Source organism: Actinomadura craniellae, from assembly GCF_003289645.1.
GTDB classification, from domain to species: domain Bacteria; phylum Actinomycetota; class Actinomycetes; order Streptosporangiales; family Streptosporangiaceae; genus Actinomadura_D; species Actinomadura_D craniellae.
Window position 1 is genome coordinate 1 of sequence record NZ_QLYX01000001.1, and the last position, 115,343, is coordinate 115,343.

Sequence of the window (115,343 nt, forward strand, 5' to 3'; positions counted from 1 at the left end):
TGGGGCACGAGGACCTCCTACGGGTGCGGAGTGGCTGTGTGGTAGCTCCACACCACACCTGGGAGGTCCTCCCTATTTCAACAACATCCGGCCCGTGTCGCCGTCACCAACGTCCATGAGCAGTACATCTAGCCCGGGCTAGCTCCGGCCGGTGGGCGGGTTCGACAGGTACATCCAGCCCTCGGCGGCCATCTCCTTGACCTGCACGGTGACGCGCTGGTACCGGTCGGGGTCGATGCGCCCGGGGGTCTGCCGGACCGTCGTCTCGTAGACGAAGGCCGAGGTGATGAAGCCCAGGTCGGCGGCGGTCTCGGCGAGCGCGCCCTTGAGGGCGGGAGCGTCCAGCAGCCGGGCGGCGTTGATGATCGCGTACCCGGTCACGCCGGCGTCGTCGGCGACGACCGGCCCGACGTCCAGCGCGGCCCGCAACTGGATGCGGGTGGCCGGGACCGCCCTGCGGTTGTGCTGCCGCAGGCGGGCGGCCAGGTCCGTCAGGAGCGGGTCGGTGAGCGCGCGGGTGGGCGTTTCGGGGCCGGCGATCACCAGGACTCCGTCGCCCCGGTCCTCGTGGTGGCAGGCGTCCCAGGACAGTCCGCAGTGTTCGAGGGCGTCCCGCAGCAGCGCGTACATGACGTTCCGGACGGTGCGCCGGTCCTCGTCGTCGCGGTGCCGGCCGCCGAATCCGGCGATGTCGGTGTAGAGGATCGAGCAGTTCTGGCCCGCCCAGTGCTCCCGGCCGCCGCCGCGGGCGGGGAGTTCCCCGGTGAGCCGCTGGTAGATCTCGTGTTCCAGCAGGCTGAGCACCCGGGGATGGGCGTTCAGGAACGCCCCGAAGGCCGCGGTGGACACCAGCATGGCGTGTACCGGGCCGAGCGCGCCGACCGTGGCGGAACGGCGCCGCACCAGCAGCGCGGCGCGTTCCCCGATGATGTCGCCGGGCCCGCGCCGGGCGATGAGCCGCTCGCCGCCGGCCCTGGTCAGGATGATTTTCACCTGGCCCGTCCGGATGATCAGTACGTGGTCGGCGGGCGCCCCCTCCTCCCACAGCACGGCTCCCGCCGGGAAGGTCGCGTCGTGGGCCATCGCGTCCAGCGCGTGCCGTTCAGCTTGGGTGAGCCGCAGCCAGAACGGAAGGGCGTCCCCGGGACCGGCGCCGCCCAGGGCGTCCTCGTGGGCGGGCGGCCCGGCGGGCCCGGGGACGGGCACGTCCGGCGGGCGGGTCGTACCGGCCGGGGGGAGGGCCGGACCGTGTCCGTCGCCGGTGCGGCGGAAGATCGCGGTGAAGGCCGCGGCGTCGCTCGCCTTGAGCGCCCGTACCTCCTCCACCGTCGTGGCGACCTCGCGCCCTCTGCTGGTCAGCTCCATCTGGTTGCGGGTGAAGCCCGCGACGGGGACGGCGGCCAGCATCAGCACGCCGGCGACGCAGGCGCCGAGGCCACCGGCGACCAGGCCGCCGGCGACGAGGGCCGACGGGATGCCGGCGAGCAGCACGAGCAGCCTCAGGTGGGCAGCCACGCGTGACCGACGGGACCCGCCGGGGGTGCGCGTCCGTGTCATGCCCGCCCCCTCATCCGGGCGGGCCGGGACGGCCGGGGGAGGGGACGGCGGCCGGACGTGGCGGGCCCGTTGGGACGTGCCGGTCGGGGTGTGGGCGCATCGGGGGTTCCCTGTGCGGAGCGGTGGGGAGGGGCGGGAATGGGAATGCACGGCCGGTTCTCCGGTTCCCTCCGCGGCGCGGATCCGAGGCGGCTCCCGTGCGCCCGGATTCGCGATCTTCGCGAAGATGGTGTTTCTTAACGTCTCATGGCAACTGATGTCTCTATGTCTTATACCGTGATGCTACCTTGCATACACTAACCCGACTGTATGAAATAGGACAGAACGCTCGGGGGAGCAATGCATGGAGGATCGGTGCATGGAAGCCATGTGTGCCGTGCCCTGGCGCCGGGTTGTAGTCTGAGATGGCCCCTGCTGTCGGCTGGCCTCCGGCTATCTGGCTGAACTTTGGCATCCTGTGACTACGGAGAGTGTGATCCATATATGGCGACCGGCTACGGACCTGTTGTCCAGAGCGCGCTGCTCAGGAATGAGCTTGTACGGCTGCGCAGGGAAAGGAAGCTGACGCAGGAGCAGGTGGCGCGGGATCTGGAGTGGTCGCCCAGCAAGTTGATCCGCATCGAGGGCGGCAAGACGAGCATCACCAAGTCCGACCTCCAGGTGCTGCTGCTCCAGTACGGGGTCACCGGCGGTGAGCAGGCCGACCGGCTCCAGGAGCTCGCCCGGGGGGCCCGGGAGCCCGCCTGGTGGAACATCTACCGGGGGCAGATCCCCGACATCTTCTACGCCTTCCTCGGTTACGAGGCCGGGATGTCCTATCTGCGCGACTACCAGGGGTCGGTGATCCCGGGCCTGCTGCAGACCCCCGAGTACGCCGAGATCATCACCTCCGGCGCGGTGGGGCCGGTGGAGGTCGGCACCGTGGTCCGGATCAGGCTGCAACGCCAGCAGGAGGTCGCGCAGCGCGAGAATCCGCCGGAGCGCACCTACATCCTGGACGAGGCCGTGATCAGGCGGCACGTCGGAGTGAAGCGCGACCCCGGCATCATGCCGGCCCAACTCGCCCATCTCGCTCGGATCGCCCGTGAGGACGACCACGTGACGGTCAGGGTGATCCCCTTCAGCGTCGGTGCCCATCCGGGCATGCGGGAGGGGTCCTTCGCGGTGCTGGAGTTCGAGGCCGGCCTCAGCGACGTGCTCTACCAGGAGGGCGGGCGAGGTCCGAGCGTCATGTTCACGGGCGACGACCCCCTCATCTCCGACTACCGCGATGCCTTCGAGATCCTCCGTGAGGAGTCGCTGTCCCCGGAGAAGTCGGTGGCTCTGATCGAAGAGGCCGCCGAGGCCATGATGTAGGGAGAGGGGAGATCGTCCGCTGAGTGAATAAACAGGCGGTTGTCGCCTCAAAGCGAAGAATCTGATCTTGTGCGGTGTATAGGCGGACAAGGTTCTTCGTTTTACACTCTGATCGGGAAATCTCTCCACAGGGTCGTGGGCCCCTTGTTTCGCCTGCTCAGTTCTCCGAGTGTGGCGCGCTCTTCGATCTCACGGCGAAGCAAGCCTGCTCGCTCGGGATGGAAGGTCGACATATGACGGTGGAGCCGAACCGGTCTACTGCGCCGGCCTGGCGCAAGAGCAGCCGCTCGCCGAACGTGGACTGCGTAGAGGTCGCCTCCCTCCGCGGAGCGGTCGCGGTTCGGGACTCCCGCGACCCGCAGGGGCCGGTGATCCTCCTTGCCGCGGCGGAGTGGCGGGCGCTCCTCACCGGAATCGGTGCCGGAGACTTCGACCCGGAGCGGGCCCGGTGAGCGCCCCCGGCCCCGCGGTCAGCTGCCCACGGGGCCGGCGAAGCTGCGGCGGCGGGCCGGGGAGCCGAAGGGCGGTTCGAAGGACCCCGCGCTAGCCCTCCGGGCTTTCGTTCAGCAGCACGATCACCTGGGCCGCCACCGTGGGGTCCATGCCGGCCAGGATCTCGGCGGCCAGCGCGGCGTCGGTGGCGGCCAGGACGGCGGCCGTCGCCCGGGGACGCACGTGGTTCAGCACCCGGCAGACCCGGGGGACGAACCGCGTAGGCCGACCGGAACCGGGCGGCGGTGCGGGCCGGGCCGACTGCGCGGACCGGGTGAACATGGCTTCGATCACCGGCACGGCGGTATCCGTGTCGGGTGCCAGCGCCTCCACCACCAGCGCGGCGGGACGCAGGCTCATCCGCGTGAGGATTTCGGCGGCCCGGGCGGGTCCCAGCAGCGGCAGCAGCGTCACCGCGGTCCGTGTCCGAGCGTGATCGAAGATGCCGCTCACGGCCCGTGCCGGCATGAGGCGCAGGAGGGCGGCGAAGCGTTCCAGGTCGCCCGCGGCACCGACGATGGCCGCCGCGGGCTTGTCCTCCATCCGGGCCAGGATCTTGGCGGCGTGATCGGGCGGAAGGGAAATCAGGACTCGCGCCGCCGTCTGCGGCAGCGCATGACCCAGGACGCCGCCCGCGTTCTCCACGGACATCACGCCGATCACCGCTGCCGCGGCGGGCCCGGCCGACAACCTGTCCAGCATGTCACCGGCCCTGCGGTGACCCGCCCGGTACAGGATCTCGGCGGCCTTGGCCGGCTCCTTCTCGGCGATGGCCGCGAACCGGGAACGCGGGCCCGTCGGAGTGGACGGGTCCGGGGTGGGCGTGGGCGGCGGTGTCGGCGACGTTCGGCTGTCCGGCGGTGGCGGCCCGGGCTTTCCGCCGTTCCCCGGTCGGCGCGTCGGGGGGCCCGCCGCGATCGGCCCGAGCCGTTCCAGGGCCTCCCGCGCGCCGATCCGGGTGCGCGGGTTCTTGTCGAGCAACCGGAGGATCACCTCGGCGAGCCGGTCCGGGCGCGGCAGCGGCGGGGGGGCCTCGTGCAGGATGGCGGCGATGGTGGCGGCCTCGTCCCCGCGGCGGAAGGGTGACCGGCCGGTCGCGGCATGGTAGAGGGTCACTCCCAGCGACCAGAGGTCGGAGGGCTCCTCCGCGGGCGAGCGGTGGGCGAACCGTTCGGGGGCGATGAACTCGAAGGTCCCCACCAGCCGGCCCGTCCGTGTGATCGTCTCCTGGCCCGCGATGGTCGCGATTCCGAAGTCGACGAGGACGGCCTCGTTCGACTCCTGCTCGACGAGGACGTTGGAGGGCTTGACGTCGCGATGCACCACGCCCACGGTGTGGGCGGCGCTCAGCGCTTCGAGCATGGCCCGGCCGATCCGGGCGATCCCGGATTCGTCGAGCGCCGGATGACGTCGGCTGATCAGGTCGTCGAGCGACCGGCCGTCGATGTACTCCATCACGATCCACGGGTCGTCGTCCTCGTCGAAGACGTCGTAGATCGTGATGATGTTGCGGTGCCGTCCGAGCCGGGCGACGGCCCGGGCCTCCCGCTTGGCCCGGGCCCGGAGGTCGTCGAGTTCCCGGCCGCGCCGGGCGCGCTGCGAGAGGAGGATCTCCTTGAGCGCCACCCGGCGGCCGAGGGTCTCGTCGTGGGCGAGCCAGACGCTGCCCATCCCGCCCTCGCCCAGCTTCCGCAGCAGCCGGTAACGACCCGCGACGTAGTCGGTCATGGGGACCTTTCGTGTTCGTGTCCCGTGGTGCGCGTCAGTTCCGCCACTCGTCCGAGGGCCGGTGCCAGGGGGAGCCGAGGTCGAGGTCGTCGTCGAGGGCCCCGGTGTCGGTTCCGCCGACCGGCGCCCCGTTGGGAGGCGGCACGTCCCTCGGATCGCGGGGCGCGGAGGAGCGCGGCTCGGACTCGAACTGGTCGGTCATCCGGCGCAGCCGGTCGTCCTCCCAGGGATCGTGCGGCCCCTGGGCGGAGAAGGGGGCGGACTGGCCGTCGCCCGCCCAGGGATCCTCGTGCAGCGGCGTGGTGGGACGCGGTGGCCGCGGCGGCGGGACGGGGTCGTCCCAGATCTTCTCGATGGATTCCTGGCCGCCCAGGATCTTGTCCATCTGATCCTGCTTGATGTGCTCCTCGGCCACCCGCATCTGCGCGTTTTCCTTAATCTTGCGGATCTTGTCGTAGTTGCTGGGCGGGCCGAACGTCTGCATCAGCTTCACAATGATCGGCAGACACTCGATGGCCATGATGAAGGCCAGCAGGATGAGGCGCGCGGAGTTCAGGGTGTCGTTGGTCTTGGCCACCTCATCGAGGGCCTTGAGCCGGATCAGCAGCCCGGTGGACGCCTTGTTCTTGGCCTCGAAGGCCGTTTGGGCGGCCTGCTGTTGGTCGCGTAGCGCGGTGAGGCGCTCCTGGGCTTTGGGCAGTTCCTTCCGCGCATAGTCGAGGCGGGTGGCCCGGCTGTTTCTGTCGCCGGCGGTGAGTTCCTTCTTGCGGTCCTCGATCTGCCTGTTCAGGCTGCTCAGCCGGGCTTGGGCCTGGTCGTGCTTCTTTTTGGTGGCGTTGGCCAACGGCCCCTGACCGGCGTTGCATGTCCGGCCGTTGTAGGACCCGTCGAGTTGGCATCGCCATTCCGCGTAGAGGGCATCCACCGTCTTCTGCTGGTCATCGCGCTGTACGGTCAGCCCGCGCACTTTCGGATCGGTGTTGGGGTCGATGCTGTCGGTGCCGCGGGATGTGATGACCTTCTGCAAGCCGTCGACTTCCCGCTGGCGCTGCGTGATCTCTTTACCGACGTTGCCGCGCTGCTGCTCCGCGAGGAACTTGTCGGATTCGGCTCGCTGGATCTGGGAGATCTGGGCTTCGATTTCCGGCCGGAATATCTGAAGTACCAGGGGGTGGGATATGACGATGCCGAAAAGCAGGGCGAGGAGGAGCCGGGGAACGGCCGTCATAATGTTCTTCCAGGCCTTTTCCTGGCCCTGGATCGACCCCACCAGCCAGCGGTCGAGGCTCATGATCGCAAGCCCCCAGAGCATCCCGGCGCCGAGGGCCAGGGGCAGGGGGACGTTCAGTGCCGTGTTCAGGGCGAAGACCATGGAGATGGCCGCCATGCAGGCGGTGATGAGGACGGCGCTGCCGATGCCTTCGTACTTGCCGCGGTCGGTCGGGCATTCGGCGAGGATTTCGGCCTGGGCTCCGGAGAGCCATATCAGAAAGCGTCTCACATGCTGCTCTTTCTTGCGTGTTTGGTTATAGACGAACCGCGGAATAAGGGTTGGCCGAAACCCACTTGCGAAGGTTCCCCGTGCAAGATCGACGCTCGTTGCCCCGTTACCCCGTTGCCCCTGCGTGCCGGTGAAGCTCTAGTTTGCCCCCACTTGCATACCTTACTTGTGTTACTTAAAGGTATTCCGGGACTGTGTAACATTACGCACTCGTGGCCCGGTTGTGGGTGTGTATGTTTTGATAGCTATCGGGCTCTACTGGTCATAGGGGTGCATGGCCAATATGTGGGGGCGAGTTCCGGCATGGCCGGAATGTACATGAGGAGTCAGGCGCGGGGATGAGATCGTCGATTCCGGCAGATTCGGAAGAACCCACCTCCATGGGATGTCCGGTCTGCAACCGGAAAATCGAGACGGGCCCGGCCTGCCGGCACTGCGGGTGGGCGCTGGAGACGCCCTGGTGGTTCGCCGACGAGCCCGAGGCCGAACAGCGCCGTTTCGACGAGCGGCTGGCCCGGGCCCGCCGTGCCTTCGACGCCGTCGCGATGGCGCGTGTCTCCCCGATCGAGGGCCGCTGGAGCCGCTGCATCCGAGGCGGAGCGCCGGACGAGCGGGAGTGGGCCCAGGCGGTGCGGGCCGCGCGCCCCGCCCAGCGGCCCGCCGATGTCGCACCGCAGGAGGCACTGTCGGACGCGCTCGCCGACCTGGGCGGTGAAGACGGCCTGACCGTAATCGAGGTCGGCGGGCAGGGGATCGCCGTGTTCGCCGTGTCCCCGGACCGGCAGGGCGCGCTGCGCGGCGGGCCCGCGGGTGCGCCGGCCCCGTGGACCGAACTGCTGCCGATGCTGGCGGCGGCCCCGGAGGAACGGTCCTTCCAACTCGCCGGCGGTCTCGCCGGGTTCGACCACGACCGCCTGTGGGCGGCGCTGGAGACCGCCGTCCTGGAGATCGCCGGAACCCTCCCGGAGGGCCCCACCGTCGTGCTGTGCGGGGTACCGGGCTGGCCGGTGCCGGAACGCGCCGTGGAACTGCTACGGCTGAACCGCACCGGTGCCCAGGTCGTCCGGGGCGCCCTGCCGGAGATCGGCGGCCTGCTCGACGAGCTGATCGCGGCGGGTCCGCTGCGCCAGGCGTACGAACTCGTGCTGGCCGTGGTGGACCCGGAGTCCCGGCGGATCGGGCTACGCTCCCGCCCGCTGTTCTCCGCCGGTGCCCGGACCGGCGACGAGGCGTCGCTGACGGTGTACTGCGCGCCGTCCGACGCCGACGGCACGGTGTTCGCCGTGGTCACCTGGAAGGGCAACCGCGAGCCGCGTCCCCTGTCGGTCTCCTCGGTGAAGCTGCCGCCCGGACCGCACCAGGTCCGGGCGGTGCTGGAGGCCGCCGGCCGGATCCGCTTCCTGGAGCCCGCGGGTCTGTCCCCCGACCCCCGGTCATGGGCCACGCTCGTCGGCCTGGTGCCCGAACGCTACGACCCCCCGGCCCCCGCGGTCGACCTGATCTGCGCGGTGGAACTGGCGGGTGACCGGGACGACGTGGAGGCCCGGCTGCGGCTGCTCCGCGGGCTGGTCAAACTGCTGGACGGGGAGGCGGCCGAGCCCGGGCGGCTCAGGATCGCGCTGCTGGGCTACGGCGCCCACGCCTTCGACTCCCGGCTGGGGGAGGGGAAGGTCGTCCGCGGCGCCTGGCTGGCGCCTCCCGCGGAGGTGCTGGGCTCGATCTCGCGGCTGCGGTACGCCGGGCCGGGATACCCGGCGGCCGCCCCGGTGGAGGACATGCTCGTCCAGGTGGCGGGGCGATGGCGGCCCGCTGACGGGCGCAAGGCCGTCCTGCTGACCGTCGGCGGCCGGTCGCCGCACCCGGCCGAGGCGGGCGAGCACGCCGTTCACCCCTGCCCGCACGGCCATGACTGGGACCGGCTGCTGGGCCGGCTCGAACGCGCCGGCCTCGCCCGGGTGGCCGTGGTCGACCGACCGCAGGGCGGCGCCCAGAACGTGTGGCCGCGGCTGGGGGACACCGCCCTGCACGGCCTCGCGGACGCGGACCCCCGACAGCTCGGCATCGACATCGGCGTCCTGGCGCCGCGCGACAGCAGACTCCCTTTTCCCCTGCCGACGAAAACGAGGTATGCCGATGAACCATGATGACCGGACGATGCGCCGCATCGGGTTGTGGGGTGCGCCGACCAGCGGCAAGACCTCTTTCCTGGCCGCTTTGAACATCGCCGTCACGCAGAGCAGCGAGGAGTGGACGATCTTCGGGGTGGACGACCCCTCCGTCGACTTCCTCGTCGACAGCACGACCACCCTCACCCACGAGCGCCGGTTCCCGCCGGCCACCGAGGCGCTGTCGGAACTGAGCTGGATCCTGATGAGCGAGACGGAGGTGGAGATCGGCACCCGCCGGCGCAAGGAGACCAAGAAGATCCCGCTGGAACTCCACCTGGACGTGCTCGACGCCCCCGGCAGGGTCTTCGGCCACAAACCCAAGACGGACGCCCACCAGTCCCAGCTCGAAGGGCTCGGCTTCGACGACGAGGACGAGGGGATGGACGGCGCGGGCGGCGGCTCCGAACTGGACGAGGAGAAGCTGATCGACAACCTGGCGGACTGCGACGGCATCGTCTACCTCTTCGACCCGATCCGGGAGCGCGAGAAGGGGGACGCCTTCCAGTACTTCCAGCGCACGCTCGCGCTGCTCGCCAAGCGGTCACTGGAGGGCCGGCGGCTCATCAACGGGAGGCTGCCGCACCACTTCGCCGTCTGCATCACCAAGTTCGACGAGCCGAGGGTCTACCAGACGGCGAAGGCCCGGGGGTACATCACCTTCGACCCCGACGACAAGCACATGTTCCCCAAGGTCCATCCCGACAACGCGGAGAACCTGTTCGAGGACCTGTGCCAGGTCGCCTCGGCGCGCGAGGCCGCACTGGTGCACGGCTCGATCAAGAGGTACTTCCGCCCGGAGCGGGTGCGTTACTTCGCGACCTCGGCGGTCGGCTTCTACCTCGCGCCCCGGACGGTGCGCTTCCGGGCCTCGGACTACCAGAACGTGGTGCCCGACGGGGGCGAGGGCTACCGCATCCGTGGCGACATCCATCCCATCAACGTGCTGGAACCCCTGTTGTGGCTGGGGCGCCAGCTCTCGAGCGAGACCGGGCGCTGAGGAGCGGGGGGATCCATGGTGCGCGTCGAGGTGGAATGGGCGCTGTACGGAAAGCGCGCGGGAGAGCGCGACGACTACTCCGTGCTGGCGGCCAGCCGGGGCCTCTTCCAGCCCGCGCAGTTCGAGGGGATCATCACCCGCTTCTCTCCCGGCAACCCGGACGTTCCGAGCGCGCTGCCGAGGGTGACGTTCAGCTGGGTCGCCCCCAACGACCAGCCGTATCTGGGCATGGCGATCCAGGAGACGTCCGGGAAGAAGGACGGGGTCGGCCGGGCGATCACGCGGACCCGGTACTTCTGCCTGCCCTACGAGCAGGTCGCCCGGCACCCGGTGACCCTGCTGGGCCTGTACGAGGCGTTGCAGGGCCTGGAGCCGGCCGAGCCGGGCGGGGCGGCGCTGCATGTGGATGTTCCCGAACTCGTACCGCAGGCCGTCGCCGACGACATCGCCAAATACGGGGACCACACCGTCCGTGAGACGGCGGCGTTGCTGCTCACCGGACGCTCGGTCTGTGTCCTTCAGGCCGAGGACGTCCCGCTGCTCGACCGGCTGCGTTTCCTCGACGCAGTGCTGGGCCTGCTGCCCTACGGATTCCGCACCCGGCTCGCCGCCTCCACCTGGACCAACAGCGCCTCACCGCACCGGATCCGGCTCTCGTTCGCCAAGCGGGCCAGGGATTCCGCGGCGGCGGTGCCCTGGCGGACGCAGAAGGCCCTGGTGTCCCCCGACGAGGCGGTCGCTTACACGTACCTGAAGCAGCTCACCGGCCTGCTGGAGGGGAGCCGGGGGCATTCCGGCCTCGGCCCGGTGCAGCTCGTCCGGGCGCTGGCCGCCGAACGCGAGCCGCGGAAGTTCGACGAGCCGCAGGAGGCCAAGCGCACGTTGCTGACCATCGGCGGGCCGTTCACGGAACTACTCAAGATCCGCGAGGACGCCGCGGATCCCGCCCGGGTGTGGGAACTGTTCGGCGAGGACGCGCCGCAGATCTGGGACCTGGGACCCGCCGAGCGGCGCGAGGTGCTGACCTACCTGATCAAAAAGCATCAGGACCGCCAGGAGTGGGGGCGCATCCGGCGGTGGTGGGAGAAGGTCGTCGGGGAGACGTCGTCCCCGCTGGAGGAGGCCCTGGTCGAGACGGCCGGCCACCGCCTGTGGGCCCGCCCCACCCGGGAGGTGGGGCACCTGCTGGAGCACGCTCGCGACCACGGTTCGGTCGATCGCTTCCTGGCCGGGCTGCTGGACTTCCCCCGGACGCAGGACGCGCTCGAGGCCGGTACCGCGGCGATGTCCCGGCTGCTGCGCCAGGAGATCATCGAGGGGGCGGGGCCGGACGCGTTCTGGGCGACGCGGGACGGGATCGCCCGGAACCCATCGGTGTTCCACCGGCTGATTGCGGACCTGGTGGCCGGGGGGACGACCGAGGAGTTCACCCGTCTCCTGGACTGGCTGGCTCCCGTGATGCCCCAGGAGACGGCGCCGTTCCGTTCGATCCTGGAACTGCGCCGGCCCACCCCGGCGCAGCTCGACACCCTGGAACAGGGCGGCTATGACCGCGTCCGCGCCGCGCTGCTGATGAACAGGGGTTTCGGCAGGGGGCAGAACCTGCTGACGCCGGCGTTCGAACGGTGGCTGGGCCCCCAGGGGCCACCGGCGCTGCGCGACCTGGTTCTGCGCGCCTTCCGGTGGTGGCTGGACGACACACCGTCCCTCGGCCAGGAGGAGCGCGGCCGCTGGATCGCGCTGCTCGGGGACGCCCGGCCGCACCGGCCGGACCAGCGGGCGTCCATCGACGTGCTGCTGATCGCGCTGGGCGGCCGGCCGGTCGCCCTGCCGCACGTGCCCACCAAGGACTGGCCCGCGTACGTGGAGGGGTTCGAGGCGGTCTGGACCGCCTCGTGGACGATGGAGAGCCGGGCGAGGCTGATGGAGGGGACGCTGCGTTACCTCTCCGGCCCGGACTGGCGGAACCACTCCCGCGACCTGCTCGACGTCCGGCGGCTGGTCCGGCAGCTGGCCGACCGCACCGCCGAGAAGATCCCGGGCGGCGACGCGCGCCTGCGGGATCTCCTCTACGACCTCGATCGCCCGCCCGTGCCGCGAGCGGCCCTGCCACAGCCCTCCGGCCCCGCGGAGCAGAAGGCGCTCACCGACTGGATGGCGCAGGGCCACGGCCACCCGCAGGCGGAGCGCCGGCCGTCCCCGGAGAACGCCGACGACGTCCTGGAGTACATCACCCAGGCCCATCTCAACGGCCACGACCGCGAGCAGGTCTACGCCCTCCTGGCCCGGGAGAAGCGGCTCCAGTCGTCCGCGGTCGCCCTCGAAGTGCTGTGGCGGCTGAGGGGACACCTGGTGGAGAAGACCGGGATCGAGGGGAAGGAGGCGGTGTCCTGGTGGGTCGACCTGGCCCTGGAGATCGAGGCCGAGCGCTTCGGCAGCCCCCTGGCCGGGCACTTCCGGACCCACGTCATGGTCGCCTTCCCCCGGCACATGCTGGACATGCTGTACCTGATGGAACTGGTGGCCCGGCGGGGCGACTTCGACCAGCCCCCGGACTTCGCCGCCAAGGACCGTAAGGAACTGGAGGAACTCCGGCGCGTCATCGACGGGCTGCTCTCGGAGGCCAGGCGCAGGGGCGGCCGGCGGCGCGGCAACCGCTCGGCCGGCCGGGAGGAGGACGCCAGGACCGAGCAGCGATCCGAGGAGCCGGCCGGATGACCGGCCCGCTGCACGCGGCGCTGGACGTGGGCGCCGCGACGACGAAGCTCGCACTGGTCGGCGCGGCGGCACCGGTGGCGCTCGAACGGCCGACGCCCGCTGGTGGCCTGGCCGGCTTCCTGCGGGACCTGCTGGTGGAAGGCCGCTCCCAGGTACCGGGAGAACCCGGCTCGATCACGGTCGTCACCCCCGAGGCGTGGTTCGACGGGGGCGAGCGCGGGGCACGCGCCCAGGAGGAGATGCGCGAGATCGTCGCCGGGCTCGGCTGGCCGGAGACGGCGTGGGTGGGCCAGGTGGCGGCCGCGGCGGCGCGGGCCGCCGCGCGGCACCGGTTCGAGGTCCCGGGCCCCTATCTGGTCTGCGACGCCGGGGCGAGCGGGGTGACCGTCGCCAGGTGCGAGGTGACGGGCCGTACCGTCCTGCCGTGCGAGGTGGCCGAAGGCGGCCCCGGCGCGAGCGTCGGGGGGCGGGCCTACGAGACGACGTTCGCCGGGCGCCGGCCGATGGGCACCGCGCTCGACCTGCCGAGCCTGGTGCGGGAGCACGGGGACCTGATCAGGAGGGTGCTCGACCGCACCGTGGACGACCGGAGGGGACGGACGGAGCCGTTGCTGGGCGAGGGGGTGGTGACCGTCGCGGAACTGGCGCGAGGCTTCGCCCCGACCGCCGAGTGGATCGGTACGGCCGTACCCGTGCTGCTGGCCGCCCGCCCGCCGGCCCAGGCGGTGGTGACCGGCGGGTTCGGTGAGTTCCCGCTGGTGGAGCGGGCGGTGCGGGCGGCGACGGGGGTGGAGCCGCAGGTGCTCGGCCGGTTCGGTGCGGTGGAGGGCGCGTTGCTCATGGCCCGGGGCCGGGCGCGCGCGGCGGTTTTCGACGTTCCCGACGTGTCCGTCGCGGTGAGCCGGGTCAAGGACGGGCTGCTGGAGAGCCACTGGGTGCGGGTGAACCCGCGCTCGGCGCCGTACGCGTACTTCCGCGGCGATCCGCTGGTGGTGGAGACCGGTGCGGAGAGCGCCCGGATCCGGCTGAAGGTGAGCGGGCGGATCACGGCCGTGGTGCCCCCGCCGCTGGCCGGCGGCCACCATCTCGCCTTGCATCCGGCCCGGTCCGGCCCCGGGACGCTCGTCTTCAGACCGGTGGGAGGCGGACCGAGCGTCCTGGTGCCCCTGGGCCCCGGCCGGCCCCGCGACGACCCGTGACCGCGGCCGGGGTCAGCCGGGATCAGCCGGGGTCAGATGCCCACAAGGTCGGCGAAGTTACGGCGGTGGTGGGCCGGGGAGCCGAAGAGCAGTTCGGCCGACTTGGCCCGCTTGAAGTGCAGGTGGGCGTCGTGCTCCCAGGTGAAGCCGATCCCGCCGTGGATCTGGATGTTCTCGGCCGCGGCGGTCAGGTAGGCCTCGGAGCAGTACGCCTGGGCCAGCGCCGCAGCGGCGGGCAGGGCGGCCGGGTCCGTGTCGGCGACGGTGGCGGCGTACAGCACCGCCGACCGGGCCGACTCCACCGCCAGCAGCATGTCGGCGCACTTGTGCTTGATCGCCTGGAAGGAGCCGATCGGCCGGCCGAACTGGTGCCGGACCTTGGCGTACTCCACGCTCATCTCCAGCACCCGCTGTGCTCCACCGACCTGCTCGGCGGCCAGCGCGACCGCGGCCAGGTCCAGCGCCCGGGCCACCGCGGCGGCGGAGTCCGCGACCGGGCGGGCGGGCACGGAGGCGAAGTCGAGCCGGGCCAGCCTGCGGGTCTGGTCCAGGGTGGTCAGCGCGGTCCGGTCCAGGCCGGGGGCCGTGCCGTCCACCACGAAGAGCGCCGGCCCGTCCGGGGTGCGGGCGACCACCAGGAGCAGGTCGGCGACGTGCCCGTCGAGGACGTGCGTGCGGGTGCCGTCGAGCGCCCAGCCGGCCTGGGCCGGTGCCGCGGTCACCCGGCCGTCCTCCTCGCCGGCCGCCAGCGTGGCCAGCGTGGTGCCCGCCGCGATGCCGGGCAGCAGTTCCCGGCGGGCCGGCTCGTCGCCGCACGCCGCGAGCGCCCCCGCGGCCAGCACCGCGCTCGACAGGTAGGGGGCGCAGACGAGCGCCCGGCCCATCTCCTCCAGCGCGACCGCCTGCTCGCGCATCCCGTACCCGGCGCCGCCGTACTCCTCGGGGACGGCCAGCCCGGGCAGCCCGAGCTCGCCCGACAGCCGGGCCCAGAACGCGGGGTCGTACCCCTCGGCCGTCGCCATGCGGCGGCGGACCTCGGCGCTGGGAGAGGTGTCGGTGAAGAAGCGGCGCAGCGCGGTGCGCAGTTCGGCCTGCTCCTCGGTGACGGCGAGTTCCATGCCCGGCCTCCTCGGCGATCGCGCCGGCAGCCTATCCGGGCAGCCGCACGGTGACGATCAGTCCTCCCCCTGGCCGGGACTCGGCGCGGACCTCCCCGCCGTGCGCGGTGGCGATCGCGCGGACGATCGAGAGCCCCAGCCCGGCCCCGCGGTCGGAACCGACCCGCTCGGTGCGCAGCCGGCGGAAGGGTTCGAACGCGGCCTCCACCTCGTAGGGGGGCACCACCGGCCCGGTGTTGCTCACCACCAGCTCGGCGCGGCCGTCGCGGTGGCCGGTGGACACCCGGAACTCGCCGCCGGGGACGTTGTGCCGCATCGCGTTCTCCACCAGGTTCTGCACCAGCCGCTCCAGCAGGACCGGATCGCCCGAGGTGGGCGCGGGCAGCAGCGACCGGCGCGCGACCACGTCGGGGCCGGCGCCGGCGTCCTTGGTCACGTCGATGACGTGGCCGGCGATGTCGGCCAGGTCCACCGGGGCGCGCTCGATGACCGTGTTCTCACCGCCGGCCAGCGTGAGCAGCCCGTCGATCAGCCGTTCGTGCCGCGTGTTGACGACGAGCAGCGCGTCGCCGAGCCGCCTGACGTCTTCGGTGGCATCGGGGCGGCGCAGTGCCACGTCCACCAGGGTCCGGTTGATGGCCAGCGGGGTGCGCAGCTCGTGCGAGGCGTTGGCGACGAACCGGCGCTGCCCGTCGAAGGAGCGGGCCAGCCGGGCCAGCATGACGTCGAAGGTGTCGGCCAGTTCCTTGACGTCGTCGCGCGGGCCGGTGTAGCCGATCCGCTCGGTGAGGTTGTGGCTGGCGGCGACCCGCCGCGCCGTCTCGGTGACCTGGTGCATGGGGCGCAGCGCCCGCCCGGCCATCAGCCAGCCCAGGCCGCACGCCGCGGCGCCGACCAGTCCCAGCGCCAGCCCGCCCTGGGTCAGCAGCGAGTTGAGCGTGTCGCGCTCGTACTCCTTGCGGGCCTGGACCAGGTCGCCGCGCAGCCGCTCGAAGAAGATCGCCTGTTCCGGGGTGAGCCGTAGCTGGCCCTTGTCCACCGCGAACGTCTTGTTCGCCGGGTCCTGCTGGAGCGCCACCAGGTCCGGCAGCCGGGAGGCCACCGGCCCGTTCCGGCGCTCCAGGCTGTGCGCCATGAGCACGTACGTGAGGCCGAGCAGCAGGGCCCCGGCCGCGAAGAACAGCCCCCCGTACAGCAGGGTGAGCCGGCCCCGGATCGTCAGGCCGGGCAGGCGGAACCGGCTCATCGGATCCGGTACCCCGCGCCCGGCACGGTCTCGATCACCGCGGGCTCGCCCAGCTTGCGGCGCAACTTCATCAAGGTCACCCGCACCGTGTTGGTGAACGGATCGATGTGCTCGTCCCACACCTTCTCCAGTAGTTCCTCGGCCGACACCACCGCGCCGTCCGCCCGCAGCAACTCGGCCAGCAGCCCGAACTCCTTGCGGGCCAGCGGGACGGGCCGCCCGTCCCGGCGCACCTCGCGGCGGGCGGGGTCCAGCCGGATGCCCGCCCGCTCCAGGGTCGGCGGGTCGGCCGGCCGGGCCCGGCGGGCCAGCGCGTGCACCCGGGCGACCAGTTCCTCGAACGCGAACGGCTTGGTCAGGTAGTCGTCGGCGCCCAGCCGCAACCCCGCCACCCGGGCCGGCACGTCGCAGGCCGCGGTCAGCATCAGCACCCGGACGTGGGCCCCGGACTCCACCACCGCCCGGCACACGTCGTCGCCGTGCACCACGGGCAGGTCGCGGTCCAGGACCAGCACGTCGTAGTCGTTGACGCCCAGCCGTTCCAGCGCGGTGTCGCCGTCGTAGACCACGTCGACGGCCAGCGCCTCGGCCCGTAGCCCCTCGGCGAGCGAGTCCGCGAGCATCCGCTCGTCCTCGGCGATCAGTATGCGCACCACGACCTCCCTGTCCGCGCCCATCCTGACGACCGGGAGGTAACACCGGCATAACCTCACGTGGTTACGCCCTGGTTACCGCCCACCCGCTGGAATCGCCGTCTGTCGGGAACCCGCCCGGCACGGTGAGGAGGAACCATGCGGAGAACCAGGGTCGCCGCGGCGGCCATGATCCCCCTGCTGGCGCTGGGCCTGACGGCCTGCGGCGGGGACGAGACCGCCACGGCCGCCGGTCGCAAGAGCCCGGCCGCCGGCGACACGGAGAAGATGCGCGCGTTCGCCAAGTGCATGCGCGAGAACGGCGTCGACATGCCCGACCCCGAGGTCGGCCCGGACGGCAACATCACCTTCGGCGGGAACGGGAACGCGCGCCGGCTGCTGTCGGCCGACCGGGAGAAGCTGCAGGCAGCGATGGACAAGTGCCGGCACCTGATGCCCAACGGCGGTGAGCTGCGCGCATTCTCACCCGAGGACACCGAGAAGATGCGCCAGTACGCCAAGTGCATGCGCGAGAACGGCGTCGACATGCCCGACCCCGACCCCGAGGGCCGCCTCCGGCTCGACCAGGACACCTGGCGGCGGCTCGACCCGCAGGACCCGGAGTTCCGCGCGGCCAACAGCAAGTGCGCGCAGTACCGGCCCAAGCGGCTCGGGAGGGGGCAGTGAGCCGGATGCGACGGATACGACCCCGGACGGTGGCCCTGGCCACCGGCGGCGCGGTGGTGCTGGGCGGTGCCGGGCTGGTCGCGGTGGGGGTCGGCGGCGGAGCGGACGCGGCCCCCGCCCGCGGCGCCCTGCCGCCCGCCACGGCCGACGTGGTCCGCACCACGCTGACCGACACCGAGCAGGTCGACGGCACCCTCGGTTACGGCGAGCCGCGCACCGCGACCGGCGCCGGCGGGGGCATGCTGACCTGGCTGCCCGCCGAGGGGGGCGCGGTCGGCCGCGGCGAGCCCGCCTACCGGGTGGACGGGGAGGCCGTGCCGCTGCTGTACGGGTCGCTGCCGGTCTACCGGGCGCTCCGGCCAGGGGTGTCCGGCTCGGACGTGAAGCAACTGGAGCGCAACCTGAGCGCGCTCGGCTACACCGGCTTCACCGTCGACGACGACTACACCTCCGGCACCGCGGACGCCGTCCGGAGCTGGCAGGACGACCTGGGCCTGCCGGAGACGGGCACGGTGACCCGGGCGCTGGTCGCCCCCGGCCGGATCCGGGTGGGCGAGCACAAGCGGGCGACCGGCGACCCGGCCGGCGGGGTGCTGTACACCTACACCGGCACCACCCGCGTCGTCGTCGTGGACCTCGACGTCAAGGACCAGCGGCTCGCCGAACGGGGCGCCACCGCCACCGTCGAGCTGCCCGACGGGAAGACCACCGAAGGGAAGATCACCCGGATCGGGACCGTGGCGACCAAGGCCGGCCAGGACTCCGACGTCTCGACCGTCGAGGTCACGATCACGGTCGCCGACCAGAAGGCGCTGGGCGGCCTCGACCAGGCCCCGGTGGACGTCCACCTGGCCGCCGAGCGCCGGCAGAACGTGCTGGCCGTGCCGGTTGCCGCGCTGCTGGCGTTGCCCGAGGGCGGGTACGGCGTCCAGGTCGTCGCGGGGGGCGGTACCCGGACGATCGAGGTCGAGGTCGGGATGTTCGCCGCGGGACGGGTCGAGGTGAGCGGTGCCGGGCTGGCCGCGGGCATGAAGGTCGGGGTCCCCCGGTGACGCCCGTGGCGGAACTGGTCGAGGTGACCCGCACCTACCCAGGCGGGGTCACCGCGGTGGACGGGGTCTCCCTTGCCGTGGGACGCGGTGAGCTGGTCGCGATCGTGGGCCCCTCCGGCTCCGGCAAGTCGACCCTGCTGCACCTGCTGGGCACGCTCGACCTGCCCGGCTCCGGCACGGTCCGGATCGAGGGCCGGGACGTGGCGGAACTGTCGGACCGGGGGCTGTCGGCGCTGCGGGCGCACCGGCTCGGGTTCGTCTTCCAGCAGTTCCACCTGGCCGCCGGGGTGCGCGCCCTGGACAACGTGGCCGACGGGCTGCTGTACGCGGGAGCGCCGCTGGCCGAGCGGCGCCGCCGGGCCGCGGCGGCGCTGCGGCGGGTCGGCCTGGGGCACCGGATGGACCACCGCCCGCACCAGCTCTCCGGCGGGGAGAAGCAGCGGGTGGCGATCGCCCGGGCCGTGGTGGGGGAGCCGTCGCTGCTGCTGGCGGACGAGCCCACCGGCGCGCTGGACACCGCCACCGGGGCCGGGGTGCTGGACCTGCTGCGCGAGCTGGCCGGCGGCGGGACCGCGGTGGTGGTGATCACCCATGATCGGGACATCGCCGCCTCGCTGCCCCGCCGGGTGGAGATGCGCGACGGCCGGGTGGTCCGCGACACCGCGGCGGTGATGGTCCCGTGACCGCGCGGGAGGAGCGGGCCGCCCGGCTGGGCTTCCGGGACGTGCTGCGGGTGGGCGCGGCCGGGCTGCGGGCCCGCCCGCTGCGGGTCTTCCTGTCCGCGCTGGGCATCGCCATCGGCATCGCCGCCATGGTCGGGGTGGTGGGCATCTCCACCTCCAGCCGCGCCGAGCTGCGGGCCGAGCTCGACCGGCTCGGCACGAACCTGCTGACCGCGGCGCCCGGCAACGACCTCTTCGGGGCGGAGGCGTCCCTGCCCGCCGAGTCGGTCGGGATGGTCGGCCGGCAGCCCGGCGTCATCTCGGCGTCGGCCACCGGCCGGGTCGCCGACGCCAAGGTCTACCGCAACGACCGCATCCCGGCGGCCGAGAGCGGCGGGATCAGCGTGCAGGCGGCCCGCACCGACCTGCCCGGCACCGTCGGCCTGACGGTCGCCAGCGGCGGCTGGCTGAACGCGGCCACGGCGCGGCACCCGGCGGTGGTGCTGGGCGCGGCGGCGGCCGAGCGGCTGGGCGTCGGTGCGGCGGGGCCCGGCGTGCAGGTCTGGCTGGGGGAGCGGTGGTTCACCGTGATCGGTGTCCTCGCCCCGGCCGAGCTGGCCCCCGAGCTCGACGGCGCGGCGCTGGTCGGCTGGGCTCAGGCCACGACGGCGCTGGGCTTCGACGGTCACCCCACCACCGTCTACACCCGGGCCGCCGAGGACCGGGTGGAGGCGGTGCGGGATCTGCTGGCCCCGGCCGTCAATCCCGAGTCGCCCAACGAGGTCAAGGTGAGCCGGCCGTCCGAGGCGCTGGAGGCCAAGGCCGCGACCGACCGGGCCTTCACCGGCCTGCTGCTGGGGCTGGGCGGGGTGGCGCTGCTGGTCGGCGGGGTCGGCGTGGCCAACACCATGGTGATCTCGGTGCTGGAGCGGCGGGCCGAGATCGGGTTGCGCCGCTCGCTGGGCGCCACCCGGGCGCAGATCCGGATCCAGTTCCTCACCGAGTCGCAGCTGCTGGCCGCGCTCGGCGGGGCCGGCGGGGTACTGCTCGGCATCGCGGTCACCGCGGTGTACGCCTTCGGCCAGGGCTGGCCGGCGGTGGTGCCGCCGTGGGCGATGGTCGGCGGTGTCGCCGCGACCCTGGTGATCGGCGCGGTCGCCGGTCTCTACCCGGCGATCCGGGCGGCCCGGCTGGCTCCCACCGAGGCCCTCGCCGCCCCCTGAGACGCGCCGCCCTCCGGTGGCGCGCCGGAGGGCGGCGTCCCGGCCGCCGGGCCGGGCGGATAGCCTGCCGACCGTGCATGGTCCGGCCGCCCGGCCCCGGGAACGGCCGTCCTCGGGAACGTGGGAGGACCCGTCCAGATGAGCTGGCTGCGCTGCCCGGAGCCGCGCCCGTGGGCGTCGCTGCGGCTGTTCTGCTTCCCGCACGCGGGCGGGTCGGCCGCGTTCTACCGGCCCTGGTCCCGGCGGCTGCCCGCGGCGGTCGAGATGCACATCGTGCAGTACCCCGGCCGCGCCGACCGGATGCGGGACCCCTTCGTGGACGACATGGGGCGGCTGGCCCGGCTGGTCGCCGGGGAGCTGGGCCCGCTGCTGGACCGGCCGGTGGCGCTGTTCGGCCACAGCATGGGGGCGGTCCTGGCCTACGAGGTGGCCCGGCTGCTGCAGGAGCGGGGGAACGCGCCCGGCCACCTGTTCGCCTCGGCCTCCCGCCCGCCGCACCGCCGCGGCGCGGGCAAGAACATCGCCGGGCTGGACGACGACGCCCTGGTGGCCGAACTGGCCGAGCTGGGCGGCACCGACGTCGAGCTGCTCCGGGACCCGGAGTTGCGCGAGCTGGTGCTGCCGTACGTGCGCAACGACTTCGCCCTCATCGAGGCTTACACCGAGCTCGCCGGGCCCCGGCTCGGCGTCCCGGTCACCGCGCTGGTCGGCGACGCCGACCCCCGCGTGGACGCCACGGGGGCGGGTGGCTGGGCCGAGGCCACCGACGGCGCCTTCGCCCTGCGGACGTTCGAGGGGGACCACTTCTACCTCGTCCCCCGCCGGGAGCAGGTGATCGCCGAGATCCTGCGTGCGCTGCACGTCCCCGCCGGCCCCTGAGGGCTCAGCCGTCCACCAGACCCTCGCGGTGGGCGATCGCGGCGGCCTGGGTGCGGCTGGCGGCGCCCAGCTTGCCCAGGATGTTGGACACGTGCACGCTTGCCGTCTTCGGCGAGATGACCAGGGCGGCGGCGATCTCGCGGTTGTTGCGCCCGGCCGCGACCAGCCGCAGCACCTCCCGCTCCCGGCCGGTCAACCCGGCCGGGCCCGCGCCTGGCCGGCCGCCGCCGCCCAGCCGGGCACGGCGGCCCAGCCGGTCCAGCGCCCGTGCCAGCGGGGCGGCGCCGAGCCGTTCGGCCGTCTCCAGCGCCCGGCGCCACTCGGCGGTCGCGGCGGCGCGGTCGCCGTGCGCGGCGAGCGACTCGGCCAGCCGCAGCCGCGACCGGGCCACCTCGTAGTCGAACCCGTAGTCGAAGGCGTCCACCACGGCCCGCCACAGGTCGGGCCCGTCGTCGCCGCGCGCCCGGTGCCACTCGGCCTCGGCCCGCGCCAGCCACGCGACCCCCTCGACGCCGAGCCAGCCCCGGGGGATCCCGGCGGCGGCGTCGGCGGCCGTTTCGCGGGCCCGCCGAACGAGGTCGTCGGCGGCCCGCACGGCCTCCAGGGCGGTGGCGTCGTCCCCGGCGGACCGCGCTCCGGCCGCCCGGTCGGCCTGCGCCCACAGCCCGGTGGCGGCGATCCGCAGGATGCCCGGGTCGTAGGGTTCGAGCGCGTCCAGCGCGGTCGTCACGTGCTCGATCGCCGCGTCCACCGCGCCCTCCCACAGGGCGTGCTCGGCGGCCAGGCCGTGCGCGATGTAGACGTTGAACGCGTCCGCGGGCCGGAACGCCGCCAGCCGGTGCAGCCGCTCGGTGACCGTGCCGGCGCCGCGAGCCACCTCCAGGAACAGCGCGTACGCCGATTCGGTGGCCTCGGCCCGGGTGCGCGGCCGGGTACCGAAGCCGGCGGCCAGCTCGGCGGTCCGGTCCCACTCTCCGGAGGTGTAGTGGATCAGGTAGCGCAGCAGGCGTAGGAACATGCCGTAGGTGCTCTGGCCGAGCCCGCCGTCGAGGACGAGCCGCACTCCTTCTTCGGCGGCTTTCGTCGCACCCGGCAGGTCACCGCGGTCGAACGCCGTCCGGGCGTGGTGGAAGGCGGCCCGGAGCGCGATCTGCGGGTCGCCCGCCTCCCGGGCGAGCGCGACGGCGGCGGCGAACGCCGTCGCCGGTTCCGCGCCGGTGTGCGACTCGCGGTGGATGGCCAGCGAGACCCGGGCGCCGGCCTCCGCGTCGCCGGCCCCGGTCGCCCGCGCGGCGGCGATCGCCTCCTCGGCCCACCGCGGAACCTCGTCGTGCTGGTCGCTCCACAGCAGGGTGCGGGCATAGGTGGACAGCGCCCGGGCCCGTTGCGGGGTGGGCGGGTCGGCCGGCAGCAGGTCGACGGCGGTGCGGGCGGTGGCCCGTGCCTCGGCCTCGGCGCTCAGGTCGGCGAGGTGGTAGGCGAGCCGCTCGCCGAGCTCCGCGCGCAGCGGCAGGTCGGCGGGATCGGCGTCGTTGAGCAGCCGGCGCAGCCGCCCGACGGCCCGGTGCGGGTCACCGCCGTGGGCCAGGGCCGCCACCGCCCGCAGCGCCAGCCGGCTCCGGTCGAGCCCGGCGGCGGCCTCGGGGTCGCCGACCGCGTCCCACAGCGACAGCGCCCGGTCGTAGTGCTCGCACGCCTCGGCCGGGGCGCCCAGCCGGTCGGCCTCCCGGCCCGCGGTCACCGAGGCGGCGAAGGCGGTGGCCAGGTCGTGCGCGGCCAGGCTGTGGTGGGCCAGTTCGGCCGCGGCCCGGGAGCGCCCGCCGGGTGGCGCGGCGGCCAGCAGCCGGGCGAAGGCGGCGTGCAGCCGGGTCCGTTCCCCGGGCAGCAGGTCGGTGTAGACGGCTTCGCGTAGCAGCGCGTGCCGGAACGTGTACCCGCCGGGCCCGTCGGGCACCAGCAGCCGGTGCGAGACGATCTCGCGCAGTGCCCGCTCGCATTCCGCCTCGTCCAGCCCTGACACCGTGCGGACCAGGGTGTCGTCCACCCGGCGGCCGGCCACCGCGGCCGCCCGCACCACCCGCTGGGCGGGTTCCGGCAGCTGCTCGATCCGGGACAGCAGCAGGTCGGTGAGGACCGCGGGCAGTTCGTCGCCGGCGTTCGCGGCGGCCAGCAGTTCCGCCGCGTAGAACGGGTTGCCCTCCGAGCGCTCGTGCACCCGGGCCACCACGTCCGCCGGGAGCGGGGCGCCCGCCAGCGCCGTGGTGTAGTCGGCGGTCTCGGCGGGACCGAACGGCCGCACCTCGACCGAGGTCACCTCGGGCAGCCGGGTCAGCTCGGCCACGACGAGCCGGAGCGGGTGCCGCCGGTGCAGGTCGTCGGAGCGGTAGGTGCCGACCAGGCACACCCGCTCGTGTTCCAGCACCCGGCTCAGGAAGACGAGCAGGTCACGGGTGGAGCGGTCGGCCCAGTGCAGATCCTCCAGCACCACCAGTACGGGCCGGTCGTCGGCGAGTTCGCCCAGCAGGCCGAGCACCGCGCCGAACAGCCGCTGCCGGGCCAGCTCGGCCGGCCCGTCGGCGCCGGCCTCGCCGTCGGGGAGCAGCCGCGCCAGGACCGGCCGGTCGTGCAGCGCGGTGTGCAGTACCGGGGCGGTGCGGGGGTCGCGGCTCGCGGTCCACAGGGCGTCGGTCAGCGGCAGGTAGGGGATGGTGTCGCCGAGTTCGGCGCACTGGCCCGTCAGGACGGTGCCGCCCCGGTCGCGCACGGTCGCGGTGAGTTCGTTGATCAGCCGGGTCTTGCCGATCCCCGCGTCGCCGCCGACCAGCACGGTCACGGCGTGACCCGTGGTGGCCCGGTCGAAGGCGCCGAGCAGTTCTGACAGCTCCGCTCTCCGCCCGATCAGTTCCACGCCGCCGAGTATCGCACTATGGGGCGGATGATCCGTTATGTCCGGCCAGGTGGGGAGTCCTACCACCGGCCGGGCCCCGGGGCGGGGGCGGGACACGCAGCATTCCGGTCAACGCCTGGTCATCATTTGGTTCCATAGCGTATTCGACCCAGGTTGGCGGGTATGACCGCTAGCGGTTGGTGAGCCCGCGGCGCTGCCGACCTCTGGCAGCCGTGCTGAGCGGGCCATGACCCGATGTCTCCGATCAGCATGAGGTGATCCGTTCATGTCCTCGATGATGGCGCTTCACCGGCGGCCCGAGATGGCCGACCGGCCGGCTCCGGAGCCGGCACCCGCCCGCAGGCCACCAGGTCGTATCGCCACCGGTGATCCGGAACACATCGCCGTGCGGCTCGCGGCGGAGTTTCCGTTCCTGGACCGGCACACCATCAGCACCTGCGTGCGCGACACGTGCAACTGCCTCGCGCATCTGGGCATCGCGGTGAGCCCGGACGTCATCGAGCGGCTGGCCCGTGAACATCTCACCACCCTGGCCTCCTCGCCGCTGCTGGAGGATCCGGTTCCGTTCCGGGACGTCCGAGAAGGCTGACCGCAGGTGGCCCATCCGAGGGGAAGCGGCTGGGCCGCCGCTCTTTCAGGCTTTTCGCATTCTGCCCGTCGGGCACGGGGGCCGGACAAGGGAAGACCCCCGGCCCTGCCCGTGGCCGGGGGTCCTGGTCCAGGAGGGGGCGGTCAGGCGGTCGCGCCGACCGGCTCCCGCGGCGCGTCCACATCGGTCTCGCCGTCGACCTCGACCTCCGGCTCGGGGTCGGGCAGCAGCCGGGCGTAGGCGCGGGCCGTCTCGGCGGCGATCCGCTCGACGGAGTAGCGCGAGTGGGCCCGGTCGGCGGCGGCGATCGCGAAGCCGGCCACCGTGGTCGGCTCGGCGAGCAACCGGCGGATCGCCCGGCCGATCTGGGCGGGCCGGCGGGCCGGCACGTGCAGGCCGGTCACCCCGTCGAGCACCGTGTCGGCGTTGCCGCCCACCGGGGTGGCGACCACCGGCACGCCGCAGGCCATGGCCTCCAGCGCCGCGAGCGCCGAGGGCCGGTGCGGGGCCAGGCTGAGCGCCAGCCGGGCCGACCGCAGCAGCTTCGGAACGTCCTTGCGGGGGAGCCGGCCGAGAAAGATCACCCGGTCGTCCACGTGGACCTCCTTGGCCAGCAGCCGGAGCCGGTGCACGACCGGGTCGTTCTCCAGGTCGTCCCGGGACGGGCCGCCCGCGATCACGAGTTCGGCGTCCGGAACGTGCACCAGGGCGCGGATCGCGGTGTCGAGCCCGCCGCAGGCCAGGTCGGAGCAGACCGCCACCAGCCGGGCCCGGTCGCCGCGGGGCATCGTCGGGCCGGTCTCGCGGAAGCGCTCGCCGTCCACCGCGTAGGGCACCGTGCGGATGGCGCGCCGCGGGACGCCCATCCGGACGAGGTCGTCCGCCTCGTCGGCGCTGCACGCGTGGATCGTGTCGGCGGTCCGGCCGAGCACCCGCTCCAGCCGCTCGCGGGCCGGGTGCGGGGCGAGGCCGTCGCGGCGTGCCGCGATGCCCAGCCCGTGGAAGCTCTGCACCAGCGGGAGGCCGGTTCCCTCGACGGCGGCGTGTGCGGCCAGGCCGCCGGTCCACCCGTGGGCGTGGACGAGGTCGGGACGGGTGCCGGCCAGCCGGCGGGCGAGCTCGGTGCCGAACTCGCGCAGGTACGGCAGCACCTCGTCGTCGCGCAGCGGGCGGGCGGGGCCGGCGGTGAGGTAGTGGATCGTGGCGCCCTGCCCCAGCCGGGTGCGGTCGCGGGCGGCGTCGTCGTGCCGCCGCGTGTAGAGGGACACCCGGTGGCCCTGGCGGCCCAGTTCGCGGGCGAGTTCGACGACGTGCAGGGACTGGGTGTCCTCGACGCGGCCGAGGGAGGTCGAGACCAGGGCGATGTGCAGGGGAGCAAGAGAAACGGGCATGGCGCAGCCTCCGGGATTCACTCAACGGGAAACCAGGAGGTGTCTGCGTCTTAGACACCCACTCGGCGATCATTCTTTCCGGGACGGGACGATATCAAACCTGGAACACCGAAGTGTTCCGCGTCACAGCGGTGCCGGCGGGCTTGCCGACTGGGACGTGGGCGCCCGGCGACCGGTTCCACGGCGCGGGGGTCCGTCCGTGCGCGGCCCCCGCGCCCGCGGCCCTCAGGGACGTGCCCGGCTCACGGTCCGGACCACCTTGGAGCCGTTCGGCCCGACGATACGGATCGTGTGGATGTAGTAGACCCGGCCGTTTTTGACCTGTGTCCGGACCAGGTGGTGGCGGGCCCCGTTGGGGCCGGCCACGGCCCATTTGCGTTCGAACTTGGTGTCGGCCGAGGCCGGGGCCGACGAGCCGGCCGCCATAACCGTCGCGGCGATGACGGCGATGACGGTGGTGACGGTGATGACATGGCAGATCGCGCTCTTCATCGGAGCCTCCCTCGCGTCGAGCGCTGTGGCCACGGGCCCGGCGGCATGCGGTGCGCCGGGCCCGCGGCCTGGGAACCGGTGGTCGGCGGCCTGTACCAGACCGGTCGGCACCGGTTCCCCACCTCAGCGGGGCGCCGCTCAGTCGGCCCCGCTGAAGATCCCGGTCGACCAGGCGCCCCACGGGCCGGCGAACTCCGCCTTCGTGCCGAAGAAGGTGCCCGGACCGTGGCCGTGGTGGTCGCGGTCGCGGTGGTCGCGGTCGCGGTGGTCACGGTCCGCCTCTTCGAAGCCCGTTCGCTCCTGGAGGAAGACCTGCTGCGGTCGGTGGTCGCGGCCGCGGCCGTGCCCGCGGGCCTCCTCGCGGCCGAACCTCTCCCGGACGAAGTGCTTCTTGTGGCCGAAGCCGCGGCCGCCGCCACGGCCGAAGCCGCGGTTGAAGTGGCGGCCGCGGTGGCAGCGCCGGTGCTTGTGGCACCGGCGGCAGCCGCAGCCGAGCTGTGCCTGTCGGAGACCCTGGCCGGTCTCTGTGGCGGTCTTGTGTGAGAAGGCGCCGGTCACACCAGCGCTCTGATTCTTCCCCTTGTGGACGGTGTCGGCCATCGCGAGTCCTGGTACACCGAGGGACAGGCCGGTGGCGACGATCCCAGTCACCGCGAGGCGGTGCAGCTTGTTCATGTGCTTCCCTCCCGTCGCGGTGATGATCGCTCCGCGACTCACAGCCACCTCTACCCCGGCGTTTACGCTAAAACACGCACCGTAGTGGATAAATAACTAAGGGTGAGTTAGAGGGGTTTTCTTGGTCGTTGAAGCCGTTTCACTAGCGGATTCGTGAGTAAGCGACCCGCCATGCGGTTTGGCCCGACCCGCCTGCCCGGTACGCCGGTAATCGCTACGATCGGCCGGGTTGTAGTGAAAGATCATTTTCGGGAGGGAGAGGTCGAGTGACAGAGGTGCGCGGTGCCTGATCCGCTGGATTGGGGGAGGGTCGCCATCGCCGCCGTCGTGGTGGTGGCCGCCCTGTTGATCGGTTTCGTACTGCGCGCGGTGCTGCGCCGGCTGACGCATCGGGCGGCGGGCACCCGCTGGGCCTGGGACGACCTCATCGTCCGGCTGGTCCTCGACCTGGTCCTGGTGCTGACCGTCGCCGGGAGCACCTGGGCCGCCGTGCGGATCATCGAGTTCCAGCACGGGGTCCAGGACGTCATCGCCCGGGTCCTGTGGTCCCTGGTCGTCCTGGCCGTTTCGCTGGCCGTCGCCCGGCTGGCCGCGGGCGTCGTCTCGTCGGTCACCCTGGCCCGGTCCGGGGTCGCCCAGTCGGTTTCCATCTTCGCCAACATCACCCGGACCGTGGTGATCGTCGTCGGTCTGCTGGTGTTGCTGCAGAGCCAGGGGGTGTCGGTCACCCCGCTGCTGACCGCGCTGGGCGTCGGTGGCCTGGCGGTCGCGCTGGCGCTCCAGGACACCCTGGCCAACCTCTTCGCCGGGGTGCACATCCTGGCCTCCAAGACGATCGAGCCCGGCGACTTCGTGCGGCTGAGCACCGGCCAGCAGGGCTACGTCGTCGACATCAACTGGCGCAAGACCACGATCCGCGAGTTGACGGACAACCTGGTGATCATCCCGAACGCCAAGTTCGCGGACGCCATCCTCACCAACTACAACGTGCCCGCCCCGGACATGGGGCTGCTACTCCAGGCCAAGGTCGGCTACGGCAGCGACCTCGAGCAGGTGGAGCGGGTGACCATCGAGGTGGCGGAAGAGGTGATGCGCGAGGTGGAGGGAGGTGTGCCCGACCACGAGCCGCTGGTGCGCTTCCACACCTTCGGCGACTCCAGCATCGACTTCACGGTGATCCTGCGCACCCGCGAGTTCGAGGACCAGTTCCGGGTGCGGCACGAGTTCGTCAAGCGCCTGCACCTGCGTTACCGCCGCGAGGGGATCGACATTCCGCTGCCGGTGCGCAAGCTGGTCTTCGACGGCGACCCCGGTGACGTCCCCGGGATGGAACGTCTCGGCACGGGCTGATCAGTCGGCGGGGGCGTCGAACCAGGCGAGGAACTCGGTCTGGCCGAACATCCGGGCGGCGTCCACCGCCGACGGGTGGCCCGCCTGGGGGTCGGCCCCCGCCGCCAGCAGGGCCTTGACCACCTCGGGCTCCTTTTTGAAGACGGCCCCGGCGAGCGGGCGCTGCCCCCGGTCGTTGGGCCGGTCGGGGTCGGCGCCCAGGTCGATCAGCGCCTGAACGGTTTCGGCGTGCCCGTGGTAGGCCGCGAGCATCAGCAGCGTGTCGCCCGCATCGTTGCTGAGGTTGACCGGGACCCCGGCCCGGACGTAGGCGGAGAGCCGTTCGGTCTCGCCCGCTCGTGCCAGTGCGAACATCCTGGTCGCGAAATCCACCAGCTCCGAGTCGATCTCCTCCATGGATTCCACGGTAGTTGCTCCCGCGGCGGGGTCAGCCCGCGAGCAGGTGCCCGGGGGTGTCCTCGGCGAACCGCAGGCATTTTTCCAGTCGCACGATCGCGCCGTGGTCCTGCTGGACGGTGAATCGGACGTCATCGGCGAGCGCCTTCATGATCAGCAGACCTCGGCCGTTCTCGGAAGTGGGGGCGGGGGGCGTCCCGTCGGTGCGGCCGGGGTCGAAGCCGCCGCCGGTGTCGAGGACCTTGATGACGCAGCGTTCGTCGACGATGTCGACCTGAACGGTGTATTCGTCGCTTTCCCGCGCGTGCTTGATCACATTGGTGCACGCCTCGGTGAGCATCAGCTGGATGTCGGTACGGGAGTGTGTGTCCGCGCCGAGCACCGCCAGTGCGGCGTCCATCAGTCGCCGGATGACGGGCACGCTCGCGGCGTCTCTCGGTAGGCGCAGCGCAAGCTGGATGTCCACGATTCCTCGTTTCCTCCTGTCCGGTTCACTCTCATGAGCTGCCCGATCAAGGAGGGTCAAACCAGCCGTACCGGACGGACTAGTTCAATCAAGGCGGTTATCGGCGGTGACCAGGGCGTACGCGCGGTGAAGATCACGGAGATGGTGCTCATCTTTCACCGCCGCCCCCGGAGCGAAGGCTCACGCCGGATCTCTGGAGGGCTCCCTCAGGTCGGCGGGGCGGATGGGCCACCGGCCGGGAAGCGGGGCGGCCATCCGGTACAGCCGGTCCCGTGGGTCGCTCGCGACCCCGCAGGACCACTGCCGGGCGGCGGCGGCGTTCTCGGTCTGGACCTTGATCGCGACACTGGCCAGCGTGAGCACCAGCGTCACGTCGGACTCGCTGTCCAGATGGACGGTCACCCAGGCCCCGCCGGGACTCACCACGGCCCGGCCGGAGTCCTCCAGCGCGTCTCGTAACCGCGTGACGATCTCCGGGACGAGGCGCAGCTCGGCCTCGTCCCCGGAGTGGAGGTGCACGATTTGTTGCGTTCCAAAGATGAGCCCGCGGCCGACCCCGCACTCGGCCCCGGTCACCCGTATGCCGGGCCAGGCGATCATCTTCGTGATCACCTGATTGGCCAGCGAGGTCCCGGTTCTGCCGTAACCGCTCACCCGCTCATGGTCGCGTTGGCAACGAGGTTACGGAACCACTCGAAGTGAAATCGTTATCTGAATGGACATAAGCCGGACACCTCCCATTCCGCGCCGGTGTCCGGCTGCGGCGTCAGCCGGAAGTCGCCGCCAGATGGTCGGTCTGGACCGCCTTGTGCACCGCCGGGACGGCTGGACCGCTCCGCGCGGTCAGCTCGGCGATGCGGCGGCGGTGCCGGCGCCGGTCGGCGCGCGGCAGCACGGTGCGCAGCCCGCCCGCGGCGGCCAGCGCCACCGTGGCGGCGTCGTAGCTGTGCACGCGCGCCACCGGCCGGCCGTGCAGCGCCGACGAGGCGCCGCCCCACAGGTTCTTCACCACCCGCGGGTCGCGCACGGTGACCCGGTGGCAGGGAAAGATCCCGAACCTGCGCCGGAACTCCACCCGGATCCAGCCACCGGCCGCCAGCTCGGCGCGGACGGTCGCGACCATCTTCCGGTTGTCCTTGCGGACCCAGTACTGCCAGGAACGGGCCCGCGACCCGGCGATCTGCCCGCGGATCCCGTAGGGGTCGTCGCCGTCGGTCGCCGCCTGGGGGCGCTTGTCGCCGGTCAGCCGACCGTCCAGGTACAGCTCGGTCAGCGCGGCTCCGCGCAGGATGTAGCCGAGCCGGTCGCGGGCTGTCATGCGCTGCTTGTTGAGGTCGTAGGCCAGCAGGAAGAGCCGGCCGGGCAGGGAGTCGGGCGGTTTCATGGCGAGGGGTGCTCCTTGTCGGGGTCTGCGTGGTCCGGAGAGGTCTGCTCGGCCCGGCGGGGCCGGCCGGGCCGGCGCATCCGCCCGACGTCGCCGGGCAGCCGTCCCGCGTCGGCCAGCGCCCGGCGGAGGACGAACTCGATCTGCGCGTTGGTGCTGCGCAGCTCGTCGCCCGCCCACCGGGCGAGCGCGTCATGCACCGCCGGGTCGAGCCGGAGCAGGATCTTCTTGCGTTCGGTGGCCACGGTTCACTGGTAGAGAGAGCCGGTGTTGACCACGGGCTGGGCGTCACGGTCACCGCACAGCACGACCAGCAGGTTGCTCACCATGGTGGCCTTGCGCTCCTCGTCGAGGTCGACGACCTCGTGCTCGGTGAGCCGGGCCAGGGCCGCCTCGACCATGCCGACGGCGCCCTCGACGATCCGGCTGCGCGCGGCCACCACGGCACCCGCCTGCTGGCGGCGCAGCATGGCCTGGGCGATCTCCGGCGCGTACGCCAGCCGGGTGAGCCGCGACTCGATGATCTGCACGCCCGCCGAGGCGACCCGGGCCATGATCTCTTCCGAGAGCTGGGCGGTGATCTCGTCGGCGTTCTCGCGCAGGGAGGTCCGGTCGTCGGCGTCGTAGGGGAAGCTGCCGGCGATGTGCCGGACGGCGGCCTCGGTCTGGAAGGCCACGAACTCCACGAAGTCGTCGACCCCGAACTTGGCCCGGGCGGTGTCCTTCACCTGCCACACCACCACCGCGGAGATCTCGATGGGGTTGCCGTCGAGGTCGTTGACCTTGGCGATGCCGGTCTCGTGGTTGCGGATCCGGGTGGAGACCCTGGCGCGGGTGGAGATCGGGTTCACCCAGCGCAGCCCGTCCGTGCGGAGCGTGCCGGAGTAGCGGCCGAGCACCTGGAGCACCCGGGCCTCGCCGGGCGCCACCGGGGTCAGCCCGCAGGCCACCACCAGGGCGGCCAGCAGCAGCAGGACGCCCAGCCCGGCGATGATCCAGCCCGCCGGGCTGAGCTGCGCGATGCCGAAGATGGTCATCGCTGTGGCGATCAGCGCCGCCAGTGCGGTCAGGGCGAGGACGGGCCAGCCGTTGCGGTCGCGGGCGGGGCGCTCGGAGATCGGGGGGGTCGGCATGTCGATGGTCATGGGGTCCTCCTCAGGTCTATCTCAAATCTAGCAAAGTGATATCACTTTTACTAGTCGCGAAAACACCGGAGCGGCCGGCACCGCATCGGTGCCGGCCGCTCCGGGGGCCTCGGGCGCACGGTCAGAGATACAGGCCCACCCGCTCCTCGCCCTTGGGCAGCGGGGGCAGGTCGGCGGCGCGCAGGGTCAGGATCTCGGCGTCCGCCGGCCGCGGCCCGGCGGTGATCCGCTGCGCCTGCCGGGCGATGGTCTCGTCGAGGACGTTGCGCATCAACCGGCCGTTGCCGAACGTGGGGCCGCGCTCGGCGCCCGCCAGCCGGAGCAGCAGCGCGTCCCGGAAACCGGGCTCCAGCGTGAACCCGTCCCGCTCGGCCAGGTGCTCCAGGATGGCCGCCAGTTCCTCGTCGGTGTAGTCGGCGAACCGGATCGTCCGGGGGAACCGGGAGGCCAGGCCGGTGTTGGCGGTCAGGAACCGCTTCATCTCGGCCTCGTAGCCCGCCACGATCACCATCAGGTCGCTCCGGTGGTCCTCCATCAGCTTGATCAGCGTGGCCAGCGCCTCCTGCCCGTAGTCCTCGCCGAGCGGGCTGTGCAGCGCGTACGCCTCGTCGATGAACAGCACCCCGCCCAGCGCCCGGTCGACGGCGGCCTCCACCTTCGGCGCGGTCTGGCCGATGTACTCGCCGATCAGGTCGGCCCGGCCCACCTCCACGAGATGGCCGGACGACAGCAGGCCCAACTCGGCGTACACCCCGGCGATCAACCGGGCCACCACCGTCTTGCCGGTGCCCGGGCTGCCGGTGAACACCATGTGCCGGGTCGGCATGGCGAGCGTCAGGCCGGCGTCGCGCCGCAGTTCCGCGCTGCGCGCCTCGGCCACCAGGCGGTGCACCTCGCTCTTGACCTCGGCCATGCCGACCATGGCGTCCAGCGTGCCCATCGGGTCGTCCTGCGGCCGGTTCCGGATCCGTCCGGTGATGGTGTCGGGGAAGTCCTCGGGCCGCACCTCGCCGACCGCGCCGGTCCCGCCCACCACCCGCGGGGCCTGCAGGGCGATCGCCCGGTCGAGCAGGTTGCGCATCAGCCGCGCGTTGCCGAACGCCCGGCCGCGCGGCGCCCGCCGCAGCAGTTCGCGGACCTTCTCCTCGACCCCGTCGGTCAGTACCACGTCGGCCTCGGCCGCCTGGGCGCGCAGGATCTGCACGAGCTGGTCGTCGGTGTAGTCGGCGAACCGCAGCGACACCGGGAACCGGGAGGCCAGCCCCGAGTCGGCCGACAGCAGCCGCTGCATCTCCCGCTCGTAGCCCGCCACGATCACCACGAGGTCGTCGCGGTGCCGCTCCATCTGGGTGAGCAGCTCGCTGATCACCTCGCGGCCGTAGTCCTCGTTGGCCCCCTGCATCAGGGTGTACGCCTCGTCGACGAACAGCACCCCGCCCAGCGCCTGGTCGACCACCCGCCGGGTCTTGTCGGCGCTCTCCCCGGTGTAGGAGCCGATCAGCTGCGACCGCGAGACCTCCACCAGGTGCCCGGACGACAGCACGCCCAGGGTCTGGTAGATCCGGGCCAGCAGCCGGGCCACCACGGTCTTCCCGGTGCCGGGGTTGCCGGTGAACACCATGTGCCGGACCGGGGCGGCGGTGCGCAGCCCGGCCTCCTGGCGCATCCGCGCGGCCCGGGCGCCGGCGACCAGCAGGTCGACCTCGTTCTTGACCTCGGCCAGGCCGACCAGGGTGGCGAGTTCGGCGCGGGGATCGGCCGCGCCGCCCTCCGGGTCGAACCGTTCGGGGAGGTCGGCGGCGGTGACCACCACCTCCGCCCCCTCCTTGGCACGTTCGCGGACCGCGGGGACGACCAGCTCGGCCAGCCGCTGGGCCAGCCGGGCGTTGCGCAGGTTGCGGATCGGGGCGGTGGACACCAGGATCCCGCCCGCCGCGGCGGCGGCGTCGTCCGTGGCCCGCGCGCCGCGCTCGGCGACCGCGCGGCGGAACAGCTCGGCGTGCCCGTCCGCGTCGAACGGCCGGGCCCGGGCGATCTGGAAGCGCTGCATCATGGCGGGGTTCACCCGGCGGATCAGGGTCTCCGCGCCCTCCTCGCCGAGCGCGACCACGTGCAGGTTGTCGAGGACGTCGAGCATCCGGTGCAGTTCCTCGATCACCGGCTCGCCGACCACCGGGTCCCGGGCCACGTTGTCGAGCCCGTCCAGGACGAGCAGCGCGGCGTCGTCGCACTCCATGGCCGAGGAGAAGACCTGGTTGATCGCGCCGGGGACGCCCTTGCCGATGAACATCTGTTCCGACAGCCAGGTGGGCCGGCCGGTGTAGCCCCGGCTCGCCAGCAGCTTGGCGACCTCCTGGGCGGCGTCGCGCTTGCCGGTGCCGTCCGGTCCGGTGATCAGCAGCCGGACCGGCCCGGTGCCGTACGCGATCCGGCGGACGGCCTCGACCACCTCGGGCTGCCCGATCAGCCGCTCGCCGGGGCCGCCGAGCAGGGACCCGTCCGCGCTGGGCCCGGCCAGCCGGCGGACCAGCGGGTTGACCACCCGGCGGTGTGGCTGGGCCAGCCGGCGCAGGTCGTCCTGGAAGGCCACGATCGGCAGCCAGAAGGAGTCGGGCGCGCGCAGCTCGCCGGGGAAGCTGCTCACCGCCGAGGTGAACCGCAGCGCCATGTCCATCCAGGCCCGGCAGGTGTCGGCCTCGCCGGCGAGCAGCCCGCGCGCCAGCCAGGCCCGGATCCCGTTGGACCAGGTGCCGCCCTGGAAGTCGGCGGCCTCGTCGTGGTAGATCCGGTGGATCTCGCGGTACCGGTTGGAGTCGAACACCAGGCCCAGCTCGCTGGGCAGCGAGCTCACCTCGGCCTGGAGCACCAGGCGGGCCAGCGAGGTCTCCAGCGAGTTGCCGGTCGGTACCGCCCGCTCCAGCCGCTCCTGGGACGCGATCAGGCCCGCGCAGATCCAGTCGAGCAGGCCGACCGGGCCGGCGAACTCGGGGATCGCCGCCAGCGTCTCGTCGTCGGCGTTCCGGGCCCAGTCGTCGGGGAGCGCCGTGGCGTCGGCGGTCAGGTCGAACTTGTGCTGCGCGGCGTCGGCGGCGCGCCGCTCGTGCAGCCGCAGCAGTGCCTGGCGGCGCGGCTCGAAGGGTTCCAGCCCCTCGAAGACCGCCAGGCAGTCGCGGGCCAGGAGCAGCGCGTCCTCCCGTTCGAGGCTTTCGAGACCGCCGAGCCGCTGGAACGGCGGGCGCCAGGGGGTGGTGTAGACGCCCCATCCCGTCGGGCTGCGGTTGGGCGATCGCTTCTTGGACATGAAGGTGCCGAACAGCTCGACGCTGAGGTGGCTGCGTGAGCCGGTGACCAGGGCGGCCGGGCCGAACAGGAACTCCATCACCGACAGCAGCTCGGACAGGACGGGGGAGTTGCCCATCTCCCACATGGAGTTCTCGTCGGGTTGCACGAGCTCCTGGGCGCGCGGCTCGTTCACCAGCGCCTCGATGCGCCCGGCGATCTCTTCCAGCCGGCCGTCGGGTACCCGCCACGGGGGCGCTTCGGTGTAGGCGTCGATCACCGGCTCGTCGCTGAGCAACGGCTTCAGGTGCTCCGGCAACCGCAGCTCGCCCACGGCAAACCCCCATCTCAGGTCGAATAGGGATAACAGCCTACGGATTGTGACGACGTGCCGGAGCCAGATGCGGCATCGGACCTTCCGGAAGCCCGCTTCCGGCCGGACCCGGCCGCGCATCCGGGACGGACGGGACCCGCGAGCGGTCTGGCGTTTCGTGATAAAGCAGATATTTCTGGAACGTTCTTTCGCTGGAAATGGCGGTGATGCCCCCGGTGGGAGGTTTCGGAAAATGGCGCGGTCCAAAGAATTTACCGGGCGGTAGTTGGGCTATCTTTAACTGCTCGGATATATGGATGACACACGGCGATGGCCCAATACGGGGAGAGCCGCGTCCGCTTTCCGGTGACCACCGGCCGGACGGGACGGCTGAACTCGAATGGAGGGCTCGCATGCGCAAGGAGACGTTCCGCTACACCTTCGACGTGCTGGCGGCGTTCCCCCGGGCTCGGGCGCATGCCCGCGGCTCGGGGTGGATCACCTATCTCGCCGAGCGCGACGGGATGCCGTACATGATCGTCGATTCGAGGATGCTCGCCGACCGCTACGAGGAGGGGGATCCGATCCTCGACAACATGGTCACGGTCATCTCGTTCGAGGACGAGATCGAGCGCGACGACTACCTCGCCGAGCACGAGCGCCGGGCCGAGCGGTACCGCGAGACCGTCAGCTTCTAGTCCTTGCGGGCCATCGCGGCGACCATCTGGGTGTGCAGTTCGTGCTCCAGCGGTCCCGCCGGCCCGTTGGGGCGCCACTCGGTCACATGGCGCACCCCGGGCTCCAGCAGCGTCAACCCGTCGAGGAACCCTGCGACCTCGGCCGCGGAACGGAAGTACGAGCCGCCCAGCCCGGTCTGCAGGATCTTCCGGGCCTCCGCGATCCGCGGGTCGTCGCCGGAATCGTGCAGGTGGGTGAGCACGAAGTGGCTGCCCGGCGCCACGAAGTCGTGCAGCCCGCGGACCACCGCGGCCGGGTCCCGCTCGTCGGGCACGTGATGGACGATCGCGGCGAGGATGATCCCCACCGGGCGATCGAGGTCGATCAACGCGGTCAGCGCCGGATCGTTGAAGATCTTCTCCGGCTCGTACAGATCGCCCTGGATGACCGTGGCCACCCCGACCTCGGTGAGCAGTGCCCTGCCGTGCGCGAGCACGATCGGATCGTTGTCGACATACACGGTGTGCGCCGCCGGGTTGGTCTGGTAAGCGGCCTCGTGCACGTTGCTCGCAGTGGGCAGCCCCGAGCCGATGTCGACGAACTGGTCGATCCCGCCCGCGCCGGCCAGATACCGGACCGCCCGGTCGATCGCGCTGCGGTTGCCGCGGGCCACCACCGGTGCCTCCGGGACGAGCTGCATGACCATGTCGGCGACCTGGCGGTCGGCCGCATAGTTGTCCTTGCCGCCCAGGAAGTAGTCGTAGACGCGGGCGAAGCTCGGCGTCGAGACGTCGATGCCGGCCGGGGCCTGCTCGGGGACCTCGGGGGACATGAGGCTCCTTCGTCGGGGGCTTCGAGATTACGCATTCACCCCTATTCCAGTCAGCACCAGGGTCAAGCATGGCCATATCCGGCTATCGGGGTGTGGAAAACCACACCCCCCGCGTTGCGGGAGACCACCGGAAAGGCGACGGCCCGCTTCATGGTGCGAGAGGAGCCGCCTTTCTAGCGTTTTCCGCATGATCGAGGGCACTGAGACGAGCGGTATCACCGGCTGGGCGATCCACCTGATGGAGCTGATGGGCGCCCCTGGGGCGGGGCTCGCCATCGCGCTGGAGAACCTGTTCCCACCGCTGCCCAGCGAGGTGATCCTGCCGCTGGCCGGCTTCACCGCCGCCCGGGGCGAACTGGACCTGCTCGCGGTGATCGTGTGGACCACGCTGGGCTCGGTGGCCGGCGCCCTGGCGCTGTACGCGGTCGGTGCGCTGGTCGGGCGCGACCGCACCCGGGCGCTGGTCGAACGGCTGCCGCTGGTCAAGGTCGCCGACTTCGACCGCACCGAGGCGTGGTTCGCCCGGCACGGCACCAAGGCGGTGTTCTTCGGCCGGATGATCCCGATCTTCCGCAGCCTGATCTCGATCCCGGCGGGCGTCCAGCGGATGTCGCCGCCGGTGTTCCTGGCCTACACCACCCTGGGCAGCCTGATCTGGAACACGGTGTTCGTGCTCGCGGGCTACCGGCTCGGCGAGCACTGGCACCGGGTGGAGGAGTACGTCGGCGTGTACTCCAAGGGCGTGCTCGCGGCCGTCGCGCTGCTCCTGGTGGTCTTCCTGGCGCAGCGGATCGCCTCCGCCCGCCGCACCCGTGATCGAATATGACCATGAGCCTCCGGGGGAGCGTGCCGCGGACGGCGACGGGCCTGGTGCTCGGCGCCGTGTCCGCGGCGGTGGAACTCGCCTTCCTGGTCCTCACGGCACTGGGGACGGCGTACGCCCTGGTCTTCTCCCGCGGCCGGCGGATGATGCCCCGGGTGACGGTCGCCGGCGCGCGCTGGCTGACCGGACTGGAGCGCCGCCGGCTGGCGGTGTTCCTGGGCGACCGGTCCGCCGAGGAGTACGGCCCACTCCAGGCGCTGGCCTACCTGGTGCTGCGGGTGCCGCTGGGCCTGCTGGGCGGCCTGCTGCTGGTACTGCTGGGATACGGCCTGGCGGTGGCGGTGGCGCTGCCCGTCCTCTGGCTCCGGGGCGAGGCCCCCGAAGGCATCCGGCCGACGCCGTTCATGCTGGCCTATCTGGTGGTCGCCGGGGCGGTGCTGCTCTTCCTCGACCTGGCGGGGCTGGTCGGCGTGGCCGAACTGGAGCGCCGGCTGATGCGGCGTTGCCTGGGACCCAGCCCGCTGGAGGCGTACGAGCGCCGGATCGCGCAGCTGGCGGTGACCCGGGCCGAGGTCATCGAGGCCGTGGACGACGAGCGCCGCCGGATCGAGCGGGACCTGCACGACGGCGTCCAGCAGCGGCTGGTGGCCCTGGCGATGCTGATCGGGCGCGCCCGCCGGGCGGGCGACGCCGACCGGGCTGCGGAACTGCTCCGCCAGGCGCACGAGGAATCCCAGCGGGCGATGGACGACCTGCGCGAGGTGGCCTGGCGGGTCTACCCCGCGACCCTGGACGAGGAGGGCCTGCGGGCGGCGCTGGAGACGGTGGCCGAGCGCTCCGCCGTCCCGGTGGAGATCGACTACTCCCTGGCGGGCCGGCCGCCGCGGGCGGTGGAGACGGCCGCCTACTTCGTCGTCTGCGAGGCGGTGACCAATGCGGCCAAGCACTCGGGCGCCGGGCGGGTGACCGTCCGGGTGGCCCGGCGCGACACAATGATCGTCGTGCGGATCGACGACGACGGCTCGGGCGGCGCGGACCCCTCCGGCGGCGGGCTGGCCGGTCTGGCGCGCCGGGTGGCGGCGCTGGACGGCCGGCTCCTGGTGGACAGCCCGCCGGGCGGCCCCACCGCGATCACCGCGGAGCTGCCGTGCGGGTGATCCTGGCCGAGGACTCGACCCTGCTGCGCGAGGGCCTGGCCCGCCTGCTCGCCGAGGAGGGCCACGAGGTCGTCGCCGCCGTCGGTGACGGCGCCGCCCTGGTCACCGCGGTGGCCCGGGACGTCCCGGACGCGGTCGTCGTGGACGTCCGCATGCCGCCCACCCACACCGACGAGGGGCTGCGCGCCGCGCTGGAGCTGCGCCGCCGCTGGCCCGAGGTGGGCGTGCTGGTGCTGTCGCAGTACGTCGAGCGGCGGTACGCCGCGGAGCTGATCGCCGACGCCACGGGCGGGGTGGGTTACCTGCTCAAGGACCGGGTCGGGCAGGTGGACGAGTTCCTGGACGCGCTGGAGCGGGTCGCCGCCGGCGGGGCGGCCTTCGACCCGGAGGTGGTGCGCCGGCTGGTGGCGCGCGGTACCCGGGCCGACCCGCTGAGCCGGCTCACCGCGCGCGAGCGGGACGTCCTCGACCACATGGCGCAGGGCCGTACCAACGCCTCGATCGCCGAACTGCTGCACGTGTCGCAGAGCGCGGTGGAGAAGCACGTGGCGGCCATCTTCGACAAGCTCGATCTGCCGGCTGCCGCCGGCTACAGCCGCCGTGTGCTGGCGGTTCTCCGCTATCTCGGGGCGTGACATAACCCATTCATGGGCTTCGGTGGCCAAAGTTCTAAATGCCCGTTTTTGGGCATGCTGATCGCTGAATCGGCGCTGGTAGAAGGGGTGGGACCTGCGTGTCGCACGCTAGTGAGTTCGTGGTCGTGGCCAATCGACTTCCGGTGGACCGGGTCACCGGGGAGGACGGGACCGCCTCATGGCGACGCAGCCCGGGTGGACTGGTCACCGCGATCGCCCCGGTGATGCAGCGCCGCAAGGGGGCGTGGATCGGCTGGTCGGGCGCGCCCGGCGAGGAGCTGGAGCCGTTCGAGGAGGACGGTATGTCGCTCGTCGCGGTGCCGCTGTCGGCGGAGGAGGTGGAGCTCTATTACGAGGGCTTCTCCAATGCCACGCTGTGGCCGCTGTACCACGATGTGATCGCGACCCCTATCTACAAGCGCCGGTACTGGGATGCGTATGTGGCGGTGAACCGGCGGTTCGCCGAGGCCGCGGCGGGGGTGGCGGCGCAGGGGGCGATGGTGTGGGTGCAGGATTACCAGTTGCAGTTGGTGCCGGCGATGCTGCGGCAGTTGCGGCCGGATCTGCGGATCGGGTTCTTCCTGCACATCCCGTTTCCCCCGGTGGAGCTGTTTCACCAGTTGCCGTGGCGGCGGCAGATCATCGAGGGGTTGCTGGGGGCGGATCTGGTGGGCTTCCAGCGGCCGGGCGCCGCGGCCAACTTCCTGCGGCTGGCCCGCCGGATCACCGAGAGCGGGCGGGCACAGGGCCCGGTCGTCCAGGTCGGCGACCGGCAGGTCCGGGCCCAGGCGTTCCCGATTTCGGTGGACGTCGGCGAACTGGCCGAGCTGATCGCCCGGCCCGAGGTGCGGGAGCGGTCCGAGGAGATCAGGGCCGACCTGGGCGGTGCGAAGATCCTGCTGGGGGTGGACCGGCTCGACTACACCAAGGGCATCGGCCAGCGCCTGGAGGCGTTCGGTGAGCTGCTGGAAGACGGCGAGCTCAAGCCCGGTGAGGCGGTGTTCGTGCAGATCGCCACGCCCAGTCGGGAGCGGGTCGAGCAGTACCAGCTGCTGCGCGACGAGATCGAGCAGCTGGTCGGGCGGATCAACGGTGAGCACGCCCAGATCGGCGTGCCGCCGGTGCACTACCTGCACAACTCCTACAACCGCGACGAGCTGGCCGCCCTCTACCTGGCCGCGGACGTCATGGTCGTCACCCCGCTGCGCGACGGCATGAACCTGGTGGCCAAGGAGTACGTCGCCTGCCGGGCGGACCTGCACGGGTCACTGGTGCTCAGCGAGTTCGCCGGCGCGGCCGACGAGTTGCGCCGGGCCTTCCAGGTGAACCCCTACGACATCGACGGGCTCAAGCAGACGCTGCTGACCGCGTTGCGCGCCGAGCCCGCCGAGCAGGCGCGGCGGATGCGCTCCATGCGCAGACGGGTGATCGAACACGACGTCGACCGGTGGGCCCGGGAGTTCCTGGAGGCCTTGGAAGGACACTGAAGGACCGCTGAGGGGTGACCAGGAGGTGACCGGCGGTCTGCGGGCAGACCATTACCCCGGTTTAGGTCCAGCTCTACGCTGAGGTGTGCGGCAGGTCGAACGTCGACCAGACGGCCTTCCCGCCGGACGGCAGGGGAGCCCAGCCCCAGGCGGTGCTGAGCGCTTCGACCACCCGCAGCCCCCGGCCGTTCTCGACGTACTGCTCCGGTGTCACGACCTCGGGGACGCGCTCTCCGGGGTCGGTGACGACCACGACCAGGCGGCGCCGGTAGCCCAGCAGCACCAGTTGCACGGGGTGCGACTGCGCGCTCTCGGGCAGACCCCCCAGGCCGTGCCGCAGCGCGTTGGTCACCAGTTCGGAGACCACCACCGAGAGGTCGTCGAACAGGTCGGTGAGGTCCCATTCCGCCAGCGTGTCCCGGGTGAACTCGCGGGCTGCGCGGGGGGAGCCGATCGCCGCCCGCAGCACCCGGCGGGCCGTGCGCGGGTTGCCCGAGGGCGGGGTGGGCCACCCGGCGGCGGGCCGGTCGGCGTGGGCGAGCGTGGTGAGCCACCAGTGACGACTTTCGTCGGTGGGCGAGGCCGCGAGATCGTCTGCCTGGTCAAGAATCATGACGAAAAACCCTGGGGTCAGCGGGTGGCCGTGCGGGGTCACAGGGCACCGAGGGGTGGGTGGGACGGAAGGTAAGGGGCGGTCGGGTGAGCCTTGTATCGGGTGTTCGCTATCTTGCTCCTCATGCCGTGCAGGTGCAAGAGCGTCTGCAAGAACCGATGCACGTGCATTCCGTACAGTGGGTACGGGGTGGGGCACTGGCACGAGGGGACACTGATGTACGACATCGGCCTGCCGGCCAGCCGGATGAGCGAGCTCACCTGGCAAAAGAGCCGACGCAGCAACCCGAGCGGCAACTGCGTGGAGATGGCGGAACTGCCCACCGGCGAGATCGCCGTCCGGAACTCGCGTTACCCGCACGGGCCCGTGATCATCTACACCCGGGCAGAGATCGAGGCCTTCGTGGGCGGGGCCAAGGACGGTGATTTCGACCATCTGATCGCTTGACCTGCCCGGATTACGGACCAAGCGACTATGCAGCGGCCCTGGGCGGGTGGGATACTGACCCGTCCAGCCGTTTCAGGAGTTCCGGTGACCGCTGCAGCGTCGCATGCCCATCACCAGCCCGACCCCCCACGGGGTGGACCGACCGTCCAACGCATCCTGCTCGGCGCCCAGCTGCGCCGGCTGCGCGAGGCGAGCGGCCACAGCCGGGAGGCCGCCGGGTACCGGATCCGCGGATCCGAGTCCAAAATCAGCCGGATGGAGCTGGGCCGGGTCGGCTTCAAAGGCCGCGACGTCGCCGACCTGCTCACCCTCTACGGGGTGCAGGACGAGAACCGGCGGGCGACGCTGCTCTCACTGGCTGAGGAGACCAACACACCCGGCTGGTGGCACCGGTACTCCGACGTGCTGCCGGGCTGGTTCGAGGTGTACGTGGGGCTGGAGGAGGCCGCCTCCCGCATCCGCTGCTACGAGGTGCAGTTCGTTCCCGGCCTGCTCCAGACCGAGGACTACGCGCGGGCCGTGGCGCGGCTGGACCCCGACGTGCGCCCCGACGACGTCGAACAGCGGGTCGGCCTGCGGATGGCTCGCCAGCGCCTCCTCGACCGACCCGACGCCCCGCACCTGTGGGCCGTGGTCGACGAGGCGGTGCTGAGCCGGCCGCTCGGCGGGCGCGAGGTGATGCGGGCCCAGTTGCGGCGGCTGGCCGAGTTCGCCGACCTGCCCGGGGTCACCCTGCAGGTGGTGCCCTTCGAGTGTGGCGGGCACGCGGCGGCCGGCGGCCCCTTCAGCATCCTGCGGTTCGCCGAGCCCGAACTGCCGGACGTCGTCTACCTGGAACAGCTCACCAGCGCCCTCTATCTGGACAAGCCCGACGACATCGAGCGCTACCTCGCGGTGATGGAGCGGCTCTGCCTGGACGCCGAGCCGGTCTCGGCCACCCAGGACGTCATCGCACGCATCCTCAACAGCCTCTGACCACCGGAAACGGACGGACCCCCGGGGTGTTTCCCCGGGGGTCCTCTTCAGGGCGTCACCGTGCGATCAGTGCATCACCATCGGCTGCTCGGCCGGCACCTCGGCCCGCTTGCGCGGCAGCAGCAGCGCGGGCAGGAAGGCGAGCATCAGCAGGGCCAGCGCCCACCAGTAGGTGCTGCCGAACGCCTCCGCGATCGGCGGGGCCACCTGGGCCTGGACCTCCGGGGGGATGTCCTGGGTGGCGGCGCCCAGCCCGCCGCCCTCGCCCGCGCCGCCGGGCAGCCGGTCGGTGAGCTCGTTGGTCAGGATCACGGCCACCGCGGCGGTGCCGATGGAACCGGCCACCTGCTGGATGATGTTCAGCGCGGTGCTGGCCCGGGGCACCTCGTCGTGGGACAGGCTCTGGAAGGCCGCCGACATGGTCGGCATCATGGTCATGCCCATGCCCATGCCCATGACCACCAGCGCGGTCCCCAGCATCCAGTAGGAGCTGTCGGCGGTGACCTGGGTGAAGCCGAACATGCCCACGATCACTAGGAGCAGCCCGCCGAGCACCACCCGGCCGGGGCCGACCCGGTCGGTGAGCTTGCCGCCGATCGGCATGGTGATCATCGCGCCGATGCCCTGGGGGGCGAGCAGCAGGCCCGAGGCGAACGCGGACTCCCCGCGCACGGTCTGGTAGTACAGCGGCATCAGCAGCATGGCGCCGAAGAACGCGCAGCCGAACAGGACCATCGTGCCGGAAGCGGCGGCCACCGAGCGCCGCTTGAACAGCCTGATGTCGATCAGCGGCGCCTTCGCCGTCAGTGCCCGGACCAGGAAGCCGATCACCAGTGCGGCACCGCCCAGGGTGAAGCCCAGCACCTCGGCGGAGTCGAAGGCACCGCGCTCGGCGCCGGTGGCCAGGCCGTAGATCAGGGCGGCCAGGCCGGGCGACAGCAGCAGCAGCCCGAGGAAGTCCAGCCGCTGGGTCGGCTGCGGAGTGTCGCGCTCCAGGATCTTCCAGGCCAGCAGCAGCGCGATCGCGCCGATCGGGACGTTGATGTAGAAGATCCAGCGCCACGAGATGTCGTCGACCAGCCAGCCGCCCAGGATCGGGCCGGTGATCGGGCCGAGCAGCATCGGGATGCCGACCACGCTCATCACCTGGCCGACCCGCTGCGGGCCCGCGGCCTGGGTGAGGATCGTCATGCCGGCCGGCATGATCATGCCGCCGCCGAGGCCCTGGAGCACCCGGAACACGATCAGTGACTCCGCCGACCAGGCGGCGCCCGCCAGCGCGGAGCCGATGACGAACAGCCCGATCGACAGCATGTACAGCCGCTTGGTGCCGAACCGGTCGCACGCCCATCCGGTGATGGGGATCACGGTGGCCAGCGCCAGCGTGTAGCCGGTGGCGACCCACTGGATCGTCGACAGCGGCGCGTTGAAGTCGGCGGACAGGTGCTTGAGGGCGACGTTGACGACGGTGACGTCGAGGATCGACATGACCGCGCCGAGGACGACGACCGCGGCGACGGCGAGCACACCGCGGTCGAGGCCGTCACCGCCTTCGGGTGGGCCGCCTGTGGGGACGGTCACATTGGGGGGAGAGGAGGATTTCAACAGGAGGGTCCGTTCGTCAGTGCCCGGATCTCCGGGCGGTTCAACACGGGAACGAGCGCGTCGGCGAGGGCGGCGCGTTCCGTTTCGGTCAGGGACTCGGCGAACCGCCGCAGGTCCTCGCGATGGGCGAGGGTGAGCCGCTCGACCAGGTCCCGGCCGGCCGGGGTGAGCGTGATTCTTTTCACCCGGCGGTCGGAAGGGTCCTCATGCCGCTCGGCGAGGCCGATGCGGACGAGGGCGTCCGCCGCTCGCCCGGCCGCGGCCACCGACAACCCGATGCCGCCCGCGACCTCGTGCAGCGCCGGGTCGTGCGGGACGGACTCGACGAAGAAGAGCGTGCGGACCTGCGACATGGACAGGTCGAGCTCCATCACCCGCTGGAAGGCGTCGTCGCGCGACGACGCCTTCAGGTAGGTGAACAGGGCGAACAGCCCCTCGGCGAGCCGGTCGGCGGATGAGGATGTTCCTTTCACATACGCAAATATATCTGAGACGCAAGGAACCTCCGCAACGGGTTTTCTGGCCAGGGGGAACCCGTCCGCTCCGAGCACGGAGCAGGACAAAGAGGGGATGCGGGGTCATTCCATGGTAGGTGGCGGGTGTCAGCGCCTGACGCCGACCCCTCCCACGAGCAACCCGGTCGGCGCGCGGTGCGGGCCGTCCGGGCGCCACTCGAGGACGTCGACCAGCCCGGGCTCCAGCACCTCGAAGCCGTCGAAGTACCGGACGAGTTGGTCACGGTTGCGCAGCGTCAGGGGTATACCGAGATACTTGTCGATCCACGCCTGCGGCGACATGCCCGGAGAGTCGAATTCATCGGTCAAGTCGGATAGCACCAGGTAACTACCCGGTGCCAGCGCGTCGCGGAAGGCGGCCACGACCGCCCAGGGATCGTCCTCGTCCCCGACGAGGTGGAGCACCCCGGTCAGCAGCAGGCCGACCGGCTCGCCGAAGTCGAGCAGATCGGCGATCTCGGGATGCTTGACGATCGTCTCGGGCGCGCGGACGTCGGCCTGGACGGCGATCGGCCGGTGCCCCGGCCCCGCCGACATCGCCTGGCGGTGGCTGACCACCATGGGGTCGAGATCGGCGTAGGCCACCGCGGCCTCGGGGGCCGCCTCGCGCACGATGTCGTGGACGTCGCGCCGGGTCGGCATCCCGCAGCCGACGTCCAGGAACTGGCGAACCCCCGCGGCGAGCGGGAGCCGCAGCGCGCGGGCGCGGAAGGCGTGCCCCTCGGGGATCAGGCGCCGGGTCTCCGGCGCCACGTTGACCAGCCGGTGGGCGGCGCGCCGGTCGGCCGCGAAGTTGTCCTTGCCGCCCACCACGTAGTCGCAGACCCGGGCGTTGTTGGGCAGGCGGGTGTCGATCTCCCGTGGCAGTTCATGCGGCTCGCGCACCACGACCTCCTGGGACGAAGCCCACCTTTGCCACCAAATCTAAACCAATGGCCGCCGGCCGGCACACGCCCCGGACGTCACCAGGTGATGACGGCGTGCGCCCTCACCCGCCCAGGCCCAACTCCCGGGCAATGATCATGCGCTGGACCTCGGAGGTGCCCTCACCGATCTCCAGGATCTTGGCGTCCCGGTAGAACCGGCCGACCGGGTACTCGTTCATGAACCCGTAGCCGCCGAAGATCTGGGTGGCGTCCCGCGCGTTGTCCATGGCCGCGTTGGAGGCCACCAGCTTGGCGATCGCGGCCTCCCGCTTGAACGGGCGGCCGGCCAGCATCTTGGCCGCCGCCGCGTAGTAGGCGACCCGGGCGGTGTGCGTGCGGGTCTCCATGTCGGCCACCTTGAACTGGATCGCCTGGTACTGGCCGATCGCCTGGCCGAACGCCTCCCGCTCCCGGACGTAGCGCAGGCACTCGTCGACGCAACCCTGTGCCAGCCCCACCGAGAGCGCGGCGATGGCGATCCGGCCCTCGTCCAGGATCCGCAGGAACTGGGCGTACCCCCGGCCGCGCTCACCGAGCAGGTTGCCGGCCGGCACCCGCACGTCGTCGAAGGACAGCTCGCGGGTGTCGGAGGCCGACCAGCCGACCTTGGAGTACTTGCGGCCGACGGTGAAGCCGGGCGTGCCGTTCGGCACGATGATCGTGGAGATCTCGCGCTCGCCGGTCAGCGCGGTCACGGTCACGAACTCGGTGATGTCGGTACCGGAGTTGGTGATGAACGACTTCGACCCGTTGATCACCCACTGGTCGCCGTCCAGCCGGGCGGTGGTCCGCATGCCGCCGGGGACGTCCGATCCGCCGCCCGGCTCGGTCAGCCCGAACCCGGCCAGCCGCTCGCCGGAGCACAACTCCGGCAACCACCGCCGGCGCTGCTCCTCGGTGCCGAACCGGAAGATCGGCATCGCGCCCAGCGAGACCCCGGCCTCCAGCGTGATCGCCACCGAGGAGTCCACCCGGGCCAACTCCTCCAGGGCGAGGCAGAGGGCGAAGTAGTCGCCGCCCATCCCGCCGTGCTCCTCGGGGAACGGCAGGCCGAACAGGCCCATCCGGCCCATCGCCGCGACGATCTCGTAGGGGAACTCGCCGCGCTCGTAGATGTCGCCGATCACCGGGGCGACCGTCTCGCGGGCGAACCGCTCCACCGTGCGCCGCAGCGTCTCGTGCTCTTCGGGCAGGGAAAAGTCGATCATGGGTTCACTCCTTGGGGGTGATCTCGGCCAGCACGGCGTCCAGGGCCACCCGGTCGCCCGCCCGGACGGGCAGGCGGGCCACCGTCCCGGCGACCGGCGCGGTGACGGTGTGCTCCATCTTCATCGCCTCGACGACGACCAGTGGGCGTCCCTGCGCGACCTCCTCGCCCACCTGCGCGGGGACGGCCAGCACGGTGCCCGGCATCGGGCTGCGCACCACCCCGTCTCCGGCGGCCGTCGCCGCGGCGGCCGCGCCCGGTACGTGCTCGGCCAGCGCCCAGGCGTGCCCGTCCCGGCCCAGCCACACCGTGTCGCCGTCGCGGGCCAGCCCGAACCGCCGGGTGCGCCCGGCGTACATCAGCTCATACGTCAGGTCGTAGGTCAGGTCCGGCTCGCCGGGGGAGCCGGCGGGGCGCAGCGCGGCGGGTACGGGATCGGCGCCGCCGACGGACACTTCGGCGGCGTGCGCCCGGCCGCGGACGTGCACCTCGACCGGGGACCCGCCCGCCGGGGTGATGACCCACGTGGTCCGGGCGGGGCCGCCCAGCCGCCAGCCGTCCGGGATCGCCCACGGGTCGGGGTCACCGGTCTCCAGGGCCAGCATCCGCTCCAGCGCCGCGGCGGCGAGCACCTCGTCCGGCACCTCGCGGGTCACCAGGTCGCCCTGCGCGCGTTCCACCAGCCCGGTGTCCAGCCGCCCGGCGGCCACGTCGGGATGGGCCAGCAGGGCGCGCAGGAACGCCACGTTGGTCGCCAGGCCCAGCAGCCGGTAGCCGGCCAGCGCGCGGTCCAGCCGGGCCAGCGCGGTCGCCCGGTCCGGGCCCCGGGCGATCACCTTGGCGAGCATCGGGTCGTAGGCCCCGCCGATCTCGTCGCCGGCGGCGATCCCGGAGTCGACCCGGATTCCGGGTCCCGCCGGTTCGGCCAGCGCCAGCACCCGCCCACCGGTGGGCAGGAAGCCCCGGGCGGGGTCCTCGGCGTAGATCCGCGCCTCCACCGCGTGGCCGTCCGGCGCGACGTCGTCCTGCGTCATCGGCAGCGGCTCGCCCGCCGCCACCCGCAACTGCAACTCGACCAGATCCCAGGGCAGCAGTTCCTCGGTGACCGGGTGCTCGACCTGGAGCCGGGTGTTCATCTCCATGAAGTAGTAGTCGTCGGGGCGGTCGGCGGAGACGATGTACTCCACCGTGCCCGCGCCCACGTAGCCGACCGCCTTGGCGGCGGCGACCGCGGCCGCGCCCATCCGGGCCCGCCGCGCGGGGTCGAGCAGCGGCGAGGGGGACTCCTCGACGATCTTCTGGTGCCGGCGTTGCAGGCTGCACTCGCGCTCGCCCAGGTGCACCACGGCGCCGTGCGCGTCGGCCATGACCTGGATCTCGATGTGCCGGGGCCGGGGGACGAACCGCTCGACGAGCAGGGTGTCGTCGCCGAAGGCCGCCGCGGCCTCCCGCCGGGCGGAGACGATCGACGCGGCGAGGTCCGCCGCGTCCTCGACCAGCCGCATGCCCTTGCCGCCGCCGCCCGCCGACGGCTTGATCAGGATCGGCAGGCCGACGGCGAGGGCGGCTTCGGTGAGCTCGGCGTCCGACAGGCCCGGCTCGTCGCGGCCGGGCACCACCGGCACCCCGGCCGCCGCCACCGTGTTCTTGGCCCGGATCTTGTCGCCCATCGCCTCGATCACGTCGGCGGGCGGGCCGACGAAGACCAGCCCGGCGTCCGCGCAGGCCCGGGCGAACGCGGCGTTCTCGGCCAGGAACCCGTACCCCGGGTGGATCGCCACGGCCCCGGTCGCCCGGGCGGCCGCGACGATCGCCGCGCCGTCGAGGTAGGACGGGACGCGCACCGCCTCGTCGGCCTCGCGCACGTGCCGGGCCGCCGCGTCGGCGTCCTCATGCACCGCGATCGCACGGACGCCCAGCCGGCGCAACGTGCGGAAGATCCGCACCGCGATCTCGCCGCGGTTGGCCACCAGGACGCTCTCCAGCATCGTCACCCTCACATCCTGAAGACGCCGTAGCCGACCGGCTCCAGCGGCGCGTTCGCGGCGGCCGACAGCGCCAGCCCCAGCATCCGGCGAGTGTCGAGCGGGTCGATCACCCCGTCGTCCCACAGCCGCGCGGTCGCGTAGTAGGGGTTGCCCTGCCGCTCGTACTGCTCGCGGATCGGCGCCTTGAACGCCTCCTCCTCCGCGGCGGGCCAGCCGTCGCCGAGCCGGTCGCGCCGGACCGTGGCCAGCACGGACGCGGCCTGCTCGCCGCCCATCACCGAGATGCGGGCGTTCGGCCACAGCCACAGGAACCGGGGGGAGTACGCCCGGCCGCACATCGCGTAGTTGCCCGCGCCGAACGAGCCGCCGATCACCACGGTGAGCTTCGGCACCCGGGCGCAGGAGACGGCGGTGACCATCTTGGCGCCGTGCTTGGCGATGCCGCCGGCCTCGTACTCGCGGCCGACCATGAACCCGCTGATGTTCTGCAGGAACAGCAGCGGGACCGAGCGGCGGTCGCACAGCTCGATGAAGTGCGCCCCCTTGAGGGCGGACTCGGCGAACAGGATGCCGTTGTTGGCCACGATGCCCACCGGGTGGCCGTGGATCCGGGCGAACCCGGTCACCAGCGTCGGCCCGTACAGCGGCTTGAACTCCTGGAACCGGCTGCCGTCGACCAGCCGGGCGATCACCTCGCGGACGTCGTAGGGCGTGCGCGGGTCGGGCGGGACCACCCCGTACAGCCCGGCCGGGGCCACCACCGGTTCCTCGGGCGGGGCGGTCTCCCACGGCCGGGGCGAGCGCGGGCCCAGCGTGTCCACGATCGACCGGACGATGCGCAGCGCGTGGGCGTCGTCGTCGGCCAGGTGGTCGGTGACCCCGGAGACGCGCGAGTGCAGCTCGCCGCCGCCCAGTTCCTCGGCGGTGACGATCTCGCCGGTGGCGGCTTTCACCAGCGGCGGGCCGCCCAGGAAGATGGTGCCCTGGCCGCGCACGATGACGGCCTCGTCGCTCATCGCCGGGACGTAGGCGCCGCCGGCCGTGCACGAGCCGAGCACCGCGGCGAGCTGCGGGATGCCGCGCGCCGACATGGTCGCCTGGTTGTAGAAGATCCGGCCGAAGTGCTCGCGGTCGGGGAAGACTTCGTCCTGGAGGGGCAGGTAGGCGCCGCCGGAGTCGACGAGGTAGATGCAGGGCAGCCGGTTGTGCAGGGCCACCTCCTGCGCCCGCAGGTGCTTCTTGACCGTCATCGGGTAGTAGGTGCCGCCCTTGACCGTGGCGTCGTTGGCCACGATCACGCATTCGCGGCCGGCCACCCGGCCGACGCCGGTGATGATGCCGGCCCCCGGGGCCTCGTCGCCGTACATGCCGTGCGCGGCCAGCGACGACAGCTCCAGGAACGGCGACCCGGGGTCGAGCAGCCCGGCCACCCGGTCGCGGGGGAGCAGCTTGCCCCGCTCCGCGTGCCGGCGCCGGGCGGCCTCCGGGCCGCCGAGGGCCGCCGCGGCGACCCGGTCGCGCAACTCGGCGGCGAGGGCGCGGTTGTGTTCGGCGTTGCGGTCGAACTCCGCTCCGCCCGGATCGGCCCCGGTGCCCAGGACGACGGTGTCTCCTGACGCAAGGGTCATGACGCTCCTCGCGTTAATGATCATTAACAACGACAGATGTTAATAGACATTAACAGAGGTCGTCTAGACTGCCGTCCATGCCCGGGCCCGTACCCTCCACCAAGCGCCGCATCCTCGACGCGGCGGCGGAACTATTCGCCCGCCACGGATACCACGGAGTGTCCATCGGCGAACTGGGCCGGGCCGTGGGACTCACCGGGCCCGCCCTCTACCGGCACTTCCGCGGCAAAGAGTCGGTACTCGCGGAAATGCTGCTGGACATCAGCGAACGGCTGGCCGCCGAAGGCGCCCGGCGGGCCGCCGGCGAACCCGCCGCCGCGCTCGACGCGCTCCTGCACTGGCACATCGCCTTCGCCCTCGACCACCCGGCGCTGATCACCGTGCACGAACGCGAACTCGACAACGTGCCCGAACCCCAGCGGCACGCCGTACGCCGGGCCCAGCGGGCCTACGTGGAGCAATGGGTCGAGGTACTGATCGCGCTACGCCCCGAACTCGACAAGCCCACAGCCCGCGCCGCCGTGCACGCCGCCTTCGGCCTGCTCAACTCCACCCCGCACAGCGCGGGATCCCTCGACCGCGAGACCATGGCCCGCCTGCTGCACGGCATGGCCCGCACAGCCCTCGTGTTTCCCGCTCCGCCGCAGGGGGCTGTGTTTCCCGCTCCGCCGTATCGTCTCTAGTTCAGGGCAGGAGGGACTTCAGGAGGGTGCGGGTGCGTTTGGCCTCGTCGCCGCGGCCGTACTCGCTGGCCACGAAGTCGGTGACGCCTGCCTCGGCGAGGTCCCTGATCTGGGCTGTGACGGTGTCTTCGTCGCCGACGATCGCGACGGCTCCGGGGCCTTCGGCGCCCTCGCGGTCGAGCATGGCGCGGTAGGACGGGAGGGTGTTGTAGATGGCGAAGGCCTGGTCCGCGGTGGCCCGGGCGGCCTCCGGGTCGTCGGTCACGCAGATCGGGAGGGAGCACACCACCCGGGGGGCGGGACGCCCGGCCTCGCGGGCCGCCGCGTTGATCGACGGGGCGATGTGGTCGCGGACGGTGGCGGGGCCGGTCATCCAGAGCACCGTGCCGTCGGCGCGCTCGCCGGCCAGCCGCAGCATCCGGGGCGCCATCGCGGCCAGCAGTACCGGCACCCGGCCCTCGCGCGGCACCGTCAGCCCGAGGTGGGCGCTCAGGGTCTCGCCGGTGAAGTCGGCGGGACGGCCCTCCAGCAGCGGCAGCAGCACCGACAGGTACTCGTCCATGTGCCGGGCCGGCCGGTCGAAGTCGTAGCCGTACATGCCCTCGATCACGACCTTGTGGGACAGGCCGATGCCGAGCGTGAGCCGCCCGTTCAGGGCGAGCGCGACGGTCAGGGCCTGCTGGGCGAGCGCGGCGGGGTGCCGGGGGTAGGTCGGCACCACCGCGGTGCCCAACTCGATGCCGGGCACGGTGCTCCCCGCCACGGCCAGCGCGGTGAGCGCGTCCAGCGAGAAGATGTTGGACGTCCAGGCGGAGGGGAAGCCTTCGTCGGCGGCCCGCTGGATCTGGTCGCGGAACCGGCCCAGGGCGTCGGGACGGTCCGGCGGGTTGAGGGATACTCCGATGCGCATGCCCCGAGATTAGCCTGCGCGCCGAACGGCGTTCAGTGCAGCGTGGCCCGGTAGGACTCCTGGTAGCAGGAGGTCAGCCGGTCCACCGTGCTCGGCGGGCCGAGATGTTCCTTCATGATCCGGGCCGGCGAGGGCGGCGCCTCCACCGGGCTCAGGACAGGGGTTCGCGCTCGGGCAGCGGGTCGGCCGGGGTGAGGCGGGCGTGCAGCCGGTCGACCTCCTCGGCGAGGCCGGCCAGCGTGGCCTGGAGGTCGCGCCACAGGCTCGCCCGCTGCTCGGTGCGGCCGACCCGCTCGCGCAGGTCGGTCAGGCGCTGCTCGGCGGCGCACAGCCGGGTCTCGCGCCGGTCCGCGTCCCGGTCGCCCCGCATCAGGCCGGTGGCCAGGCGGGCGAGGTCGCGCTCGGTCTCGTCCATCCGCTCGTCGATGCCGGGCAGCAACTGCTCGTTGAGCTGATCGACGAGCGCGTCGAGCCGGTGCCGGACGTCGGTCAGACCCGCCGCCTGCCCGGCGAGGACGTCCTCCAGCCGCTGGAGGCGTTCCATCAGCTCCGCCGTCCGATCGGGACCCCGGGTGAGCGTCACGAGGGCGTCCAGCCCGGTGTTCGCGCAGCGCTCCAACTCGGTGACGGCCCGACGGGCGAGGCCCAGGAACACGACCATGGCACTCCTCGGAGATGATCGGATCGGGTGGCGCACAACGGTCAGGTGAATTAAAGGTTAATGACAGTTGAACGCCGGAAGTATCCAGATCATTCCCGCTGCGGCGCCCCCTGCCACTGTTGTGACGGTATCGGGTTGGACAACCTTGGTGGGGTGAATAGTTCCCGAAAGATGCAGATGCACAACCCGTGACGGGTGATGAGCCGTGCGCGAGCCGGTGTGTAGTCGTGCGGATCCCGGGCCGGCCGGACGCGCCGGCAGGTCAGGCACAACATGATCGGTTTCTCCTCCCGTGGAGGCGCGGCCGATCGCGTCCCGGGCACCCCCCTCCCGGTGCCCGGAACGCGGCCGGATCCCTGGAGATCCCCCTCCCGCGCCTTTCCCGCGGCACCTTAGGAGGCCGCACGTTGCATGCACGTTGCACCGGACAGGACACCGGTCTCCAACCGCTTCTCCGGAATCGCTTGCACGGCGCTCCGCGTGCGTTGATGCTCGGATCGGATGAGTCATCGGACGGCGACCCTGAGTAGCGACGAAGTGGAGGCGGAATGGAGCAGAAGGCGCCGGTGATGCACGTGTGCCGGCGACCGGCGGACCTGGTCAGGCAGCTGAGCGACGCGAACGCGGCGGTCCTGGCGGGGCAGCCGGTCGACGCCCGGATACGTCCGCCGATCTCCCGGTCGTGGCGGCGCTCGCTGGACGCCGGGATCGACCCCAGGATCACCTCGGCGCCGCTGGTCCACGACCCCGGCACGCTGCGGCAGTTACGCGCCGAGCATCCGCTCGGCCGGCACCTGCTCGTGCTGCGCGGGATGCTGCGCTCGGCGACCGACCAGACCGCGCACCAGATGGTCATCGCCGACGGCGAGGGGCACCTGCTGTGGAGCGAGGGCCCGCCCGGCCTGCGCCGCGCGGTCGACTCCATCGGCCTCACCGCGGGCGCCTGCTGGTCGGAGCGGTCGGTCGGCACCAACGGCATCGGTACCGCGCTGGCCGAGGGAAGCCCCCAGTACGTCTACTCCGCCGAGCACCTCGTCCCCATGCTGCACCGGGTGGCCTGCGCCGGAGCCCCGATCGCCGACCCCGACACCGGCCGGGTGATCGGCTGCATCGATGTCAGCGCCCGCGCGAAGGCCCTGCATCCGGCGATGGTCTCGCTGGTCACCGCGGTGGCCCGGCTGGCGGAGTCCCGGCTCGCGCTGGAGATGTACGCCGCCGACGAGCGGCTCCGCGTCCAGTACCTGAGCCGGTTGGGCGGGCCGGGCGCGCTGGTCACCGTGACCGGCCGGGTGCTGGCGGCCGAACCGGCCGGATGGTGCACCGGCCGGATCCCGCTGCTGGTCGATGAGGGCCCGGCGACGCTGCCGGACGGGCGCCTGGTCATGGTGGAGACGGTGGGCGAGGCCCGCCTGCTGCGCGCGCTCACCCCCGGCGAGTCCCGCCCGGCGCTGTGGCTGTCGCTGCTGGGGGGCGAGCAACCCCAGGTCCGGGTGGGCGAGCGCACGGTACCGCTGTCGCTGCGGCACGCCGAGATCCTGGCGTTGCTGATCTTGCATCCCCGGGGGCTGACCGCGGAGCGGCTCTCGGCGTACGTGTACGGCGACGAGGGCAACCCGGGGACGATCCGGGCTGAGATCCACCGGTTGCGGGCCCAACTCGGCGGCATCATCTCCGCCAAGCCGTACCGGCTCGACGTCGAGGCCGACGCCGACTTCCAGGCCGTGCGCCGGAGGCTGGCGGCCGGCGACGTGACCGGTGCGGTCCGCCTGTACGGGGGCGAGTTGCTGCCGCGCTCGGAGTCCCCGGAACTGTGCGCCGAACGGGCCGAACTCGCCGTCCGGCTTCGCCGCCAAGTGCTCGACGGGGGAGGCGTCGAGTCGCTGTGGGACTACGCCCAGGACGGCGCCTGCCAGGACGACCTGGAGGTGTTCCAGCGGCTGGCGGCCGTGCTGCCGCCCGGCGATCCGCGCCAGATCTCCGTGCAACTACGGGTGCGCCGGCTGACCCGCGACGGATGAGCGCGGACCGTCAGTCCTCCTCCGCCATGATCAGCGGATCGGGCAGGTGGCTCGGGTCGTTGTACTCCACCGGTGCCAGCCGGCCGCCGCGGCGCCGCCAGCGGCTGATCGAGCAGTTCACGATGGGCGTCTTCTCGATCTCCATGATCTCCTGCTCGGTGCGGTTCTCGACGATGTAGCGGGTCAGCACCACCACCGCGTCGTGCGCCACCACCAGCACCCGGCCGCCGGGGTGGTCGAGATCGAGGTCGCGGTAGGCGCTGCGCAACCGCAGTGCCATGTCCGCCCAGGACTCGCCGCCGGGCGGCCGGTGGTAGAACTTGCCGAGCCGGGCCAGCCGGGCGGCCTCCGCGGGGAAGCGGGCCCGCACGCCCGCCGGGGTCAGCCGGTCGAGCACCCCCAGTTCCCGGTCCCGCAGCCGCTCGTCGATCTGGAGGACGGGGGTGTCCGGCAGTTCGGCCAGCGCGATGCGGGCCGTTTCCAGCGCCCGGGTGTAGGGGGAGGCCAGCACCGCGGTCGGCCGCTCGTCCGGAGGCAGCCCGGCCAGCCGGCGGCCCAGCGCCGCGGCCTGCTTCTGACCCGCCGGTGAGAGCGGCACGTCCGCGTCGCGTTCGGGGACGTCGATCTCCTCCAGCCCGTCGTGGGCGGCCGCGTACGCGACGTTGGCCGTGCTCTCGCCGTGCCGGGTCAGGATCAGCCACTCCAGACTTCTCACGCCCGTCATGCTGCCATGGCGCCCACCGGACATGGGCCGGAAGTTCGTATAGGTGCTGACATAGGCGGAAACGGTCTAGCGGAACCGGACAACCTCTGTACTACGGCCCGTAGTAGTCTCGGGGCCCTATGACCGACGTCCTGACAATCGCGATCATCGTGGTCTCGCTCGGCGCGGCGCTGTACAGCCTGGTGACGACGTTCCGCGACCGGCCCATGGGCTGGCCGGACATCGCCGCGATCGCCGTGGTCGAGGTACTGCTGATCGTGCAGGCCGTGATCGCCGGTATCAAGATCGCCGGTGGGGAGGGGCCGCAGGACTCCGTCACCTTCGTCGGCTACCTGGTCGGCATCCTGCTGATCCCGACGGTCGGGGTGGGCTGGGGGCTGCTGGAGCGCTCCCGCTGGGGCCCGGCCGTGCTGGTGGTGGCGGCGCTGTCGGTGGCCGTGATGACGGAGCGGATGCGCCAGATCTGGACCGGCACCGGTGGCTGAGGCGACCGGCCGGGGCCCCGGCCGGCTGCTGGTGGCGGTATACGCGATCTTCGCGGTGGCCGCGGGTGCCCGGGCCGGAGTGCAGATCGCGACCCGGTTCGACGACGCCCCGGTCGCCTACACGCTGTCGGCCTTCGCCGCGGTGGTGTACGTGCTGGCCACGGTCGCGCTGGCGCTGGGCGGCCGGACCTCCCGGCGGGTGGCGCTGACCGCGTGCTCCGTCGAACTCGCCGGGGTGCTCGGGATCGGCGCCTACAGCCTGGCCGACCCCGCCTCCTTCCCCGACGCCACCGTCTGGTCGGAGTTCGGGCGCGGTTACGGGTTCGTCCCGCTGGTGCTGCCCGTCCTCGGCCTGCTCTGGCTGCGCCGGACCCGGTGACCCTCAGTCCTCGTCGACCATCATCCGGCCGCCGATCGGCAGTACCTGGATGGCGGCGCGCATGATGTATTCGACCTGCTTGGGGGTGTGCTCGGTGAAGGGGTGGCGGTCGGGCCAGCGCACCAGTTGCAGGGGACGCAGGATGGCGATGCCGTCGGCGTTCAGCGGCCCTCTGCGGATCCTGCCGCCGTGCACCGCGAGCAGCGGCCGGACCAGGACGTCGGTGCCGATCCGCTCCGACAGCAGGTAGCCGATCGCGTCCGCCGAGGCGTTGAGCCCCTTGACCATCTTCGACGGGGTCTTCCCGTCGATGAAGAGGTGGCCGCCGTGCTCGGCGAGTTCGGCGTCGGGGTGCCAGGCCTGGTTGTCGATGAGCCAGACGCCGGTCGGACCGATCAGCAGCTGGTCCACCTGCCCGTGCCCGGGGACCATCCGGGAGTGCAGCACCCGGTAACCGCGCCGTTCCAGGGTGAGCCGGAGCAGCCGCGCTATCCGCTCCTCGCCGCGCAGACCCCGCCGCCAGACGCTCGCCCGGGAGTACCCCCACCAGTCCCGGCCGGTGTCGACGGCCGCCACCACGACGGCCAGGATCACTCCGAACAGCGGGGAGACCCCCACGGCCCCGATGACCAGCGCGAGCCCGCTCATGATGCCGCGGTTGCGCAGCCGGTTCCTGCGGTCGCGTGACCGCAGTTCCTCGTAGATGGCCTGGGGGGAGCCGCCGGTGAAGGCGGCCCTGTCGCGCAGGTAGATCGAACGGCCGATCATTCCCCGAACCTCCTTGGCCCTCTGGTCGTCGCCGCCATTATCTGGATACCTCGGAGACGTCCCGACGACCATGGCCGGTAACTGAACTAAGTCAGCTTGGGTAGGCGGGAGAAAGAGATTGCGCACAGCGTGCCTGGGGAAGGATTATCTTTCGCTGAATTCCCGGTATTGAGGTAATAGTTTCTCGTGTTTCGCGGATCGCAAAAAATGCAAGAGGTGCGACCGCATCCGGCCGGGTGGGGTGTCTCACACCCCACCCGGCCGGATCACCGTCCGTCGTGGTAGAGGTACCCGCTGTACCGGATCCCCTTGACGCTGAGCTCGACGGGTTTGAAGCCGGACGGGTCCAGCGCGCAGAAGCCCGACTGGACGACCTCCTCGTACAGGGCCGCGGAGATGGCGAAGACGAGCGGGTCGGCCGTCCGCTCGCCGAGCAGCGCGCGCAACTGGTCGGCGTCGAGCAGCCGGGTGATCTCGACCGGCGCCTCTCCGGCGGGCCCGAACGGGCCCTCGATGAGGGTGCCGTGATGCATGGCGAGCCGAACGCGCAGGGGCCGCCCCTCCGTGCGCAGCCGGTTGTATTCGTTCAGCTCCTCGGTCAGCCGGCGGGGGAACTCGCCGACGATCTTCGGGATGTCCGCCCCGGGCGGGAGGATCGCGAGCTCGCCGTCGCCACCGACCTGCTTGTCCCACAGGTCGCGGTCGAGCCCGAGGTCGTTGGCGGCACGGGACAGGGCGGCGGAGAGCTCGCGCTGCGCGACGAGCTGCTCCTTGGCGTTCCGGGCGCTGTAACCCTGGATGTCCACGGCCAGCAGCAGTCGGTAGACGAGTTGTGCGTCGGTCACGACGGTGCCTCCGGCTTCGAGCGAACGCCGGGGGGTGTATCGGACCGCGTAGGGGGTTTGGCGGGTCATGGACTGGCCTCCTCGGCGACGCGGGCAGGGCGCCCGCCTTCGCTCACCACCGGGTCGAAGTTGCCGGGAAGGTTCGTCTGGTTCGTCCACGCGGGGGGTGATCTCCTTTCGTAGGATGCGGATTGGACGGCCTGACCAGCCGGTACCGTTCCGTAGGGGGTGTAGGTAAGGAACTGCTAGCGAACAAGTCAGGTGCGCACTGGATCGCGGACCCGTTGAACCTGCCCGGCCGCCCCCGCGTACTCCCTGGCAGCGTGGCCCCTGACCCCCCGACCCCGCCGGAGAAGCCCGCATGGCACTTCCCGCATCCCGCGACCGGACGGCCGGCGCACCGTGGAGCTGGTTCCGCGGCGTCCGGCCAGGTGCCGTCGTGGACGACCAGGTCATCGTGACCGAGCTCTACCGCGTCTACGGAAGGCCGTTGCTGTCGATCGTGCTGCGACTCACCGGCGGCGACCGGCACTGGGCCGAGGACGTGGTCCAGGAGACGATGATCCGGGCCTGGCGCAGCGCGGACCGGCTCGATGCCGACGCCGCCTCGCTGCTTCCCTGGCTGGCGACCGTGGCCCGCCGTGTCGTGATCGACGACCAGCGGCGCAAGAACGCCCGGCCGCGGGAGACGGGCGAGGCCCCGCTGGAGAACCTGAGCGCCCCCGACGGGCTGGAAGACCTGCTGCGGTCGGTGGTCATGTCCGAGGCGCTGGGCTCCCTGTCACCCGCGCATCGCGAGATCCTCGCCGAGACCTACTTCCGGGACCGCTCGGTCAACGAGGCGGCCCAGACGCTCGGCATTCCCGTCGGCACCGTGAAGTCGCGGGTCTACTACGCGCTCCGGGCGCTGCGCGTCGCGCTGGAGGAACGGGGGATGACGCTGTGAGCCCGCAGATCGAGCACACCGACGTCGGCGCGTACGCGCTCGGCCTGCTGGAGGAGCCCGACCGGCGTGCCTTCGAGGTGCATCTGGCTGGGTGCCGCTCCTGCGCCGCCGAGCTCGCCGCGCTGTCCGGGGTGGCCACCGGCCTCGCCGGCCTGACGCCTCCCGCCACCGAGCCGGCCGCCCCGGCGAGCCCGGCGCCCGCTCCCGCCGCCGACCCGATCGGGCTCGACGGTGCGCAGGTGGCCGACCTGGTCCGCCGCCGGGCGGCCGTGGAACGCCGTCGCCGGCGGGCCCGGGTCCTGCTGGGCGCGGCCGCCGGAATCGCGCTGCTGGCCGGTGGAGCCGCCACCGGCGCCGCGGTCGCCGGGCGGGACGACCCCGCCCCGACCCCGGCGGTGACGGTGGCGGCGCCCGACGGCGCCCAGGCGCTGCTGGCGGGCGGCCGGCGGCTGACCGCCACCGACTCCGGGACGGGCACCGCGGGAGTGGTGGCGGTGGAGCCCAAGCTCTGGGGCACCCGGGTGGCGCTGCGGCTCGGCGGCGTCCGGGGGCCGCTGCGATGTGAGCTCGTCGCGGTGGCCCGGACGGGCGAGCGGCACGTCGTCACCGGCTGGTCGGTACCGCCCCGCGGGTACGGGGTGCCCGGCGCGCCCGATCCGCTGGTGGTCCAGGGCGGCACCGCCCTCCAGCCCGGCGGCATCGACCGCTTCGAGGTGCGCACCCTCGACGGCCGCACCCTCCTGTCCGTCCCCAACACCGCCTGAGCCGAGGGAGTGAGCGGAGTGGGCCGTGAGGGACGAGCGGTCCGCGGAGCGAGCGAGTGAGGTGAGGGCGGCAACTGGCACCGCCTGAGCCGAGGGACCGCCTGAGCCGAGGGAATGAGCTGGCGGCGGGCTGTGGGAGCCTGAAGAGGTGAGTCCCAAGAGCCGCGGCCGGACCCGGCCGCATCCTGCACGCCGTCTTCCCGCCGGTGTTCCCAGCCAGGGCGGCGGGCTCGCCCTGCCGGCGCTGGCCGAGGTGTATGCGGCATATGTGCGGGCGGCCGACGAACTACCGGGGCTGCCCGGTGCGCTCCAGGCCGAGCTGTGGGTCTCCGCCCAGCTCGGCGCGCTGGAGTCCGCCGCCCCGCATGCCGAGGGTTTCCGGGTGGCGCTGGCCGACCTGGCGGGCCGGCTCGACGCGGCCGGCTCGCCCGGCGCCCGGCTCTTCCTGCGGGTGCTGGCCGCGATCGGCCCGCGCCCGCTGCGCCCGCTGGCGGGCCGGCTCGCCGGGGAGGGGACGGAACCGGGCTGGGCCGGGGAGCTCGGGCAGGTCACTGCGGGGCCGGCCTGGCTCATCCAGGAGGGCCCGCTCGACGGCGACCGGCTGATCTGCGAGTACCGGTATCCGGGCGGGACCGGCCAGCACGCCCTGGCGGTCCGGCTCTCCGCTGAACTCCCCACGGAGATCGTCGTGGTCGGTGACGTTCCCGGCATGTTCGCCGACGTCCGCCGGGCGGTCCAGGCGGAGCTGTGCGTGATCATGCCATGGGATCCCACCGCGGCCGCCGCCCGCCTGCGCGCGTCCCTCGACGCCCCCGGCGGTCTGCCCGCCGACTGTTACCCGGCCCTGACCCTGGCCCGGCACCGCGTCGAACCCCGTTGAGGCTCGCGCGGCCCGTCCGGACGTGGGTGCAGGGCGAGGGCACCCCGCAGTTCCCTCGCCCTGCACGTTCCGGTTCCCCCGGTCGGATCAGTCGTCGGGCCCGTAGATCTCCCACAGCTCACCGAGGAAGAAGCGGCCGAACCGGGCCAGCGCACGGGCACCGCCGGGGCCGCTGGTACGGAAGGTGGTGAGCTGCCGGGCGAAGTCGCCGAGCTCGATCCGCAGCATCCCGGCGCCGACGACGGCGCCTTCGTCACCCTCGGTGAGGTGACCCTCCAGCAGCCGGAAGTACAGCGTGGAGGTGTCGGGCCAGATCCGGGTCGGCGGGCCGTGCAGCACGTTCTTTTCCCCGCACAGGGTGAGCCGCCGCCCCGAGCCGTCGGTGAAGTGCAGCCGGTACTTCATCAGCCGCCGGTCCGGCGCACCGGCCGGTGCGAAGAGGTTGAACACGCCGTGCTCGACGCCCCGCCGCCCACCGCAGCCCGGGGACTCGACCCAGCCCTCGGCCCGGGCGGTGTGCCCGGGCTCCGCCAGGAACAGGTCGATGTCGTCGGCGGTGATGGTCAGCCGGAACTCCAGCGGCAGCCGGCGCTCGGCGACGGCCCCGGCCCGGGGGTCGCCCAGCCCTTCGGTGTAGTGCCCGGTCATCTCCTCGGTGAACGACAACGACGTGCGGCCCGCGGGCTCCGGCGGGCCCCCAGGCCCTTCCGCCGGCCGCACGCCGTTGCCGTCCACCACCCCGCTGGTCGAGCCGTTTCCCGGGTCGCGGGAGGTCGGCCCGGCCCCCGTTACGGAGTTCTTCCGAGAGTCGAGCAGGTGCGTGCACATCCGGTCGGCCAGCGCCGCGATGGTGAGCGACGGGTTGGCGCCCACCGGCCCCGGCATGGCGGCGCCGTCGGCGATGTAGAGCCCGGGGAACCCGAAGACCTCGCCGTGGGAGTCGCACACGCCCTCGCCCGGATGCCGTCCCATCGGAACCCCGCCCAGCGGGTGCACGGTGACGATCCGCTTGCGGAACCAGATGGGGTTGTCGGCGTAACCGGCGCCGAGCACGTCCGCCATGCGCTGCATGGTCTTGCGCAGCCGCTCGAAGTGCTCCTCGCTGGTCTCGGTGCTCCAGATCGTGTCCAGCCGGCCGTCCTTCAGCCGAAGCAGGCCGTCCGGGGTGTCCCGGCCCATGCCGAGCAGGGGCAGGGAGCTGACCGACAGCGCACCGGAGCCGACCAGCTCCGACAGTTCGTGCGACAGGTTGGTGTCGGGCGCGTCCTGGAAGAAGTCGACGAAGCGCTCCCAGAGGAACCGCACCGCCCGGGAGACCTGGCCGGGAACGTCGGCACCCTCGACCATCCAGGCCACCAGGTCGGGGTAGCCGCCGTCCTGGATGTAGGCGCCCCGGCCGCCTGGCCCGCCGTCCAACTCGTCCGGCAGCCGGATCGCGCTGGTGATGACCGGCCCGTGCCCGGCGTCCAGCGGCCGAACCCGGTTGCGGTCCTTGGCGTTGGTCAGGAAGGTCAGCAGGTCGCCGTTGCCGCAGAACCGGGTGCCCAGCGCGGCGCTCAGGCCAGGGAAGGCGGCCCGCGAGCGCAGCAGCAGGTACGCCGTGCCGTAGGTGCCCGCGGCCAGGACCAGCCGGTCGCAGCCGATGGTGTGCACCGGCAGGTCGCGCCGGCGGCGCGGCTCGTGCGGGCGGCCGATGTCGTGGACGACGTAGTCCACCAGGTAACCGCCGCCCGGGCGGGGCCGGACGGCCCGCACCTCGTGCCCGGTGCGCAGGTCGGCGCCGTGGTGCCGGGCGGCCGACAGGTAGGTGTGGTCGAGGCTGTTCTTGGCGCCGTCGTTGCAGCCGATGTCGCACTCGCCGCACAGCCGGCAGGTCCGGCGCGGGGCGTCATGCAGGTTGCCGTAGGACGGCTCGACGATCGGCAGGCCCAGCCCCGGCTCCGCACCGGGGGAGGGGGCGAAGCTCACCGCCAGCGGCGGCAACGACCAGTCCAAGCCCAGTTCCGCCGCGGCGTCCTGCATTGCGTGGGTCTTGGGGGTGTCGGCGTAGGCGGGCCGGCCGAGCGGGTACGGCGTGGGGGCCAGCATCCGCTCCACCGCGTCGTAGTGCGGGTCGAGGTCGGCGCGCGTCACCGGCCAGGGCTGATAACCGGTCTTGCCGTCGGTGCCGGGCCGCTCGTCGACGAACCACCGCTCGTCCTTGCGCAGTAGCACGTTGGCGTAGATCAGGGATCCGCCGCCCAGGCCGCTGGACACCACCGAGTCGCAGCCCTTGAAACGCCAGACGTCGAACATGCCGTACAGGCCCTCGTGCGGGTCCCAGAACGCCCGGCTCATCTCCGCCGGGGACCGGGGGAAGTCGCCCGGTGCGTACGCCTGGCCGCGCTCCAGCACGGCGACCGACAGGCCCGCCTCGGCCAGCCGGTACGCCGCTACGGAGCCGCCGAAGCCCGAGCCGACGACGACGGCGTCGACCTGCTCGCCGCCCATCTCAGGCCGCCTTTCGCTTGAGGAAGTCGATGATCGTGGGGAAGACATCGGCGTGGGCGTTCTTTCCCAGGAAGGGGTCCATGTGCCCGTAGCCGGGCAGGATCTGCAGTTCGTGCAGACCGGGCATCCGCTCCGAAAGCCACCGGTGGCAGATGACGTTGGAGTCGGCGAAGGCCTTGTTGCGGTCGCCGGTCAGCAGCAGCAACGGTGTCTGAACCTCGGTGGCGCCGGCCAGGTAGTCGTCCGGCAGGTCCGCGTGCCGCGGCTCCTTCCGGTTGTACTTCACCGCCCGGCCGGCCTCCACCATCTTGTGGACGTGCCGGTAGTAGTGCACGCCGACGCCCCCGCAGATGTCGGCGATGCGCTGGTGAGTGGCGTCGTCCAGGTTCCCGTGCTCGTACAGGGCCGGCCGGCCCGCCCCCCACATGAAGCTGAGCATGTGGCAGGCCCGTACGTCGCACTCGCGATGGAACAGCGACATGAAGCGCGAAAGCGCCCAGCCACGGGTCAGCACCGGGGCGTCGCCGAACCTCGGGTCGAGGAAGGAGAAGCCCAGCACGTACTCGGCCATCGCCGGCCCGTACGCGAGCTTGTACTTGGCCCACAGCGGCACCCGGGGGGTGAGCGCCACGCTGTTGCACACCATGCTGGCGACGTCGTCGACGAGCCCGGCGCACAGGCTCATCATGTACGTCACCGATCCCAGGCAGTGCGCGACGACGTGCACCCGGCGGTCACCCACGTGCTTGCGCAGTTCGGCCATCGCGGCCGGATGGTCGAAGAGCGCGCAGTCGTCGAGGGTGAACCGGTGGGTCTCCAGGTCGTAGGGGAACCGGTTGCTCATCCGGAAGTCCAGCGCCCACACGTCGGTGAAGCCCTCGTCCAGCAGGCAGGTCACCAGGTTGCGGTGCTCCGGCATGATGAACATGTCGCTGGCCATGGTCAGACCGTGCAGGAGCAGGACGATGTCGTCGCAGTCGGCACGGCGGAACCGGGTCAGGCTCAGGCCGAGCCCGTCCTCCGTCGAAAAGGGGTGCGTGGAGACTTCTGCGTCGTCCGGTACGCCCGCCCAGGTGAACCGCGGGATGCGGTGTTCCATCTGATCTGTCCTTCCGGGGTTCGCCCGGCGTGCGTGCCGGACGTGCCGAGGTCAACGATGTCGCGCGGCCACTGAACCGCGCATCGTGGTAAACCCGTACATCCGCGAGCGGGTACGCGTTACGGGGTGTCGGGGCGGCCCAGCGCGGTGACGACACCGACCCGCGAGCCGACGCCGAGCTTGGCGAAGATGTGGGAGAGGTGGGTCTCGACGGTGCGGATGCTGAGGAACAGCTTCTCGGCGACCTGCTGGTTGGTGTAGCCCTCGGCGACGAGCTGGGCGACCTGGAACTCGCGCTTGGACAGGCCGTGCGGCCCGGTGCCGCGGCCGGCGGCCCCGCCGACGCGGACGCCGAGGCGCCGGCGTTCGCGCTGGGCCTGGGCGTGCAGGGCGTCGGCGCCGCAGGCGGCGAAGGTTTCGGCGGCGGCGCCCAGCTCGGCGCGGGCGCGGGCGCGGTCGCCGGCGGCGGCCAGCGCGGTGCCGGCGCGCAGGCGGGCACGGCCGGCGTCGACGCGCTGCCCGGCGCGGGTGAACGCGGCGGCGGCGGCCAGGGCGTGCTCGGCCGCGGCGGCCGGGTCCTTGCTCTGGACGGCGTGCGCGCGGGCCAGCCGGGCCGACCCGGTGTCGGTGTCCAGCATCGCGTGGGCGAGTTCCGCGGCCCGGTCGGCGTGCGCCAGGGCCTGCTTCGGCTCGGCCGTGGCCAGCAGCTCGCAGGCCGACAGCACCGAGCCCGGGTCCAGCAGGGGGGAGTCGAAGTCGTTGCAGGCGGTGTAGAGCGCCCGCGTGCCCTCGTCGGCGCGGCCCGCGTTGACCAGCGCGACCCCGTGCGCGTACCGGGCCTGGTTGCCCCACCACTCGGTGCTGTGGCCGCCGAGACGGACGGCCTCCTCGGCGTAGGCCAGCGCGTCGGCGTCCTCACCGGACCAGCTCGCCACCAGGGCCCGCTGCGCCAGCGCGATCACCAGGGCCTGCCCGGAGTTGAGCATCCGGGCGACCTCCATGGCCTCCTCGGCGGCGATCGCGGCCTCGGCCAGTCGGCCCTGCAGGCCGTAGCCGCGGGCCTGGCCGGAGAGCATGGTGGTGACGATGTAGCTCTGCCCGGTGGTGCGGGCCACGCTCAGGGCCCGGTCCAGCCGGCGCAGCGCGGCGGGGTAGCGGCCCATGAACAGCTCGGCCCAGCACAGCCAGGTCACCGCGTCCATCCACTCGGCCAGGTGCGCGTCGGGGGCGGCGGCCAGCAGCGCGTCGGCCGCCTCCACGTGGGCGAGCGCGGCGGCGACGGCGCCCGCGGCGTAGGCGGGCATCGGCCGCAGCGCGGCGATGGCCAGCGGGAGGCTGGAGGGGTCCCAGCCGTCGCCTTCGCGGTCCCACTCGGGCACGGCGCCGGGGACCAGGTCCAGCACCGCCTGGGCGGCGCGGTAGTCGACCCGCATCAGGCTGTCGGCCACCAGCCGCAGCCGCAGCATCACCGCCGGGGCGGACCGGGGGTCGGGCATCTGCCGCAGCTCGGCCAGCAGCAGCGCGCGGCCCTTCTGCGGGCGGTCGAGCAGCCGTTCCATCATCGCGGAGAGCCGGGCGGCGCGGGCCCGGCGGTCGAGGTCGGCGAGGGGCAGCCGCGACAGCACGTCGCGGGCCGTCTGCACCCCTTCTTCGAGCTGGCCGCCGAGCGCCTGGGCCTGGGCCAGCTTCAGCAGCAGCTCCACCCGCTCGGGGACGTCGTCGGGCATCAGCTTCAGCGCGGCCTTCAGCCACCGGGCGGCGGTGGTGGGGGCGCGGGGGGCCAGGGCGCCGGCGGCCTCGACCAGGGTGAGGATCGCGCCGGCGTCGCCGAAGCGGGCCGAACCCTCCACGTGCCGGGCCCGCACGGTGGCGGGCACCCCCAGCTCCGCCAGGTGCGCGGCGACCCGGGCGTGCACGCCCACCCGCCAGCCGGCGGCGGCCGACTCGTAGGCGGCGTGCCGCACCAGCGGGTGCCGGAACCGGAACCGCCCGCCGGCCGGGCGCACCACGTCGCGGGCCACCAGCTCGTCGAGGGCGGCCAGCGCCGCGTCCTCGGTCACCTCGGCGGCCACCGCGGCCAGCGCGGGCTCGAACTCGTCGGCGGTCACGGCCGCGGCCTGCGCGACCTTCAGCGCGGCCGGCGGCAGCCCGCTCAGCTCCACCTGCAGCGCCGCGCGCACCGGGCCGGGCAGCTCGCCCTCGCCGGTCATCCCGTCGGGGCTGCCGGGGCCGTCCATCCGGGCCAGCGCCTCCAGGTAGAAGGGGTTCCCGCCGCTGGCCTCGAACAGCGCCCGCACCCGTGCCCGGGACACCTTCGGGCCCAGCAGCTCGGCCGCCTCGGCCTCGGTCAGCGGCCGGACCGGGACCTGCACGCCCACCGGGCCGGCCGCCTCCACCAGCGTGGCCAGCCGGGGCGAGGCCTGCGCCGGGCGGTAGGACACCGCCAGCAGCACCCCGGCCCGCGGCGGGTGCCGCACCAGATGGTCGATCAGCTCCACCGAGGTGTCGTCGGCCCAGTGCAGGTCGTCCAGGATCACCACCAGCCCGGACGGCCCCGCCAGCTCCTCCAGCAGCTGCCGTACGGTACGGAACAGCCGGTACCGGGCCAGGCTGGTGGAGTCGGCCACCGAGTCGGGTGCGGGATCGGCCGGTGCCGACAGCGCCGGGAACACCGAGCCCAGCAACCGCGTCGCCCCCGGCCCCAGATCCGGTGCGGACTCCTCCAGGTGGTCGTCGATCGCGTCGATCACCACGCCGAACGGCATGTCCTGCTCGAACTCGGCCGCCCGCCCGGCCAGCGCCGGCAGCTTGCGCCCGCTCGCCGCCGCCGACAGCTCGATCAGCAGCCGGGTCTTGCCCGCGCCGGGCTCACCGACCAGCGCCAGGAACCGGAACCCGCCGTCGCCGACGGTGTCCAGGGCCTGCTCGAAGGTGTCCAGGGCGTCCCGCCGCCCGACCAGCGGAGCAGGGCCGGGCGGAAGGTCCTCGGTTCGCCGGTCAGTACGACTCACCACCACACCCCACAGCGACTCGCGGCCGGGATTGCCGCAGAACCGATCCGTCATGACCGCTCGATGGGAGCCCCATGAGAATCGCGCGCCTGCCACTTTACAGATGCGGCAGGTGACGCGAAGCAGGCCCGGAAGGTTCGGTGCCGTTCAGTCGAGCCCGACCCGGGCCGCGGCCTCGGCCCACCGCGCCTCGTTGCTGGTGGGGTCACCGGACGGTTCGTACCGGCGCAGCGGCTGGGTGCGCGCCACCAGCGCCCGCATCTCGGCGCGGTCCTTGACCACGCCGAACGCCCGCGCCTGCACGAGCACGTTGCCCAGGGCGGTCGCCTCCACCGGCCCCGCGACCACCGGCAGCCCGCAGGCGTCGGCCGTCAGCCGGCACAGCAGCGCGTTGCGGGAGCCGCCGCCGACGAGGTGGACGACGTCGATCTGGCGGCCCGACAGCCGCGCGGCGGTGCGCAGCGCGGCGCGGTGCCCCAGCGCGAGGCTGTCGAGGATGCACCGCACGGTCGCGGCCCGGTCCGCGGGCTCGGGCTGGCCGGTGCGCCGGCAGTACGCGGCGATCCGGGCCGGCATGTCGCCCGGCGGCAGGAACTCCGGCGCGTCCGGGTCGACCACCGACCGGAACGCGGGCGCGGCCTCGGCCGCCGCCAGCAGTTCGGGCAGGTCGGGGGAGCCCCAGGCGCGCATCGACTCCTGGAGCAGCCACAGGCCCATGACGTTGCGCAGGTAGCGGATGGTGCCGTCGATCCCGGCCTCGTTGGTGAAGTTCGCGGCCCGGCCCTCCTCGTCCAGGACGGGCGCCGGCAGTTCCACCCCGACCAGTGACCAGGTGCCGCTGGAGATGTAGCCGAACCGCTCGCCCTCGGCGGGGACGGCGGCCACCGCGGAGGCAGTGTCGTGCGAGGCCACCGCGGTGACGGGCAGTCCCGCGGGCAGCCCGGTCTCGGCGGCGACCTCGGGCAGCAGCCCGCCGATCGGGTCGCCCGGGGAGCGCAGCGGGGCGAACAGCCGCTCCGGCAGGCCCAGCCGGTCCAGCAGCGGGCGGGACCAGTCGCGGGTCCGCACGTCGAGCAGCCCGGTGGTGGAGGCGTTGGTCAGCTCGGCGCCGGCCTCGCCGGTCAGCCAGTACGCCAGCAGGTCGGGGATCAGCAGCAGGGTCTGCGCCCGGTGCAGGTCGTTCTCGGCGGCGACGAGCTGGTAGATCGTGTTGAAGGGCAGGAACTGCAGGCCCGACACCTGGTAGAGCCGGGCGTGGTCCACCTGGGCGTGGACCCGTTCGGGCACCCCCGCGGTCCGGGTGTCGCGGTAGTGCACCGGGTTGCCCAGCAGCGCCCCGGCGTGGTCGAGCAGCCCGTAGTCGACCGCCCAGGAGTCGATGCCGATCGAGTCGAGGTCACCGGCGGCCCGCAGCCCGTCCAGCACGCCGCCGTACAGCCCCAGGACGTCCCAGTGCAGCGTTCCGGTCACCCGCACCGGCCGGTTGGGGAACCGGCGCACCTCGGTCAGCTCCAGGGTCTCGGCGGTCACCCGGCCGGTCATCACCCGGCCGCTGGACGCACCGAGGTCCACCGCGGCGAACGTGTTCATGAGTAGATCAGTACCTCCAGGGTGCGGGGGCCGTGGACGCCCTCGACCCGGGACAGCTCGATGTCGCTGGTGGCCGAGGGGCCGGAGATGAACGTCAGCGGGCGCCGCGGGTCGAGGCGGTCGAGGGCGTCGGGGACGTCGGCGGCGATCTGGTCGGCGCCGACGACGATCAGGTGGTGGTCGGGCACCAGGCTGAGCGCGCGGGCGCCCTGGCCGGGCCCGTGGTCGAGGACGATCGTGCCGGTCTCGGCGACGGCGACCGCGCAACCGGTGACCGCGCCGGCCAGCGCGTCCAGCCGGGCGGCCGGGGGGTCGGTGACCAGCGTCGCGGAGTCGGTCGCGGTGAGCCATTCGCCGGGCAGCCCGGCCGGCACCCCGTGCACGCCCGGCCGGCCGGCCAGCACCTCGGCCACCGCGGCGGGCAGTTCGGCCCGGGAGACCCGCCGGACGTTCGCCCGGTAGTCGGCGGCGCGCTCGGCGAACAAGTCGACCAGGTCGCCGCCCTCGTGGTGCCGGCGCAGGTAGGGGCGCTCGATCGCGGCGTACGCGGCGGCCACCTCGCCGGCCGGGCGGCGCGGCACGATCGCGTCCACCCGCGCCAGGATCTCGTCCCGGGCCCCGGGAACATGACGGCTCATTGGTCGCGGCCTCCGTTCGTCCGGGACCACCAGGAGCGGAAGGACTCCGGGGGCGGGGCCGGGGCGTCGCGGGTGTCGGTCCAGGCGTGCAGCGGGCCGGGCAGCCGGCGGATCCGGCCGCGCCGGGCCACGATCCGGCGGCTCAGCGACGCCGCCCGCTGGGCGAGGGCCAGCCGGCGCGGCGAGCGCAGCGTCCAGCCCGCCGCCGCCATGGCGGAGTTCACCAGCGGGTGCCGGGGGCCGTCCTCCACCGCCTTGGCCCGCAGGTGCACCAGCACCTCGGGGATGTCGATCGCGACCGGGCAGACCTCGTAGCAGGCCCCGCAGAGGGTGGAGGCGTACGGCAGCGAGGCGTCGACCTCGGAGCCGACCCCGCGGATCTGCGGCGACAGGATCGCGCCGATCGGCCCCGGGTAGGGCGAGCCGTAGGCGTGGCCGCCGGCCCGCGTGTACACCGGGCACACGTTCAGGCAGGCCGAGCAGCGGATGCAGCGCAGCGCCTGGCGGCCGACCTCGTCGGCGAGCGTCGCCGTCCGGCCGTTGTCCAGCAGCACCAGGTGGAAGTCGCGGGGGCCGTCGCCGGGCGTGATCCCGGTCCATGCGGAGGTGTAGGGGTTCATCCGCTCGGCGGTGGAGGAGCGGGGCAGCAGCTGGAGGAAGACCTCCAGGTCGCGCCAGGTCGGGACCAGCTTCTCGACCCCCATCACCGAGATCAGCGTCTCGGGCAGGGTCAGGCACATCCGGCCGTTGCCCTCGGATTCCAGCACCACCAGGGTGCCGGTCTCGGCGACGGCGAAGTTGACCCCGGAGACCGCGACCTTCGCGGTCAGGAACTTCTCCCGCAGGTGGACGCGGGCGGCCTCGGCCAGCTCGGCGGGGGAGTCGGTCAGGTCGGCCGGGGCGTCGGGCATCTCCCGGCGGAAGAGGTCGCGGATCTCGGTGCGGTTGCGGTGGATCGCCGGGACGAGGATGTGCGAGGGACGGTCGTCCCCGAGCTGCACGATCAGCTCGGCCAGGTCGGTCTCGTGCGCGGTGATCCCGACCTCGGCCAGGGCCTCGTTCAGCCCGATCTCCTGGGTGGCCATCGACTTGACCTTGACGACCTCGGTCTCGCCGGTGGCCCGGACCAGGTCGGCGACGATCTGGTTGGCCTCGGCGGCGTCGCGCGCCCAGTGCACGGTGCCGCCGGCCGCGGTGACCCGCTCCTCCAGCTCGCGCAGGTAGTGGCCGAGGTGTTCGAGCGTGTGGTCCTTGATCTGGCGGCCGGCCTCGCGCAGCTGCGCCCAGTCGTCCAGTTCCGCCACCGCGGCGGCCCGCCGGTCGCGGATCGTCGAGGTGGCGTGCGCCAGGTTCCCGCGCAGCCGGGCGTCGGCCACCGCGGTGCGCGCGGCGGACGGGAAGGCGGGCATGCCGAGGTAGGTGGGCATGTTCGCCGCGGCGGGTTCATGCATCGGTGTCCTCCTCGGTGGCGGCGAGGATCTCGGCCAGGTGGAGGGTGCGGGGCCCGGCGCCGGTGCGGGTGAGCGTCCCGCCGATGTGCATCAGGCAGGAGTTGTCGGCCGCGCAGAGCACCTCGGCGCCGGTGGCCCGCGCGGCCGTCACCTTGTCGGCGGCCATGGCGGCGGAGACCGCGGAGTTCTTCAGTGCGAACGTGCCGCCGAAGCCGCAGCATTCGGCGGCGTCGGGCAGCTCGACCAGGTCCAGGCCGCGCACGGCGCGCAGCAGCCGCAGCGGCCGGTCGCCCACGCCCAGCAGCCGCAGCGAGTGGCAGGTGGGGTGGTAGGTGACCCGGTGCGGGAAGTACGCCCCGACGTCGGTGACGCCCAGCACGTCCACCAGGAACTCCGACAGCTCGTACACCCGGGGCGCGACCCGGGTGGCGGCCGCGGTGAGCGCGGGGTCGCCGGTGCCCGCGGCGATCCCGGGGTGCTGGTCGCGGACCATGGCCGCGCACGACGCGGACGGGGTGACCACCGCGTCGTAGCCGTCGAAGGCGGCGGTGAAACCGCGGACCAGGGGGACGCACTGCTTGCGGTAGCCGGTGTTGAAGTGCATCTGGCCGCAGCACGTCTGCCCGGCGGGGAAGTCGACTTCGCAGCCCAGCCGGGTCAGCAGCCGGACCATCGCCCGCCCGGTCTCGGGGTAGAGGGTGTCGTTCACGCAGGTGATGAACAGCGCGACCTTCATCGGGTGGACTCCCGGACGACCAGTTCCGGCTGGAACATGACTTGCTGGTGGGCGTGGCCGGCGGGGTCGTCGCACTCGTCGAGCAGCAGTTCGGTGGCGATCCGGCCGAGCTGGTAGGTCGGCTGGCGCACCGAGCTGAGCGGCACGGCCGCGGCGGCGGAGAACTCGATGTCGTCGTACCCGATCAGGACGACGTCGGACGGTACCTTGACGCCCGCCTGCAACAGGACCCGCAGCACGCCCAGGGCCAGCAGGTCGTTGGCGCAGAAGATCGCGTCCGGCAGCGGGCCGTCCAGCAGCCGCGCGGCGGCCTCCTGCCCGGCCCGGGCGTTCATGGCGGAGACGGGGACGTCGCGCAGCGCCGCGGGGTCGATCCCGGCCGCGCGCAGCGCCCGCAGCGCCCCGCGCCGCCGGTCGGTGCACTGCCGCAGCGATGGGGGGCCGGTGACGTAGGCGATGCTCCGGGCCCCCTGGCCCAGCAGGTGGCCGACCGCGAGCTCGCCGCCCGCCACGTCGTCGACCGCGACCGAGCACTGGTTGGCCTGCGGTGTGGGGTGGTCGAGCAGCACCACCGCGACGCCGCGCTCGCGCAGCCGGCCGATGTGCTCGCCGTCGTCGGCGGCCGGGGTGATCAGCACCCCGCGGACGCGCTGCTCGGCCAGCACGAGCAGGTTGCGCTGCTCGCGCTCGCCCGAGCCGCCCGAGCTGGACAGCAGCACCGCGTAGCCGCGCTCGCTGACGACGTCCTCGACCCCGCGCGCCACGTCGGTGAAGAACGGGTTGGCCAGGTCGAGCACCATCAGCCCGACGGTGCGCCCCTGGCCGGCCCGCAGGGTGGAGGCCGAGCCGTTGCGGACGAAGCCCAGCTCGCGGATGGCCTCCTCGACCCGGGCCCGGGTGGCGGCGGCCACCCGCTCGGGCCGGTTGAGCACGTTCGACACGGTGCCGGGGGAGACCCCGGCGTACCGGGCGACCTCCTTGATGCCCACCGAGCCGGGGCGCGGACGAGGCACGCCGGTGCGCGTCTCGTCGCTCGATGTGGTCATCCCTGCTCCTGGACTGTGGTCGGCGGTGCCGAGGCTCCTCATGTGTGAAGGTCACTCTGACCAAGTCATTAAAACGTGTCAACCCCGGCACGCTGCGCGGCGGGTCCCCGAACGCTCAGGTCGGAGCGGGTGCGGCGTCGAAACCTGGTCGTGACCAAAGTTTCTGCAGGTCACCACTTGACGGGTGCGCGGAGTCACATCTAGCGTCCTTCGCAACATCCTGTTAAAACGTTTTTTATGTATCGGACACACACGAGTCCAGACGAGGAGGGTGGCGCGTGGATGCAGAGACCCCGCCGACCCCGCCGACACTGGCGCTGGTCAACGTAGGTAAAGCGTTCGGCGCCGTGCAGGCCCTGCAGGGCGTCACCCTCGAACTCCACGCGGGCGAAGTGCACGCGCTGGCGGGGGAGAACGGCGCCGGGAAGTCCACCATCGTAAAAACGTTCGCAGGCGTGCACCGCCCCGATTCGGGCGAAGTGCGGCTGGACGGCGAACCGGTGGTCTTCGGCGGCCCGGCCGACGCGCAGCAGGCGGGCGTCGCGGTGATCTACCAGGAGCCGACCCTGTTCCCCGACCTGTCGGTCGGCGAGAACATCTTCATGGGGCGCCAGCCCCGCACCGGCCTGGGCCGGATCGACCGCCGCGCCATGCACGCCGCCGCGGCCGAACTGTTCACCCGGCTGGGCGTCCCGCTGGACCCGCAGCAGCCCGCCCGCGGCCTGTCCATCGCCGACCAGCAGGTGGTCGAGATCGCCAAGGCCATCTCCCGGGACGCCCGGGTGCTGATCATGGACGAGCCCACCGCCGCGCTCACCGGCCAGGAGGTGGCCCGGCTCTTCACGGTCACCCGCACGCTGCAGAGCCAGGGCTGCGCGATCCTGTTCATCTCGCACCGGCTGGAGGAGATCTTCGAGCTGTGCCAGCGGGTGACGATCCTGCGCGACGGCCGGTGGATCACCAGCGAGCCGCTGGCCGGGCTGACCGCCGACGACCTGGTGCGGCGGATGGTCGGCCGCGAGCTGTCCGCGCTCTACCCCAAGCAGGACGTCGTCCCCGGCGAGGTCGCGCTGGAGGTCTCCCGGCTCACCCGCGAGGGCGTCTTCACCGACGTCTCCTTCCAGGTGCGCCGCGGTGAGATCGTCGCGCTGGCCGGGCTGGTCGGGGCCGGCCGCAGCGAGGTGGCCCGCGCGATCTTCGGCGTCGACCGGCGGGACGCCGGTGAGGTCAAGGTGAACGGCCGCGGGATCACCGGCGCCGGCCCCACCGCGGCCATGGACGCCGGGCTGGCCCTGGTCCCCGAGGACCGGCGGCAGCAGGGCCTGGTGATGGACATGTCCATCGAGCGCAACATGGGCCTGACCCAGCTGCCCGCGCTGCGCCGCGCCGGCAGGCTCGGGCCGCTGCTCTCCCGCAAGGTGGAGCGCGACCGCGCCCGCGGCTGGGCGGAGCGGCTGCAACTGAAGTTCTCCCAGCTGAGCGACGCGGTCGGCGTCCTGTCGGGCGGCAACCAGCAGAAGGTGGTGCTGGCCAAGTGGCTGGCCACCGACCCGGCGGTGCTCATCGTGGACGAGCCGACCCGCGGCATCGACGTGGGCACCAAGTCCGAGGTGCACCGGCTGCTGTCCGAACTCGCCGGCCGGAACCTGGCGGTGCTGATGATCTCCTCCGACCTGCCCGAGGTGCTCGGCATGGCCGACCGGGTGCTGGTCATGCACGAGGGCCGCCTGGTCGCCGAGATCCCCCGGGCGGAGGCCACCGAGGAGTCGGTCATGGCCGCCGCCACCGGACAGAACGGGAAGGCAGCGGCATGACGGCGCACCACGCCAAACCCTCCAACCGCGGCAGCCTGGTCGATCTGGTGCTGCGCGCCCGCGAGCTGAGCATCTTCGTCGCGCTCGTGCTCCTGGTGGTCATCACCACCCTGGTCAACCCCCGGTTCCTGTCGGCCCAGGGCGTGGAGGACATCTTCCTCAACGCCTCGATCCTGGCGCTGCTGGCGGTCGGGCAGACCCTGGTGGTCATCACCCGCAACATCGACCTGTCGGTCGGCTCGGTGATCGGCCTGGTCGCCTTCGTGGTGGGCGACTTCGTCTCCGGCACCGACCACGGCGTGCTCGTGGCGGTGCTGCTGGGCGTGGCGATCGGCGCCGGCTGCGGCCTGGTGAACGGGCTGCTGGTCAGCTTCCTGCAGGTCCCGGCGCTGGTGGTCACCCTCGGCACGCTGTACGTGGTGCAGGGCGTCAACCACTACATCGCGCACGGCCGGCAGATCAACGCGGCCGAGGTGCCGTCGGCGATCCTCGGCCTGGGCAACGGCGACATCCTCGGCATCCCCTACCTGCCGCTCATCACCGTGGCCGTGATGCTCCTGGTCGGCTACTACCTGCGGGCCTACCCGTCGGGCCGGGAGTTCTACGCGATCGGCTCCAGCCCGGAGGCGGCCCGCCTGGCGGGCGTGCCGATCCGGCGCCGGGTGCTCGCCGCCTACGTGGCCGGCGGTGTGCTGGCCGGCCTGGCCGGGGTGCTCTGGCTGGCCCGCTTCGGCACCGTCATCGCGGACCCGGCCAAGGGCTGGGAACTGCGGGTGGTCGCCGCGGTCGTGGTCGGCGGCGTGGCCATCGTCGGCGGGGTCGGCTCGGTGTACGGGGCGGCCCTGGGCGCCCTGCTGATCACCACCATCGGCAGCGTGCTGGTGGTGCTGAAGATCAACTCGTTCTGGCAGGAGGCCATCATCGGCCTGCTGCTGCTCCTGGCGATCAGCGCGGACCGGGTGGTGGCGCTGCGGGTCGCCCAGGTGCTGCGGAAACGTAACGCGGCCGCCCGAACATCGCCCGCGCCCGCCGCGGGCGAGCGGGAGCCGGTGAACGGAGTGAGCCGATGAAGACGTCCGCACTCGGACAGATCGTCCGCTGGGACGTGGTCGTCACGATCCTGCTGATCGCGGTGTTCTTCGGCGGGGCCGGGCTGTCCCCGGACTTCGCCAACACCGACAACCTGTCCTTCGCGCTCAGCGACCTCGGCGAGATCGCGCTGATCGCGCTGCCCATGACGCTGCTGGTGGTCTGTGGCGAGGTGGACCTGTCGGTGGCGTCGGTGCTCGGCCTGTGCAGCGCGCTGACCGGCTCGCTGTGGGACGCGGGCTGGACCTTCGAGACGATCGTCCCGGCGGTCGTGCTCGTCGGCGTGCTCTGCGGCCTGCTCAACGGGCTGCTGGTCACCCGGCTCGGCCTGCCGTCGCTGGCGGTCACCATCGGCACGCTCAGCCTGTACCGGGGCCTGGCCTACGTGGTGCTGGGCACCGAGGCGATCTCGGAGTTCCCGCAGCAGTACGCCGACCTGGCGGTGCAGACCGTGCCGGGGACACCGATCCCGTACCCGGTGGCGCTGTTCGTCCTGCTCGCGGTGATCACCGCCCTGGTGCTGCACTCCACCGGCCTCGGCCGGTCGCTGTTCGCCATCGGGTCCCAGGAGGAGGCGGCCTTCTTCGCCGGCGTCCGGGTCAAGCGGATCAAGCTCGTGCTGTTCGTGGTGTCCGGGGTGGTGGCCGCGTTCGCCGGCGTGATCTACACGCTGCGGTACGGCAGCGCCCGGGCCGACAACGGCGCGGGCCTGGAACTCGCGGTGATCGCCGCGGTGCTGCTCGGCGGGGTGGACTTCGACGGCGGCAAGGGCACCCTCGGCGGCGTGATCGCCGGGGTGCTGCTCATCGGCCTGCTGCGCAACCTGCTCATGCTCAACGACGTCGCCACCGAGATTCAGTCCATCGTCACCGGGCTGCTGCTGATCGTCTCGGTGGTCACCCCACGGCTGATCGTCTCGATCCGGGCGGCCCGGTCCAGACGCCGGAGCGCCGCGGTCGCGGCCTCCTAGCGGTTCTTCATCTCCCACCCCTCACGGAAGTCTCGAAAGGCAGAGATCATGTCCCAGCGTTCCTTCGCCCCGCGCCGGGCGGCGAGGTCCTTCGCGGCCATCGCCACCGCGGGCGTGCTGGCCCTCGGGCTGGCCGCCTGTGGCGGTACCACCAAGGACTCCGGCTCCAGCTCCGGCGGGTCCGCCGGCACCGGGTCCGCCGCCTCGGCGAACCCCAACGCGCCGATCAAGGAGGGCCTGAAGCTCGCCTTCCTGCCCAAGCAGATCAACAACCCGTACTCCACGATCGTCAACAACTCCGGCATCGCGGCGGCCAAGGAGTACAAGGGCGAGGCCAAGGAGGTCGGCCCGTCCGACGCGTCCGCGTCCTCCCAGGTCTCCTACATCAACACGCTGATCCAGCAGCGCCAGGACGCCATCCTGATCGCGGCCAACGACGCCAACGCCGTCTGCGGGCCGCTCAAGCAGGCCATGTCCCGCAACATCAAGATCGTCGCCTATGACTCCGACACCAACCCGGACTGCCGCGACATCTTCATCAACCAGGCCAGCTCCGAAGAGGTCGGCCGCAGCCAGGTGAAGCTGCTGGCCGAGCAGATCGGCCACAAGGGTGAGATCGCCGTCCTGTCGGCCACGGCCAACGCGACGAACCAGAACACCTGGATCAAGTACATGCAGGAGGAGCTGAAGAAGCCCGAGTACAAGGACATGAAGCTGGTCAAGATCGCCTACGGCGACGACGACGACCAGAAGTCCTTCCAGCAGACCCAGGGCCTGCTCCAGGCGTACCCGAACCTCAAGGGCATCATCTCGCCGACCACCGTGGGCGTCGCCGCCGCGGCCCGGTACATCTCCGGCACCAAGTACAAGGGCAAGGTCGTGCTGACCGGCCTGGGCACGCCGAACCAGATGCGCAAGTTCATCAAGGACGGCACCGTCGCCAAGTTCGCCCTGTGGAACCCCAAGGACCTGGGCTACCTGGCCTCCTACGCCGCCGCCGCGCTGGCGTCCGGCCAGATCACCGGCGCCCAGGGCGAGAAGCTCAAGGCCGGCCGGCTCGGCGAGCGCACCATCGGCGCGAACGGCGAGATCGTCCTCGGCCCGCCCTTCACCTTCGACAAGAGCAACATCGACGAGTTCGACTTCTGACCGTCCGTCCCGTCCCCGGCGCGCGCCGCCGGGGACGGGGCCCGGGGGGATCCCATGCGCCGTGTCTGTTTCCTGCTGAAAGTCCGCCAGGACCGGCTGGCCGAGTACCGCCGCCGGCACGCCGAGGTCTGGCCCGACATGCTCGCCGCGCTGCGCGACACCGGCTGGCACAACTACTCGCTCTTCCTCCGCGAGGACGGGCTGCTGGTCGGCTACCTGGAGACCAACGACTTCCAGGCCGCGCTCGACGGCATGGCCCGCACCGAGGTGAACGCCCGGTGGCAGGCGGAGATGGCGCCGTTCTTCGAGGACCTCGACGGCCGCCACCCCGACGAGGGGATGGCGCCGCTCACCGAGGTCTTCCACCTTGACTGAACACTCGGGGAAGAGGAATCCATGACTGACATCGGGGCGGTGAAGGAGACCCTGCGCGCCCAGCGCATCGAGACGCCCTCCTGGGCGTACGGGAACTCCGGCACCCGTTTCAAGGTCTTCGCCCAGCAGGGCGTGCCGCGCACCCCGCAGGAGAAGATCGACGACGCCGCGACGGTGCACCGCTACACCGGTGTCGCGCCCACCGTGGCGCTGCACATCCCCTGGGACCGGGTCGACGACTACGCCGCCCTGGCCGACCACGCCCGGAACGCCGGCATCACCCTGGGGGCGATCAACTCCAACGTCTTCCAGGACGACGACTACATGCTGGGCAGCGTCACCAACCCCGACCCGGCGGTGCGCAAGAAGGCGCTGAACCACCTGCTGGAGTGCGTCGACATCATGGACGCCACCGGCTCGCGCGACCTGAAGCTGTGGTTCTCCGACGGCACCAACTACCCGGGCCAGGACGACGTCCGGGAACGCCAGGACCGGCTGGCCGAGGCCCTGTCGGCGGTGTACGACCGGCTCGGCGACGACCAGCGCCTGCTGCTGGAGTACAAGCTCTTCGAGCCCGCCTTCTACACCACCGACGTGCCGGACTGGGGCACCGCCTACGCGCACTGCCTGCGACTCGGCCCCAAGGCCGTGGTGTGCGTGGACACCGGCCACCACGCCCCCGGCACCAACATCGAGTTCATCGTGGCGGTCCTGCTGCGCGAGGGGAAGCTCGGCGCGTTCGACTTCAACTCCCGCTTCTACGCCGACGACGACCTGATGGTCGGCGCCGCCGACCCGTTCCAGCTGTTCCGGATCATGCACGAGGTCGTCCGGGGCGGCGGGCTGGGCCCGCAGGTGGCCTTCATGCTCGACCAGTGCCACAACATCGAGCCCAAGATCCCCGGCCAGATCCGCTCGGTGATGAACGTCCAGGAGGCCACCGCCAAGGCGCTGCTGGTGGACGCGGACGCGCTGCGCGCCGCCCAGCGCTCCGGTGACGTGCTCGGCGCCAACGCGGTGCTGATGGACGCCTACAACACCGACGTGCGCCCGCTGCTCGCCGAACTGCGCGAGGAGATGGGCCTGGACCCCGACCCGATGGCCGCCTACCGCCGCTCCGGATACGCCGAGCGGATCGTCGCCGAGCGCGTCGGTGGCACCGCCGCCGGCTGGGGCGCCTGAACCACCCGCTACCCGAAGGAGCGTTTCCATGACCGGCACCCCGCCCGAGGTGGAGCAGCTGCTCGACCGGGCGCACGCCCTCGGCGCCGACCCGCGCAACACCAACTACGCGGGCGGCAACGCCTCGGCCAAGGGCACCGTCACCGACCCGGTGACCGGTACCGCCGCCGAGCTGATGTGGGTGAAGGGATCGGGCGGTGACCTCGGCACGCTGAAGGCGGCCGGGCTGGCCGTGCTGCGGCTGGACCGGCTGCGCGCCCTCGTCGACGTCTACCCCGGCGTCGAGCGCGAGGACGAGATGGTCGCCGCGTTCGACTACTGCCTGCACGGCCGGGGCGGCGCCGCCCCGTCGATCGACACCGCCATGCACGGCCTGGTGGACGCCGTCCACGTGGACCACCTGCACCCCGACTCCGGCATCGCGATCGCCACCGCCGCCGACGGCGAGGAGCTCACCCACCGGATCTTCGGCGACCGGGTGGCGTGGGTGCCCTGGCGGCGCCCCGGCTTCCAGCTCGGCCTGGACATCTCCGCCATCAAGGCCGCCAACCCGCAGGCCATCGGGGTCATCCTCGGCGGGCACGGCGTCACCGCCTGGGGCGACACCAGCGCCGAGTGCCAGGCCAACTCCCTGGAGATCATCCGCACCGCCGAGGCGTACATCGCCGAGCACGGCCGGCCGGACCCGTTCGGGTCGGTGGTGTACGCCACCCTGCCGGAGGCCGAGCGGCGCGCCCGCGCCGCAGCGCTGCTCCCGCTGGTCCGCGGGCTGGCCTCCACCGACCGGCCGCAGGTCGGCCACTACACCGACACCCCCGAGGTGCTCGACTTCGTCTCCCGCTCCGAGCACCCCCGGCTGGCCGCGCTCGGCACGTCCTGCCCGGACCACTTCCTGCGCACCAAGGTCGCCCCGCTGGTGCTCGACCTGCCGCCGGACGCCCCGCTGGAGCAGGTGGCCGAGCGGCTGCGCGAGCTGCACGCCGAGTACCGGGACGACTACCGGGCCTACTACGAGCGGCACGCCACCCCGGACTCCCCGCCGCTGCGCGGGGCCGACCCGGCGATCGTGCTGGTGCCCGGCGTCGGCATGTTCAGCTTCGGCGCCAACAAGCAGACCGCCCGGGTCGCCGGCGAGTTCTACGTCAACGCCATCAACGTGATGCGCGGCGCCGAGGCCCTGTCGTCGTACGCGCCGATCGACGAGGCCGAGAAGTTCCGCATCGAGTACTGGGAGCTGGAGGAGGCCAAGCTCCGCCGGATGCCCAAGCCGAGGCCGCTGGCCACCCGGGTGGCGCTGGTCACCGGCGGCGGCTCCGGGATCGGCCGGGCCACCGCGCTGCGGCTGGCCGCCGAGGGCGCCTGCGTCGTGGTCGCCGACCGGGACGCCGCCGCGGCCGAGAAGGTCGCCACGGAACTCGGCGGTCCCGACGTCGCCGTCGCGGTCACCGTGGACGTGACCTCCGAGGAGCAGATCGCCGCCGCGTTCCAGGCCGGGGTGCTGGCCTTCGGCGGGGTGGACCTGGTGGTCAACAATGCCGGGCTGTCGATCTCCAAGCCGCTGCTGGAGACCACCGCCGCCGACTGGGACCTCCAGCACGACGTGATGGCCAAGGGCTCCTTCTTGGTCTCCCGCGCCGCCGCCCAGATCATGACCGAGCAGGGGATGGGCGGCGACATCGTCTACATCTCCAGCAAGAACGCGGTCTTCGCCGGCCCCAACAACGTCGCCTACGGCGCCGCCAAGGCCGACCAGGCGCACCAGGTCCGGCTGCTGGCCGCCGAGCTCGGCGAGCACGGCGTCCGGGTGAACGGGATCAACCCCGACGGCGTCGTCCGCGGCTCCGGCATCTTCGCCGGCGGCTGGGGCGCCAAGCGGGCCGCCGTATACGGCGTCGAGGAGGAGAAGCTCGGCGAGTTCTACGCCCAGCGCACCCTGCTCAAGCGCGAGGTGCTGCCCGAGCACGTCGCCGCCGCCGTCTTCGCCCTCACCGGCGGGGACCTGACCCACACCACCGGGCTGCACATCCCGGTGGACGCCGGCGTGGCCGCCGCCTTCCTGCGGTAGCCGCGCCCCTGATCGGACGGGGCCGTCGCCTGGCCGCGCAGGAGCCGCGGCGGCCCCGTTCCCACCACCCCTGGAGGAGCAGACGATGACCGAAACCACCATCCCCTCCCGCGTCAAGGTGGGTCTGGTCGCCGGCGGGCTGGGCGCCTACTGGCCCCAGTTCCCCGACCTGCTCCCGCAACTGCGCCGCTCGGCCGAGCGCGTCTCGGAGCGGATGCGCGAGCTGGGCGCCGACGTCGTGGACGTCGGGTTCATCTCCGACGCGCAGGAGGGTGCCGCCGCCGCCGAGAAGCTCCGCGCCGCCGGCTGCGACATCATCGTCGGCTTCCTGACCACCTACATGACCGCCACCATGCTGGTGCCGGTCGCGCAGCGCGCCGACGCCCCCGTGCTGCTGATCAACCTCCAGCCGACCGAGTCGATGGACCACGCGACCTTCGACACCGGCCAGTGGCTGGCCTACTGCGGCGCCTGCCCGCTGCCGGAGATGGCCAACGCCTTCATGCGGTGCGGTGTCCCGTTCCGCTCCGTCTCGGGGTACCTGGAGGACGAGCGCGCCTGGGCGCGGATCGGCCGCTGGGTGCGCGCCGCCGGGGTCCGCGCCGCGCTGCGCCGCGGCCGGCACGGGCTGATGGGCCACCTCTACCCGGGAATGCTGGACGTCTCCACCGACCTCACCCTGGTCAGCGCCAACTTCGGCGGGCACGTCGAGGTGCTGGAGTTCGACGACCTGCGGGTGCGGGTGGAAAAGGTCACCGACGCCGAGGCCGCCGCGAAGAAGGCCCAGGCCGCGGAGATCTTCGAGCTGGCCGACTCGGTGGACGACGAGGACTTCACCTGGGCCGCCCGGGTGTCGGTCGGCCTCGACCGCCTGGTCGAGGACTTCGAGCTCGACAGCCTGGCCTACTACCACCGCGGGCTGGACGGCGAGATCCACGAGCGGCTCGGCGCCGGCATGATCCTGGGTGCCTCGCTGCTCACCGCCCGGGGCGTCCCCGCGGCGGGCGAGTACGAGCTGCGCACCTCCCTGGCCATGCTGATCATGGACCGGCTGGGCGGCGGCGGCTCGTTCACCGAGCTGCAGGCCCTGGACTTCCACCGGGGCCACGTCGAGATGGGCCACGACGGGCCCGCCCACCTGGCCATCAGCGACGCCAAGCCGCTGCTGCGCGGCTTGGGCGTCTACCACGGCAAGCGCGGCTACGGCGTGTCGGTCGAGTTCGACGTCAAGCACGGCCCCGTCACCGCGTTCGGCGTCATCCAGCGCCGCGACGGGTCCTTCGCGTTCGTCGCCTCCGAGGGCGAAGTCGTGGACGGCCCGCTGCTGGAGATCGGCAACACCACCTCGCGGGTCGACTTCGGCTGCGACCCGGGGGAGTGGACCGACGCCTGGAGCGCCACCGGGATCTCCCACCACTGGGCGCTGGGCACCGGGCACCGGACCGCCGACCTGCGCGCCCTGGCCGACCTCATGCGGGTCGAGCTCGTCGAGGTCAACCCCTAGAACGGCGCATGCCTGGGGAGTCCTCCCCGGGCGGGCGGCCCGTCCCGTACCCGCCACGAGTCTCGCCGGTCGTGCCCGCACCCGCGGAAACGGCCTCCCGCGGGGAGTGCACCGCACCTCCCGCGGCCGGTCGTGCCCGCACCAGCGGAGGCGGCGCGGGACCCCGATCGCCCCAACCCTCGATCCGCCACGGCCCCGCGGCGAAAGGAACGGTCGTCCTCCCGCCGCGTTTTGCTGGAACACCCCTGAGGAGAACATCCTTGAACACCGAAGAGCGCGGCTTCACCCGCCGCCGCGTCCTCCAGGCCGGCACCGCCGCCGGCGCCGGCCTGGCCCTCACCTGGGGCACCCCCCTGAACCCCGCCACCGCCGACGCGTCCGTGCCCGCCGACCGGTTCGTCCGGCCCGGCGCGGCCGTCCGGCCCAAGTTCCGCTGGTGGTGGCCGGACGGCCACATCGACCCCGCCGAGATCCGCCGGGAGATCGACCAGATCGCCGACGCCGGGTTCGGCGGCGCCGAGATCGTCGCGGTGCACCACAGCATCCGCGACAAGTCGGTCCTCGACCCGATCAAGCACGGCTGGGGCACCCCGGCGTGGAACGCGGGGGTCGAAGCCGCCCTGGAGCAGGCCAAGCGGCGCGGGATCACCGTCGACCTCACCATCGGCCCCGCCTGGCCCGCCGCCGTGCCGACCCTCACCCCCGACAGCCCCGCCGCCGTCAAGGAACTGGCCTACGGCAGCGCCGAAGTGGCCGGCGGCACCACCTACGGCGGCCCGGTGCCGGCCGCCGTGGTCGCCCCCGAGCACGGTGTGACGCAGCAGAAACTGCTGCTCGTCCAGGCCGTCCGGCTCGACCCGGCCCTGTCCACCAAGGACGAGACCGGGCTGGCGGCGGACTCCGTCCAGGACGTGACCGGCCGGGTGACCGGCGACCGGATCGAGTGGACCGCTCCCGCCGACGGGACCTGGCTGCTGCTGGCCTACTGGGAGCGCGGCTCCGGCCAGACCCCCGAGTCCGGCCCGCACACCAGCCCCGAGTCCTCCGTGGTCGACCACTTCAGCCGGGCCGGCACCCAGGCGGTCATCGACTTCTGGGAGTCCCGGCTGCTGACCAAGAACATCCGCCGGCTGCTGAAGGACGCGGGCGGGGCGCTGTTCGAGGACTCCATCGAGCTGGAGACCCAGTCGCTCAACTGGACCCCGAACCTGCTCGCCGAGTTCGCGCAGCGGCGCGGCTACCGGCTGGAGCCCTACCTGCCGGTCGTCCTGCGCAACGACGAGGACCCCGTCCACACCTACGAGTCCCAGCTCACCCGGCATGTCCGGCACGACTACTGGCAGACCGTCTCCGACCTGTTCAACGAGTACCACTTCGAGCCGCTGACGAAGTGGGCGCACTCGCTGGGCCTGGAGTTCCGCGCCCAGCCGTACGGGCTGGAGACCGACTCGATCCAGAGCGCGGCGATCATCGACATCCCCGAGGGCGAGTCGCTGGGCTTCAAGAACCTCGACGACTACCGGGCGCTGGCCGGCGGCCGGGACATGGCCGGCCGGAAGATCCTGTCGTCGGAGGCCGGCGCCTACCAGGGCGGTGCCTACAACACCACCTGGGAGAAGCTGCTGCTCACCATGAACGGCGCGTACGCGGCCGGGCTCAACCAGACCGTGCTGCACGGCTTCTCCTACGCCACCGCCCCGGGCGTGAAGTGGCCGGGCTTCGCCGGGTTCACCCCCTACAACGGCGGCATCGGCTTCTCGGAGTCCTGGGGGCCGCGGCACCCGACCTGGCGGCACGTCCGGGACGTGGCCGACTACTTCGCCCGGGTGCACCAGACCACCCAGGCCGGCACCAACAAGATCGACGTGGCGGTCTTCCGGCAGAAGGGCCGCAGCAAGACCGGGCTGGGCGCCGGCTGGTTCACCGCCACCGGCATCCCGCTGGGCTGGACGCACCAGCTGGTCAGCGCACCGCTGCTCGACCTGCCCGCGGCGAAGGTGTCCGGCGGGCGGCTCGCCCCGCACGGCCCGGCCTACAAGCTGCTGGTCGTCGAGGGCGACGTGCTCGGCGGCAACGAGTGCACCCTGCCGGTCGAGGTGGCCGAGCGGCTGCTGAAGCTCACCAGGGCGGGCCTGCCGCTGCTGTTCATCGGCGACTGGTCGGCCGCGTCGGTGCCCGGCGTCGCCCGGCCCGGCGAGAACGAGAAGCTGCGCGCCCTGCTCGCCGGACTGCTCCGCCAGCCGCGGGTGCGCAACGTCCCCGACCGGGCGTCCACCCCCACCGCCCTGGCCGACCTGGGCCTGCGGCCCGACGTGGAGCACGCGCAGAGCTCCACCCTGCTGCACGCCCGCCGCACCGACGGCGACACCGACTACTACTACTTCTCCAACGGCAAGCACGCCGAGACGGTGAAGCCCCCGGTGGCCGCCATCGACCACCAGGTCACGCTGACCCGCGCCGACCGGGACGCGGTGCCGTACCGGCTGGACCCGTGGACCGGCGAGATCGAGCGCATCGCCCTCTACACCGAGGACCGCGACCGCGTCACGCTGCGGGTCGCGCTGCGCCCCGGCGAGTCGACCGTCGTCGTCCTGGCGAGCTCGCGCTGGCTCAAGGGCCGCCCGTCCCGCGACCCGCACGCCACCGCCACCGAGGCCGAGGAGATCCGCTTCGGCGTCCGCGGCCTGGTGATCCGCGGCAGCAGCGCCGGAACGTACGCGACCACGCTGTCGGACGGCCGCACCGCCCGCACCACCCTCGGCGCGGTGCCCGCCCCGATCGAACCGGCCGGCTGGACCCTGGAGGTGGACGACTTCCGCCCCGGCGCCACCCCGACCCAGACGGAGATCGCCAGGGTCTCGGTGACGCTGGACGCGCTGAAGGCGTGGCCCGACATCCCTGAGCTGGCGGACGCCTCGGGCGTCGGCCGGTACCGCACCACCGTGCACCTGCCCGAGTGGGCCGCCGACCACGGCGCCCGCCTGGAGCTGGGCGAGGTGTTCGACACCTGCCGGGTCACGGTCAACGGCCACCGGCTGCCCCCCGTCGACCCGCTCAACCCGGTGGTGGACGCCGGCCGGTACCTGCGGCGCGGCACCAACACCATCGAGGTCGAGGTCGCCACCACCCTCAACAACCGGCTCCGCGTCGCCGACCCGGCCGTCTACGGCGGGGCGTCCCGCCAGAAGTACGGCCTGCTCGGCCCGGTCCGCCTCGTCCCCTACCGGGAGGCCGGCGTCCAGCGCTGAGTGCCCGCCCCGGACACCACAGCGAAGAAGTAGCGGCGGGAGGGCGTTGCCCCGCCCTCCCGCCCACCGAACCCCTCAGCGATCCCCGTCACAGCTGGAAAGTGAGGAATTCATGCAGGCCAGAGTACTGAAAGGCCGCCGTAACCGGGCCGTGGTCGCGCTCGGAGCGGCCGCGGTCGCCGCACCGCTGCTGCTCGCCGGGGCCCCGGCCGGTATCGCGGCCGGCCCGCCCGCCAAGCCGGGCGGCCACTCCCGCCCCTGGGAGGCCTACAACCTGTCGCCGACCAGCCGCACCCTGGCCCCGGCCACGGTCTACGGCACCGCCGGCGAGGTGACCGACCCCGGCGCGGTGCTCCGCGGCCGGCCCACCCGGCTGTCGGGCGCCGGCGCGCGCCTCACCCTCGACTTCGGCAAGGACGTCACCGGCCTGGTGACCCTCCGGTTCGCCGGCTCCGACGGCCCGCAGCGGGTCGGGCTGGCGTTCAGCGAGTCGTCGGAGTACATCGCCACCACCACCGACGCCTCCACGGGCGGCCCCCGCAGCCGGGACGGGGCGCTGTACGCCGACGTCGACGGCAGGACCACCTACACCACCCCCGCCAAGCACCTGCGCGGCGGCTTCCGCTACCTGACGATCTTCATGGAGTCGGCCGGCCGGGTCGACCTCACCGGGGTCTCGGTGCACTTCACCGCGGCGCCGGCGATGAAGAACCCCGCCGCGTACGCCAACTACTTCTACTCCAGCGACACGCTGCTCAACCGCATCTGGTACGCGGGCGCGTACACCGTCCAGCTCAACACCATCGACCCCCGCACCGGCCGGATCTGGGAGGCGCCCGCCGAGGCGTGGGACAACAGCGGCCTGGTCGGAGTCGGCGACACCATCCTCGTCGACGGCGCCAAGCGCGACCGCACGGTCTGGCCGGGCGACCTGGGCATCGAGGTCCCCGCCGCGTACGCCGCGTTCAACGACACCGTGTCGGCCCGCAACGCGCTCACCACCATCTACCAGCACCAGCGCGACACCGGCGAGCTCCCCTACGCCGGGCCGATGCTGAACAAGTACGGGTCCGACACCTACCACCTGTGGACCCTGGCCGCCACCTGGGACTACTACCTCTACACCGGCGACCGGCGCTGGCTGGACGGGGTGTGGGAGGACTACCGGCAGGCCGTCGACTTCAGCACCGCCAAGCTGAGCGAGCGCGGGCTGCTGTCGATCACCGGCACCTCCGACTCCGTGCGAATCCTGGCCAAGGGCGAGAACCTCATCGCCAACGTGCTGCTGTGGCGGGTGCTCGACACCGGGTCGCGGCTGGCCCAGACGATGGGTGACACCACCCTCGCCCGCTCCTACGCCGACCGGGCCGCCGCGCTGCGCACCGCCGTCAACACCCACATGTGGGACGAGACCGCCGGTGCGTACCGCTTCTACCCCGACTCGGCCATCCACCCGCAGGACGGCAACTCGCTCGCCGTCTGGTACGGCCTCGCCGACCAGAACAGGGCCCGGCGGATCAGCAAGGACCTCACCGGCAACTGGAACGAGGTCGCCGCCACCGCCCCCGAGAACAAGGGCAACCCCGGCGTCTTCTCCGGCTCCATGGAGGTCAACGCCCACTTCGCCGCGGGCGGCACGGCCGGCGACCAGGCCGGGGTGGACATCATCCGCCGCCAGTGGGGCTACATGCTCGACCACCCGAACGGCACCCGGAGCACCTTCTGGGAGTCGTTCCGCAACCCCGGCGACGGCTGCGTGTTCTGCAGCTCGTACGTCAGCCTGGCGCACGCCTGGGCGACCGGGCCGACCCCCGCGCTCACCTTCTACGTGCTCGGGCTGCGCCCCACCGGCACCGGCGGGCGGACCTACGACTTCGTGCCGCACACCGCCGACCTGACCTTCGCCGAGGGCCGCATCACCACCACCCGCGGCCCCGTCGAGGCGTCGTGGCGGATCGACCGGGCCCGCGGCACCTACACCGCCCGGCTCACCGCCCCGCGCGGCACCGGCGGCCGGGTCGGCGTGCCCGTCCTCGGCGCCCGGACCAAGGTCTTCGTCGACGGCCGCCTCGTCTGGGACGGCACCCGCGGCAAGGCGTACCACGCGCACACCGACGGCGAGTACGTCTACCTGGAGGGGGTCCCCTCCGGCCGGCACACGATCACCGCTCGCCGCTAGGCCGCGGCCGGGCCCGCCGGGCGGGCCCGGCCGCCTTCCCGTCACGGTTCCCACCCCTTCGACCCCCCTTTCCGGACGGCCAAGGAGCCATCTTGCGAAACCCCCTCCCCCCGCGGCGCGGCGGCCGGATCGCTGCCGTCGCCGTGGCGTTCGGCCTCGTGGTGCCGGGCACCATCCCGGCGGCGCTGGCCGACACCCCGGCCGGAGCCACCGGGCTGCGCGCCGCCGACCTCACCGAGGCCCTCGGCATCGACGACACCACCCCGCCGCTCACCTGGCGGCTGGACTCCGCCGGGCGCGGCATCCGCCAGGTCGCCTACCAGGTGCAGGCCGCCACCGGCCGGGACCGCCTGGAGCGCGGCCACCCCGACCTGTGGGACACCGGCCAGGTGAGCGGCGACCGGCAGCGGATCGACTACGCCGGCAAGAAGGTCGGCAGCCGCACCCGGGTGTACTGGCGGGTCCGGGTCTGGACCGGCGGGAAACCGTCCCGCTGGTCCTCGCCCGCCTGGTTCGAGACCGGCCTGACCGGCTCCACCGACTGGACCGGCCAGTGGATCACCCACCCCGACTGGCGGTTCAAGGACAAGCAGCCCTCACCGGTCGAGGTGAAGGTCCCGGCCACCACCGCCCGGTACGTCCGGATCGACGTGACCAGGCTCGGCCTGCCCACGGTGGAGCAGCTGCCCGACCGCACCTGGCGGCTGCAGCTCGCCGAGATCGAGGTCCGCGGCCCCGACGGCACCAACCACGCCGCCGGGACGACCATGACGCCCTCCGACACCGGCGGCAACGTCAACCGCGTCTGGGCACCCCGCTACGTGACCGACGGCACCCAGACCACCAACCAGGGCTTCGCCGGCTGGTCCAGCTCGGCCTACCCCGGCCCGGACGTGTCCGGCACGCCCATCGTCCTCACCCTCGACCTGAAGTCCGCCCAGACCTTCGACCGGGTGCTGCTCTACCCGCGCACCGACGCCCCCGCCGAGGGCGGCCGGGTGCCCTACGCCCCGGTGGACTTCTCGGTCTCCGCGGCCGACGACACGGCCGGGCCGTTCACCCGGCTGGCCGCGGTCGAGGACCAGGAGCCGCCCGCCTCCCCGGTGCCGCCCGCCATGCCGATCTTCGCCCGGGACTTCGCCCTCCCGGCCGGGGTCCGCTCCGCCCGGCTGTACGTGACCGGGCTGGGCGTCTACGAGGCCAGCCTCAACGGCCGCCGGATCGGGGACGCGGTGCTGGAACCGGCCAACACCGGCTTCCAGGACCGGGTCTCCTACGCCACCTACGACGTGACGAAGCTGCTGCGCCGCGGCGCCAACACCCTCGGCGTCGAGCTGGGCAACGGGGCCGCCAACGTCATCTCCACCCCCGACCGGTACCGCAAGTTCGCCGCCACCCTGAGCGACCCCAAGCTGATGGCCCAGCTGGAGGTCACCCTCGCCGACGGCCGGGTGCAGCGGATCACCAGCGGTGACGGCTGGCGGACCACCCTCGGCCCCACCACCTTCTCCAACTGGTACGGCGGCGAGGACTACGACGCCCGGCTGGAGCGTCCCGGCTGGGACCGCCCCGGCGCGAGCCGGAGCGGCTGGGCCCCGGCGGTCACCGTCGGCGCGCCCGGCGCGGCCACCGTGCTCAGCGGGCGCGCCGCCGAACCCGTCCGGGTGATCGAGACCCTGCGTGGGAAGAAGGTCGGGTCCGGCGACGGCTACCAGGTCTTCGACCTCGGCCGGAACATCGCCGGCTGGCCCGAGCTGACCATCGACGCCCCCGCCGGCACCGCGGTCCGGATCTACCCGGCGGAAAGCCTCAAGGACGGCCGGCCCTACCAGTCGGCGAGCAACGTCGGCGCGCCGCTCTGGGACCAGTACACCGCCCGGGGCGGCCGGGGCGCCGAGACCTGGCACCCGCGGTTCTCCTACCACGGCTTCCGCTACCTGGAGGTGCGCGGCCCGCTGCCCGCGGGCGCCACGGTGTCGGTGCGCGGCCACGTGCTGCACGCCGACAACGTCTCGGCCGGGAGCTTCTCCTCCTCCAACGAGCTGATCGACGGCATCCACGGCCTCGTCCGCCGGGCCATCGAGGGCAACATGATGAGCATCTTCACCGACTGCCCCAGCCGGGAGAAGCTCGGCTGGCTGGAGCAGAACCACCTGGTCCACGGCGCCCTGGCGGGCAACTACGACGTGCACGCCCAACTGCGCAAGGTCGTCCAGGACATGGCGGACGCGCAGACCGAGACCGGGCTCATCCCCTCGACGGTGCCCGACTACACGGTGCTGTCCGGTTCCTACCGGGACGACTCCAACTGGGGCGGCGCGTTCGTGGTGGTGCCCTGGCAGCTCTACCGGGCCTACGGCGACACCGAGACCATGCGCGTCCACTACGCGGCGATGAAGAAGTACGTCCAGCACCTGGAGGGCCGGGTGACCGGCGGCCTCACCGACTACACGCTCGGCGACTGGATCACCCCCGACCGGACCTTCCCCAAGCTGGCCTCCGGCACCTACGGGTACTGGCGGGTCGTCGACACGATGTCCCGGATCGCCGGCACCATCGGCGAGCAGGACGACGCCCAGGCGTACCGGGCCAAGGCCGACACCAGCGCCAAGGCGCTGTCGGACAAGCTGTACGACCCGGCCACCGGCACCTTCGGCGGCGGCGGCATGGGCGCCGAGGCACTGGCCCTGGACATGGGCGCCGTCCCCGCCGACCAGCGGCAGCGGCTCCTGGACCACCTGGTGGGCAGCATCGAGCAGGCGGGCTGGCACCTGCTGCTCGGCGAGATCTCGCTGCCCTCCGCGTTCCGGGTGCTCTCCCAGGCCGGCCGCGACGACGTCATCTACAAGATCGCCACGCGGACCGACAGCCCCAGCTACGGCTACCAGGTCGTGAACGGCAACACCGCGCTCGGCGAGATGTGGGACGGCGGCAGCGGGCAGTCGCAGAACCACTTCATGCTCGGGTCGATCGACTCGTGGTTCACCGAGCGGCTGGCCGGCATCGAGCAGGCCCCCACCTCGATCGGCTACCGCGAACTGCGGATCGCCCCGTCCGTGGTGGGCGACCTCACCCGCGCCGCCGGCACCCGGCGCACCCCGTACGGCGAGGTGCGCACCGCCTGGACCAGGAAGGGCGACGAGTTCCGGCTCACCGTGACCGTGCCCCCCGGCAGCACCGCCACCGTGCACGTGCCGCTGCTGGCCGCGGGAGCGAAGGCCACCGCCCACCCGGCGGCGACCCGCGGCCCGGTGTCCGGTTCCGAGGCCGTCTACACGGTCGGGTCGGGCAGCTGGACCTTCACCTCCGGCTGACCGTTTTCCCCGGGCGCGCCACGGCGCGCCCGGGGCCCTCACCGGGAGGCCGAGGCCGGTTCACGGCCGGGGGCCTCCCCGCAAAGCCGACGTGCGGCTCGGGGGAGCGCGCGTCGATCCGGGCGCCGGGCCATCAGGCCCGGCGCCCGGCCCTTTCCGGCGGGAAGCCGCCGCACGCCGGGCCCGGTGCGGCGACCTTCCGGAAGGCACGTGGATCGGCTGGTGCTCGCCCGGCCGCGCGGGATCGGCGCGGCCGGGCGAGCGGGGTGCGCGGTCCGGGTCAGGCGTCGGCGGGTTTCGGGGTGGGGCCCGCCTCGGATCCGGTGTCCGTGACCCCGGCCACGTAGTGGACGCCGCGCAGCGACAGCGCCGCGAACGCGATGAGGCACACGGCGACGATCCAGATCCCGGGGCTGAGCGTGGAACCCGTTGCCGCCACCAGGAGCGCGGCGACGAAGGGCGCGATGCCGCTGCCGAACACCGTCCCGATGTTCTGGCCGAAGTTCGCCCCGGTGTAGCGGACCCGGGCCGGGAAGTGCTCGGCGATGTAGGTGAAGGCGGGCGCCTGCACCAGCGCGCCCAGCGAGCCGAACACGCCCATGACGAGCGCCAACTGGAGGACGCCGCTCGCCGTCGAGATCAGGTGCAGTACGGGGAAGGAGACGACGAGGTACCCGCACAGCACGCCGACGAGGACCCGGCGCTGGCCGAACCGGTCGGTCAGCCGCCCCGACAGCGGGGAGAGCAGGGCCATCGGGATGCCGGTCAGCGCCGTGGCCAGGAAGACCTGCTCGCCGGGGATGTCACGCTCGCCCACCAGGTAGGACGTGAACCAGATCGCGACGTTGGGCGCCCCGTTCGCGGCCATCGCGATACCGCCGGCGATGAGCAGGTTGCGCCGGTGCCTGACGAGCACCTCGCGCAGCGGGGTGCGGACGACCTCCCGGTGCGCGACCACCTCGGCGAACTCGGGGGAGTCCTCCAGCCGCGACCGGATCACCAGGGCGAGGAGGGTGAGCGGCCCGGCGATGAGGAAGGCGATCCGCCACCCGTACGACTCCATGGCCTCCGAGCCGAGGGTGCCCGCGAGGATCGCGGCGACGATGGAGCTCAGGGACCCTCCCATCATCGCGCCCATCGGCGTCAGCGAGGCCATGAGGACCCGCCGCGACCGGGGGACGGACTCCAGCACGTAGGTGATCGAGCCGAGCATCTCGCTGCCCGCGGAAACCCCCTGCCCGAGCCGCAGGACCACCAGGAGGATCGGGGCCAGGACGCCGATGGTCTCGTAGGTCGGGAGCACCGCGACCAGGGTGCTGCACGCCCCCATCAGGAGCACGCTGAGGACGAGCGCGTTCCGCCGCCCGTACCGGTCCCCGAACCGCCCGAAGAGGATGCCGCCGACGGGCCGGGCGACGAAGCCCGCCCCGAAGACGGCGAGCCCGGTGAGCAGCGAGGTCGAGGGGTTGTCGGAGGGGAAGAAGAGCGGCGCGAAGTAGACCGTCAGCACGCCGTAGAGGGCGAAGTCGTAGTACTCGATGAACGTGCCGACGAACCCGGCGAACGCGGCTCGCCGGGCCATGGGGGGCAGGGGTTCGCGGGCGGGGGAGGGGTCTCGTCGCATGGAGTCTCCGAGCAGAGGGGGTGGGGGACTCGTCGGAAGGCGCGAAGGCCCTGGTCAGGATCGAGACGGCGATACAACCATTGATAGATATTTATAAATCTATAGAACTCAAGTGCTCGCCTGTCAAGGATCACAACCGGCGGCTGCTCGCCGGCCCCGGCGGCGCGCCGGCCGGTGATCATTGAGGATCCAGGGGGCCATGACACCTCGAAAACTCAAGGATCATGTGGTCGCCCGGGCCCCGTGCGGTGCGGCCGCGCAGGCCCGGCGCGAACCCGGCCGGGAGCCGGAGCCGATCCGGTAATTCGGCATAGAGCCCGGCGGGCCACCTGGCTACCCTGACACCGAAGTGGAGCCAAAGGGAGTCAGAGGGAGTCGTGGCGTGGGCAAGCACGGAAAGAAGGTCCAGTGCGGCATGTGCAGCGGCACCGGGAAGATCAAGACCGGCGGCAACGGCAGCGGCCAGAAACAAGAGGTCCAGTGCACCGGATGCGCCGGCAGCGGGAAGCAGGGATGAAGCCCGCCGACATCCGCCGGGCCGTACCGCGCGAGGCGTTCGTCCCCGACACGATCTGGGTCCGCCGCGCTGACGGCTGGGCGGTCCCCCTCAGCCGCCGGGACGCCCCCCGGGAGTGGGAACGCATCGTGGCCGCCGACGACGAGCCGGTGATCACGCAGGTGGACGACGGCGCCACCGGCAAGGGAACCTGGCCCACCTCCTCCGGCAGCTCCCCCGAGGTCATGGCCATCATGCTCGACGCGCTCCAGGTGCGCCCCGGCCTGCGCGTCCTGGAGATCGGCACCGGCACCGGCTACAACGCGGCCGTGCTGGCCACCATCGCCGGCCCCCGGAACGTCACCACGCTGGAGATCGACGCGACGATCGCCGAGCAGGCACGCACGGCACTCGACCGGGCCGGCCATCCGGTGCACCTCGTGGTGGCGGACGCCACGCACGGCTACCCGCCCCACGCGCCCTACGACCGGATCATCGTCACCGCCGCCGCCCACCACATCCCCTACGCCTGGATCCGCCAGACCGAACCCGGCGGCCTGATCGTGGTCCCCTGGGCACCGACCTTCCACCCCGACTGGCCCCTGTGCCGGCTGACCGTCCACCCCGACGGCACCGCAACCGGACGATTCATCGGCCCCTCGTCCTTCATGCCGCTCCGCGGCCAGCGCCTACCACAATCGGTGATCCACGACACCGAACAACGCTGGGCGGACGCAGGTGAGCCCGACTGCACCCGCTACGGCATCACCGTCACCGCCCAGGAACAACAGATCTGGCTGGACACCCCCGACACCGTCATCGCCTGACAGTCGGTCGTGCGGCTTCCCCATCGACCCTCGTGAACGCTGGGGAGACTGGCTCGACCTCGCGGGGGCCACGGTTGCGCGAGGCGTCGAGATCCGGCGTCTTCGGATCGTGTCCGAGCCGGCCACCCCATTCATCCGGTATGAGTGGGACCTCACCCAAGGCTTGAACCTTGCCGCGGGTGAGAACGTCCGATAGCTGCCTTGTAGCAAGGCGTCGGACCTCATGCTCCCGGGTAACGACCTGTGGGTTTTCGATGACCACCTCGTCGAGTTCAACCTCTTCGCCGGTGACGGTGAGTAGACCGGCCAGGAACTGTCGAAGGACCCCTGGTTAGCCGGCCTTCAGCGATGGCTTGGTGGATCCGGTCGGTGACCTCCTGGGGCTTGAGGTCGATTCCGTTGAGGCCTTCTGGTGTGAGGGGGATTTCCTCTAGGAGGTATTCGCCGCGATCGCTCTGGCTGAATTCTGGTCCGCTGCGTTCGTTGAAGTTCCAGGTTGCGATGTGGGCCAGGTAGAAGAACTGTTGCTCGCTGTTGGATTCCATGGTGTGGAGGAGGCCGGTGATTTCGGCATGGCCGACGATCTCCTCCCACACCTCGCGGTGCAGCGCGGCTTCGAGGCTCTCGTCGCTGTCTTGGACTCCGCCGCCGGGCAGGACCCAGTACGCGGGGGTGCCGTGGCGGATCCGTTTGATGGTCAGCATGGTGTGCTGTGGCGTGATCAGTACGGCGCGGACGCGTTGCTTCATGGATGCCTCATGTTGGGGTGGGACTGGGGTTAGTTGAGGAGCCAGCCGCCGTCGACGTGCAGGGACTGGCCGGTGATGAAGGACGAGGAGGGGGCGGCCAGGAAGGCGACGGCGGCTGCGACGTCTTCGGGGCGCCCGCGCCGGGGGACGCACTGGCGGCGGATCTGTTCTGCGGGAGCAGTGCGGTGCTGGAGCGGTATGTCGTGCTCGGCGTCGACCTGGATGGCTCCCGGCAGGACGGTGTTCACGCATACCCCGTGCGGACCGAGTTCGCGGGCCAGAGAACGGGTGAGGCCGTGGAGTCCGGCTTTGGCAGCACTGTAGGCGACGAGACCAGCGCGGCCGGCGCGGGCGTTGACGCTGCCGATGTTGATGATCCGGCCCCAACGGCGTTCGGTCATGGCCGGGGTGAGGGCCTGGCATACGCGGTAGTGGGCGGTCAGGTTCACCTCCAGAGAGTAGGCCCATGCGGCCTCGTCGGTGTCGGGCCAGGGGACGCGAGGGTAGGAGCCGGCGTTGTTGACCAGGACGTCGACGGGCCCGAGTCGGGCGCGGACCTGATCGTGTATCGCGGTGACCTGCGCGGGGTCGGTGAGGTCACCGTGGACCGCGACGCCCTCGTACGGCAGCGACTGGACGATGACGTCGGCCTCCTCGTGCTGAGCGAGGTGGTTGACGGCCACTGCTGCTCCGGCCGCGGCAAGGGCGCGGGCGATCTCGGCGCCGATGCCGGTGGCTGCGCCGGTGACCAGCGCGATCCGGCCGTGCAGAGGCCGGGAGCGAAGAGGGGCTTCACGAACGCTGAGAGGCACGGTGATCGCTCCGTTCGGCTCGATTGGTAAGCGGGACGGGTGTGGGGTTGAACAGGTCACCGAGCGTTGTGGTGGGGTTGTTGCATTCGGCGGCTTTGATCAGGACCAGGAGGAGGTCTTCGCTGCTGAGGAGAGCAGGAGGGAGAACCCCGAGGATGCGCAGCGTCAGGAAGGCCCGGGCCTGCTGAAGAAACGCATCAGACGGCGTGGCGAGATGGTCGAGGGCGCGGGTGAGGGCGGCGTGACGGCCAATGCCGGTGTTCCAGGTGTAATGGACGCTGATGTGCCGGTCGGTTTTCGCCAGAGTGCAGTGCTCGATCCAGGGAGCGGTGTGCGGGGAAAGGGCTAGGCGGAGTGTGCGCTGATAGGTGCCGGGCTGGTAGCGGGGGACAAGCCAGCCGCCCAGGGCCATGAGGTACCACAGGAGGTTGGCGCTCTCGCCGGTGAGGGTGTTACGGCCGGCATGCTCGAAGTCGAGCCAGCACAAGGGGTCGGCGATGTTCGGTTCGGTGGGGTCACCCTGGGTGATGGCGGTCAGCCACCGGCTGGCCGGATTCAGGGCGTGCCGGGTACGGCCGATGATGGCGGGCAAGTCCACGACAAGATCACGGCCGTTGGCAGTGAGGGTGTAGCGGCGCAGTTGGCCGGTCGTGATCGTAGTGCCGGTACCGGGCAGAGTAAGGGGTAGGTCCTGGTGGAGGTACCAGGCGTCGAGTCTTCCGCCGTTCTTGATCCGGTTGGCGTACAGGCCAGGCATGCATTGCGAGAGCGGGGCCAGTTCGCCGGTGGTCTCGGCAGCCGCTCGCAGGTCCCGGCAGACACCCTCAAGGAGGGCATGTAGCCGGGGCAGAACGCTCTGGTCGCGGTCGGCCAGCGCGATTAGGTCGCCGAGCAGGAACCGGCAGCGACCGCTGGCAAAGACATCCTCGTAGATCACCACATGCGACTGCGCCAGAGCCCGGCGGCCCAGGAGCGCCGGAGCAGAGAAACGGGAGGCGATCTGGTGCCAGCCGCGAACCTCGACGTCGGCCTGCTGCGCGGTGGTGCGCTTGCCGAACACCGGCCGGCGGGCCGCCGGTCGCCTGCCGCTGCTCACGGTGTGCCCTCCCGCACTGTCGACAGCCACAGCTCCAAGACGAGACGGGCGAGGGCCTCGGCCTGGTCGTGATCGGTGCGGGCCGCGCTTAGCAGGCCGTTGATCTCGGGATGGATGCCGGTGAGGAGCGTGGTGAGGGCGTCGTCGTCGGCGGGGCATTCGGTGCCCGCGAACCGGAGCTGGATCTTCGCCAAGAGCGCGGTGACCTTGTACAGGGTGCGTAGGTCGAAGGTGGGGCGCAGAAGCTGGCGGCGGATCTCGATGGCGGCTTGGATACCGTCGCGGACACTGGCTTCGACATCGTCGGCGGCCGCGGGGGTTGGGAGCGTCAGGCCGGGAGCGCACCACAGGGCGGTCAGCGCTCCAGTGCCCAGGAGGGCCAGGACGTGCAGCAGGCGGGAGGAGACCACACCGGTGGCGCACTCCTCACGGGTGAGGACCGTCAGGCCCAACTTGACGCCGCCGAGCTCGCCTTCCAGGCCGGCCAGGATCTCCCGCATGCCAGGAAGCGCGTCTGAGGCGGCAACGACGAAGACGTCAAGGTCGCTCCAGCAGTGCTGGTACTTGCCCTGGGCGCCGCTGCCGGTGACGGCCAGCAGGTCGATCAAGGGCTGTGCCCCGGTCATCTGCTCTAGGACGGCCGACAGGTACGCCTCCAGATGAACCGGCAGACCAAGGGTGTTCACCGGAACCGTGGACGGTCGATGGGAGGGCCAGCGGATGCCCAGCGCGAGGCGGTCCAGACGTCGCTCCAGCTGAAGGCGGCTTCCGCTGTTGTCGATGACCTCATGAGCGATGCCGGCGATTTTCTCGGCACCACGGCTGATCTTGGTTCTGTCGCGTTCGGTGACGTCGCGCGCACCGAGTGGGCTGCGGGCAGCACGCACCGCGAAGGGCGTTTGGAGGTAGGTGATGGTCAGTTGCGGGCCGAGCATCCGTGTGAGTTCGGCGGTGGAGCCGAGGCTGTGCAGAGACTCGATGCTCACCTGGTCCAGGAAGTGGTGGGCCGCGCAGTACCGGTCCAGAGCGTCCACGATCAGCTCGGCCTGCGTGGCATCGCCGAGTGCGTACGGGTCGGTGATCTGGCACCGGTCGGCGGTGTCCGCGAGGAGATGGCCGATCTTGAGGCGGGCGTGCCCGTGGCGGGTACGCAGGTACTCGCCGGCTGTGCTCTTACCGCTCTCGGAGAGCCCACCGAGTGCCACAACACGCACGCCTGCGAGCGCCCGTGTGGGGATGGCCAGGTGGAGCGCGTGCACCCGCTGGCGGAGTTCGTCCTGGACGGCGATGGTGGGCCGGTCCCCGACGGTGATGACGTAGGCGAACCGGCCGCTTGCTACAAGGCGGTTGACCTGGTCGTGGAGGTGCCGCTGGTAGGCGGCGTAGGCGTTGGTGACGCGCGCCTCGTGGGACAAACTGCGCCTCGTCCCCTCTGCCGGGTCGGTGCAGTGCACAAGGACGACTGCATGCTCGGCCGCCTCCGCCGCCTGGAGGTCCCGAACATAGGGGGCCAGCAAAGCACGGGCCCGGTCGGCGGCTGCCTGCGGCGCCAACTGCTCCCGGAAGGCCACGGTTGCGGCCACGGACGCTTCCAGCATCGGGACGCCCCGATCAAGGAACCGGACCGGTGCTGAGGGGCGGCGATGCGCGCGTTCGAGGTAGGAGCAGGCCAGCACGTCGACGACCTCCTCCACGAGGCCGGTCTCGAACCACCAGCGACCCATCCCGTTGGCCTTGATCGGTTCCCAGCGGGCGTCGTAACCGTCGAGCGGGCCGCCGGTGCAGGCGGCCGCACCCATTCGCCGGGCCAAGAGCCTGATTTGTGTGGTTTTGCCGGTGTTATCTGGGCCGCTGAGCGCGATCGACACGAATTGCGCCGGTGGGGCGGGAACGGTCATCCTGCGGCTCCTTTCGCAAGGCGTGCGTGAGGGCGTGGTGCACCGTCTGGTCGACCAGTTGAAAAGGGCTTCACGGTCACCCGGTGCTGTCTCCCACCACAGCGGGCCTCATCGCGTGCATGAAGCCGCTGCCCGCCGCACGCACGCCGTTTGCGCGTTGCGCACACGGCCTCGATGAACGGCTACCGCCCGGCTACCGTTGTCAGGCTGATGTCTGTCGGCTCTCCAGGGGCGGCCATGCGCTCACAGGTACCGAACTGGGACTCCTCCCGGGCACGAATCCTCATCGCCCAGGGCGACGTGGGCGGGCTCATCCGCTGGGCCCGTAGCGAACGCGGATGGCGCCAGATCGACCTCGGTAAGGTCACTGGCTACTCCGCATCCGCCGTCAGCCGGCTCGAGACAGCGAAACGTTCGGCCACCGACCTCGACATGCTCAAGGCCTTCGCTGATGCACTGGTCATCCCCTCAGGTGTTCTGACTGCGGTTTTGGGCGTGGCACCTGCCCAGAGCACTACAGTTGCCAGCGCTGGGTGGCATGCCGAGTGCAAGGAGGATCCGATGAAGCGCCGGTCCCTGCTCCAGGCCGCCGGCCTCGCCGTGCCCCTCAACGTCATCAACGGCTTCAACGAAGCCCTTGCGCTGCTACCGAGCCCCACCTCGGCGCCCACCCCGGCTGCCCTGTCCGCCGAGTACCGTACGGCGCGTTCCCTGTTCAATCAGGGAGCTCACACCGAACTCATCAAGATGCTGCCCAACCTCCTGGCCACCGCCCAGGCCCGTGCCGACGACGGGGGCGAGGCCGACTACGCCAGGCTCGCGGGCTGCTACGACCTGGCGACCGAAGCCTTAGCGAAGATCGGCCGGTACTCCGCGAGCCGTATCACCGCCGACCGGTCCAACACCTACTCCCGCCTGTCCGGCTCGCCGCTGGTCGCAGCCGCCTCGGCCCGCGCTTTCAGCATCGTGCTGCGCCACGAGGGCCGCGCCGACACCGCTCAGCGAGTCACTCTCAGCGCCGCCGCCCAGGTCGAAGCGACCGGACTGACGACGCCCGCCCAAGCTGTGACCTTCGCGCAGATGCTCTGCACCGCGGCCTACACCGCCGCCCAAGCCGGCGACCGCGACCGCGCCCTGGAAATGATCGGCGACGCCGAACGCGCCACCGCCCTCCTGCTCGACCAGCCCACCGGCCCTGGCCATGGCTTCAATGTCACACCGGCCTCCGTCACCCTCTACAAGGTCGGAGTGCTGTGGTCCCTGGGCGACGCCGGCGCGGCCGTTCATGCGGGCCGGGACCTCCGCGCGGCGCAGTTCCCCACCGCCGAACGCCGCGGACGGCTCCACACCGACATGGCCCGAGCCTGGTGGCAGTGGAAGAAGCCAGAACAAACCGCACACGCCCTCCTGGCCGCCTACCACGCGGCGCCCTCCGAAGTCCGCGACCGCCCTAGCATCCGTTCCATCGTCACGGACCTTTCCAAGCGATACCCCCGTACCAGCGGTGTACGGGAACTGATCACCGCCACACGCATCCGCCCCGTATAACCTTGGCGACGCACCCCCAGCCCAGGGGAGGCACGGCGATCCGATAGCCACCTCGTCGAGTTCAACCTCTTTGTCGGCGACGGTGGGTACACCGGCCAGGGGTTGTCGAAGGACCCTGCGGTCATCCAGTCACGCGTGGCGGCATCGGTAAAGTCGTAGCTCCAACGACATCCATCCAGTGTCCTATGGGGAAGCGTAAATAGTGTGCCCTCTGCGAACTGAGCCAATGGCGAGGCGGGTAAAGTTACCCTCTCTATTACCAATTCTGTTCCGCAGCCTTGCGCTGATCACATTGCTGAGTCTTGCTCTAGGCTGCACAGGTGAAGATGAAGTCCGAGGTAGTGGCCATGTAGCCAGCAAATCTCTGCGGGCATATGTATCACCCGATGGCAGATGTATCGTCTTCACCTTCAACCGGGGAGTAAACGAAATCGTCGACGTGAAGCTCGACGAGCGACCGAAGGAAGTGGTCGTTCGGCTACAGATAACCGGATCGAACGACCCTGCGGTCGCCATGGCGGTGGAAGGGTCTGCAACTGTCGATCTGGAAGCTCCGCTGGGAACCCGGGTGGTCCGGACCGAGGAGGGAACGCCCGTCGAGGTACACCGCCGTTCGCAGTGACCGCCACCATTTTTCGGGACGGTGACGCTGGTGCGGTTGCCCGACGGGTCGTAGCCGAAGCCGACGGTCCGCGGCACGGTGCCGTTCTCGTCCAGGTCCCTGGCGGTGATCCGCCGTCCGGCCCGGTCGAAGCCAGCGATGGCGCTGGTACCGAGGGGGCCGGTGGCTTTGACCAGCCGCCCGGCAGAGTCGTATTCCGGGTCCTGGGCGTCAGGTAAGGGTCTGGGCGGCCCTGGCATGCGCCTGTGTTGCGATCTGGTGCAGGATGCTCACCATGTCGCCGCGCGGCCCGGGCTCCTGGTTGGGAATGCGGATCTCGATGAGGTGGTCCCGGAAGCGGACGACCTGCACCCAGTGCCAGACGTAGCCGGTGGCGTCGACGATCCGGTACGCCCACGAGCGGTCGCCGACCGGTGCCGCAGGAAGCGGCTCGACGCGTCCGGCCGCTCCATTGCCGCCGGTCATCCGGGAGCAGTCGCCGGGCGCGCGCTCATCGTCCAGCAGGCCCAGGACCTGCGGCGGCCCGGTGATGATCGCCTCGCTGAACGTCAGGCTCTCCTGCGGGGTACGGGCATCGGGGCCGAGCGAAGGCCGGGGCGAGCTCAGCTTGCTGATGGCCAGTTGCACCCCGGGCGTGGTGGTGAAGTCACCGGCGAGCACCACCCACATCCCCGCGGCCCGCTTCCGGCAGGATGCAGCTCCGGCGAAGGGGCTGCTGATCTGACGGAACCCGAAGAACAGCGACCCGCGGTCCCGGACGGGAAACCGCACGGCCGCGCCGGGAACATCCGGGACCGCGGCCGGCGCCGCGGACCCGTCCGCCTGGAACCGGGTGAGCAGCGCGGCGACCAGGCGAGGGTCGGCGTCGCCGCTGCCGGGATTGGGGACCCCGGCGTCGTCGCCGGGCCGTGAGAGCCGCACCCTCAAGCTCGGCGTGGACACCACGGTGTCCGCCGAACGGGACGACGCGGGCACCGGATCCGTGGCGGCCCGCTCGGCTCCGCAGCCCGCCGACAGCACGACCAGCGCCACGACCGGGACCGCGCGTGCGGCCATGCCCACCGGTGCGTTCCTCAGGACCGAGCGCATGCTCGCCACCTCCCCATCCGTCGACCCGACCATGATCCATCACAGCGGTGAGAGGCGGTCATGGCCTGGCCACCTCCGGCCTGCCCGTACCGGGACATCCACGCGGCCCCACTCGGATAATCTTTAAAGATCGCGCTGGATGAGCCTGATTCCATATACCCTCCGGGTTCGCTTCAGGAGTCGGGTGGGTGTCCTTATGGGAAGGCAGAAGTCCATGTCTGCGTTCGAAGAACTCAAGGCGCTGGTCGGGCCGCCCGACTGGGAAGTCCCGGTGCTGGACTGGGTGGGGATACGGGACGAGATCGGATTCGAGCCCCCTGCGGACTACCGGCTTCTCGTCGAGTCATATCCTCCGTTCGCCTTCGATAATTTCCTCGATACCCATCATCCGGGCACTCCTGGCTGTAAGCACTTGCAGACCTGCGCAGACAACATCCTCGAAGGCGCCCGCATGCTACAAGAAGAATTCGAGGACATGGTTCCGTACCCGCTGTATCCCAAGGAAGGCGGGCTCTACCCGTGGGCTAGAACGGCGAATTCCGATAACATTTTCTGGCGAACCGCCGGCCATCCGGATTTGTGGACGATCGTGGTCGCCGGTCGCAGCTACGGTGAAGGCGACTGGTGGGAGTTCGCTGGATCCACCACCGAGTTCCTGGTCGGTGTGATCACCCGGAGAGTGCGGTGTCCGGCTCTGACAGAGGATTTCCCCGGCCCTGATCCAGTCATCAGTCAGTACCTTCGGGATGAGCTGGGCTGGGATTGATATTGCTGTCGATATTAGATTGCCTGACATGCTTTTAGTGAGGCGGAGACTTCATTAGACCGGTTGGTGGGCCTGTCCATCGGCTTACTTTGCGTCCATCGTGGCTCAGGTCGTTTTCCCGAAACTAGCCGTGCTCTCGTTGGTGCGCTCGGGTTCGGCCGGACACCACTCCGCACTTTGTCGCAGTGGCGGTCGGGCCAGTACCAGCCCCAGTCTTTGATGATGGTCTGGAAGCCAGGTCTTCATTGCCTCGACATCCGATTCCCAACTTGCGATCCCCAGTAGATGCCCATGCTCTGGATGCTTGCCCCGTTCATGGCAGCAGGAGGGTCTTCCCGACGACGGCGCGGGACTCGATCGCGGCGTGCGCGTCGGCCGCCCGTTCCAGCGGGAACGTCCGGCCGATGACCGGGGTGAGGCGGCCCGCCGCGGCCTCGGCCAGCGCCCGCCCGATCAGCCGGTCGCGCTCCGCGGGGACGAGCTGGACGTGCTGGATGCCGCGGACGGTGATGCCCCGCCGCCCGGCCTCGGCCGGGTCGATCTCGGTGAACCCGCCACCGGGGGCGCCGTGCGCGGAGAACCGCCCGCCGGGCGCGGTGATCTCGAACGCCTCCCGGCCGATCCGCCCTCCGGCGCCGTCCAGGACCAGGTCCGGCCCGGCCCCGCCGGTCGCCTCGACCACCCGGCCGGCCCAGCCCGGCCCGGTGTAGTCGACGGCGACGTCCGCGCCCAGCTTGCGGGCCAGCTCCAGCTTCGCCCCGCCCCGGGCGGCGGCGACGACCCGGGCCCCGGCCGCCCGGGCCAACTGGACGAGCAGCACGCCCATCCCGCCGCCCGCCGCCAGGATCAGCACGCGCTCGCCCGGCCGGATCCCGTTCTGCTCGAGGAGGGCCAGCGCGGTGGGCCCGTCGTGCAGCAGCGCGGCGGCCTCGGCGAGCCCCAGCCCCTCGGGCACCTCCGCCAACCGCCCGGCCGGCACCGCCACCCGCTCGGCGTACCCGCCTCCGGCCCCGTCCTTGACGCCGACGCGGGCGGCCACCCGCCGGCCGACCCATCCCGCCTCCACGCCCGCCCCGGCCGAGACGACCGTGCCGGCCACCGCGCCGCCCGGCACGTAGGGCGGACGCACGTCGAAGAACTCCTCCCCCCACCCGCCGCGGATCGACGTCTCAACGAAGATCACGTCCACGGCGGCCACCTCGATCATCACCTGCCCGTCCTCGGCCACCGGCTCGGGCGCGTCCACCGCCACCAGCACTTCGGGCCCACCGAACCGCTCCACCCGAATCACCCGCATGTCTGCTCCTCACTCGGCGAACGTCCCGGCCAGTCTCAAACCTCAACCCCGATCGAGGTCAACCTCCGGTTACGGAACGGATTGTTCGAGGGCAGCAAGGCCGCGCCGGCGGCCGGTGACGTCACGCTCAGGTGATGTGCATTAGGGGCAGGGTGGTCATTTCCTGATAAGCAGTCCGATTTGGTTATGTGATGCAGATCACATCACGCACAGTGGTGGTGATCATCGCTGGACTCTCGGTCAACTTCCCAGCTCGGATTCGATCTTCCAGGGCCGCCGGGAGGGGATGCGAGTGATCTTGCAGGGAGTGAGAGGCGGCCGGCCGGAATCGTTCACCTCGCGGCCCTGTACGTCCGCTCGGAAGTTGATCTAGCCTGCGGGCGTCCGACGGGTTGTTCGCGGCTTTCACTGAGAATCCCCCGCACAGGGGTCTCTTTGGCATGCCCGCGTTCTCCCCGGCGGACCTGCGCGTTGGAAACGGAGCGGAGGCCCGGGTGGGACGTTCGCGGTTCGTCGTCTGGCTGGCGGAGTCACAGTGGGTTCGCCCAGTGGCCCTGCTCCTGGCACTGTCACTGACCGTCGGGCTACTGGGCGGAGGCGGCACCCCGTCGATGCCCTCCCTGATGAACAGGGCCGACGTCGTCACCCCTGATCAGCAGGCCGGCACCGCCAAGGGCCGCTCCCACCGCGCCACTGCCCGGCAGACCACCGCCGGAAGCGACGGCCGCCGCGTCATGCCCAAGCCGCCGAAGGACGTCCTCCCCCTCGACGGCAAGCACACCCCCAAGGTGGTGACCGACACCGCCGCGCAGCGCCCCGCACCCCCGGCCCTCAAGCGGATGCCGGAGCCGGAACCACCCAAGATCACCGGCTTCGACGAGCAGAAGAGCCAGGAGGACCCCGCCCAGCGCACCCGGTACGCTACCGCTACAAGAACCCCGACGGCACCTGGACGGGCCGCTTCCACACCCGCCCGGTGAACTACCAGGCCCCGAACGGAGCCTGGCAGCCCATCGACCCGAGACTGGTCACCACCGGCCAGGGCAACTGGCGCAACACCGCCGACAGCGTGCGGCTGGAGTTCGGCGGCACCGCCACCGGCCGGGACCTGGCCCTCATCGACTTCGGGAACGGCCGCCGCTTCGGCTTCGGCATCGAGGGCGCGGGCACCACCCCCGGCACGGTCGAGGGCGACGTCATCACCTACGCGAACGTGCGCCCCGGCGCCGACCTGGTGCTGCAGTCCCTCAACGGCGGCAGCGTCAAGGAGAAGATCGTCCTGCGCTCGCCGGACGCCCCGGCCGAGTGGGAGTTCTCGCTGCGCACCGAGGGCGTCACCCCGCGGCTCGCCGCCGACGGCAGCGTCGAACTGGTCGACGCCACGGGCAAGGTCATCGCCCACATCCCACACGGCTTCATGATCGACTCCAAGGTCGACCCCCGCTCCGGCGACCCCGCCCGCTCCGAGCAGGTGACCTACGCCCTGGAGCAGCGCGCCGGGATCTGGATCCTCAAGGTCTCCGCCGACCGGCAGTGGCTGGCCGACCCCGCCCGGGTCTACCCCGTGACGATCGACCCGACGGCGGTGTGGAACTACAACGACACCTCCGACACCTACGTCCAGACCGGGTACGGCTCCAGCCCCTACACCGAGCACGAGCTGAAGGCCGGCACCTACAACGGCGGCGGCTCCAGGGCCGCCACCTACCTGGGCTTCTCCCAGGTCGACAACGAGCTCAGCCACGCCAAGATCTACGACGTCGACCTGCAGCTGTTCAACTTCTGGTCCTACTCCTGCACCGCCCGCGCGGTCTCCGTCCACCCGGTCACCCAGAGCTGGTCGCAGAGCGGCATCGCCAACTACCCCGGCCCCTCCTACGGCGCGGCGCTCAGCTCGCGCAGCTTCGCCAGCGGCTGGATCCCCGAGGGGTCCGGCAGCAGCCCCTGCCCGGCCAGGTGGCAGGGCATTGACCTCGGCGACAACGGCAACGCGCTGGTCCAGGGCTGGGTGAACGGCACCAAACCCAACTACGGCCTCACCGTGCGGGCGTCGGGTTCGGACAGCTACGGCTGGAAGAAGTTCGGTTCCCGGGAGACGCCCAACGGCCCGTACCTGACGATCACCTACAGCCCCTACAACGCGACGTACGCCTTCGCCGACAACCCGCCCCAGGTGAACCCGCCGATCCTGAACAACCAGGCCGGCAACATCAAGGTGAAGGTCACCAACAAGGGCCACGACACCTGGACACCGTCCAACGGCTACAAGCTGACCTACGGCGTGTTCGACAAGTCGGGCAACCAGGTCTGGCACACCGCGGCGGCGACGGCCATGCCGAGCAACGTCGCCTACAACCAGACGGCCACGGTGAACGCCCAGGTCAACCCGCTGCCGCCGGGCACCTGGACGATCAAGTTCGACATGGTCTACGACCCGCCCGGCAGCGGGCTGTGGGCGACCTTCTCCGAGTGGGGCGTGCCGCGCACCGCCCAGGTGCAGGTGACGGTCCCGGACATCCCGAGCCAGCTCAACGAGATGTCCCCGCGCAACAACTTCCAGGTGAGCACGCTGCGCCCACAGCTGTTCGCCGAGGCGCAGAGCGGGGACACCTGGCCCTCGGCCAACGTCTCCTACCAGTTCACGGTGTGCGCCCCGCCGTGGGTCTCCTGGGAGTGGTGCGAGAACTCGCCCTGGCAGCAGAACCCCAAGTGGACGCCCCCCGACCGGCTCGCCTGGGGCAAGGAGTACTACTGGACGGTCTCCGTCAACGACGGCGGCGGCACCACCACCAACGGGCCCTGGTACAAGTTCGTCACCAACCCGCAGCAGCCCACGATCACCTCGCACCTGGCCGGCCCGGCGTCCGCGGGCCAGGAGTTCGACCACCAGACCGGCAACTACACCACCACGGTCACCGACGCCCACGTCGCCACGGCCGGCCCGCCGCTGTCGGTGGTGCGCAGCTACAACAGCCTTGACCCGCGCACCGGCGGGGCGTTCGGCGCCGGCTGGAGCACCCGCTTCGACATGCGCGCCGTGCCCGACGACGACGGCACCGGCAACGTCGTGGTCACCTACCCCGACGGCCAGGAGGTCCGGTTCGGCCGCAACAACGACGGCACCTTCTCGCCCCCGCTGGGCCGGACGGCGACGTTCGCGGCCGTGTCCGGCGGCGGCTGGCGGCTGATGGACAAGGCGTCCGTCTCCTACGTCTTCGACGCCTCGGGCCGGCTGGAGAAGGTCACCGACCACAGGGGCCGCGAGCAGGTCCTGACCTACGGGACCGGCGGGAAGCTGCAGACCGTCACCGCCACCGGCGGCCGCTCGCTGACCTTCACCTGGACCGGCGACCACGTGACGTCGGTGAGCACCGACCCGGTGAACGGCAGCCCGCTCACCTGGACCTACACCTACACCGGCGACCGGCTCACCAAGGTCTGCCCGCCGGGTTCCACCACGGAGTGCACCCTCTACGAGTACGAGGGCGGCTCCCACTACCGCACCGCGGTGCTGGACGACAACCCGACCGGCTACTGGCGGCTGAACGAGCCCAGCGGAGCGACGATCAACAACGTCGTCCCCACGGTCCTGGGCGGCGGCAACGCCACCGCGACCAGCACCACCTACGGCCACACCGGGGCGCTGACCGGCACCGGCGACACCGCGCTCGGCTTCAACGGCACCACGTCCCGGGTCAGGCTGCCCGACCGCCTGATCAGCCGGGAGGACGGCCACCTCTCGGTGGAGCTGTGGTTCAAGACCACCGGCAAGGGCACCCTCTTCTCCCACCAGAACGCGACCATGGGGACGGCGTCCAGCAGGTACACCCCCGCCGTCTACATCGGGAACGACGGCAAGCTCCGCGCCCAGTTCTGGAACGGCTCGGCCAACCCGATCACCTCGGCGGCCGCGGTCAACAACGGCCAGTGGCACCACGTCGTCCTGTCCGGCCAGGGCGGCAGCCAGACCCTCTACCTCGACGGCGACGTGGTGGGCACCCGCACCGGCGCCATCGACCACCTCAACACCCCCTACGCCTACCTCGGCTACGGCTGGGCCTCACCGAGCTGGCCGCAGACGGTCGCCGCGCACGGCGCCTTCATGTACACCGGCCAGATCGATGACGTGGCCGTCTACGACCGGACCCTGGACCTGGGCGCGGTCCGCGCCCACTACGCCACCCGGCTGGAGGCCCAGCAGCTCGACAAGGTGACGCTGCCCAGCGGCCGGATCCAGGCGATCAACACCTACGACGTCGCCAACGACCGGCTGGCCACGCACGTGGACCGCAACGGCGGCACCTGGACGCTGGGCACCCCCACCTACACCGGCACCGCCGACGAGCCGGTCCGCAACATCACGCTGACCGACCCGCGCAGCGGCACGCTCGACTACACCTACGACCCGCTGCGCGGTAACCGGCTGGTCACCGAGAAGGACCAGCTCGACCACACCACGACCTACGCCTACGACACCGGCGGCAACATCTCCAAGATCACAGACCGGAACGGCAACGTCACCGACCTGTGGTACGACGAGCGCGGCAACAAGCGCTACCAGCAGCGCTGCCGCGACGCCGACACCTGCCACCGGGAGTACTGGGAGTACTACGTCAACGCGGCCGACCCGTTCGACCCGCGCAACGACCAGCTCACCCAGTACACCGACGGCCGGACCCTCAACCCGTACTCCACCCCGTACGCGTTCTGGTGGCAGTACGACACCCACGGCCAGCAGATCTCGGCGTTCATGCCGCCGACCGATGACCACCCCTACCGCGGCCTGAACTACACCTACACCGACGGCACCGAGCCCGCGGTCGGCGGCGGCACCACCCCGGCCGGGCTGCTCAAGACCCGCACCAACAACAGCGGGACCACCGTCCTCACCAACGCCTACAACTCGGCCGGCGACCTGGCCCGCACCACCGACGCCGCCGGCAAGGTCGTCGAGTTCGGCTACGACGCGCTCGGCCGGGTGACCGGCCGGACCGAGATCACCACCGCCCACCCCGCCGGCGTCACCACCACCTTCGGCTACGACGGCCAGGGACGGCTGATCCGGCAGACCGGCCCGCCGGTGCTCAACGAGATCACCAACGCCACCCACACGGCAGAGCTGCGCCGCACCTACGACGCCGACGGCAACCCGCTCACCCAGACCCTCGCCGACACCACCGGCGGCAACCCCGACCGCGTCACCACCCACACCTACGACGCGCACGGCCGGATCCACACCACCACCGACCCCGAGGGCGGGACGGAGACCTACGGCCACGACACGACCGGCGCCCGGACCAGCCTGACCGACGCGGCCGGCGCCCAGTACACGTTCGCCTACTCGGTGCGCGGCGAGCTGCAGACCCGCACCCTGGAGGACTGGACCGGCAACCCGAACAACCCCAGCCCCGCCGCCGACGTCGTCCTGGACTCCTACGCCTACGACCCCGGCGGCCGGCTCGCCTCGCACACCGACGCCATGGGCCGGACCAGGGCGTACGCGTACTACGGTGACGACCTCCTCGCCACCGTCACCGCCCAGAACGCCCGGGTGAACGGCTCGACCACCCCGCAGAACGTGCCGCTGGAATCCCGCACCTACGACGGCGGCGGGCGGCTGACCTCCCTGGTCGCCGGCGGGCAGCAGCGCACCGACTACGTGTACGACGAGACCGGCACGCTGATCGCGGAGATCATCGACCCCGAGGGCGTCGCCCGCCGCACCGACTACCGGCTGAACCCCGACAACCAGATCATCAAGATCACCCGGACGGGCGCCGACACCGAGGACGACGACGTCACCGACTTCACCTACGACGACCTGGGCCGGATGACGGGCCAGACCGTCGACAACGGTGACGAGAACCTCACCACCACGCTCACCCTGGACCAGCGGGGCCTGGTCACCCAGGTGGTCGAACCCCGGGGGAACGCCCCCGGCGCCACCCCCGCGAACTACGCGACCACCATGCGGTACGACGCCGCGGGACAGCTCGTCCAGGTGACCGCGCCCCCGGTGCAGGTGGTCCGCGGCGAGGGGACCCCCGCCACCGCCCAGCCCGTCACCCGGATGGGCTACAACGCCGGCGGCGAGCAGACCCACGTCACCGACCCCGAGGGACGCACGGTCACCACCGGCTACGACAAGGCCGGCCGGCCGATCTCAACGACCTCTCCCGCGTACACCCCGCCGAACGGGACCGCCCTCACCCCGCAGGTCACCACGGAGTACGACGCCGCCGGACGGATCATCGAGGCGACCAACGCCCGCGGCCACACCACCAAGCACTTCTACGACGTGCTCGGCAACCTCGTCCGCACCGAGGACCCCAAGCTCGCCGACGAGAGCCAGCCCGGCAAGTGGCGGTTCGAGTACGACCTGCTCGGCGAGCAACTGGCCGCCACCGACCCGACCGGCGCCCGGGTCGAGGCCACCTACGACGACCTGGGCCGCCAGATCACCCAGACCGTCCTGGAGCGGTACCCGACGCCCGCCGCGTACACCACGCACACGGCCTACGACCCGGCCGGGAACCCGACCTCCACCACCCGGCCCGCCGGGGACTCGATCACGAACGTCTACAACGGCGCAGGCGACCTCACCGAGGTCACCAACGCACTCGGCAAGACGTCCACCTTCGGCTACGACTTCGCCGGCCGGATGGTCAAGGCCACCGACCCGCTCGGCCACAGCACCGTCGCGGGCTTCGACCGGGCCGGCCGGCAGACCACCGCTCGGGACCTGGACGAGAACGGCGCTGTGCTGCGGACCGTCGGCTTCGGCTACGACCCGGCGGGCAACCGCACCAGCGTCACCTCCGCCGAGGGCCACACCAAGCAGTACGCCTACGACGCGGGCAACCGGCTCACCCAGCTCGTCGAACCGGTGTCGGCCGGCACGTCCATCACCACCGCCTTCGGCTATGACGCCGGCGGCCAGCGCACCCGGCTGACCGACGGCCGCGGCAACACCACGGTCACCACCTATAACACCCTCGGCCTGGTCGAGGCGGTCATCGAACCCGTCACCAGCGCCTACCCCACCCTGGAGGCGCGTTCCTGGACGACCTCCTACGACGGCGCGGGCAACCCCGTCTTCGAGGACAAGCCCGGCGAGGTGACCGTCACCCGGACCTTCGACGAGCTCGGCCGGCTGACCAGGGAGGCCGGGGTCGGTGGCACGGGGACCACCCCTGATCGGCGGTTCGGGTACGACCTGGCGGGCCGCAGGCTCCGCGTCTCGGCCCCCGACGCCGACATCCTCACCACCTACAACGACCGCAGCCTGCCGCTGTCCACGATCAGCCCCGGCGGCCAGACCGCCCAGTTCGCCTACGACGCCAACGGCCGCCCCACCAGCCGCACGGACGCGGCCGGGACCACCGGGTTCTCCTGGAACGGCGCCGACCTGCTGGACGCGGTCACCGACCCCGCCACCGGCTACGCGACCACCCGGGCCTATGACGACGCGGGACGGCTGACCGACCTCATCTACGGAGCCGGCGGAGCACAACGCCACTACGACTACGACCCGCTCGACCGGCCGACGACCGACGAGCTCACCACGCCTGGTGGGGCCACTCTGGCCAAGATCACCTACGCCTACGACGATGACGACCGGCTCACCCAGAAGACCACCACCGGCACGGCTGGGGCGGGCACGAACGGCTACGAGTACGACCACGCCGGCCGCCTGACCAAGTGGACAGCCCCCGGCGGCGCCATCACCGACTACGGCTGGGACGCCGCCGGCAACCTCGTCCAGGCCGGCTCGACCACCTACACCTACAGCGCACGCAACCGCCTGACCTCCGACGGCACCAAAACCTACGAGTACTCCGCCCGCGGCACCCTCCGCACCGACGGGCCGGTCGCCATCGGCTACGACGCCTTCGACCGCCTAGTCAGCGAAGGCAACATCAGGTACGCCTACGACGGCCTGAACCGCGTCGCCAAACGCACCGACACCTCGACGGGCACCACCACCCGCTCTATCTACTCCACCGATGGCAACGACCTGTCGGCGATCCTCAATCCCGACGGCACCGTCCAGTCCGCCTTCGCCCGCGACCCAGGGGGTGGCCTGCTCAGCGTTCAGTCCGGCAGCCAGTCCCATCTGGCGTACTCCGACCGCCACGACGATCTGACCGCCACCTTCAACCCCGCTGGTACGACCCTGACCGGCTCCAAGTCCTACGATCCCTTCGGTAAGGTCACTGCCAATGGCGGGGCCGGTACTCCACTGGGTTACCAGGGTGAATACACCGACGGCACCACTGGCCGCGTCAACATGCACGCCCGCTGGTACACCCCTGGGACGGGAAGCTTCGCCTCCCGTGACGACTGGACTCTGGAACCTGACCCCAGCGCTAGGGCGAATCGCTATACCTACACCGGCGGCGATCCTCTGTCCCGCATCGACCCATCCGGCCATGATTGGCTTGATTTTCTCAACCACACACTACAACTGGCTATCAAGCCCAGCCCTATGGGGTGGGTTGTGTGGGGTGCGGAAGCAATGTGGTGGATCATAAAGCCCAAGCCGGTAGCCGCCCATCCGTGTGAGATGCCAGGGGGTCCCCCGTGTCCTGTAGTTAGGGGGGATGAGGAGCCTAAAGGTGGTCACCATCAAATCTATTACGAGACAGATTCCATCTATAGAAAAGGTGGCCCTGTATGTGATTGGCGTTGTGTAGCTGTAGGGGGAGCGGGGGCGGCAGCAGCAGCGGCGGCGGCAGCAGCCCGGGCAGCGATGCAAGCGGCGTTGGCTAGGGCTGCGGCCCTCGCTCCGGCACCTCGACCACCGACAAAGCCGGGAATCAGCCAAAAAGATCTGAACAAGATCCGCGACATTGCGGAAAGGGCGGTTCAAGTTGCCGGCGGCATAAACAAGGTCGTCGATATAATCAACGGGATCGATAATGCTCCCGATGCCCGCCCTGATGAGTCGCCAGTTGATGGCGGGGGAGGTGGAAACCGCGACAGGGGCTGCACTCCTGTGAATGACTACGGGCCGGCAGTTCCTTACGAAATATACAAGGCCGCTCCTAATGGGAGGATGGCCAAGGATGGTGTTTATAAGAAAGGACTAGCGCACCCCCAGGGGATCTATGTGAGGTTCTGTAGTGCGCAGCAGTTGGGTGGTGGGAGTGCGGCAAATCCAAGCCTGCTTCCTCTAGGGTTTCCCCTCCCAGATGAAGCTACTGGAAAGTCGCGCAATCCAATCTATTCGAAAAAGCGTGGGGGTGGTTATAAGTGGGCTCGCTGTCATCTGAGAGGGGACAGTTTGGGGGGATCGGGGGATCTGCTCCAGAATCTGGTAACTTGCTATCAGACTCCAGTAAATAGTCCTACGATGAGTAAGTATGAGGAAGACGTTGCCAGGGCAGTGAAACGCAATCAGATAGTGGACTACTGGTCCAGGCCAGTCTCTCCAGCGACTGGAGGTCCTCCACTGTATATACGCATTACTGCAAGGGGGAGATATCGCAATGGAGCGCCCGGTATAAACTTCGATGTGTGTATACTGAACAGCAGGTTCGGGTATCGTCCGGACAATAAAAGGGCTATGGTGATTCGAGGTGACGTTTGTGGATCTTGAAACGATGATCGGGGCGCCGACGGTAACTCCACCGGCTGTAGATTGGCTAGTATTGGAGCATTATATCGGCCTGACGCTTCCTGGTGATTACAAAGGTCTTTTTACGAAGTATGCCGATTTGGAATTCGATTCCTTTCTCTACCTTCCGCACCCTTATCTGGGGGAAGATGTCGACCAGGCTAAAAGTATTTTTGCGTACACTCTCGGCCCGCTGGCCGAAATGAATATGGGCCGAAATGAAATTACCATGTTGGATAATTCGGGCAATCGGTTCGAAGTGGATCCTTACCCGATTTATCCCGAGCCCGGTGGGCTATTTAAGTGGGGCGATACCGTAAATGGTGATTATTGCCTATGGTCAACAATGGATCCCGATCCGGAAAAATGGACCGTGGTGGTTACGAATAGCTCGCTGTGGTGGCATTTTCCGGGTGGATTTACCGAATTCTTGATTGGGGTGATGGGGGGAGGGGTTTATTGCCCGCTGTTTCCCGAGATGTCGCCTGGTGCAATTCCTGATGTTGATCAAATTGAGGTAGTTTGATTTATTGAAATCGAGACGGCCGTGCTGCAGTTCAGTGAGCTGGCCGGCAACGTCGTGGTGAGCCGCCGCCTGGTGGGAGCATCGCCCTGCGCTGGATGGCACCCGACGCTGGTGGTTCACCTGCTGAGCCATAGGTCCGGGCCGAAGACCTCATAGTGGATTGCTGAGGCGGTCAGGGCGTTGTTCAGCAGGTCGCTGCGTACCGCGCGCATGAAGGGCAGCGGGCCGCAGAGGTAGGCGGT

General features: G+C 71.7%; 92 protein-coding genes and 1 pseudogene (1 of these 93 running past the window's edge). 47 read left to right on the plus strand and 46 right to left on the minus strand.

Features of this window, described 5'->3' with window-relative positions:
• Positions 1-138 precede the first annotated feature (138 nt).
• Entirely contained in the window at positions 139-1,515 is a 1,377-nt protein-coding gene (locus tag DPM19_RS00005) for a cyclic nucleotide-binding domain-containing protein (protein ID WP_158566657.1), read from the minus strand.
• 525 nt (positions 1,516-2,040) lie between these two features.
• Here DPM19_RS00005 and DPM19_RS00010 point away from each other — a divergent pair.
• The gene (locus DPM19_RS00010; protein ID WP_111862666.1) at positions 2,041-2,913 is read left to right on the plus strand and encodes a helix-turn-helix domain-containing protein; all 873 of its coding nucleotides are present in this window, start codon (positions 2,041-2,043) and stop codon (positions 2,911-2,913) included.
• 233 nt (positions 2,914-3,146) lie between these two features.
• Positions 3,147-3,365 carry a DUF397 domain-containing protein gene (locus DPM19_RS00015; protein WP_199484751.1) on the plus strand — a complete coding sequence of 73 codons (219 nt, stop codon included), beginning with the start codon at positions 3,147-3,149 and terminating at the stop codon, positions 3,363-3,365.
• Positions 3,366-3,456: 91 nt separating this feature from the next.
• On the opposite strand, the gene DPM19_RS00020 is transcribed toward DPM19_RS00015, so the two are convergent.
• Positions 3,457-5,133 (minus strand): protein kinase domain-containing protein, encoded by a 1,677-nt coding sequence (locus DPM19_RS00020; protein ID WP_111862668.1) that lies wholly within the window; start codon positions 5,131-5,133, stop codon positions 3,457-3,459.
• Between the two features lie 34 nt (positions 5,134-5,167).
• On the minus strand, positions 5,168-6,634 hold the full coding sequence (locus tag DPM19_RS00025; RefSeq protein WP_158566658.1) for a DUF4407 domain-containing protein: 1,467 nt from the start codon (positions 6,632-6,634) through the stop codon (positions 5,168-5,170).
• 380 nt (positions 6,635-7,014) lie between these two features.
• Between DPM19_RS00025 and DPM19_RS00030 the strand changes: the two genes are divergently transcribed.
• The 4 genes from DPM19_RS00030 to DPM19_RS00045 are packed head-to-tail and all read left to right on the plus strand — an operon-like array spanning position 7,015 to position 13,716.
• Complete coding sequence (locus DPM19_RS00030) at positions 7,015-8,778, plus strand: hypothetical protein (RefSeq protein WP_111862670.1); 1,764 nt, start codon at positions 7,015-7,017, stop codon at positions 8,776-8,778.
• Positions 8,768-9,799: a hypothetical protein gene (locus DPM19_RS00035; protein ID WP_146778697.1), complete on the plus strand. Its 1,032-nt coding sequence runs from the start codon at positions 8,768-8,770 to the stop codon at positions 9,797-9,799. The genes DPM19_RS00030 and DPM19_RS00035 overlap by 11 nt, the downstream gene beginning before the upstream one ends.
• 15 nt (positions 9,800-9,814) lie before the next feature.
• Positions 9,815-12,517, plus strand: a complete 2,703-nt coding sequence (locus DPM19_RS00040; RefSeq protein ID WP_111862672.1) for a hypothetical protein — start codon at positions 9,815-9,817, stop codon at positions 12,515-12,517.
• Positions 12,514-13,716, plus strand: coding sequence for a hypothetical protein (locus DPM19_RS00045; RefSeq protein WP_111862673.1), 1,203 nt, complete (start codon positions 12,514-12,516; stop codon positions 13,714-13,716). The genes DPM19_RS00040 and DPM19_RS00045 overlap by 4 nt, the downstream gene beginning before the upstream one ends.
• Positions 13,717-13,748: 32 nt before the next feature.
• Here the strand turns inward: DPM19_RS00045 and DPM19_RS00050 are convergent, their stop codons facing one another.
• Genes DPM19_RS00050 through DPM19_RS00060 form a run of 3 tightly spaced genes read right to left on the minus strand, consistent with a single transcriptional unit; the run spans position 13,749 to position 16,733 of the window.
• Complete coding sequence (locus DPM19_RS00050; protein WP_111862674.1) at positions 13,749-14,834, minus strand: acyl-CoA dehydrogenase family protein; 1,086 nt, start codon at positions 14,832-14,834, stop codon at positions 13,749-13,751.
• Between the two features lie 31 nt (positions 14,835-14,865).
• On the minus strand, positions 14,866-16,080 hold the full coding sequence (locus DPM19_RS00055; protein ID WP_111862675.1) for a sensor histidine kinase: 1,215 nt from the start codon (positions 16,078-16,080) through the stop codon (positions 14,866-14,868).
• Positions 16,077-16,733, minus strand: a complete 657-nt coding sequence (locus DPM19_RS00060; RefSeq protein ID WP_199484752.1) for a response regulator transcription factor — start codon at positions 16,731-16,733, stop codon at positions 16,077-16,079. Before DPM19_RS00060 ends, DPM19_RS00055 begins: the two co-directional genes overlap by 4 nt.
• 138 nt (positions 16,734-16,871) lie before the next feature.
• Between DPM19_RS00060 and DPM19_RS00065 the strand changes: the two genes are divergently transcribed.
• From DPM19_RS00065 to DPM19_RS00085, 5 genes are all read left to right on the plus strand, one after another.
• Positions 16,872-17,399, plus strand: a complete 528-nt coding sequence (locus DPM19_RS00065; RefSeq protein ID WP_111862676.1) for a hypothetical protein — start codon at positions 16,872-16,874, stop codon at positions 17,397-17,399.
• Positions 17,400-17,404: 5 nt separating this feature from the next.
• Complete coding sequence (locus tag DPM19_RS00070) at positions 17,405-18,451, plus strand: peptidoglycan-binding protein (protein ID WP_111863306.1); 1,047 nt, start codon at positions 17,405-17,407, stop codon at positions 18,449-18,451.
• The gene (locus tag DPM19_RS00075) at positions 18,448-19,134 is read left to right on the plus strand and encodes an ABC transporter ATP-binding protein (protein WP_407642459.1); all 687 of its coding nucleotides are present in this window, start codon (positions 18,448-18,450) and stop codon (positions 19,132-19,134) included. The genes DPM19_RS00070 and DPM19_RS00075 overlap by 4 nt, the downstream gene beginning before the upstream one ends.
• Positions 19,131-20,336, plus strand: coding sequence for an ABC transporter permease (locus DPM19_RS00080; protein ID WP_233509723.1), 1,206 nt, complete (start codon positions 19,131-19,133; stop codon positions 20,334-20,336). Before DPM19_RS00075 ends, DPM19_RS00080 begins: the two co-directional genes overlap by 4 nt.
• 138 nt (positions 20,337-20,474) lie before the next feature.
• Positions 20,475-21,215: a thioesterase II family protein gene (locus DPM19_RS00085; protein ID WP_111862677.1), complete on the plus strand. Its 741-nt coding sequence runs from the start codon at positions 20,475-20,477 to the stop codon at positions 21,213-21,215.
• Between the two features lie 4 nt (positions 21,216-21,219).
• Here the strand turns inward: DPM19_RS00085 and DPM19_RS36895 are convergent, their stop codons facing one another.
• The gene (locus DPM19_RS36895) at positions 21,220-24,123 is read right to left on the minus strand and encodes a helix-turn-helix transcriptional regulator (protein WP_111862678.1); all 2,904 of its coding nucleotides are present in this window, start codon (positions 24,121-24,123) and stop codon (positions 21,220-21,222) included.
• Positions 24,124-24,388: 265 nt separating this feature from the next.
• Between DPM19_RS36895 and DPM19_RS00095 the strand changes: the two genes are divergently transcribed.
• A complete protein-coding gene (locus tag DPM19_RS00095) occupies positions 24,389-24,712 on the plus strand; it encodes a hypothetical protein (protein WP_111862679.1) in 324 nt (107 codons plus the stop codon).
• Positions 24,713-24,855: 143 nt separating this feature from the next.
• Here the strand turns inward: DPM19_RS00095 and DPM19_RS00100 are convergent, their stop codons facing one another.
• From DPM19_RS00100 to DPM19_RS00110, 3 genes are all read right to left on the minus strand, one after another.
• A complete protein-coding gene (locus DPM19_RS00100; RefSeq protein ID WP_111862680.1) occupies positions 24,856-26,103 on the minus strand; it encodes a glycosyltransferase in 1,248 nt (415 codons plus the stop codon).
• 225 nt (positions 26,104-26,328) lie between these two features.
• Positions 26,329-26,595, minus strand: a complete 267-nt coding sequence (locus DPM19_RS00105) for a hypothetical protein (RefSeq protein WP_111862681.1) — start codon at positions 26,593-26,595, stop codon at positions 26,329-26,331.
• Positions 26,596-26,733: 138 nt separating this feature from the next.
• Positions 26,734-27,270 (minus strand): hypothetical protein, encoded by a 537-nt coding sequence (locus DPM19_RS00110; RefSeq protein ID WP_111862682.1) that lies wholly within the window; start codon positions 27,268-27,270, stop codon positions 26,734-26,736.
• 282 nt (positions 27,271-27,552) lie between these two features.
• Here DPM19_RS00110 and DPM19_RS00115 point away from each other — a divergent pair, with 282 nt between their 5' ends.
• Complete coding sequence (locus DPM19_RS00115) at positions 27,553-28,620, plus strand: mechanosensitive ion channel family protein (RefSeq protein WP_111862683.1); 1,068 nt, start codon at positions 27,553-27,555, stop codon at positions 28,618-28,620.
• Here the strand turns inward: DPM19_RS00115 and DPM19_RS00120 are convergent, their stop codons facing one another.
• The 7 genes from DPM19_RS00120 to DPM19_RS00150 all read right to left on the minus strand — a co-directional run bounded on the left by DPM19_RS00120 (position 28,621) and on the right by DPM19_RS00150 (position 35,624).
• Positions 28,621-29,016, minus strand: coding sequence for an ankyrin repeat domain-containing protein (locus DPM19_RS00120; protein WP_111862684.1), 396 nt, complete (start codon positions 29,014-29,016; stop codon positions 28,621-28,623). It abuts the gene before it with no gap.
• Positions 29,017-29,047: 31 nt separating this feature from the next.
• The gene (locus tag DPM19_RS00125; RefSeq protein WP_111862685.1) at positions 29,048-29,482 is read right to left on the minus strand and encodes an ATP-binding protein; all 435 of its coding nucleotides are present in this window, start codon (positions 29,480-29,482) and stop codon (positions 29,048-29,050) included.
• A 180-nt stretch (positions 29,483-29,662) separates the two neighbouring features.
• Positions 29,663-30,136 (minus strand): luciferase domain-containing protein, encoded by a 474-nt coding sequence (locus tag DPM19_RS00130; RefSeq protein ID WP_111862686.1) that lies wholly within the window; start codon positions 30,134-30,136, stop codon positions 29,663-29,665.
• Between the two features lie 112 nt (positions 30,137-30,248).
• Entirely contained in the window at positions 30,249-30,866 is a 618-nt protein-coding gene (locus tag DPM19_RS00135) for a GOLPH3/VPS74 family protein (RefSeq protein ID WP_111862687.1), read from the minus strand.
• The gene (locus DPM19_RS00140) at positions 30,863-31,111 is read right to left on the minus strand and encodes a hypothetical protein (protein ID WP_111862688.1); all 249 of its coding nucleotides are present in this window, start codon (positions 31,109-31,111) and stop codon (positions 30,863-30,865) included. Before DPM19_RS00140 ends, DPM19_RS00135 begins: the two co-directional genes overlap by 4 nt.
• A gap of 3 nt (positions 31,112-31,114) precedes the next feature.
• Positions 31,115-32,011 carry an SPFH domain-containing protein gene (locus tag DPM19_RS00145; protein ID WP_111862689.1) on the minus strand — a complete coding sequence of 299 codons (897 nt, stop codon included), beginning with the start codon at positions 32,009-32,011 and terminating at the stop codon, positions 31,115-31,117.
• A gap of 121 nt (positions 32,012-32,132) precedes the next feature.
• On the minus strand, positions 32,133-35,624 hold the full coding sequence (locus DPM19_RS00150; RefSeq protein WP_111862690.1) for an AAA family ATPase: 3,492 nt from the start codon (positions 35,622-35,624) through the stop codon (positions 32,133-32,135).
• 392 nt (positions 35,625-36,016) lie between these two features.
• On the opposite strand from DPM19_RS00150, the gene DPM19_RS00155 reads away from it, so the two are divergent.
• A complete protein-coding gene (locus DPM19_RS00155; protein WP_111862691.1) occupies positions 36,017-36,301 on the plus strand; it encodes a hypothetical protein in 285 nt (94 codons plus the stop codon).
• On the opposite strand, the gene DPM19_RS00160 is transcribed toward DPM19_RS00155, so the two are convergent.
• On the minus strand, positions 36,298-37,113 hold the full coding sequence (locus DPM19_RS00160) for an SAM-dependent methyltransferase (RefSeq protein WP_111862692.1): 816 nt from the start codon (positions 37,111-37,113) through the stop codon (positions 36,298-36,300). The genes DPM19_RS00155 and DPM19_RS00160 overlap by 4 nt on opposite strands.
• Before the next feature lie 187 nt (positions 37,114-37,300).
• Here DPM19_RS00160 and DPM19_RS00165 point away from each other — a divergent pair, with 187 nt between their 5' ends.
• The 4 genes from DPM19_RS00165 (at position 37,301) to DPM19_RS00180 (ending at position 41,215) form a co-directional block, all read left to right on the plus strand.
• Positions 37,301-37,939, plus strand: a complete 639-nt coding sequence (locus tag DPM19_RS00165) for a DedA family protein (RefSeq protein WP_233509724.1) — start codon at positions 37,301-37,303, stop codon at positions 37,937-37,939.
• Between the two features lie 2 nt (positions 37,940-37,941).
• Positions 37,942-39,093 carry a sensor histidine kinase gene (locus tag DPM19_RS00170; protein ID WP_111862693.1) on the plus strand — a complete coding sequence of 384 codons (1,152 nt, stop codon included), beginning with the start codon at positions 37,942-37,944 and terminating at the stop codon, positions 39,091-39,093.
• Entirely contained in the window at positions 39,084-39,728 is a 645-nt protein-coding gene (locus DPM19_RS00175; protein WP_111862694.1) for a response regulator, read from the plus strand. Before DPM19_RS00170 ends, DPM19_RS00175 begins: the two co-directional genes overlap by 10 nt.
• Before the next feature lie 98 nt (positions 39,729-39,826).
• Positions 39,827-41,215: an alpha,alpha-trehalose-phosphate synthase (UDP-forming) gene (locus tag DPM19_RS00180; RefSeq protein ID WP_111862695.1), complete on the plus strand. Its 1,389-nt coding sequence runs from the start codon at positions 39,827-39,829 to the stop codon at positions 41,213-41,215.
• A gap of 73 nt (positions 41,216-41,288) precedes the next feature.
• On the opposite strand, the gene DPM19_RS00185 is transcribed toward DPM19_RS00180, so the two are convergent.
• On the minus strand, positions 41,289-41,828 hold the full coding sequence (locus DPM19_RS00185) for an ATP-binding protein (RefSeq protein ID WP_111862696.1): 540 nt from the start codon (positions 41,826-41,828) through the stop codon (positions 41,289-41,291).
• 216 nt (positions 41,829-42,044) lie between these two features.
• Between DPM19_RS00185 and DPM19_RS00190 the strand changes: the two genes are divergently transcribed.
• On the plus strand, positions 42,045-42,275 hold the full coding sequence (locus DPM19_RS00190) for a DUF397 domain-containing protein (protein ID WP_111862697.1): 231 nt from the start codon (positions 42,045-42,047) through the stop codon (positions 42,273-42,275).
• Positions 42,276-42,359: 84 nt separating this feature from the next.
• Positions 42,360-43,250: a helix-turn-helix domain-containing protein gene (locus tag DPM19_RS00195; RefSeq protein ID WP_233509725.1), complete on the plus strand. Its 891-nt coding sequence runs from the start codon at positions 42,360-42,362 to the stop codon at positions 43,248-43,250.
• Positions 43,251-43,316: 66 nt separating this feature from the next.
• Here the strand turns inward: DPM19_RS00195 and DPM19_RS00200 are convergent, their stop codons facing one another.
• From DPM19_RS00200 to DPM19_RS00225, 6 genes are all read right to left on the minus strand, one after another.
• Positions 43,317-44,831, minus strand: coding sequence for a DHA2 family efflux MFS transporter permease subunit (locus tag DPM19_RS00200; protein ID WP_233509726.1), 1,515 nt, complete (start codon positions 44,829-44,831; stop codon positions 43,317-43,319).
• Between the two features lie 20 nt (positions 44,832-44,851).
• Entirely contained in the window at positions 44,852-45,328 is a 477-nt protein-coding gene (locus DPM19_RS00205; protein WP_111862700.1) for a MarR family winged helix-turn-helix transcriptional regulator, read from the minus strand.
• Between the two features lie 129 nt (positions 45,329-45,457).
• Entirely contained in the window at positions 45,458-46,255 is a 798-nt protein-coding gene (locus DPM19_RS00210; RefSeq protein ID WP_158566659.1) for an SAM-dependent methyltransferase, read from the minus strand.
• A 103-nt stretch (positions 46,256-46,358) separates the two neighbouring features.
• Positions 46,359-47,504: an acyl-CoA dehydrogenase family protein gene (locus DPM19_RS00215; RefSeq protein WP_111862702.1), complete on the minus strand. Its 1,146-nt coding sequence runs from the start codon at positions 47,502-47,504 to the stop codon at positions 46,359-46,361.
• A gap of 4 nt (positions 47,505-47,508) precedes the next feature.
• The gene (locus DPM19_RS00220) at positions 47,509-49,491 is read right to left on the minus strand and encodes an acetyl/propionyl/methylcrotonyl-CoA carboxylase subunit alpha (RefSeq protein ID WP_111863309.1); all 1,983 of its coding nucleotides are present in this window, start codon (positions 49,489-49,491) and stop codon (positions 47,509-47,511) included.
• An 8-nt stretch (positions 49,492-49,499) separates the two neighbouring features.
• Positions 49,500-51,119, minus strand: coding sequence for a carboxyl transferase domain-containing protein (locus DPM19_RS00225; protein ID WP_111862703.1), 1,620 nt, complete (start codon positions 51,117-51,119; stop codon positions 49,500-49,502).
• Between the two features lie 77 nt (positions 51,120-51,196).
• Here DPM19_RS00225 and DPM19_RS00230 point away from each other — a divergent pair, with 77 nt between their 5' ends.
• Positions 51,197-51,802: an SACE_7040 family transcriptional regulator gene (locus DPM19_RS00230; RefSeq protein ID WP_111862704.1), complete on the plus strand. Its 606-nt coding sequence runs from the start codon at positions 51,197-51,199 to the stop codon at positions 51,800-51,802.
• Position 51,803: 1 nt separating this feature from the next.
• Here DPM19_RS00230 and DPM19_RS00235 read toward each other — a convergent pair whose 3' ends face one another.
• The gene (locus DPM19_RS00235; protein ID WP_111862705.1) at positions 51,804-52,712 is read right to left on the minus strand and encodes an LLM class F420-dependent oxidoreductase; all 909 of its coding nucleotides are present in this window, start codon (positions 52,710-52,712) and stop codon (positions 51,804-51,806) included.
• Between the two features lie 151 nt (positions 52,713-52,863).
• Positions 52,864-53,373: a hypothetical protein gene (locus DPM19_RS00240; protein WP_111862706.1), complete on the minus strand. Its 510-nt coding sequence runs from the start codon at positions 53,371-53,373 to the stop codon at positions 52,864-52,866.
• A gap of 548 nt (positions 53,374-53,921) precedes the next feature.
• On the opposite strand from DPM19_RS00240, the gene DPM19_RS00250 reads away from it, so the two are divergent.
• Entirely contained in the window at positions 53,922-55,391 is a 1,470-nt protein-coding gene (locus tag DPM19_RS00250; protein WP_111862708.1) for a GAF domain-containing protein, read from the plus strand.
• 10 nt (positions 55,392-55,401) lie between these two features.
• Here DPM19_RS00250 and DPM19_RS00255 read toward each other — a convergent pair whose 3' ends face one another.
• Complete coding sequence (locus DPM19_RS00255) at positions 55,402-56,115, minus strand: histidine phosphatase family protein (protein WP_111862709.1); 714 nt, start codon at positions 56,113-56,115, stop codon at positions 55,402-55,404.
• Between the two features lie 119 nt (positions 56,116-56,234).
• Between DPM19_RS00255 and DPM19_RS00260 the strand changes: the two genes are divergently transcribed.
• Both DPM19_RS00260 and DPM19_RS00265 read left to right on the plus strand, forming a co-directional pair.
• Entirely contained in the window at positions 56,235-56,600 is a 366-nt protein-coding gene (locus DPM19_RS00260) for a hypothetical protein (protein ID WP_111862710.1), read from the plus strand.
• A complete protein-coding gene (locus DPM19_RS00265) occupies positions 56,593-56,979 on the plus strand; it encodes a hypothetical protein (RefSeq protein WP_111862711.1) in 387 nt (128 codons plus the stop codon). The genes DPM19_RS00260 and DPM19_RS00265 overlap by 8 nt, the downstream gene beginning before the upstream one ends.
• Positions 56,980-56,982: 3 nt before the next feature.
• Here DPM19_RS00265 and DPM19_RS00270 read toward each other — a convergent pair whose 3' ends face one another.
• Together DPM19_RS00270 and DPM19_RS00275 are read right to left on the minus strand one after the other, a co-directional pair.
• Entirely contained in the window at positions 56,983-57,747 is a 765-nt protein-coding gene (locus DPM19_RS00270) for a nuclease-related domain-containing protein (RefSeq protein WP_111862712.1), read from the minus strand.
• Between the two features lie 266 nt (positions 57,748-58,013).
• On the minus strand, positions 58,014-58,661 hold the full coding sequence (locus tag DPM19_RS00275) for a hypothetical protein (protein ID WP_111862713.1): 648 nt from the start codon (positions 58,659-58,661) through the stop codon (positions 58,014-58,016).
• A gap of 292 nt (positions 58,662-58,953) precedes the next feature.
• Between DPM19_RS00275 and DPM19_RS00280 the strand changes: the two genes are divergently transcribed.
• From DPM19_RS00280 to DPM19_RS34700, 3 genes are all read left to right on the plus strand, one after another.
• A complete protein-coding gene (locus DPM19_RS00280) occupies positions 58,954-59,538 on the plus strand; it encodes a sigma-70 family RNA polymerase sigma factor (RefSeq protein ID WP_111862714.1) in 585 nt (194 codons plus the stop codon).
• Entirely contained in the window at positions 59,535-60,302 is a 768-nt protein-coding gene (locus tag DPM19_RS36005; RefSeq protein ID WP_111862715.1) for an anti-sigma factor family protein, read from the plus strand. The genes DPM19_RS00280 and DPM19_RS36005 overlap by 4 nt, the downstream gene beginning before the upstream one ends.
• A 148-nt stretch (positions 60,303-60,450) precedes the next feature.
• On the plus strand, positions 60,451-61,182 hold the full coding sequence (locus tag DPM19_RS34700) for a hypothetical protein (protein ID WP_146778698.1): 732 nt from the start codon (positions 60,451-60,453) through the stop codon (positions 61,180-61,182).
• An 87-nt stretch (positions 61,183-61,269) separates the two neighbouring features.
• Here DPM19_RS34700 and DPM19_RS00295 read toward each other — a convergent pair whose 3' ends face one another.
• From DPM19_RS00295 to DPM19_RS00330, 8 genes are all read right to left on the minus strand, one after another.
• Positions 61,270-63,672 carry a GMC oxidoreductase gene (locus DPM19_RS00295; RefSeq protein WP_111862717.1) on the minus strand — a complete coding sequence of 801 codons (2,403 nt, stop codon included), beginning with the start codon at positions 63,670-63,672 and terminating at the stop codon, positions 61,270-61,272.
• A 1-nt stretch (position 63,673) separates the two neighbouring features.
• Positions 63,674-64,771 (minus strand): alpha/beta fold hydrolase, encoded by a 1,098-nt coding sequence (locus tag DPM19_RS00300; protein WP_111862718.1) that lies wholly within the window; start codon positions 64,769-64,771, stop codon positions 63,674-63,676.
• A 119-nt stretch (positions 64,772-64,890) separates the two neighbouring features.
• Entirely contained in the window at positions 64,891-67,836 is a 2,946-nt protein-coding gene (locus tag DPM19_RS36690) for a helix-turn-helix transcriptional regulator (RefSeq protein ID WP_111862719.1), read from the minus strand.
• Between the two features lie 93 nt (positions 67,837-67,929).
• Positions 67,930-69,372, minus strand: coding sequence for a rhamnulokinase (locus DPM19_RS00310; RefSeq protein ID WP_111862720.1), 1,443 nt, complete (start codon positions 69,370-69,372; stop codon positions 67,930-67,932).
• On the minus strand, positions 69,369-70,010 hold the full coding sequence (locus DPM19_RS00315; protein ID WP_111862721.1) for a LutC/YkgG family protein: 642 nt from the start codon (positions 70,008-70,010) through the stop codon (positions 69,369-69,371). The genes DPM19_RS00310 and DPM19_RS00315 overlap by 4 nt, the downstream gene beginning before the upstream one ends.
• Positions 70,007-71,461, minus strand: coding sequence for a lactate utilization protein B (locus tag DPM19_RS00320; RefSeq protein WP_233509727.1), 1,455 nt, complete (start codon positions 71,459-71,461; stop codon positions 70,007-70,009). The genes DPM19_RS00315 and DPM19_RS00320 overlap by 4 nt, the downstream gene beginning before the upstream one ends.
• Positions 71,454-72,197, minus strand: coding sequence for a (Fe-S)-binding protein (locus DPM19_RS00325; RefSeq protein ID WP_111862722.1), 744 nt, complete (start codon positions 72,195-72,197; stop codon positions 71,454-71,456). Before DPM19_RS00325 ends, DPM19_RS00320 begins: the two co-directional genes overlap by 8 nt.
• Complete coding sequence (locus tag DPM19_RS00330) at positions 72,194-73,243, minus strand: LacI family DNA-binding transcriptional regulator (RefSeq protein ID WP_111862723.1); 1,050 nt, start codon at positions 73,241-73,243, stop codon at positions 72,194-72,196. The genes DPM19_RS00325 and DPM19_RS00330 overlap by 4 nt, the downstream gene beginning before the upstream one ends.
• Positions 73,244-73,521: 278 nt before the next feature.
• On the opposite strand from DPM19_RS00330, the gene DPM19_RS00335 reads away from it, so the two are divergent.
• From DPM19_RS00335 to DPM19_RS00385, 11 genes are all read left to right on the plus strand, one after another.
• Positions 73,522-75,057 (plus strand): sugar ABC transporter ATP-binding protein, encoded by a 1,536-nt coding sequence (locus tag DPM19_RS00335; protein WP_111862724.1) that lies wholly within the window; start codon positions 73,522-73,524, stop codon positions 75,055-75,057.
• Positions 75,054-76,127 carry an ABC transporter permease gene (locus DPM19_RS00340; RefSeq protein WP_111862725.1) on the plus strand — a complete coding sequence of 358 codons (1,074 nt, stop codon included), beginning with the start codon at positions 75,054-75,056 and terminating at the stop codon, positions 76,125-76,127. Before DPM19_RS00335 ends, DPM19_RS00340 begins: the two co-directional genes overlap by 4 nt.
• The gene (locus DPM19_RS00345; protein WP_111862726.1) at positions 76,124-77,116 is read left to right on the plus strand and encodes an ABC transporter permease; all 993 of its coding nucleotides are present in this window, start codon (positions 76,124-76,126) and stop codon (positions 77,114-77,116) included. The genes DPM19_RS00340 and DPM19_RS00345 overlap by 4 nt, the downstream gene beginning before the upstream one ends.
• A gap of 48 nt (positions 77,117-77,164) precedes the next feature.
• The gene (gene rhaS / locus DPM19_RS00350) at positions 77,165-78,265 is read left to right on the plus strand and encodes a rhamnose ABC transporter substrate-binding protein (RefSeq protein ID WP_111862727.1); all 1,101 of its coding nucleotides are present in this window, start codon (positions 77,165-77,167) and stop codon (positions 78,263-78,265) included.
• A 54-nt stretch (positions 78,266-78,319) separates the two neighbouring features.
• Complete coding sequence (locus DPM19_RS00355; RefSeq protein WP_111862728.1) at positions 78,320-78,640, plus strand: L-rhamnose mutarotase; 321 nt, start codon at positions 78,320-78,322, stop codon at positions 78,638-78,640.
• Between the two features lie 21 nt (positions 78,641-78,661).
• Positions 78,662-79,822 carry an L-rhamnose isomerase gene (gene rhaI, locus DPM19_RS00360; protein WP_111862729.1) on the plus strand — a complete coding sequence of 387 codons (1,161 nt, stop codon included), beginning with the start codon at positions 78,662-78,664 and terminating at the stop codon, positions 79,820-79,822.
• A gap of 28 nt (positions 79,823-79,850) precedes the next feature.
• Positions 79,851-81,887: a bifunctional aldolase/short-chain dehydrogenase gene (locus DPM19_RS00365; RefSeq protein WP_111862730.1), complete on the plus strand. Its 2,037-nt coding sequence runs from the start codon at positions 79,851-79,853 to the stop codon at positions 81,885-81,887.
• Positions 81,888-81,972: 85 nt separating this feature from the next.
• The gene (locus DPM19_RS00370) at positions 81,973-83,391 is read left to right on the plus strand and encodes an L-fucose/L-arabinose isomerase family protein (RefSeq protein ID WP_111862731.1); all 1,419 of its coding nucleotides are present in this window, start codon (positions 81,973-81,975) and stop codon (positions 83,389-83,391) included.
• Positions 83,392-83,651: 260 nt separating this feature from the next.
• The gene (locus tag DPM19_RS00375; protein ID WP_199484753.1) at positions 83,652-86,639 is read left to right on the plus strand and encodes a glycosyl hydrolase; all 2,988 of its coding nucleotides are present in this window, start codon (positions 83,652-83,654) and stop codon (positions 86,637-86,639) included.
• Between the two features lie 112 nt (positions 86,640-86,751).
• Positions 86,752-88,818 (plus strand): alpha-L-rhamnosidase-related protein, encoded by a 2,067-nt coding sequence (locus DPM19_RS00380; protein ID WP_146778699.1) that lies wholly within the window; start codon positions 86,752-86,754, stop codon positions 88,816-88,818.
• Positions 88,819-88,910: 92 nt separating this feature from the next.
• Complete coding sequence (locus DPM19_RS00385; protein WP_199484754.1) at positions 88,911-92,132, plus strand: family 78 glycoside hydrolase catalytic domain; 3,222 nt, start codon at positions 88,911-88,913, stop codon at positions 92,130-92,132.
• A gap of 280 nt (positions 92,133-92,412) precedes the next feature.
• On the opposite strand, the gene DPM19_RS00390 is transcribed toward DPM19_RS00385, so the two are convergent.
• The gene (locus DPM19_RS00390) at positions 92,413-93,756 is read right to left on the minus strand and encodes an MFS transporter (RefSeq protein ID WP_111862734.1); all 1,344 of its coding nucleotides are present in this window, start codon (positions 93,754-93,756) and stop codon (positions 92,413-92,415) included.
• A 382-nt stretch (positions 93,757-94,138) separates the two neighbouring features.
• Between DPM19_RS00390 and DPM19_RS36695 the strand changes: the two genes are divergently transcribed.
• The 3 genes and pseudogenes from DPM19_RS36695 (at position 94,139) to DPM19_RS36900 (ending at position 95,380) form a co-directional block, all read left to right on the plus strand.
• Positions 94,139-94,273 carry a hypothetical protein gene (locus DPM19_RS36695; RefSeq protein ID WP_267900857.1) on the plus strand — a complete coding sequence of 45 codons (135 nt, stop codon included), beginning with the start codon at positions 94,139-94,141 and terminating at the stop codon, positions 94,271-94,273.
• Positions 94,270-95,079 (plus strand): protein-L-isoaspartate O-methyltransferase family protein, encoded by an 810-nt coding sequence (locus DPM19_RS00395; RefSeq protein WP_111862735.1) that lies wholly within the window; start codon positions 94,270-94,272, stop codon positions 95,077-95,079. Before DPM19_RS36695 ends, DPM19_RS00395 begins: the two co-directional genes overlap by 4 nt.
• Positions 94,991-95,380 (plus strand): annotated as a pseudogene (locus DPM19_RS36900) (DUF6879 family protein). Before DPM19_RS00395 ends, DPM19_RS36900 begins: the two are co-directional and overlap by 89 nt.
• Here the strand turns inward: DPM19_RS36900 and DPM19_RS00400 are convergent.
• Genes DPM19_RS00400 through DPM19_RS00415 form a run of 4 tightly spaced genes read right to left on the minus strand, consistent with a single transcriptional unit; the run spans position 95,352 to position 99,634 of the window.
• A complete protein-coding gene (locus DPM19_RS00400; RefSeq protein WP_111862736.1) occupies positions 95,352-95,828 on the minus strand; it encodes an NUDIX hydrolase in 477 nt (158 codons plus the stop codon). The pseudogene DPM19_RS36900 and the gene DPM19_RS00400 overlap by 29 nt on opposite strands.
• A gap of 29 nt (positions 95,829-95,857) precedes the next feature.
• Positions 95,858-96,640, minus strand: a complete 783-nt coding sequence (locus DPM19_RS00405) for an SDR family NAD(P)-dependent oxidoreductase (RefSeq protein ID WP_111862737.1) — start codon at positions 96,638-96,640, stop codon at positions 95,858-95,860.
• Positions 96,621-97,736 (minus strand): hypothetical protein, encoded by a 1,116-nt coding sequence (locus DPM19_RS00410; protein ID WP_111862738.1) that lies wholly within the window; start codon positions 97,734-97,736, stop codon positions 96,621-96,623. Before DPM19_RS00410 ends, DPM19_RS00405 begins: the two co-directional genes overlap by 20 nt.
• Positions 97,733-99,634 carry a hypothetical protein gene (locus tag DPM19_RS00415; protein ID WP_199484755.1) on the minus strand — a complete coding sequence of 634 codons (1,902 nt, stop codon included), beginning with the start codon at positions 99,632-99,634 and terminating at the stop codon, positions 97,733-97,735. The genes DPM19_RS00410 and DPM19_RS00415 overlap by 4 nt, the downstream gene beginning before the upstream one ends.
• A gap of 237 nt (positions 99,635-99,871) precedes the next feature.
• On the opposite strand from DPM19_RS00415, the gene DPM19_RS00420 reads away from it, so the two are divergent.
• Together DPM19_RS00420 and DPM19_RS34705 are read left to right on the plus strand one after the other, a co-directional pair.
• Positions 99,872-101,182, plus strand: coding sequence for a helix-turn-helix domain-containing protein (locus tag DPM19_RS00420; RefSeq protein WP_111863313.1), 1,311 nt, complete (start codon positions 99,872-99,874; stop codon positions 101,180-101,182).
• Between the two features lie 439 nt (positions 101,183-101,621).
• Positions 101,622-101,804: a hypothetical protein gene (locus DPM19_RS34705; protein ID WP_146778700.1), complete on the plus strand. Its 183-nt coding sequence runs from the start codon at positions 101,622-101,624 to the stop codon at positions 101,802-101,804.
• Between the two features lie 210 nt (positions 101,805-102,014).
• Here the strand turns inward: DPM19_RS34705 and DPM19_RS00425 are convergent, their stop codons facing one another.
• Entirely contained in the window at positions 102,015-102,893 is an 879-nt protein-coding gene (locus tag DPM19_RS00425; protein ID WP_146778701.1) for a hypothetical protein, read from the minus strand.
• Between the two features lie 214 nt (positions 102,894-103,107).
• Here DPM19_RS00425 and DPM19_RS00430 point away from each other — a divergent pair, with 214 nt between their 5' ends.
• Positions 103,108-103,659 (plus strand): hypothetical protein, encoded by a 552-nt coding sequence (locus DPM19_RS00430; RefSeq protein WP_146778702.1) that lies wholly within the window; start codon positions 103,108-103,110, stop codon positions 103,657-103,659.
• Between the two features lie 313 nt (positions 103,660-103,972).
• Here DPM19_RS00430 and DPM19_RS00435 read toward each other — a convergent pair whose 3' ends face one another.
• Positions 103,973-104,956, minus strand: a complete 984-nt coding sequence (locus DPM19_RS00435) for a zinc-binding dehydrogenase (protein ID WP_111862741.1) — start codon at positions 104,954-104,956, stop codon at positions 103,973-103,975.
• A 494-nt stretch (positions 104,957-105,450) separates the two neighbouring features.
• Between DPM19_RS00435 and DPM19_RS00440 the strand changes: the two genes are divergently transcribed.
• Genes DPM19_RS00440 through DPM19_RS34710 form a run of 3 tightly spaced genes read left to right on the plus strand, consistent with a single transcriptional unit; the run spans position 105,451 to position 115,101 of the window.
• Positions 105,451-105,936, plus strand: a complete 486-nt coding sequence (locus DPM19_RS00440) for a hypothetical protein (RefSeq protein WP_146778703.1) — start codon at positions 105,451-105,453, stop codon at positions 105,934-105,936.
• The gene (locus DPM19_RS36700; protein ID WP_111862743.1) at positions 105,933-114,557 is read left to right on the plus strand and encodes a DNRLRE domain-containing protein; all 8,625 of its coding nucleotides are present in this window, start codon (positions 105,933-105,935) and stop codon (positions 114,555-114,557) included. Before DPM19_RS00440 ends, DPM19_RS36700 begins: the two co-directional genes overlap by 4 nt.
• A complete protein-coding gene (locus DPM19_RS34710; protein ID WP_146778704.1) occupies positions 114,538-115,101 on the plus strand; it encodes an SMI1/KNR4 family protein in 564 nt (187 codons plus the stop codon). The genes DPM19_RS36700 and DPM19_RS34710 overlap by 20 nt, the downstream gene beginning before the upstream one ends.
• A 116-nt stretch (positions 115,102-115,217) precedes the next feature.
• Here the strand turns inward: DPM19_RS34710 and DPM19_RS00450 are convergent, their stop codons facing one another.
• A protein-coding gene (locus DPM19_RS00450) for a globin domain-containing protein (RefSeq protein ID WP_111862744.1) crosses the window boundary here: on the minus strand, positions 115,218-115,343 show its 3' end. Its footprint extends 1,080 nt past the window's final position; the window shows 126 of its 1,206 coding nt (coding positions 1,081-1,206); its start codon lies off the right edge, out of view; the stop codon is at positions 115,218-115,220.

Coding starts and splice junctions, on each gene's coding strand:
- DPM19_RS00010 (WP_111862666.1), top strand. CDS start 2,041: ATGGCGACCGGCTACGGACCTGTTGTCCAGAGCGCGCTGCTCAGGAAT.
- DPM19_RS00015 (WP_199484751.1), top strand. CDS start 3,147: ATGACGGTGGAGCCGAACCGGTCTACTGCGCCGGCCTGGCGCAAGAGC.
- DPM19_RS00020 (WP_111862668.1), bottom strand. CDS start 5,133: ATGACCGACTACGTCGCGGGTCGTTACCGGCTGCTGCGGAAGCTGGGC.
- DPM19_RS00030 (WP_111862670.1), top strand. CDS start 7,015: ATGGGATGTCCGGTCTGCAACCGGAAAATCGAGACGGGCCCGGCCTGC.
- DPM19_RS00035 (WP_146778697.1), top strand. CDS start 8,768: ATGAACCATGATGACCGGACGATGCGCCGCATCGGGTTGTGGGGTGCG.
- DPM19_RS00040 (WP_111862672.1), top strand. CDS start 9,815: ATGGTGCGCGTCGAGGTGGAATGGGCGCTGTACGGAAAGCGCGCGGGA.
- DPM19_RS00045 (WP_111862673.1), top strand. CDS start 12,514: ATGACCGGCCCGCTGCACGCGGCGCTGGACGTGGGCGCCGCGACGACG.
- DPM19_RS00050 (WP_111862674.1), bottom strand. CDS start 14,834: ATGGAACTCGCCGTCACCGAGGAGCAGGCCGAACTGCGCACCGCGCTG.
- DPM19_RS00055 (WP_111862675.1), bottom strand. CDS start 16,080: ATGAGCCGGTTCCGCCTGCCCGGCCTGACGATCCGGGGCCGGCTCACC.
- DPM19_RS00065 (WP_111862676.1), top strand. CDS start 16,872: ATGCGGAGAACCAGGGTCGCCGCGGCGGCCATGATCCCCCTGCTGGCG.
- DPM19_RS00070 (WP_111863306.1), top strand. CDS start 17,405: ATGCGACGGATACGACCCCGGACGGTGGCCCTGGCCACCGGCGGCGCG.
- DPM19_RS00085 (WP_111862677.1), top strand. CDS start 20,475: ATGAGCTGGCTGCGCTGCCCGGAGCCGCGCCCGTGGGCGTCGCTGCGG.
- DPM19_RS00095 (WP_111862679.1), top strand. CDS start 24,389: ATGTCCTCGATGATGGCGCTTCACCGGCGGCCCGAGATGGCCGACCGG.
- DPM19_RS00100 (WP_111862680.1), bottom strand. CDS start 26,103: ATGCCCGTTTCTCTTGCTCCCCTGCACATCGCCCTGGTCTCGACCTCC.
- DPM19_RS00105 (WP_111862681.1), bottom strand. CDS start 26,595: ATGAAGAGCGCGATCTGCCATGTCATCACCGTCACCACCGTCATCGCC.
- DPM19_RS00110 (WP_111862682.1), bottom strand. CDS start 27,270: ATGAACAAGCTGCACCGCCTCGCGGTGACTGGGATCGTCGCCACCGGC.
- DPM19_RS00120 (WP_111862684.1), bottom strand. CDS start 29,016: ATGGAGGAGATCGACTCGGAGCTGGTGGATTTCGCGACCAGGATGTTC.
- DPM19_RS00135 (WP_111862687.1), bottom strand. CDS start 30,866: ATGAAACCGCCCGACTCCCTGCCCGGCCGGCTCTTCCTGCTGGCCTAC.
- DPM19_RS00145 (WP_111862689.1), bottom strand. CDS start 32,011: ATGACCATCGACATGCCGACCCCCCCGATCTCCGAGCGCCCCGCCCGC.
- DPM19_RS00155 (WP_111862691.1), top strand. CDS start 36,017: ATGCGCAAGGAGACGTTCCGCTACACCTTCGACGTGCTGGCGGCGTTC.
- DPM19_RS00160 (WP_111862692.1), bottom strand. CDS start 37,113: ATGTCCCCCGAGGTCCCCGAGCAGGCCCCGGCCGGCATCGACGTCTCG.
- DPM19_RS00165 (WP_233509724.1), top strand. CDS start 37,301: ATGATCGAGGGCACTGAGACGAGCGGTATCACCGGCTGGGCGATCCAC.
- DPM19_RS00170 (WP_111862693.1), top strand. CDS start 37,942: ATGAGCCTCCGGGGGAGCGTGCCGCGGACGGCGACGGGCCTGGTGCTC.
- DPM19_RS00185 (WP_111862696.1), bottom strand. CDS start 41,828: ATGATTCTTGACCAGGCAGACGATCTCGCGGCCTCGCCCACCGACGAA.
- DPM19_RS00190 (WP_111862697.1), top strand. CDS start 42,045: ATGTACGACATCGGCCTGCCGGCCAGCCGGATGAGCGAGCTCACCTGG.
- DPM19_RS00215 (WP_111862702.1), bottom strand. CDS start 47,504: ATGATCGACTTTTCCCTGCCCGAAGAGCACGAGACGCTGCGGCGCACG.
- DPM19_RS00220 (WP_111863309.1), bottom strand. CDS start 49,491: ATGCTGGAGAGCGTCCTGGTGGCCAACCGCGGCGAGATCGCGGTGCGG.
- DPM19_RS00225 (WP_111862703.1), bottom strand. CDS start 51,119: ATGACCCTTGCGTCAGGAGACACCGTCGTCCTGGGCACCGGGGCCGAT.
- DPM19_RS00230 (WP_111862704.1), top strand. CDS start 51,197: ATGCCCGGGCCCGTACCCTCCACCAAGCGCCGCATCCTCGACGCGGCG.
- DPM19_RS00235 (WP_111862705.1), bottom strand. CDS start 52,712: ATGCGCATCGGAGTATCCCTCAACCCGCCGGACCGTCCCGACGCCCTG.
- DPM19_RS00240 (WP_111862706.1), bottom strand. CDS start 53,373: ATGGTCGTGTTCCTGGGCCTCGCCCGTCGGGCCGTCACCGAGTTGGAG.
- DPM19_RS00250 (WP_111862708.1), top strand. CDS start 53,922: ATGGAGCAGAAGGCGCCGGTGATGCACGTGTGCCGGCGACCGGCGGAC.
- DPM19_RS00255 (WP_111862709.1), bottom strand. CDS start 56,115: ATGACGGGCGTGAGAAGTCTGGAGTGGCTGATCCTGACCCGGCACGGC.
- DPM19_RS00260 (WP_111862710.1), top strand. CDS start 56,235: ATGACCGACGTCCTGACAATCGCGATCATCGTGGTCTCGCTCGGCGCG.
- DPM19_RS00270 (WP_111862712.1), bottom strand. CDS start 57,747: ATGATCGGCCGTTCGATCTACCTGCGCGACAGGGCCGCCTTCACCGGC.
- DPM19_RS00275 (WP_111862713.1), bottom strand. CDS start 58,661: ATGACCCGCCAAACCCCCTACGCGGTCCGATACACCCCCCGGCGTTCG.
- DPM19_RS00280 (WP_111862714.1), top strand. CDS start 58,954: ATGGCACTTCCCGCATCCCGCGACCGGACGGCCGGCGCACCGTGGAGC.
- DPM19_RS00295 (WP_111862717.1), bottom strand. CDS start 63,672: ATGGGCGGCGAGCAGGTCGACGCCGTCGTCGTCGGCTCGGGCTTCGGC.
- DPM19_RS00300 (WP_111862718.1), bottom strand. CDS start 64,771: ATGGAACACCGCATCCCGCGGTTCACCTGGGCGGGCGTACCGGACGAC.
- DPM19_RS36690 (WP_111862719.1), bottom strand. CDS start 67,836: ATGACGGATCGGTTCTGCGGCAATCCCGGCCGCGAGTCGCTGTGGGGT.
- DPM19_RS00310 (WP_111862720.1), bottom strand. CDS start 69,372: ATGAACACGTTCGCCGCGGTGGACCTCGGTGCGTCCAGCGGCCGGGTG.
- DPM19_RS00315 (WP_111862721.1), bottom strand. CDS start 70,010: ATGAGCCGTCATGTTCCCGGGGCCCGGGACGAGATCCTGGCGCGGGTG.
- DPM19_RS00320 (WP_233509727.1), bottom strand. CDS start 71,461: ATGCATGAACCCGCCGCGGCGAACATGCCCACCTACCTCGGCATGCCC.
- DPM19_RS00325 (WP_111862722.1), bottom strand. CDS start 72,197: ATGAAGGTCGCGCTGTTCATCACCTGCGTGAACGACACCCTCTACCCC.
- DPM19_RS00330 (WP_111862723.1), bottom strand. CDS start 73,243: ATGACCACATCGAGCGACGAGACGCGCACCGGCGTGCCTCGTCCGCGC.
- DPM19_RS00340 (WP_111862725.1), top strand. CDS start 75,054: ATGACGGCGCACCACGCCAAACCCTCCAACCGCGGCAGCCTGGTCGAT.
- DPM19_RS00345 (WP_111862726.1), top strand. CDS start 76,124: ATGAAGACGTCCGCACTCGGACAGATCGTCCGCTGGGACGTGGTCGTC.
- rhaS (WP_111862727.1), top strand. CDS start 77,165: ATGTCCCAGCGTTCCTTCGCCCCGCGCCGGGCGGCGAGGTCCTTCGCG.
- DPM19_RS00355 (WP_111862728.1), top strand. CDS start 78,320: ATGCGCCGTGTCTGTTTCCTGCTGAAAGTCCGCCAGGACCGGCTGGCC.
- rhaI (WP_111862729.1), top strand. CDS start 78,662: ATGACTGACATCGGGGCGGTGAAGGAGACCCTGCGCGCCCAGCGCATC.
- DPM19_RS00365 (WP_111862730.1), top strand. CDS start 79,851: ATGACCGGCACCCCGCCCGAGGTGGAGCAGCTGCTCGACCGGGCGCAC.
- DPM19_RS00370 (WP_111862731.1), top strand. CDS start 81,973: ATGACCGAAACCACCATCCCCTCCCGCGTCAAGGTGGGTCTGGTCGCC.
- DPM19_RS00380 (WP_146778699.1), top strand. CDS start 86,752: ATGCAGGCCAGAGTACTGAAAGGCCGCCGTAACCGGGCCGTGGTCGCG.
- DPM19_RS00390 (WP_111862734.1), bottom strand. CDS start 93,756: ATGCGACGAGACCCCTCCCCCGCCCGCGAACCCCTGCCCCCCATGGCC.
- DPM19_RS00395 (WP_111862735.1), top strand. CDS start 94,270: ATGAAGCCCGCCGACATCCGCCGGGCCGTACCGCGCGAGGCGTTCGTC.
- DPM19_RS00400 (WP_111862736.1), bottom strand. CDS start 95,828: ATGAAGCAACGCGTCCGCGCCGTACTGATCACGCCACAGCACACCATG.
- DPM19_RS00415 (WP_199484755.1), bottom strand. CDS start 99,634: ATGACCGTTCCCGCCCCACCGGCGCAATTCGTGTCGATCGCGCTCAGC.
- DPM19_RS00420 (WP_111863313.1), top strand. CDS start 99,872: ATGCGCTCACAGGTACCGAACTGGGACTCCTCCCGGGCACGAATCCTC.
- DPM19_RS00425 (WP_146778701.1), bottom strand. CDS start 102,893: ATGCGCTCGGTCCTGAGGAACGCACCGGTGGGCATGGCCGCACGCGCG.
- DPM19_RS00430 (WP_146778702.1), top strand. CDS start 103,108: ATGTCTGCGTTCGAAGAACTCAAGGCGCTGGTCGGGCCGCCCGACTGG.
- DPM19_RS00435 (WP_111862741.1), bottom strand. CDS start 104,956: ATGCGGGTGATTCGGGTGGAGCGGTTCGGTGGGCCCGAAGTGCTGGTG.